Genomic DNA, 108,376 nt, shown 5'->3' with positions numbered 1-108,376 from the left:
GATCCGCAGCCTGACCGAATCGGGCGTGCTGGCGGGGCGGCGCGTGGTTCTGGACAATGCGGCGCTGGGTTTCGGCGTCACGGTGTTCCTGGGCATCCGGCTGGCGGCGAAGGGGCGCACCAGCCTGGAGGATTTCGAGCGCGCCGTCACCGCCATCCCCGAGGTGCAGCTGGTCCAGCACGTGCTTGGCCAGTTCGACTATCGCCTGCGCATCACCGCCCGCGACATTTCCGATTTCGAGCGCATCCTGCGGCGGCGGATCATGACCCTGCCCGGCATCGGCCAGGTCGAGGCCAATGTGCTGCTGTCCGAGGAACGGCGGCCGGGGCCGCTGGGGACGCTGGCGCAGGGATAGCGGCCGGGGCGGCAAGCCGCCTTCGCCGACCGCTGCCGCGCGCCCCGTGGCCGTGCCCTATTCGGGAATGATCCGCACCGCCCCCTTCGCCGCGCTTGTGGTCATCGCCGCATAGGCGCGCAGCGCCGTCGACACCTTGCGCTTGCGGGGCTTCGCGGGCTTCCAGCCCTCGGCTTCGCGGATCGCGCGGCGGGCGGCCAGCGTGGCGTCGTCGACCGCCAGGTGGATGCGGCGATTCGGGATGTCGATCTCGATCAGGTCGCCCTGCTCGACCAGGCCGATGGTGCCGCCCTCGGCCGCCTCGGGCGAGACATGGCCGATCGACAGCCCCGACGATCCGCCCGAGAAGCGCCCGTCGGTGACCAGCGCGCAGGCCTTGCCCAGGCCCTTCGACTTCAGGTAGCTGGTCGGATACAGCATTTCCTGCATCCCCGGCCCGCCGCGCGGCCCTTCGTAGCGGATCAGCACCACCTCGCCCGGCTTGACCTTGCCGGTCAGGATGCCGGACACCGCGTCGTCCTGGCTTTCGAAGATATGCGCGGGGCCGCTGAATTTCAGGATCGAATCGTCGACGCCCGCGGTCTTCACGATGCAGCCGTCCTCGGCCAGGTTGCCATAGAGCACCGCCAGCCCGCCATCCCGCGAGAAGGCGTTTTCGACATTGCGGATAACCCCGCCGGCACGGTCCAGGTCCACCGTCTCATAGCGGCGGTCCTGCGAGAAGGCCACCTGCGTCGGCACGCCGCCGGGCGCCGCGCGGAAGAAGTCGCGCACGGTGGCGGATTCGGTGCGGACCACGTCCCAGCGGTCCAGCGCCTGGGCCAGCGTGCCGGAATGGACATTGCCGACCGAGCTGTCCAGCAGGCCCGCGCGGTCCAGCTCGCCCAGGATCGCCATGATGCCGCCGGCGCGGTGGACATCCTCCATATGCACATCGGCCTTGGCCGGGGCGACCTTGCACAGCACCGGCACCTTGCGCGACAGCCGGTCGATGTCGGACATGGTGAAATCGACCCCCGCCTCATGCGCGGCGGCCAGCAGGTGCAGGACGGTATTGGTCGAGCCGCCCATGGCGATGTCCAGGGTCATCGCGTTCTCGAAGGCGGCGAAGCTGGCGATGGCGCGCGGCAGGACGGCGGCCTCGTCATTCTCGTAATAGCGCCGCGCCAGGTCGACGACCAGGTGCCCGGCCTCGACGAACAGCCGCCTGCGGTCGGCATGGGTGGCGAGCGTCGAGCCGTTGCCGGGCAGCGACAGGCCAAGCGCCTCGGTCAGGCAGTTCATCGAATTGGCGGTGAACATGCCCGAACAGGACCCGCAGGTGGGGCAGGCCGACCGCTCGATCGCGGCCACGTCGGCATCCGAGACGGTGTCGTCGGCGGCGGCGACCATGGCATCGACCAGGTCCAGCGCCTTGACCTTGCCGTCCTCCAGCACGACCTTGCCGGCCTCCATCGGGCCGCCCGAGACGAAGACGGTGGGGATGTTCAGCCGCAGCGAGGCCATCAGCATGCCGGGCGTGATCTTGTCGCAGTTCGAGATGCAGACCATCGCGTCGGCGCAATGGGCGTTGACCATGTATTCGACGCTGTCGGCGATGACCTCGCGCGAGGGCAGGGAATAGAGCATCCCGTCATGGCCCATGGCGATCCCGTCATCGACGGCGATGGTGTTGAATTCCTTGGCGATCCCGCCGGCCGCCTCGACCTCGCGCGCGACCAGCTGGCCCAGGTCCTTCAGGTGGACATGGCCGGGCACGAACTGGGTGAAGCTGTTGACGATGGCGATGATCGGCTTGCCGAAATCGCTGTCCTTCACGCCCGTCGCCCGCCACAGGCCACGCGCGCCTGCCATGTTGCGGCCATGGGTGGTGGTGCGGGAACGATAGGCGGGCATGGCTTGAGTCTCCTTTGGCTGGCCGGGTTCTTAGCACCGCGCGCGGCGGAAGGAAATTGCCCGTGGCGGCAAGGGGGGCTGTCTGCCCCCCGTCCCTACGGGACTCCCCCCGAGGATATTTGCGCCAAGATGAAGGATCACGAGGCGAGCTTCATCGCCAGGATGCCGCTGACGATCAGGCAGGCGGCGATCACCCGCGCCAGGGTGAGGGGTTCGCCCAGCAGCACGATGCCCAGGATGAAGCTGCCGACGGCGCCGATGCCGGTCCAGACCATATAGGCTGTGCCAAGCGGAAGCTGGCGCATGGCGATGGCCAGCAGCCAGAAAGAGCCGATCATGGTGACGATCATGATCGCCGTCGGCAGCAGCCGGCTGAAGCCATGCGATTGCTTCATGGCGGTGGCCCAGACGATTTCGAGAAGTCCGGCGATGAACAGGGTGAGCCAGGGCATGGGAGGCCTCGTGACGCGGGCCGGGTCGTCCCGGCGGTTCTGCCCGTGATGGGGAGGTCGTCCTCGCCCCCGTCATCTAGGACAACTGCACCCCGCCTTCAAGACATGGTCCCTCGCACTCCTTCCAAATACCTCCGGGGGGAGCCGCCGCCAGGCGGCCGGGGGGCAGGCAGCCCCCCGCCATCGCGGGACGCAGGAAGCGCCGCGGGTTTCCCGCGGCGCCCGGGGCGGCATATCTCAGCCGTGGCGCATCCCCAGCCCCGCGCGCATCATCAGCCGCCGCACTGGGGCGATGCCGTAGAGCCCGCCAAGCGCCGCGGCGCGCAGGTCGCGCAGCGGCCGGGCGGATGCCTGGCTGGCTCGGTTCAGCGCGTCGATCCCCAGCAGCCGCGCATAGGCGTCGGGGCGCCGCGCGCGACCATAGGCTGCAAGGCTGTCGGCGCTGCCGGGATTGGCGCGCGACAGCTCGATCAGCGCGGCAAGGTCGGCAAGGCTCATGTTCAGCCCCTGGGCGCCGATCGGCGGGACGACATGGGCGGCCTCGGCGATCAGCGCGGTTCGCTGGCCGCTGAAGCTGTCGGCGATCTGGCTGATGATCGGCCATTGCGTCAGCCGCGTGGCCAGGGTCAGCTCGCCCAGCACCCCGGCGGAACGGGCGTTCAGCTCGGCATGGAAATCCGCCGCCGGCAGCGCCGCGAGGCGGGCGGTCTCGCGGCCGCTTTCCATCCAGACCACCGCGGAGGACGGCCTGCCCTCGCGATCGGGCAGCGGCACCAGCGTGAACGGCCCGCCCGAGCGGTGGACCTCGGTCGAGACGTTCAGATGCGGCGCCGCGTGGGTGACGGCGAAGGCCAGCGCCTTCTGGCCATAGCGGAAGCGGCGCACCCCGATCCCCAGCGCCTGCCGCACCGGCGAATCGCGGCCGTCGGCGCCGATCAGCAGCCTTGCCCGGACCTGGGCGCCGTCGGACAGGGTGACATGGGCGGCCTCGTCGCGGGTGATGACCTGCCGGGTGGCGGTGCCGGGCCGGAAGCGCACGTTCTGCAGCTGCGACAGGCGGTCGGCGATCTCTCGCCGCAGCAGCCAGTTGGGCAGGTTCCAGCCGAAGGGCGCGTCGCCGATCTCGGCGGCGTCGAAGTCGCGGGTCAGGCGCGGCTCGGGCCGGGCGCCGCCGGCATCGACGATGCGCATGACCTGCAGGGGCGTGGCGAAGGGCGCCAGCCGGTCCCACAGCCCGATCCGTTCCAGCAGCGCGACCGAGGGCGCCAGGAAGGCGGTCGAGCGCAGGTCGGCGCCCTCGGCCGATTCCTCGGTGACCGGGGGGGCGGGATCGACGCAGAGGGTCGAGAAGCCCTCGGCCCCGAAACCCGCCGCCGCGATCAGCCCGGCGATGCCGCCGCCCGAGACGAGGATGTCGCAATCCCGTGGATCATGGCTCATTGGCGGCCTCTTGCTTGGCGCGTTTGCTTTGCCCGCCCTGCGGTCAGTTACCGGCGGTGAAGGCCAGCATGATGACGAAGACCAGGATCGTCGCGGCCAGCCCGAGAAAGCCGAGCGCCGGCAGGCCGAAATTCATCACCAGCGCGACGGCGAGGATGACGACCAGCAGCACCGCGACCAGCACGCGGATCGTCAGGCGGGTATCGTCGGTGGGGGTGGTGTCGTGGGTCATGGGTGCCTCTTGCTGCAACGGCGGCAGCGCATTGGGGGTCAGCGCGTTCGGGCGTCATTCTGCCCGGTGAACCCGCCCGAGGCAATGCGGCAGAGGAACGCGGTCAGGTCGTCGGTGCGGTGCTGGACATGGGCGCCGTGATCGGCGTGCTGCGCGATCTCGTCGGGGCCGAGGCGGCCGCGCCCGACCAGCACGGTGCGCATCCCCAGCGCATGGGGGATCTGCAGGTTGCGCGGGTCGTCCTCGAAGAAGGCGGCGCGGCGGGGATCGGCGCGGCTGGCGGCCAGCACCGCCTCGAAGGCGGCGGCGGCGGGCTTGGGGCGGAAGCCGGTTTCCTCGACGCCGAAGATCGCCTCGAACAGATCGTCCGGGCCGGCGGCCAGCCCGCGCGCGGCCAGCACCCGGCGGGCATAGGCGGCATCGGCATTGGTGTGGATGATCTTGCGGCCGGGCAGGGCGGCGATGGCGGCGGCCAGCGCCGGGTCGGGCGCGAGGCCCGAGAAGTCGATGTCGTGGACCTCGGCCAGGTAGCTGGCGGCATCGATGCGGTGTTCGGCCATCAGCCCGGCCAGCGTCGTGCCGTGCCTGCGCCAATAGTCGCGCCGGATCAGGTCGGCCCGGTCCCGGTCCACGCCCAAGAGGTGCATGACATAGGCGGTCATGCGGGCCTCGATCTGCGAGAACAGCGCCGCCTCGGGCGGGTAGAGCGTATTGTCCAGATCGAAGATCCAGATGTCGACATCGGCGAAATCCATGTCATCGGCCTAACCCGTCAAACGCGCGCTTGCAATCGGGCGCGGCTTTGCCAATCGTGGCGGCCATGAAAGAGGACGCCTATTCCCTGATCCTTGCCGCGATCGAAGCCGGCACCTACCGGCCGGGCGACCGGCTGGTCGAATCCGAACTGGCCGAGCGTTTCGGCGTGTCGCGCACTCCGGTGCGCGAGGCGCTGCAGCGGCTGGAGACCCAGGCGATGCTGGTGCGCGACGGGCGCAGCCTGATCGTCGCCTCGCTGGACCACAACCAGCTGGCCGAGCTTTACACCGTGCGCGCCGAGCTGGAGGCGCTGGCCGCGCGGCTGGCCGCCCGCCACGCCACCCCCGAGGAGATCCGCGTGCTGGCGCAGATGGTCCAGGAGGACCAGCGCTGCATCGGCAATCCCGAGGCGCTGGCGCGGGCCAACAAGCGCTTCCACCACCAGATCCACCTGGCCTCGCATAACCGTTACCTGGTGCAGCAGCTGGACCTGGTCCACCGGACCATGGCGCTGATGGCGCGGACCTCGCTGGCCGCCGAGGGGCGCAGCGAGACCGCGCTGTCCGAACACAAGCGCATCGTCGACGCCATCGCGGCGGGGGACGGCAAGGCGGCGGATGCGGCGCTGCGCCAGCATATCTCGATGGCCTGGGAGACGCGGCTGAAGCTGGAGGCGCAGGCGGATCATGACTAGCGCCTGCCCGTGCGGCTGATCGAGACCGAGGCGGACCTGGCCGAGGGTGCGGAGCATCTGGCGCGGGTCTGCCCGGTCTGGGCGCGGGTGCTGCCCGATCTTGGCCCGCTGCCGCTGCGCCGGCGCGCGGACGGGTTCGAGGCCATCGCCAGCGCCATCGTGGGCCAGCAGATCTCGACCCAGGCGGCGCAGGCGATCTGGGACCGGATGGCGGCGGCGGGGCTGACCGGGCAGCAGCGGCTGGCCGCGGCGGGCGAGGAGGAATTGCGCGCCGCCGGGCTGTCGCGGGCCAAGATGCGCTATCTGCGCGGGATCGCGGCCTGTGGGCTGGACTGGGACGGGTTGCGGGTGCTGCCCGACGACCAGGCGATCGCGGCGCTGGTCGCGCTGCCGGGGATCGGGGCCTGGACCGCCGAGATCTATCTGAAATTCGCGCTTGGCCGGGCGGATGTCCTGGCCGCGGGCGATCTGGCCCTGCAAGAGGCCGCGCGGCTGATGTACGGGCTGGAGGCGCGGCCCGGCCCCGCCGCCCTGCGCGCGATGGCCGAGCCGTGGCGGCCCTGGCGCGCGGTTGCGGCGCGGGGGCTGTGGGCCTATTACCGGCGGGCAAAGGGACGCGAGGGAGTGCGATGACGGTCGAGTTGAAATCAGCCCGCAAGGGGCCGGAAAAGGCGGATGCGGTCGTCGTGTTCCTGCATGGCTATGGCGCCGACGGGGCCGACCTGCTGGGGCTGGCCGATCCGCTGTCGCCGCATCTGCCGGGCGTGGCCTTCCATGCCCCCGACGCGCCCGAGCGCAGCCGGAACAATCCCTTCGGCTATCAGTGGTTCCCGATCCCCTGGCTGGACGGATCCTCGGAAGCGCAGGCGCAGGAGGCGATGGCGCGCTCGATCCCGGCGGTGGACGCCTTCCTGGACAAGGTGCTGGCCGAGGAGGGCCTGGGCGCCGACCGGATGGTGGTGATCGGTTTCTCGCAGGGGACGATGATGGCTCTGCATGTGGTGCCGCGCCGCGACGCGCCGGTGGCGGGGATCATCGGCTTCTCGGGCCGGCTGCTGGCGCCGGAAAAGCTGGAGGCCGAGGCGAAGGTGAAGCCGCCGGTCCTGCTGATCCATGGCGACCAGGACCCGGTCGTGCCCTTCGAGGAGATGGACCTGGCGGGCGAGGCCCTGCAGGGCGCGGGCTTCACCGTCCATGGCCATGTGATGAAAGGGACGCCGCATGGCATTTCGCCCGACGGGCTGTCGGTGGCCTTGCAGTTTCTGAAGGACCGGCTGGGCAAGTGATCTCTTGCCCGGCCTGCCGGCCGGGCGGTGGCGGGGGGCTGTCTGCCCCCCGGTCCCTGCGGGACTCCCCCCGAGGATATTTTTGCCAAGATGAAGGGGCGGTCAGTCCCAGATGGCCGGATCGGCGAGTTCGATCGAATTGCCGGCCGGGTCGCGGAAATAGATCGAGCGCGCGCTGCCGGGCCAGTGGAAATCGGCCTCGATGGCGATGCCTTGATCTTCGAGATGGGCGCGCCAGCGGTCCAGCGTGTCGGGGCTGGCGGCGAGGCAGAAATGGCCGGGGCCGCGGGCGCCATGGGGCGGGACGGGCAGTTTCGCATCCGGGGCGGGCGGTTTTTCGGTGGCCGCGGGGTTGAAGACCAGCAGGACCTGCGCCGGGTCGCGGGCGGTGCGGAAGAAGACGTGACGGCCGGGCACGGTCTGGAAGGCTTCCAGCCCCATCACGTCGCGCCAGAAGCGCGTGGCGGCGTCGAGGTCTTCGGCATAGAGCGCGCTTTCCAGCGTGCCCAGCAGGGGCGGCGGGTTCCGGGTCATGTTTGCCAGACTGCCATGCGGGCCGGCGGCGGGCAACCGTCACGGCCCTGTCACCCGCAGCGCCTAATTTGTCCCCGAACCGGATACATCCGGGGGCTTGCCAGATGGCGGACGCGATATATAGTCGTGGTCATGGATCTGACGGGCAGCCCCGGACCGGCCTTCGGGGCGCAGGCGGAAAGGCGACATGCTGGACGATCATCATAGCGAATTCCGAACCCAGTTCGTGCGCGAGCCCGCGAGCCTGCGCCACTATCCGGCGCTGGTGCTGAATGCGGATTACCGGCCGCTGAGCTATTACCCGCTGTCGCTGTGGCCCTGGCAGGAGGCGATCAAGGCGGTCTTCCTGGACCGGGTCTGCATCCTGGCCGAATATGACGAGGTGGTGCGAAGTCAGCGACAGGCCTTCCGCATCCCCTCGGTCGTCGTGTTGAAAGATTTCGTGAAACCCCAGAAGCGCGTGGCATTCACGCGCTTCAATCTTTTCCTGCGGGACGAATTCTGCTGCCAGTATTGCGGCGCGAAGGGCGACCTGACCTTCGACCACGTGGTGCCGCGGTCCCGCGGCGGGATCACCAGTTGGGAAAACGTCGTCGCGGCCTGCAGCCCCTGCAACCTGCGCAAGGCCAATCGCAGCCTGCGCCATTCGGGAATGAGCCTGCGCCGCAAGCCGCGCCAGCCCACCCCCGAGGAGATGCATTCCGTCGGCCGGCGCTTTCCGCCGAACCACCTGCATGACAGCTGGATGGATTTTCTGTACTGGGATGCCGAGCTGGAAAGCTGAACGGGGAAGCTGAACGGGCGCGGGCCTTGTTCAGCCTCGATGGTCGTGATGCTTGCGCAGGGACAGATGCACCAGCCCGGCGCCGCCCAGGATCAGCAGCGCAAACAGGATCTGGGGCACGCCCGTGGCGAAAAACAGCCAGAGCGTCAGGGCGGCGGCAAGGATGACCGCCATGATCAGCAGCAGGAAATGCGGCAATGGCATGATGCGTGTTCTCCTTCTGCCTAATATGGGCGCGCTCTGCCCGGTTGAAAAGTGATCCGGCGCATTTGAGTCGTTTTTCCGCTGCGTTCGGGGGATTTCCGTACCGGATTCCGCCGGTTTTCGGACGGCGGCCCGCCGGAATCCCCGGACAGGTCCCGGCCGCGGCGGGGGCGGGTCGGCGCTCCCGGCGAATCGCTGGCAAATGTTCCCGAAATGTTCTAATGTCGGGCGATGCTGCCGCCACGCGATCCCGACCGGATTCTGAAGGCCAGGGGGGCCGATACCCAGCCGGAAGGCCGGTTCGAGCGCCTGGGCCGCGTCCGCGAATCCGATGGCTGGGACATCCCGGAGGACGGCCGGCTGCTGCGCACCGAGGTGGTGACGGAACGCCCGCGGGCGATCATCACGCGCAATTCCTCGCCCGATGTGCCCTTCGACCGCTCGATCAACCCCTATCGCGGCTGCGAACATGGCTGCATCTATTGCTATGCGCGGCCCAGCCATGCCTATCTGGGCCTGTCGCCGGGGCTGGATTTCGAAACGAAGATCACCGCCAAGCCCGATGCCGCGCGCCTGCTGGAGCGCGAGATCGCGCGGCGCTCTTACAAGGTGGCGCCGATCGCGCTGGGGACGAATACCGATCCCTACCAGCCGGTCGAGGCGCGGCTGAAGATCATGCCGGCGATCCTGCGGGTGCTGCGCGACTGGAACCATCCGGTCACGCTGGTGACGCGCGGCCATACGGTGCTGCGCGACCTGGCGCTGTGGGCGGAACTGGCGGCGAAGGACCAGACGGCGGTGGGGATCAGCGTGACGACGTTGGATGCCGGGCTGGCCCGCGCGCTGGAGCCTCGGGCGCCCGCGCCGCAGGTGCGGCTGAAGATGATCGCCGCGCTGTCGGGGGCGGGCGTGCCGGTGCGGGTCATGGTCGCCCCGGTCATCCCGGTCCTGACCGAGCCCGAGATCGAGCGCATCCTGGCGGCGGCGCGCGAGGCGGGGGCGGTCCATGCCTCGATCATCCCGCTGCGCCTGCCGCATGAGGTGGCGCCGCTGTTTCGCGACTGGCTGCAGCGGCACCGGCCGGGTATGGTCGCCCATGTGATGGGCAAGCTGCAGGCCATGCGCGGCGGGCGCGACAACGATCCGCGCTATGGCCACCGCTTCCGGGGCGAGGGGATCGAGGCGCAGCTGATGCATCAGCGCTTTCGCGTCGCGCGCCGCCGGCTGGGCTATCGCGAGGGCGGCCCGCCGCTGGATTGCAGCCGCTTCGGGCCGCCGCCCCGGTCCGGGGACCAGCTGAGCCTGTTCTGACCCTGCGGCGGGTTGCGGCCGTCGACGGGAGCTGCCTTTCAAGCCATCTGGCGCCCGGAATCGCGGCTGCTATGGTGCCGGCTGTTTCCCTGTGGCGGAGTGGTTTCGTGCGTCTTGTCCTGGCTATCCTTGCGGCGCTGCTGGCGATCTATCTGGGGGCCGTCGCCTGGCTGGTCGCCGGATCGACCGAGGCCAGCCTGCGCGTGGGTCCCATCGCCGAGGCCCTGGCGCAGCAGGAACGGCCGGCCGATCCGCTGGAGCTGGGCTATCGCGGCGATCCCAGGGCCGCGCTGGGTCTGGATTTCGAGGATGTGCGCATCCCGACCGAGCTGGGCCCGGCGCCGGGCTGGTTCGTCGAGGGCGACCGCGACGCGACATTTGCCGCGATCCATGTCCATGGCATCGCCGGCGCGCGCGAGGATGGCTATCGCCTGCTGTCGCTTCTGCACGATGCCGGGGTGCCGGTGCTGCTGATCACCTATCGCAACGATCCCGGCGCGCCGGCCTCGCCCGACGGCCGCTATGGGTTCGGGCTGACGGAATGGCGCGACCTGGAAGCGGCGGTCGAGTTCCTGGCACAGCGCGGCTATTCGCGCCAGATCGTCGCCGCCGATTCGATGGGCGGCGCGATCCTGGGGCAGTTCCTGAAGCGAAGCGACCGGGCCGAGGCGATCGTCGGCGTCGTGCTGGACGCGCCGGCGCTGGATCTGGTCGCGGTCGTCGGCGGCATGGCCGCGCGCCACTGGGCGCCGCTGACCTCGGTCGCGCTGCCGGTCGCGGCCTGGCTGATGCCCCATGCGGGCTATGTCGACATGCGCGCCGCGCGGGTCGGCGAGGTGTTCGAGCAGTTTCCGGGGCCGGTCTTCCTGGCGCATGGCGCCGACGATTCGGTGGTCCCGGTCGCGACATCCCGCGACTTGGCGGCGCGGCGGCAGGGCGTCACCGTCCTGCTGCAGAGCGCGGGCGATCACCTGGGCTCGTTCTACGAGGACCCGCGGCGCTATGGCCAGGCGCTGGGGGCCTTCCTGTCGCTGCTGGACCCCTGAGGCGCCGGCCTGGACCTCGCCTAGACCTCGCCGGCGGTGCTGCCGAAGCCGTCCAGCCGTTCGGCGATGACGTCCAGCGTCGGGCGCGATCCGCGCGGTCGGGTTTCCAGCGCCTCGCGCATGGCCACCAGATGCTCGGGCATGGTCCCGCAGCAGCCGCCGATGATGCGCACGCCCATGTCGCGGGCCAGCACCGCATATTCGGCCATCAGCGCCGGCGTGCCGTCGTAATGGATATGGCCGTCCTCGAAATGCGGGACGCCGGCATTGCCCTTGGCGATCAGCGGCCGTTCGGAGCCCGCCGCGCAGAAGGCGGCGATGCTGCGCAGCAGGTCGGCCGCGCCGATACCGCAATTGGCCCCGAAGGCCACGGGCGGGTTCATCAGCCGCTCGACCTCGGCCGAAAGCTGGGCCGGGGTGACGCCCATCATGCTGCGGCCGGCGGCCTCGAAGCTGAAGCTCGCGCACCAGGGCATCCCGGAGAGCAGCGCGGCCTCGGCCGCCGCGCGCAGTTCGGGCAGCGAGCTGAAGGTCTCTACCCACAGCAGGTCGGCCCCGCCGGCCTTCAGCGCCTCGGCCTGTTCGTGGAACATGGCGACGGCGCTGGCATGGTCCAGGTTGCCCATCGGCGCCATGATCTCTCCGGTCGGGCCCATGCTGCCGGCGACGATCACCGGGCGGGGGGCGGCATCGGCGATCTCGCGCGCCATCTCGGCGCCAAGCCGGTTCAGCTCGGCCACGCGGGCCTGGGCGCCATGCAGGCGCAACCGGCTGGCGCTGCCGCCGAAGGTATTGGTCAGGAACAGGTCCGATCCCGCCGCCACCACCGCGCGATAGAGGTCGCGCACCCGGTCCGGCGCCTCGGCGTTCCAGAATTCGGGCGGGCGGGCCGAGGGCAGGCCCATGTTGAACAGGTTGGTCGCGGTCGCCCCGTCGGCAAGAAGCCAGTCGCGTTCCTGCAGAAGACGGCTCAGCGGATCGGTCATCTCTTGTCCCTCGGGCTGCGTTGCGGCCATTGCGCATGGCTGATCATATAGGGCCTGTCGGCGCGGTTCCTATCCGCCGGCCCGGAAACCTGCCCAAAAAAGAAGCCGCGCCGGAGGACCGGCGCGGCTGTCTGGTCGATATGGTGGACCGGATCAGTTCTGGTTGTCGCCGTCTTCGTCGCCGGTGGCGCCGCCGATATCGTCGAACAGCTCGGCGATCTCGAATTCGGCCTCGGCATCGGCTTCCGCCGCCAGGTCCTGGATCGACTTGCCCTGCGCCTGCAGCTCGGCCTCTTCGGTCGAACGGGCGACGTTCAGGGTGATGGTCGCTTCCACTTCCGGGTGCAGCACGACGATCACGTCATGCAGGCCCAGTTCCTTGATCGGCGCGCCCAGCACGACCTGCTTGCGGTCGACGGTGAAGCCGGCCTCGGTCGCGGCATCGGCGGCGTCGCGGGTCGTGACCGACCCGTAGAGCGCGCCGGCATCGGAAGCCGAGCGGATCACGACGAAGGTCTCGCCGTGCAGCTTGTCGGCAACCTTCTGCGCCTCGGCCTTCGATTCGGCGTTGCGGGCTTCCAGTTGGATCTTCTGGTTCTCGAAAGCCTTGATATTGGCGTCCGAGGCGCGCAGGGCCTTGCCTTGGGGCAGCAGGAAGTTGCGGGCATAGCCCTCTTTCACCTTCACGACTTCGCCCATCTGGCCCAGCTTGGCCACACGTTCCAGCAGGATGACTTGCATGATCGTCTCTCCTTACTTCACGACATAGGGAAGCAGGGCGAGGAAGCGGGCGCGCTTGATGGCGCGGGCCAGTTCACGCTGCTTCTTCGCCGAGACGGCGGTGATGCGCGAGGGCACGATCTTGCCGCGTTCGCTGATGTAGCGCTGCAGCAGACGGGTGTCCTTGTAGTCGATCGTCGGCGCATTCTCGCCCGAGAACGGGCAGACCTTGCGACGGCGGAAGAACGGTTTGTTCGCCATGGATCAGTCTCCTCAGTTCCGCTCGCGGCGGTCGCCGCGATCACCGCGATCGCCACGGTCACCGCGCGGCCCGCGATCACCGCGGTCGCCACGGTCGTCGCGCTTCTGCATCTGCACCGAGGGGCCGTCCTCGTGTTCGTCGACGCGGATGGTCATCACGCGCATCACGTCGTCATGCAGACGGGCCAGGCGCTCCATCTCCGTCACGGCGTCCGAGGGGGCGTCCGAGCGCAGGAAGGCGTAATGGCCCTTGCGGTTCTTGTTGATCTTGTAGGCGAGGGTGCGGACACCCCAATATTCGGTGCCGACGACCTTGCCGCCGTTATCGGCCAGCACGGTCGAAAAATGTTCGATCAGCCCTTCGGCCTGCGTGTTCGACAGGTCCTGGCGGGCGATCAGCACATGCTCGTAAAGAGGCATGGCATCCCTTTCATGTTCAGGCGCGCTTCATAGGCGGGCAGATCCCTCCGCGCCCCGCCACGAGAGGCTGCACCGGTTGCGTCATCTCGGCGGAAGGATGGGGCCTTATAGCGGCGGAGGCCGGGGATGCAAGGTGATTCGCGGCGTGGCGGGTGGCCGGGGCTGTCGCGCCGGGGCGAAAGGCCCGCCCTGCATCAGGGGACGCCTTGCATCGGGGGGTGGGGCAGTTATATTCCGTTTGTTGAATTCATGGAGGCCAAGATGTTCAGCAGGCAATCAGCGTCGCGCGGGCCGGGCTCGCCCGATGTCCTGGGCTTTTACGACGCGCCGACCGGCAGCTGCCAGTATCTGGTGTCCTGCCCGGCGACGGGGCAGGCGGCGTTGATCGATGTGGTGCAGGAGTTCGACCCGCAAAGCGCCTCGACCCGCCACGATGCCGCCCAATGGGCCCTGGCCGAGGCCGAGCGGCGCGGGCTGACGCTGGCCTGGATCCTGGACACCCATCCCCATGCCGATCACCTGATGGCCTCGGCCTGGCTGAAGGAACGGACCGGCGCGCCCAACGGCATCGGCGAGAAGGTCCGCGAGATCGCCGCGCTGTGGGAGGGGATCTATCACCTGCCGGGGGGCTTCGCGCCCGGTCGCGACTTCGACCGGCTTTTTGCCGATGGCGAGCGTTTCCGGCTGGGCGAGCTGGAGGTGCGGGTGATGCTGTCGCCGGGCCATACGCTGGGATCGGTCACCTATGTGATCGGCGATGCGGCCTTCGTCCATGACACCTTTATGCAGCCCGATGTCGGCACCTCGCGTGCCGATTTCCCCGGCGGATCCTCGGGCCAGCTCTATGACAGCCTGATGGCGATCCTGGCCCTGCCGGATCAGACGCGGCTGTTCGTCGGCCATGACTACGGCACCGCGACGCGCGAGGAGGCCGAATGGGAATCGACGGTGGCCGAACAGAAGGCCCGCAATGCCCATCTGGGCGGCGGCACCCCGCGCGCGGATTTCGTCGCCCTGCGCGATTCGCGGGATGCGACGCTGCCGCTGCCCGACCGGATGCTGTTCGCGCTGCAGGCCAATCTGCGCGCCGGGCGCCTGCCCGAGCCGGAAGCCGACGGGCGCAGCTATTTCAAGATCCCGGCCAATTACTTCGCCCCGCCTGCCGCGGACTGAGCCGCGGCGGCAGCCAAGAGCCCCGGCCCGCAGGGTGCGGGCCGGGGTCTTCATTCATTGCACATACATCGGCTGCGGCTTCGGCGTATTGCTGCCGCGCACCGGCAGGATCGGATGGACCACCTGCGGCTGCTCGCCCGTCAGGGTGCCCAGGAAGGCCACGATCTCCTCGATCTGCTCTTCCTCCATCTCGGTGCCCAGCTGCGAGCTGGACATGACCGCGACGGCCTCGGACAGGTCCCAGACCACGCCCGAGTGGAAATAGGGCGCGGTCAGCGCGACGTTGCGCAGGGGCGCGGCGCGGAAGACATATTCGTCATCGGCGGTCTGCGTCACCTCGAAGCGGCCGCGGTCGCCTTCGGGCAGGACCGAGCCGCCCGGCCGTTCGATCAGGCCGAAGGGGAAATAGTCCTGGCCGCCGAAGTTGATCCCCGCGTGGCAGGACACGCAGCCGGTATTGATGAAGGCGGCCAGCCCGCGTTTCTCCTGGTCGGTCATCGCCTCGTCATCGCCGTTCAGGAACTGGTCGAAGCGGCTGTTGGGGGTGATCAGCGTCGCCTCGAAGGCCTCGATCGCGACGGCGAAGTTGTCGAAGCTGATCGGCGCCTCCTCGGCGGGGAAGGCGGCCGCGAAGGCCTCGACATAGCCGGGCATCGATTCCAGCGTCGCCACGACGTTCTCGGGCGTGTTGTTCATCTCGACCCCGGCCTGGACCGGGCCCTTGGCCTGTTCGGCCAGGTCGGGGGCGCGGCCGTCCCAGAACTGGGCGATATTGAAGATCGCGTTCAGCATCGTGGGCGCGTTGCGGGGTCCCTGCTGCCAGCCATGGCCGATCGAGACCTCCAGCCCGTCCACGCCGGCGATGCCCACATTGTGGCAGGACTGGCAGGAAAACAGGCCCGAGCGCGACATGCGCGGGTCGAAGAACAGCATCGCGCCCAGGTCGACGCGGGCCGGCGTCAGCTCGTTGCCCTCGGGCGCGACGGGTTCGGTCGGGATGGCTTCGAAATAGAACTGGGCGTCCTCGCGCAGGGTGGCATTGTCGATGGCCTCGTCTTGCGCGAAGGCCGGCAGGGCGGTCACCGCAAGGGCGATCGCGGCGGGAAGAGATGGCTTCATGGCTTTCTCCTGAATGGGTCGGCGTCCTTGCCGGAATTCTGGCCCGTCGCGGCTCTTTCGGCCATGACATGGATCAAATTGCAGCGATTTGCCCGATGCCGCATAAAGTGCCGGGTGGCGGTGGCAGGAGGCCGGGATGGCGCTGGAAGACGCGAAGAACCAGGTGGACCAGGCTTTTACGCGCGGCGATCCGCGCGGGCCCAGTTTCGAGAATGCCTTCGGCGGGGCGACCAGCTTCCTGCGCCGCCGCTATGGCAAGGATCTGGCCGGGGTCGACCTGGCGGTGACGGGGATCCCCTTCGACCAGGCGGTGACGAACCGGCCGGGCGCCCGCTTCGGGCCGCGCGCGATCCGCGAGGCCTCGACGCTGCAGCCCTATGATCCGCCCTATGGCTGGGGCTATGACCCGCTGTCGGTGCTGAACGTGGCCGATTACGGCGACATGGCCTTCGACTATGCCAATGTGCGCGAGGTCCCGGCCCGGATCGAGGCGCATGTCGGCGCGATCATGGATGCCGGCGCGGCGCCGCTGGTGCTGGGGGGCGATCACTTCATCACGCTGCCGATCCTGCGCGCGGTCGCCGCGCGGCGCGGCCCGGTCGCGCTGATCCAGTTCGACGCGCATTCCGACACCTGGGCCGACGACGATCCCGACCGGATCGACCACGGCACCTTCCTCTACAAGGCGATCCGCGAGGGGGTGGTGGACCCCGCCGCCAGCGTCAGCGTCGGCATCCGCACCGAGAATCCCGAGACCCTGGGTGTGACGATCCTGGACGCGCCCTCGCTGCATCGCGACGGCGTGGATGCGGTGCTGGCCCGGATCCGCGCGGTGACGGGCGACCGGCCGGTCTATGTCACCTTCGACATCGACGCGCTGGACCCGGCCTTCGCGCCCGGCACCGGCACGCCGGTCTGGGGCGGGCTGGCCAGCTGGCAGGCGGCGGCGCTGCTGCGGGGGCTGGCGGGGATCGAGCTGATCGGCGGCGACGTGGTCGAGGTCTCGCCGCCCTACGACACCACCGGGGCGACCGCCGTGGCGGCGGCCCATGTGGCGATGGAGCTGATCGCGCTCTATGGCTGGCGGCGGCGCTGACGGCCTGCCGGGCGTGCCGGGTATTTGGACAACGAAGAAGCGCAGGGCCGGGACGCCTGCTGCGCTTGGCGCTTGCCCGCGGAGGGTTGCGGCGGTAATTGCGCCCCATGCTGCCCGAAGACCGCCTTGCCCAGATCATCCAGCGTTTCGAGTTTCTCGAGGCGCAGCTGAATGCCGGCGCCGATCCCGCGCAGATCGCGCGCATCAGCCGGGAATATGCCGAGCTGAAGCCGGTGGTCGAGGAGATCGGCCAGTGGCGGGCGGCGCGCGACGGCATCTCCGAGGCGCAGGCGATGCTGGCCGATCCCGAGATGCGCGAGCTGGCCGAGGACGAGCTGTCGCGGCTGCGCGAGGCCCTGCCCGAGCTGGAGCAGAAGCTGCGGATCGCGCTTTTGCCGAAGGACGCGGCCGATGCCCGGCCTGCGATCATCGAGATCCGGCCCGGCACCGGCGGCGAGGAGGCGGCGCTGTTCGCGGGCGACCTGCTGGCCATGTATCGCCGCCATGCCGAGGCCCAGGGCTGGGATTTCCAGCTGCTGGACCTGACCGAATCCGACCTGGGCGGCGTCAGGGAGGCCGTGGCCAGGATCGCGGGCGAGGGGGTCTTCGCCCAGCTGAAATACGAATCCGGCGTGCATCGCGTCCAGCGGGTGCCGGAAACCGAATCGGGCGGGCGCATCCATACCAGCGCCGCGACCGTGGCCGTGCTGCCCGAGGCCGAGGAGGTCGATATCGACATTCCCGCCGCCGACATCCGCATCGACACGATGCGGGCCTCGGGCGCGGGCGGCCAGCATGTCAACACCACCGATTCGGCGGTGCGGATCACCCATCTGCCGACCGGCATCGTCGTCACCAGTTCGGAAAAGTCCCAGCACCAGAACCGCGCCAATGCGATGGCCGTCCTGCGCGCCCGGCTCTATGACATGGAGCGCGCCCGCTCTGATGCCGAGCGCGCCGCCGACCGCAAGTCGCAGGTCGGCAGCGGCGATCGCAGCGAGCGCATCCGCACCTACAACTTCCCGCAGGGGCGGATGACCGACCATCGCATCAACCTGACACTCTATGCGCTGGACCGGGTGATGGCGGGCGACCTGACCGAGATCATCGATGCGCTGGTGGCCCATGACCAGGCCGCCCGGCTGGCGGCGCAGGAATGAGCCGGCCCACCGGGATGGCGCTTTGCCTGGAGGCGCAGGACCGGCTGGAGGCGGCCGGGATCGCCGATGCCTGGCGCGATGCCTCGGTGCTGTTCCTGCACGCGCTGCAGCAGGCGTTGGGGCCGAAGGTCCGGCGGCATCACCTGGCCGCGCATCTGCAGGAACCGGCGCCGCCCGAGCTGGCCGCCGCCTATGAGGCGCTGGTCGCCGCGCGCGAGCGGCGCCAGCCGGTCAGCCAGATCACCGGCCGCCGCGCCTTCTGGGACCATGATTTCATCGTCACCCCGGACACGCTGGACCCGCGCCCCGAGACCGAGACGCTGGTCGAGGCGGCGCTGGATCTGCCCTGGAATTCGGTCCTGGACCTGGGGACGGGGACCGGGGCGATCCTGATCTCGCTTCTGGCGGCGCGGCCCGGCGCGCGGGGCCTGGGCTGCGATATTTCGCCCGCCGCGCTTGATGTGGCGCGCCGCAATGCCCATCTGCTGGGGGTCGGCGCCGAGTTCCGGCACTCCGACTGGTTCGGCGCCATCGACGGGCGCTTCGATCTGATCGTCTCGAATCCGCCCTATATCGCGCTTGCCGAAATGGCGGACCTGGCGCCCGAGGTCCGCGACTGGGAGCCGCATTCGGCCCTGACCGACGGCGGCGACGGGCTGTCGGCCTATCGCGCCATCGCAGGGGGATTCGCGGATCACCTGGCGCCGGGCGGGCATGTGCTGGTGGAAATCGGCCAGGCCCAGGGCGCGGATGTGCAGGCGATCTTTCGCGCAGCCGGGGCAGAAACCCGCCTGCTGACCGATCTGGACGGCCGAGACCGCGTCGTTTTGGCGCAGCCCTGCGGCTGAATATGTCGAAATACGGGGAAATTACGGATGCCACGCGAAATTTCCCTTGTCATACGGCTTCGAGCGTGATTATTCAGCCGCGTGCCGGGGCTGAGGGGCCTCCGCACAGTCAGCCTGACACTTCGGATGCCGAACGGGTGCGCCATGCGCCCTGCAAGGTTCAAGCCGGGCTGAACGGTAAGGCGCGGTGATGGCCGCCATTGCCGCTTTGACCGCCGTCCAGACCTTCCTGGAACCCAGACCATTCTGGAACATATACAGACAGACTGATGAGATCATCGAAATCCCGTTCGCGCAACAAGTCGAACCGCCAGCGCTCGCTGGGGAATATCGTCAACCGCGTCTTTGACAGCTCGGGCCCCGAGGGCAAGGTGCGGGGCACGCCCCAGCAGATCATCGACAAATACCTGACGCTGGCCCGAGACGCGCAATTGTCAAATGACCGCGTGGCCGAGCAGAGCTTCCTGCAGCATGCCGAGCATTACACGCGGATGCTGGGCGAGGCGCAGCGCGAGATGGCCGAGCGCCAGGCCCAGCACCAGAACCAGCAGCCGCGCCAGGGCGACGACGAGACCGGCAGCGGTGGCCGCGACAATGGTCGCGAGAGTGGCGGTCGCGAGAATGGCGGACGCGATCATGGTGGGCGCGACAATGGCAGCCGCGAGAATGCCGCCCGCGATCATGGCGGGCGCGAGCAGGGCCAGCGCGAAAACGGCCAGCGTGAAAACGGCCAGCGCGATCATGCCCCGCGCGAGCCGCGTCAGCCCGATTTGCAGGAACAGCCCGCTGCGGCCCCTGCGCCGGAAGCCGAGGCCGCGGCATCAGAGCCCGCCCTGCCCGAACCCGCCGTGACCGAAACCGAGCCTGCTGCGGCAGCAGCCCAGGCGCCTGCCGCCCCTCGCCGCCGCGAATCGCCGCGCCGCCGCAGCAGCGCCGCGCTGCCCGATGCGGTGGCGCCGGCCGCAGCCGAAGGCGAGGATGAGGGGCCGGCCCGCGTGGCGACCCCGGAAACCGAGGAAAAGCCCACCCGCAGCCGCACCCCGCGTGCCCCGCGCACGCCCCGCGCGACGACGACGACCGGCCGGACCCGCCGCAAGCCGGCGGCCGGATCCGAGCCCGCAGCCGCCGGGGACGGAGCCGCCGGAAACGGCGCGGAATAACCGGCCCTTCCGAAGCCTGCCTTTCTGGAACCTCGAACAGGCCCGCCGGATCAATGGCGGGCCTGTTCGCATCTTGTCGGGTCGATATCCGGCGACGAGGCGCAGGGCCTTGTTCCGTTCTGGGCGCGCTGCGTCAGGCCCGCGGCGCGGCGGCCAGGGCGCGCGCCAGGGCGCAGAACCGTTCCAGGTCGATTTCCTCGGCGCGGGCGGTGGGCGCGATGCCGGATGCTTCCAGCAGCGCCTCGATCCGCGGATGCAGGCCGCGCAGGCTGGCGCGCAGCATCTTGCGCCGCTGGTTGAAGGCGGCGGCGGTGAGGCGCGACAGGATCGCGGGATCGGCGGGAAAGCGCGGTTGCGGCAGGGCGGTCAGGTGGACCACCGCCGAATGCACCTTGGGGGCGGGCACGAAGGCCTCGGGCGGCAGGGTCATGACGATGCGGGCGTCGCTGCGCCATTGCGCCAGCAGCGCCAGCCGGCCATAGGCCTTCGAGCCCGGTTGCGCCACGATCCGCTCGGCCACCTCCTTCTGGAACATCAGCGTCAGCGATTGCCAGAAGGGCGGCCAGTCCGGCGGGGTCAGCCAGCGGATCAGAAGCTCGGTCCCGACATTGTAGGGCAGGTTCGCGGCGATGCGGATCGGCGGGGTCAGATGCGCCAGCGGGTCGATCTCAAGCGCGTCGCCATGCAGGACGGTCAGCCGGCCGGGGTAGCGTTCGGCGATCTCGGCAAGGGCGGGCAGGGCGCGGGCGTCCTTCTCGATGGCCAGGACATGGCGCGCGCCCTCGGCCAGCAGCCCGCGGGTCAGCCCGCCGGGGCCGGGGCCGATTTCCAGCACGTCGCATTGCGCCAGCTCGCCCGCCTGCCGCGCGATCTTGGCGGTCAGGTTCAGGTCCAGCAGGAAATTCTGGCCAAGCTGCTTCTTCGCGCGCAGATCGTGGCGGGCGATGACCTCGCGCAGCGGCGGCAGGTTGTCGATCGTGCTCATGCGGCGAAGGGGGGGCTGTCCGCCCCCCGTCCCTTCGGGACTCCCCCCGAGGATATTTGCGCCAAGATGAAGCTCATCGCCGGTTCTGGGCCATGTCGCGGGCCATACGCAGCGCGGCGATGGTCGAGGCGGGATCGGCCAGGCCGCGGCCCGCGATGTCGAAGGCGGTGCCGTGATCGGGCGAGGTGCGGATGAAGGGCAGGCCGAGCGTCACGTTCACGCCGCCGGCGAAATCCAGCGTCTTGATCGGGATCAGCGCCTGGTCGTGATAGGCGCAGATGGCGGCGTCGCAGCGCGCGCGGGCCGGGGCGTGGAACATGGTGTCGGCGGGCAGCGGGCCGGAGAGGTCGAGGCCCTCGGCCCGCAGGCGGTCGAGGAGCGGGCGGATGAAGTCCTGTTCCTCATGGCCCATCGTGCCGCCCTCGCCGGCATGGGGGTTCAGCCCGGCCATGGCGATTCGCGGTGCGGGGATGGCGAAGTCGCGGATCAGCGCGGCATGTGTGAGGCGGATCGCCTGTTCCAGGGTCGCGGGCGTCAGCGCGGCCGGGACCTGGGCCAGCGGGATGTGGATCGTGGCGGGCACCACCCGGCAGGGCGGCTCGATGCTGGTCGAGGCCAGCATCATCGCCACCGGCACGTCGCCGGCCAGATGCGCGAGGTATTCGGTATGGCCGGGAAAGGCGAAGCCCGCGCCTTCCTTCAGCGCCTGCTTGTTGATCGGCAGCGTGGTGATCCCGGCCGCGCGGCCGGTGGCGACCAGCTCCACGGCGCGGGCGATGACCTGGATCACCCCCGGCGCATTGGCCGGGTCGGGGCGGCCGGGCGTGGCCGGGGCGGCGAAATCGTGGCGCAGGACCGGCAGGCGGCCGTCGGGCGCGGGGTCGGAGGGGTCGCGGATCTCGGTCCAGGGCGTGTCCGGCGGCAGATGGCGCGGATCGCCCAGAAAGGCGAAGTCGACGCCCCCCGCCAGCGCCAGCGGCGCCAGTTCCGGGCCGATGCCGGCGGGTTCGCCGCAGGTCAGGATGATGCGGGATGCGCTCACGGGCGGCGGATCACCGCTTCGGCGCGCAGCTCGGCCAGATAGGCCTCGGCGGCGGCATTGGCCTTGCGGTTGAACAGCTCGTTGCGGACGGCCTCGCGGCTGGGCACCCCGTCGGGATTGGGCACCGCCGCCTCGACGCCGTCGGGCGCCTGGGTCGTCACCGCGACATCCGCGCCCGATTCGGCCAGCAGCGCCGGCTGGCGCGAACACAGCATCACCAGATCGGCAGAGGTGCCGTAATTCACCACCGAGGCCTCGTCGGGATCCATCGAGGCCAGCTGCGTCGCGATCAGCGTCGGGATCGCGTTCTGCGAGGCGGTCTGGCGCTGCACCCGCGGGGCGGCCTCGGGGCCGGCCTGCACATAGAGATCGTCGCAATAGCGCGTGCGGGCGGCCAGCGCCGCGGCGTCCGTGGCCGAGCCCATGCGCAGCGTCATGTAGTCCAGCACCTGCTCGCGCGCCCCGGCCCGCACCGTGCCGATCTGGTCGCGCAGGTGGAACAGCACCACCGCGCCGGGCACGGTCAGCGGCTGCGAGGTCTGGCCGGGTTGCAGCGACAGGATGATCGGGCGCAGCGTGGGCGGCAGGTTGTCGATGTTCAGCCACTCCAGCCGCCCGCCGGCCTCGGCCGAGGCGGCGGCGGAATATTGCTGCGCGGCGGCGGCGAATTGCGGCGTCGAGGGGTTCGAGCGGGCGATCTGCGTGGCCTGCGCCATCGCGGCTTCCTCCTGCCCCTCGGGGGCGGGGATGATCAGCTCGGACAGCAGCACGCGGGTGATGATCGGGGTCTCGATCCGGCGCTTCAGCTCCTGGTCGATCTCGGCGTCGCTGACATCGATCGAGGGGATGATGCGGCGCCCGACCACGCCGCGCCAGACGATGCCGGCCCTGACGAAATCGCGGAAGGCCTGCCGTTCGATCCCGGCCTGTTCCAGCGCGGCGGTGAATTGCGCGGCATCCATCCCGGCGCGGCCGGCGAATTCCTCCAGCCCGGACTGCAGGCCCTCCTCGGTCGCCTCGACGCCCATCAGCCGCGCCGCGTAGAAGCGCAGCCGGTCGTCGATCAGCGCCTGTTCGGCCTCGGCCGCAGAGGTGTCGGGCGCGCCCAGGACCTGCATGAAGCGGATGCGCTGCTGGACCTCGTAGCGGGTGACGGCGCCGTCGTTGACATAGACGACCGGCTCGAACAGGTTCTGCGCCGATCCCGGCTGCACGCTGCCGAAGGTGATCGTCGCCGCCAAGGCGATGCCGGAAAGGATGTGCCGCATCTGCTGCCCCCAAATCGTTCGTTGGCGCCAGACTAGCGCAAGCAACTGCGCCGCGCCACCGTGCCCGGCCCGTCTTTCTGCGCCCCGAAGCCGCCCAGCCGGACGGACAGATCGAAGCTGGTTTCCGGCGTGACCGTGTCGGTGCGGGTGAAGCGGCGCGACAGCCCCATTTCCAGCGTCACGCATTCGTTGCGATAGGTCACGTCCAGCGAGGCCTTCTGCGCCCGTTCCGCCGCGAAATCATAGCGGGTCTCGGCATTGGCCCACCAGCCCTGGGCGATCTGCCAGCCGACATGGGCGGTGAATTCGCTGATCTCCTCGTCGCGGTCCTCGGCCTCGTCGCTGTCGATCCACAGATGGCCGGCGGAAAGCTGCAGGTCCTGGCGCAGCCAGCCCAGCCGCAATTCGTTGCGCGAGAATTCCAGCGAATCGTTGAACAGCGCCCGGTTGACCAGCGCCAGCCCGTTGCCGCTGTCGTAATTGGCGGCGATCAGCCAGTCGGACTTGCGCCCGGCCAGCGGCGAGTTGTCGGCGAAGACCTCGTCGTGATGGTCGCGAAAGACCCGGCCCGCGGTCATGCCAAGCGACCAGCCGGTCGGGTCCAGCCGCGTCCAGGTCACGCCCAGATTGGCGCGCAGCCCGGTTTCCCGCGCGTCCCAGCCCGGAAAGCGGTTGTCGGAGAACAGGTTGCCCTCGTCGAATTCGATCAGGCGGCTGTCCTCGTTGGGGATGTCGTCGCTGCCGCCGCGCGGCGACCACAGGATCTGGGCCACCGGCTCGACCAGGTGGGTGGCGCCGCCGGAATGGCCGATCAGCGGCCAGCGCAGCTCGACCCCCAGCAGCGGGTCCATGCGGGTGACCACGTCGTCATATTCGCTGTCCTGGGCGATGCGATAGAGGTCGGCGTCCAGCCCCATGATCGCCGCGCCCACGAAGCCGCCGGGCAGGATTTCCGAGCGCCGCCAGTCCAGCCCGAAGGATCCGCGCGCCATGTCGCGCCCGACGATGTCGTCGTTCGAGGGGCGGCGATGGGCGTGCAGCGACCATTCCATCAGCGCCTCGCCGCCGATCAGGTCGGGGGTGAAGCGCCGCAGCCAGATGGCGTCGGCGACCTGCGCGGGCGAGGTGGCGTTGTCCTCGTCCTCGCGCAGCGAGTGATAGTTGCCGACCCGCGCGAAGACCATCTTGTCGGGGCGCACGCGGGTCAGGGTCAGGCCGCTCCACAGCCGGTCGGCATCGGCGATGCCGTAATCCAGCAGATAGGCCCGGTCGCTGGCCGCCTGGACCTGCATCCCCAGCCGATAGCCGCGCGGCAGCTGGAAGGCGGCATTGCCGAACAGATAGCCCCGCGTCTCGCCCGGCCGGATGTCGTCGCGGGTGATCGCGCCGTTCCATTCCGTCGCCCCCTGCGCGAAGGCCTGGCGATAGCGCAGTTCCAGCGTGCGGGTGCGGCTGGCCGAGAGATAGGGCGTCACCGTCAGGTCGGCATGGTCGCCAAGCGTCTGGAAATACGGGATCTTGACCCCGAAGCCCAGTTTCGAGGTGGTCCGGAAGCCTGGCTGCAGGAAGCCCGACATGCGTTCGACCGTCGGGTCGGGGGCGGTCAGGGTGAAGGGCGCGCTGGCCAGAGGCAGGCCGAAGGCGCGGAATTGCGGATGCTCGAAGCGGATCGTCCGCGTCTGGGCGTCATGGGTGATCGAGCGGGCGCGGATCTCCCACAGCGGCGTCGGATCGCTGGCGCAGATCTGGCAGGACGAGGCCACGACCTGACGCAGCTGGGTGATGCGCCCGCCCTCGCTGCGCTCGGCCTCTTGCGCGGCAAGCTGCAATTCGCGGGCCAGGACCAGTCGCGCGCCGCGGATGATGCCGTCCTGCAATTCGCGGTCCAGCTGCGCCTGTTCGGCGATCAGGATGGCGTCGGATTCGGGGTCCGCCGCGCCGGGGCGGGACAGGTGGATCGGCCCCTCGACCGTCAGCGCGCCGCTGGCGCCGTCGACCACGATGCGCGAGGCGACCAGCCTTGCGCCCTGGTACCAGACCACCACCCCCCCGGCCGCGATCAGCGTGCGGTCGCCCTGCAGGCTGACGCTGTCGGCCAGCACCGTCGCCGCCGCGCCGTCCGGGGCGGGCGTGCCGCCGATGGTGATGCGGGTGTCGGGCTCGGCGGTTTCCAGCTGGCTGCTTGCCGGGGTGCGGTCGGCGAAGATGTTCTCGCCCAGGGGCGTGGCGGCGGGGGCCAGCGCGGGCTCGGACTGCCAGTCGGTGAACAGCGCCGAGGGGCCGGTGGGGGCGGTGTCGTCGAAGACCGCCTGCGCGATGGCGGGCAGGGCGGCGGTCAGGGCTGCCGCCCCGGTCAGCCCCGCCAGCGCCGCCGCGCGTGCCAGCCCTCTCAGCGCAGCATGGCCCGTCATCCGTCCTCCCGTTGCAGGATCAGCCCCAGCGCCAGCAGCAGCCCGACCAGGGGCGGCGCCCATGCCGCCATCGTGGGCGAGATCTGCCCGTTGTCACCCAGAACCTGCGCCAGATTGCGCAGGAAGAACAGCCCGATCCCCGATCCGAAGGCCAGCAGCACCGCGCCGCCGGTATTGGTGCCGCGCACATGGCGCATGGTGAAGGCCGCCGCGATCACCACCATCGCCGCCATCAGCATCGGCCGGGCCAGCTCCATCTGGAACCAGACCTTGTGGCGCGCGGCGGAAAAGCCCGCCCGCTCCAGCCCGTGGATGAAGCCCGGCAGCTGCCAGACCGGGATCGCCTCGGGGCGGCCGAAACCCTCGCGGATGCGCTGCGCGGTCAGGTCGGAATCCAGCGTCAGCGTCTCGCTGGAGCGGGCGGCGGCCTCGGGATTGGGCTGGTCCAGCGGATAGTCGGTCACGCCGGTCAGGTGCCATTCGCCGGGTGCCAGCCGCGCCTCGCGCGCCTCGATCCGCCGGGCGGGGCCGCTCTCGCTTTCGAACAGCATGAAGGTGGCGCCGTAGAGCGTGGTCGCGTCGGGGCTGGCGCGGTTGGCGCGGATCACGACCTGCCCGGCCTCGCGGCCGTTTTCCAGCACCGCCTGGCGCAGCCAGACGGCGCTGTCGCCGATCGAGACGGTCTGCTGGCCATTGCGCTCGATCTCGGCCACCGCCTGGTCGAAGAGCTGCCCGGTCACCGCGACCAGCGGGTTCAGCAGCCCGACCGTCAGCGCGCCGACCAGCGCGGCGGCCACGGCGGGCGCGGCGACGACCCGCAGCGCCGACCGTCCCGAGGCGCGGATCGCCACCATTTCCGAGGTGCGCGCCAGTCCCAGAAACAGCGCGATCCCGCCCAGCACCGTGACCAGCGGCAGGATCGAATAGAAGCTGCCGGCGATGTTCAGCCCGGCCAGCTGCGCCGCGCCCGACAGGCCGATGTCGCGGCCCGAGAAGCGGCGGATCATCTCGATCATGTCGATCAGCAGCAGGATCAGCAGGAAGACCCCGGCGATCAGGCCGAAGCTGCGCAGGAAGCGGCGGGCGACATAGCGCGCAAGGATCATGCCGCGCCCCCCGTCGATGCGCCGCGCAGGCGCCGCGGCCGGGCGGCAAGCCACAGAAGCAGCAGGCACAGCCCCGCCCCCAGCAGCGCCGGCAGGTACAGCAGCGGCCACATCGCCGGATCGCGCCCGGCCTGGTTGGCGGCGGCATTGGTCAGGAACTGCACCATGATCAGCCCCAGGATCGCCCAGACCACCTGCCGCCAGACCCCGAAGCGCGAATAGCCGCCGATCAGCAGCGTCGCGAAGCCGATCAGCGCCGCCACGGGCGAGACCAGCGGCTGGGCGATCCGCTCATGCGCCTCGCGCCGGGCATCGGCGGGCTGGGCGCCGGTCGCGGCCAGCAGGTCGGCATCGGGGTTCAGCAGCCGCCAGGTCGAATAGTCGCGCAGGTCCCGCCCGCGCTGGTCGCGCAGGCTGAACATCGCGCCGATGTCATAGCTGAATTCGGAAAACCGCGTGACCGACAGGTTCTGGCGCCCCTCGGTGCCCGCGCGGCGCAGGTTCTGGGCCATGCCCTGCAGCAGCACCAGCACCGGGCCGGTCTCGGTGCGCACGACCAGCGCCTCTTCCGAGGTATAGGCGGTCTGGTTGGCCGGGTCGCGCGCATCCTCGATGAACAGGTCCAGAAGCCGCCCGTCGGTGGCGATGTCGCGGATGAACAGCGTCACCCCTTCGGTCGGATACTGGAAAGATCCGGGGCGCAGGAATTGCGCGGTGACGTTCTCGGCGATCTCGGCCTGGCGGTCGGCCAGCCGGGCGCGGGCCATCGGCACCAGCCCGTGGACCAGCACCGCCACCATGAGGCCGACGAAGACGCCGAAGACCAGAACCGGCCGCGCCAGCCGCCAGGGCGACAGCCCCGCCGCCTGCATCGCCACCAGCTCGGATTCCCCCGACAGCCGGTTCGTGCCATAGGCGGTGGCCGCAAAGGCCGCGACCGGCAGGACGACCGAGATCACCAGCGGCAGCGTCAGCATGGTGAATTCCAGCACCACCAGCGCGGTCTGGCCGTCGTTCAGAAGGTCGTCGAACAGGCTGACCGCCCGGTTGATCCAGTAGACCGAGACAAGCACCAGCGCAAAGAAGCCGAACAGCGTCAGCATCTGGCCGAGGATATAGCGGTCGATCCGGGGCATCGCGGGGGCGTGGCCTTCCTGCAGGTTTGCCGCACCTGATTAGCGGCAAGGGCGGCTCTGGAAAAGGGCCAGCGGTGCGGCTAGGCTTCCGGCCAGCAAGACGTGAGGAGCCGCGATGACCCAGCCTGTCGAAATCACCTTTGTCGAAACCGCCACCGAGAAGCTGGCCGGGCACGAGGGCCGCGTGGCGGTGATCCTGGGGCCGGGCGGGCGGCTTCCCGCCGGCCTGCCGCGCCCCGCGCGCGAGGCGGCGATCCGGGCGCTGGCCTCGAAACAGGGCAAGGCGCTGAAGCCGGGCGGTTTTCTGGAACTGGCCTTTCCCTCCTCGATGAAGGCCGAGGCGCTGCAGCTGATCTCGCTGCCGCCCTCGTCCTCGGTGGCCGATGCGCGCAAGGCCGGGGCCGCCATCGGCGCGCGCCTGGGCAAGGGCCATACGCTGGTGCTGGCCGGCGCCCATCGCCGGGCGCAGGAGGTCGCGCTGGGGCTGGCGCTGCGGGGCTATGATTTCTCGGCCTATCACACCACTTCCGAGGATGGCGGCTCGGGCGCCGCCGAGATCCCGGCCGAGCCGCCGCAGAGCGTCTCGCACCAGGGCGCGGCCGACGATGCGCGGCTGACCGAACATCCCGCCACCGATCCGGGCAATGGCGAGGCGGAGCCGGTATCCGAAAAGGCGCGCGTGACCTTCATGGTCCGCGACCCCGAGGGGCTGGCCAAGGCCGCCGCCAATGCCGCCGCCGTGGCCGAGGGCGTGTTCTTCACCCGCGACCTGGTCAACGAGCCGGCCAATGTCCTGACCACCACCGATTTCGCCGACCGCCTGAAGGCGATGGAGGAGATCGGCCTGAAGGTCGAGGTACTGGACGAGGACGAGCTGGCGAAGCTGGGGATGCGCGCGCTGCTGGCCGTGGGCCAGGGCAGCGAATCGCCGTCGCATGTCGTGGTCATGCGCTGGGAGGGCGGCGGCGACGAGGCGCCGCTGGCGCTGGTCGGCAAGGGCGTCGTGTTCGATACCGGCGGCATCTCGATCAAGCCCGCCGCCGGCATGGAGGAGATGACCATGGACATGGGCGGCGCGGGCGTCGTCGCGGGCGTCATGCGCACGCTGGCGCTGCGCCGGGCCAAGGCCAATGTCGTCGGGCTGGTCGGGCTGGTCGAGAACATGCCCGACGGCCGCGCGCAGCGGCCCGGCGACATCGTGAAATCCATGAAGGGCGACACGATCGAGGTGGTCAATACCGATGCCGAGGGTCGCCTGGTCCTGGCCGACGTGCTGTGGTACGCGCAGACCCGGTTCCAGCCGAAGGCCGTGATCGACCTGGCCACGCTGACCGGCGCCGTCATCATCGCGCTGGGCCACGACAATGCCGGCGTCTTCGCCAATGACGACGCGCTGGCGGGCCAGATCCTGTCCGCCGCGAAGGCCGAGGGCGAGGGGGCCTGGCGCCTGCCGCTGGCCCCGGCCTATGACAAGCTGATCAAGTCGCGGCTGGCCGACATGAAGAATACCGGCGGCCGCCCGGCGGGCTCGATCACCGCGGCGCAGTTCCTGCAGCGCTTCATCCGCAAGGGCCAGCCTTGGGCGCATATCGACATCGCCGGGGTGGCGCTGCCGCCGTCGGCCACGGAACTGGCGCCGAAGGGGGCGACCGGCTGGGGCGTGATGACCCTGGACCGGCTGATCCGCGACCGTTTCGAGGCGAAATAGGCGTCGATGGGCAACGCGCTGTTCTATCACCTGACCCGCTCGCCCGCGGAAAGCCTGGTGCCGGTGCTGATCGGCAAGGCGCTGTCGGCCGGCTGGCGGGTCGAGCTGCGCGGCGCCGATCCCGCGCGGATGGAGCGGCTGGACCAGCATCTGTGGCAGGGCGACGGCTTCCTGCCCCACGGGCTGGCTGGCGGTCCGCATGACGCCCGCCAGCCGGTGCTGCTGACGGTGGCCGGGCGGCACGGGCCGGCGGCGAATGCGGCGGCCTGCCTACTGGCGCTGGACGGCGCCCCGGTCGAGCCCGCCGAATGCGAGGGATTGCAGCGCGCCTGCATCATCTTCGACGGTGGTGATTCGTCGGCGACCGGCCATGCGCGCGAGCAATGGCGTCAGCTGACTTCCGCCGGCGTGCCGGCGGAATACTGGTCCGAGGAATCGGGCCGGTGGGAGCGGAAACGCTGACCCTACCCGGCTGAAATAGAAGCATAAAACCCGCTGTCGCCAATAGGTTGCAGTAAATCCGATGGAAACACGTCACGCCACTCGGCAATATCCCGCGCAACGGGTGCCGAGTGGGGTGTGTGATGGATGGCGGCGCGCCGCTGAATACGGACCAGTTTGTCGAAAGGCTGCAACAGCTGCATGATTCCCTGCCGCGCCGCTTGCGGCAATGCGCCGATTACGCCGCCCGCCACCAGGCGCGGCTGGCGCAGGCCACGGTGGCGGATTTCGCGCGCGGCGCGGGGGTGCCGGCATCCGCCGTGGTGCGCTTTTCGCAGGTGATGGGCTTTTCCGGCTATGCCGAGATGCGCAACCTGTTCCGCAGCCCCTTCCTGATGCCGCGCCCCGATTATGCCGAGCGGCTGGCCGAACTGCGCCAGCGCGGGCAGGGGCAATCCGTCGGGCTGCTGGTCGATTTCATCGAGGCGGCCCGGCAGTCGCTGGACCGGATGGCCGATTCCGTCGATCCGGCAGAGTTCGACCTTGCGGTGCGGAAACTGGCGCGGGCCGGGCTGATCCACAATATCGGCTTCGGGCGCTGCTTCGCGATCTCGGCCCAGGTCGGCCATGGCTGGGACCGGATGGAGGTGCCGCAGGTCCTGCACGGGGCGGTCGGCGACCTGCCGGGCGTGCAGGCGATCCGTCCGGGGGACGCGGTGCTGCTGATGGCGATCTCTCCGATCGGCCAGGAGCTGCTGGAATTCGTCGCGGCGCTGCGCCCGTCCGGCGCGGCGCTGGTCGCGATCTGCGATCCCGGCGTGGCCATGCATCTGCGCCAGCGCGCCCTGTGCCTGGTGCTGACCGAGGCCGAGGCGGCGGGGTTCCGGCCGCTGTCCTCGATGATGACCCTGTCCATCGCGCTGAGCGCCGCGGTCGCGGCCACCCGCGGGGCGGACCGGCCGCTGGATTCCGCCGGCTAGCGCTGTGGCGGCGCGGGCCAGGGCGGGGGCCAGTGCCGGGACTCAGGCCGCATCCGCATGGCCGGCCAGCCGCGCGTGAAGATCCTCGCGCCGCAGATCGGCCTTCGGGCCCTGCATCACCGCCCGGCCCCGCTCCAGCACCAGGAAATCGTCGCCCAGGTCCCAGGCGAAGTCGAAAAACTGCTCGACCAGCAGGATCGCCATGTCGCCCCGGTCGCGTAGCGCGGCGATCACCCGGCCGATCTGGGCGATGATATTGGGCTGGATGCCCTCGGTCGGTTCGTCCAGCAGCAGCACGCGCGGCCGGGTGATCAGCGCGCGGGCGATGGCCAGCTGCTGCTGCTGGCCGCCCGACAGGTCGCCCCCGCGCCGATGCGCCATCTCGGCCAGCACCGGGAAGCTGTCGAAGATCTCGTCGGGGATGCGGCGCTCGGCGCGGGGCAGGCAGGCGAAGCCGGTCTCCATGTTCTCGCGCACGGTCAGCATCGGGAAAATCGCCCGACCCTGCGGGACATAGCCCACGCCCATCCGCGCCATCTGCTGGGCGCTCACCCGGCCCAGTTCCCGCCCGTCGAAGGCGATCCGCCCGCCGGATCGCGGATGCCGCCCGGCCAAGAGGTTCATCAGCGAGGTCTTGCCCACGCCGTTGTTGCCCATCACGCAGGTGACGCGGCCCGGCCGCGCGGCGATGTCGATGCCATGCAGGATCTGGCTGCCGCCATAGTGAAGGGTCAGGTCGTTCGCTTCCAGCATCGTTCAGCGCCCCAGATAGACTTCGATCACGTCGGGATTGCGGGTCACATGGTCGAGGCTGCCCTCGGCCAGGACCGAGCCCTGGTGCAGCACCGTCACCTTGCAGTTCAGGCGGCGCACGAAATCCATGTCATGCTCGACCACGACCACGGCGCGCGTTTGGGCCAGCCGCACCAGCAGCGCCGTGGTCTGTTCGCGTTCCGCCAGCGTCATGCCCGCCGCCGGCTCATCCACCAGCAGCAGGCGCGGCTCTTGCGCCAGCAACATGCCGATCTCCAGCCATTGCTTCTGGCCGTGGCTCAGCTCGCCCGCCTTGCGCGCCAGGTGATCGGCCAGCCCGACCTCGGCCGCCAGGTCCGCCACCCGCCCGCCGGACGCCGCCGAGGGTTTCCAGCCCAGCACCGCGAAGGGGTTGCGGTTGGCCTTCAGCGCCATGGTCAGGTTTTCCGTCACCGACTGGTCCTCGAAGACGGTCGGGCGCTGGAACTTGCGGCCGATGCCCGCGCGGGCGATCTGCGCCTCGTTCATCTTCAAGAGCGACCGGGATTCGGCGCCCCACAGCACCTGGCCCTCGTCGGGGCGGGTCTTGCCGGTCACGATGTCCATGAAGGTGGTCTTGCCCGCGCCGTTGGGGCCGATCACCGCGCGCAGTTCCGCCGCGCCGATATTGAAGGACAGGTTGTTGATCGCCCTGAACCCGTCGAAGCTGACCGACACGCCCGAGACTTCCAGAAGCGCGCTCATGCCCTGGCCTCCTGTTCCTTCAGCGATCCCTGGTCGGGGCCCAGGTCGCGGCCGTGCCGCGCGGGCGGGCGCCAGCCGGCGAGTCGGTCGAAGACGCCCGCGATGCCCTTGGGCGCGAACAGCGTCACCAGCACGAAGCCGAGGCCAAGCGCCACCTGCCACCAGTCGACCCAGCTGACCACATAGCCGGGCAGGTGCAGGTCGGGCGCGCGCCCGCCGGTGAACCAGCTGGACAGCAGCGAGACCACGATGGCGCCGATCATCGCGCCGTAAAGCCGCCCGCGCCCGCCGATCGCCACCCAGACGGCGAGGTAGATCGAGGCGATGGGCATCAGCTCGGCCGGGTTGATGATCCCGGCCTGCGGATAATACAGCGCGCCGGCGACGGCGGTGATCATCGCGGCCAGGGTGAAGACCACCAGCTTGAAGCCCTCGACCGGATAGCCGAGGAAGCGCACGCGGGTCTCGTCGTCGCGGATGGCGCGGATCACGCTGCCGCACTTGCCGCTGACCAGCCAGGCCGCCAGCACGTAGAACGCCGCCAGCGCCGCGGCCGAGGCCCAGAGGAACCAGACCGACAGGCTGGCCTGCGAGACGCCCTCCAGTCCGGGGATGTTCTGCAGCCCCGACAGCCCGTTATTGCCGCGAAACCCGCTGTCGTTCTGGAACAGCCACAGCGCCAGGGCCAGCGTCATCGCCTGCGTCAGGATCGACAGGTAGACGCCGTTGACCCGCGACCGGAAGGCCAGCCAGCCGAAGACCAGCGCCAGAAGGCCCGGCACCGCGACGACAAGGACCAGCTGCGCCGTCAGCGAATGCGCGAAGCTCCAGACCAGCGGCAGGTCCGAGGATCCGACGACGCCGAAGATCTGGTTGGCGACGGCCTCTTGCAGCTCCTGCGCGGTGGGCGGGATCGGGTTGTTGGCCAGCGAGGCGGCGACGATGGTCTCGGTCCGGGCATACATCAGCCATTGCCCGATCATGTAGCCGCCAAGCGCGAAGAAGGCCATCTGCCCCAGCGACAGGATGCCCAGATAGCCCCAGACCAGGTCCATCGCCACGGCGGCCAGCGCCAGGCACAGGGTCTTGCCCAGCACCTTGACCATCGAGGTCGGGATCGCGCCGGTCCCGTAGGCTTGCGACAGCAGCGTGACAGCGGCGGTGAAGACGGCCAGCGCCGCCAGCACGACCAGCACCGAGGGGTTGCGCAGGATGAAGGGTTTGCGGGTCATTTACGCCTCCGCCGCCCGGCCCCGCGTCGGGATGATCCCGCGCGGCCGGAACTGGATGAAGATCACGATGAACAGGATCATGAAGGTCTGCGCGGCCAGCGTGTTGGCCGGGTTGAAGGATTCGATCACCTTGGACAGCCCGCCGATCAGCGTCGCCCCGGCCAGCGTGCCCCAGATATTGCCCACCCCGCCGACCACCACGGTCATGAAGCTCTGGACGATATATTGCTGGCCCAGTTCCGACGTGACCTGCGCGAACAGGCCGATGGCCACCCCGGCGATTCCGGCGATGCCCGAGCCGAGGCCGAAGGTCATCATCGCGATGCGGTCCGGGTTGATGCCCATGGATGCCGCCATGCCGGGGTTCTGCGTCACCGCGCGGACCTCCAGCCCCAGGCGGGTGCGTTTCATGATGAACAGGAACAGGCCCAGGAACAGCAGCGCCAGCACGAAGATCGCCACCCGGATCGTGCTGATCGAGATCACGTCGTTCACCGTGATCGCGCCCTCCAGCCAGCCCGGCGCGGTCAGCGGGCGGGCCTGGGTGCCGAAGATGTTCTTGGCCAGCTGCTGCAGCGCGATCGAGACCCCGAAGGTCGCCAGCAGCGTTTCCAGCGGGCGATGCGCCAGGTGCCGGATCACCAGCCGGTAAAGCACGATCCCCGCCGCGAAGGTGACGGCAAAGGCCAGCGGCAGCGCCACGACCAGCGACAGGGTGCGATCGGCGATCATGGTCTGGGCGACATAGCCGGTATAGGCGCCCATCATGATGAATTCGCCATGCGCCATGTTGATGACCCGCATCACCCCGAAGGTGACGGCCAGCCCGATGGCGGCCAGGAAATAGATCGAGGCCAAGGACAGCGCGTCCAGCCCCAGGTCGATCCCCTTCATCGCCGCCAGCCGCACCTGGGCGCGGGTCTGCGCGGCGCGGGCGGCGTCGGTCACGCTGCTGTCGGCCTCGGCATAGACATCGAGAAAGCGGGTCGCGGCCAGCGCCGCCTCGACCTCGGCCTCGGTCGCGGCGGGGGGAACGGCGCCGGCGGCCTCCAGCGCCTCATAGGCGCGGTCGCGGGCCTCCGGGTCGGACAGCTCCGCCACCGGCACGCCGCCGACCCGGCCGTCGACGATATGCGCCGCCAGCGTGGTGCGCTGCTGGGCCGGGGTCAGGCGCGGCTCCAGCAGCCCCTCCGAGGTCATCAGCGCGACGGCCGCCTCGCGCGGGAAATCCTCGCTGCCGATGCGCAATTCGCGGGCGATATTGGCGCCCTGCGGCTGGCCGTCGGGCTCTGTGGGGACGGCGATGCGGCGGGTGGCCAGCAGCGGGTTCAGCGCGGCGCGGAAATCCAGGCCGACATCGCCGGCCAGGTCCTGGATGGCGGCGACGCGGGCGGCGGGATCGTCGTCGAACTGGATCACCAGCAGCTTTTCCAGCCGCTCGCGCCGGGCGGCCAGCGCGGGCAGGGTTTCCTCGGGCGCGTTGCGCAGGGCCTCCAGATGCGCGGCACTGGCCGACCGGGCGATGCTGTCCAGCGCGGCGGCGCGGCGGCGCGGATCGGGATCCGCGATCGCGCCCGCCACCAGGGCCGATTCGATCACCCCGCGCACGCCGGAATTGGGCCGCAGCATCGCCGGATCGGCGCCGGTCACGGGCTGGCCGGTCGCCGCGTCGGCCATGCCCTCGGCGGTGACGATCAGCAGCCGCCCGTCATCGGTCAGGCCCAGGCTGCGCCCCGCCCAGGCCCGCAGCAGCGCCAGCCCCTCGGGGCCGGTCGCGGCGATCTCGGCCACCAGCGGCTCGACCGTGCGGCGCGAGGGGCGCTCGATCTGGTCCAGGTTCTCGGCCAGGACCGCCTCCAGCGCGGGATTGGCGGCGGCGGGCGGGGCCGGGACCGTCAGGATCAGCGCCAGAAGGCAGGCGAGCAGCAGGCGGGGCAGGGCGCGCGGGCGGGTCACGAGGGGCGGGTCCTTTCCGAAAGGGGGCTGGCGGTGGCGGAAGGGCCGCCACCGCAGGGTCCGTCAATAGTTCGACTGCACCTGCACGCAGGTCTCGGTCTGGCTGTTCCACATCCCGCAGCTCTTGCCCGGCCAGTCGGCCTCCAGCACCGCCGATTCCGGCAGGAAGTCAGTCCAGGCGTCGCCCGGCACCGGGTCGGTCTGGCTGACGATGTCGAACTGGCCGTCCTCGCGGATCTCGCCGATCAGGACCGGCTTGGTCAGGTGGTGGTTCGGCAGCACCGTGGCCGTGCCGCCGGTCAGGTTCGGCACCTCAAGCCCGACGATGGCCTCCAGCACCGGGTCGACCTCGGTCGTGCCGGCCGCCTCGACCGCCTGGACCCACAGGTTGAAGCCCAGCATCGTCGCTTCCATCGGGTCGTTGGTCACGCGCTGGTCGCTGCCGATGAAGTCCTGCCAGGCGGCGATGAATGCCTCGTTTTCCGGGCTGTCCGCGCTCTGGAAATAGTTCCAGGCAGCCAGGTGGCCGACCAGGTTCGCCGTATCCAGCCCCGACAGCTCTTCCTCGCCGACCGAGAAGGCGATGACCGGCAGGTCGTCGGCCGAGACCCCGGCCGCCGCCAGTTCCTTGTAGAAGCCGATATTGGCGTCGCCATTGATGGTCGAGACGACGCCGACCTTCTTGCCGTCCGCCCCCAGCGCCACCACGTCCGAGACGATCTTCGACCAGTCGGAATGCCCGAAGGGCGTGTAGTTCACGAAGATGTCGCCCGGCGCGACGCCCTGGTCCTGCAGATAGCTTTCGAGGATGTTGTTCGTGGTGCGCGGATAGACATAGTCGGTGCCCAACAGCGCCCATTTCTCGACGCCCAGCTCCTCCATCATGTATTCCACCGCCGGGATCGCCTGCTGGTTCGGCGCGGCGCCGGTATAGATGACGTTTTTCGAGCTTTCCTCGCCCTCGTATTGCACCGGATAGAACATCAGCCCGTTCAGTTCCTCGATCACCGGCAGGACGGATTTGCGCGACACCGAGGTCCAGCAGCCGAAGATCACGTCGACATTGGACACCGTCAGCAGCTCTCGCGCCTTTTCGGCGAACAGCGGCCAGTCCGAGGCGGGATCGACCACCACCGCCTCCAGCGGGCGGCCCAGCACGCCGCCCCTGGCGTTCTGCTGTTCGACCATCATCAGGACGGTGTCCTTCAGCGTGGTCTCGGAAATCGCCATCGTGCCCGACAGCGAATGCAGCACGCCGATCTTGATCGGCTCGCCCTCTTGCGCCCATGCGCCGCCCGCCAGCGCGATGGCGCTGGTCAGCATCAGCATTCCGGTCAGCTTCGTCATGTTTCCCCTTTCCGCCCGGCCCCGGCCGGGGTCCCTGTTGAAATTCCGTGGAAGGTCATTGCCTTCGCATCTGCAGAAAGAGGCAATCAGGGGCAATTGAACAGGATTCGGGCAGGCGCGGCGGCATCCGGACAGAAGCTGACCCGAGGGCGGGCAGAGCGCGGGCGATCTGCCTGTTTTCAGGGCGGTTTCATGCCGCGCGCGGCTGCAGCCCGCCCTGGTCGATCAGGAAATCGACGATCTGGTCCACGCCCCGGCCGTGGCGCAGCGCGGCCATGACCACCGGGCGGGCAGCCCGCGCCGCGCGGGCGTCGCTTTCCAGCAGCGCGGCATCGACGCCCACATGCGGCGCCAGGTCGGTCTTGTTGACTACCAGCAGGTCGGATCGCGCCAGTCCGGGGCCGCGCTTGCGCGGGATGTCCTGCCCGGCGGCGGTGTCGATGACATAGATCGTCAGGTCGGCCAGCTCCGGGCTGAAGGTCGCGGCCAGGTTGTCGCCGCCCGATTCGATCAGCACCAGCTCCAGGTCGGGAAAGGCGGCGTTCAGGTCGGCGATGGCGGCCAGGTTGATGCTGGCATCCTCGCGGATGGCGGTATGCGGGCAGCCGCCGGTCTCGACGCCGCGGATCCGCTCGGCCGGCAGGACCTGCGCGCGCATCAGCGCCTCGGCATCCTCGCGCGTGTAGATGTCGTTGGTGACGACGGCCATCGACAGGCGCGGCGCCAGGGCGCGGGCGATCTGTTCGGTCAGCGTGGTCTTGCCCGCGCCGACGGGGCCGCCGATGCCGACGCGCAGGGGTCCATGGAGGGGGCCGTGCTGGCTCATGATCGGAAAATCCTCGTTGTCATCGTTTCGTGCCGCATCGCGGCGATGTCCGCGCCCCATGCGGCGCTGGCAAGGTCAAGCTCATCGGCGCCCGCGGCGCGATCCGCCGCCTGAAGGATCGCCGGTTGCAACCCGGCCAGCATCCGCTGGCCTTCCAGCGGACCCAGCGGCAGGAAGCGCACCGCGGCCGAGATCAGCGCCGCCGCCTGCGCTTGAAGGAAGGCCGCGAGGATTTCGGCGTGGGGCAGCGGCAGAGGCGCGCAGGCGCGGCCGAAAGCCACGGGCAGGGCTGCGGCCGGTTGGACCCGGCCGGTCAGCGCGGCGATATTGGCGGCGAAGGCGGCGCCCTGTTCGGCCGTCTCGGCCAGCCGCTGGCTGGAAGGGCAGGCGGCGCGGGCCAGGTCGTCCAGCGCCGCGTGATCGGCACCGGGCCGCAGCGCCAGGGCCGCCAGCACCGCATCGGTCCAGCCCGCGCCGTGGTCCAGCCAGTCGGAAAGCCACCCAGGCAGGGTCTCGCGCGTGGCCATGCCGGCATCCATCGCCCATTCCAGCCCCTGCGACCAGGCGAAGCCGCCCACCGGGAAGGCGGGCGACAGGACTTGCGCCAGCCGCAGCCGCGCCGCCTCAGGCGTGATCGTGGTGATGGGTGGCCTGGCCATGCCCATGGTCGTGTCCGTGCGGATGGTCATGGTGCTGCGAATGCCCGTGCCCGTGATCGTGATCCTGTCCATGATCGTGGCCGAAGGTGCGGCCATGGCCATAGGCGCCGCCTTCGGGGCGGAAGGGCAGCTGCTTGTGGCAGATCTCGGCGCCCAGCTGGCGCAGCATGGCCTCCAGCACGTGATCCTGGCGGATGATCAGCCGGTCGGCCTCGATCCGGCAGGGGGTGTGGCGGTTGCCGATATGCCAGGCCAGCCGCGCCAGGTGGCCGCGGATCACGATCACCGGCTCGGGCGCGGCGCGCACGACGATCTGGCGGCCGTCCGACAGCTCGAAGGCGTCGCCGTCCTCCAGGCTGGTGACTTCGGGCAGGTCGACCAGGAAGCTGTCGCCCCCACAGGTCAGTTTCCGGCGCCGCAGCAGGCGGCCCTCGTAATCCAGCGAGATCTCTGCGTCGAAAGGCGCCGGGGCATTGCGGATGATGCTGTTGGCCGTGATCATGTCGTGGTCCTCCCTCAGAAGAGGAAATAGCGCTGTGCCAGCGGCAGTTCCGTCGCGGGCTCGCAAGTTAACAAAGATCCATCGGCGCGGACCTCGTAGGTCTCGGGATTGACCTCGATTTCCGGCATGGCATCGTTCAGCGCCATGTCCGCCTTGCCGATGTTGCGGGTGTTCTCGACCGCGATCAGGGTCTTGCCCAGCCCGTCGCCCGCGCCGGCCTCCAGCCCCGCCTTGCTGACAAACAGCGCCGAGGCGCGGCCCGCATGGCCCCACATGGGCCGCGAGAAGATCGGCTGCACCGGGATCGAGCCGTTCGGGTCGCCCATCTGCGCCACGCTGATCTGGCCGCCGACCAGCACCATCTCGGGCTTCGCCGCGAAGAAGGCGGGGGACCACAGGACCAGATCGGCGCGCTTGCCGGGCGCGATGCTGCCGATATGGGCCGAGACGCCATGCGCGATGGCCGGGTTGATCGTGTATTTCGCGATATAGCGCCGCGCGCGCAGGTTGTCGTTTTCGCCCTGTTCCTCGGGCAGCCGGCCGCGCTGGCGGCGCATCTTGTCGGCGGTCTGCCAGGTGCGGATGATGACCTCGCCGATCCGTCCCATGGCCTGGCTGTCCGAGGAAATCACGCTGAATGCGCCCAGGTCGTGCAGGATGTCCTCGGCCGCGATGGTTTCGCGCCGGATGCGGGATTCGGCGAAGGCCACGTCCTCGGGCACCCGGCGGTCCAGGTGGTGGCAGACCATCAGCATGTCCAGATGCTCCTCGATGGTGTTGCCGGTATAGGGCCGCGTCGGGTTGGTGGACGAGGGCAGCACATTCGCCATGCCGACCATGCGGATGATGTCGGGGGCATGGCCGCCGCCCGCGCCCTCGGTGTGATAGGCGTGGATCGTGCGGCCGGCGATGGCGGCCATCGTGTCCTCGACGAAGCCGGATTCGTTCAGCGTATCGGTGTGGATCATCACCTGGATGTCCATCTGGTCCGCGACCGTCAGGCAGTTGTCGATGGCGGCAGGCGTGGTGCCCCAGTCCTCGTGCAGTTTCAGCGCGCAGGCCCCGGCGCGGATCTGTTCCTGAAGCGGCGCGGGCAGCGAGGCGTTGCCCTTGCCGGCGATGCCGATATTCACCGGCAGTTCCGCGCAGGCTTCCAGCATCCGGGCGATATGCCAGGGCCCCGGCGTGCAGGTGGTGGCCAGCGTGCCATGCGCCGGGCCGGTGCCGCCGCCCAGAAGCGTGGTGACGCCGGAATGCAGCGCGTGATCGACCTGCTGGGGACAGATATAGTGGATATGGCAGTCGAAGCCGCCCGGTGTCAGGATCCGGCCCTCGCCGGCGATGATCTCGGTCCCCGGCCCGATCACCAGGGTCACGCCGGGCTGGGTGTCGGGATTGCCCGCCTTGCCGATCCCGGCGATGCGGCCGTCGCGCAGGCCGACATCGGCCTTCACGATGCCCTGGTGGTCGAAGACCACGACGCCGGTGATGACCGTGTCCATGGCGCCGCCCTCGCGGGTGATCTGCGACTGGCCCATGCCGTCGCGGACGACCTTGCCGCCGCCGAACTTCACCTCTTCGCCCGGAATGGTCAGGTCGCGCTCGACCTCGATCAGCAGTTCGGTATCGGCCAGCCGGATCCGGTCGCCGGTGGTCGGGCCATACATCGCGGCATAATCGGGGCGGGAAAGACGCGCAGCCATCTACAGCGCCCCCATGATGTCCTTGCGGAACCCCTGCACGATGCGGCTGCCCGCGAAGGGGATCACGCGGACCTCGCGCGTCTGGCCCGGCTCGAAGCGGACGGCGGTGCCTGCCGGGATCGCAAGGCGCGTTCCGCGGGCGGCGGCGCGGTCGAAATCCAGCGCCGGGTTGGTTTCCGCGAAGTGATAGTGGCTGCCGACCTGGATCGGGCGGTCGCCCGTATTGGCGACCAGCAGCGTGACGGGCTCGCGGCCCGCGTTCAGCTCGATCTCGCCGGGGGCGGGCAGGATCTGGCCGGGGATGATGGCGGGGGACATAGCTCAGCCTCCGAAGGTCAGGGCGAGACCGGCCAGCGCGGTGCCGCCGCCCAGCCCGCGCAGCAGGGTGCCGCGCTGCAGCAGCCGGCCGATGCCGATCCCCGCCAGATGCAGCGCCATGGTGGCGATGGCGAAGCCGAGGGCATAGGGGACCAGCCCATGCGCCGGCCCTTCCGCGCCATGCGCCCAGCCATGGGCGAAGCCGAAGACCGCCACGCCCGGCACCAGCACCGCCAGCGGCAGTCGCGCCGCCATCGCGACCAGCGCGCCCAGGATCACCACCGAGGCGAGGATCATCGGCTCGACGCCGGGGAAGGGCAGCCCGGCCCAGCCGGCAAGCCCGCCCGCGACCATCGCGCCGACGAAGGCCATGGGCAGCGCCCACAGTGCGCGCTTGCCGATCTGCGCGGCCAGCAGGCCAAGCGCGGCCATGGCCAGCAGGTGGTCGGCCCCGCCGACGGGATGGGTCAGCCCGCCCAGGAATTGCCCCTGGTCATGGCCGGGATGGGCCAGCGCCATCTGCGGCAGAAGCGTGGCGACGGCGAAGATAGAAAATCTTTTCATTCAGTCCTCGTGGCGGATCGGGTGATGGACGGTGACGAGCTTCGTTCCGTCGGGAAAGGTGGCTTCGACCTGCACCGATTCGATCATCTGGGGCACGCCGGACATGCATTGGCCAGCATTGACGACATGCGCGCCCGCCTGCATCAGCTCGGCGACCGAGCGGCCGTCGCGCGCGCCCTCGACCACGAAATCGGAGATCAGCGCGATGGCTTCGGGATGGTTCAGCTTGACGCCGCGCGCCAGCCGGTTGCGGGCGACCATCGCGGCGAGCGAGACCAGCAGCTTCTCGCGTTCACGGGGGGTTAGGTTCATCGTCAGACCTGCCAGATGCGGGGAAGGGGGTCGGGGCGCAGCGCCGCCAGCAGCCGGTTGACCTGGCGGCGCAGGGGCCAGCCGTCATCGGCCAGCAGCCGCAGGACCAGCCGGCCGGGCGGCGCGCTGGCCGCCCCGGTCACGCCGGGCTCGTCGAGGACGGCACGGGCGCGGGCCAGCAGGTCGGGCGCGTGGGGCGCGATCATCGCCAGCGTCGCCATCGCCCGCGCCCCGCCCAGCATGGCCGGGCCGGACAGGCGCGGCAGCCCGGCATCGTCAAGCGCGAAGGCATCGTGATGGACGATCCAGCCGGCCTGCCGGACGCTGCGGCGGTCGCGCAGATCCAGGCGCGACAGGCGCTCGCCCATGGCCAGCCGGCCCAGCACGATCATCTCCAGCAGCAGGCAGCCGGCGCCGGGGGCCAGGTCGACGCTGGTGTCGCGCATGAGTTTCGCGCCGTCGAACAGGATCGTTTCTTGCGGCAGCCAGTCCAGCCAGCCGCCCTCGCCCACCGACAGGCGGACCGAGACCTGGGCGGGCGCCCCTTCGGCGCGATAGGCGCGCTCGGCCGTCTGGGTGGTGGCCAGGGCGCGGGTGCCGGGCGCCAGCGCAAGGCCAAGTTCCAGCCGGTCGCCCGCCGCCAGCCCGCCCGAGGTGTTCAGGAAGACGATCTCGGGCAGGCCGGCCGTCACGCGCGGCAGCATCGCCTTGGCCGAGCCCGATTGCGCAAGATCGACAAGCCCGCGCGACCCGAGGCGGACCATCGCCGCTCCGCGGCTTCGCTGCATCATTCCGGTGGCGCCCATGTCGAACATGCCCCCATCAGGGCGGCGGGCTCCGGGGAAGGTCAATCGCGGCACCGGGGCCGGATGCCCGCAATCCGGGCAGTGCCGGCGGTTCTGCGCAAATCATGTGCTGAAGGGTCAAAACGCGGGCAGTCGGCGAAGCCTGCGGCCGCGTTCTGCCCGCCGGGCGATCAGAAAATCCGCGGGTTGCCTGCCGTCACAGCGCATCCGCGCGCAGCAGGCGCTTTCGCGAATCGGGAATGGTGCCGATCTCGACCCCGGTGAAGACATGCATGGTCTTCAGCGCCGGATCGACCACCGCATGGTCGCTGACCCAGCCGCCCATGGCCAGGTAGCTGCGCAACAGCGGCGGCATCGCGGCCATGGCGCGGCGCGGATCGGGCTGGCGGCGGGCCAGCGCGCGGGCGAAGCGGAACACGTTGGGCGCCTTGACGCGCGGCAGCCAGCGGCGCGGCGCCAGGTGGCGTTCCTTCAGCATGGCGAAGGCCTCGGCATGGGCGTCGGGCTCGGTCCCGATGAAGCTGGAGCAGCCGAACAGCAGCCGGGTGCCGTTTTCGTCCACGAAGCGGGTCATCGCCGCCCAGGCGATGCGCAGGATGTTGGGGTCGCGCCATTCCGGGTGGATGCAGAAGCGCCCCATCTCGACCATCGGGCCTTCAAAGCTTTCCAGGCAGGCCAGGTTGTAATGCTGCGCCGAATAGCTGCGCCCGATCTCGTGCCCGCCGGCCAGGGGCAGGAAGCGGAAGGTGCAGACCAGCCGGCCGGTCGCGATCTCCTCGACCAGCATGTGGCGGCAGTCGGCGTCCATGTGGTCGGCGTCGACCAGCGTGCCGTCATCCTCGGCCGTGCCGTTGCGCGCGACGAAGCACAGCCAGCGCAGGCGTTGGGCGGCACGGAGATCGGTGGGCGTTTCGGCCAGGCGGCCCTGATAGCGACCCTTGCGAAGCGGCTGCATGTCGGCGGCACCCCTGATTGATCGGGCGAAGAATAGAACAGATTTATGTCGGAATCGCGAAAGGACATAGCGCGAAATCACATCCGTTCAAATCCGCTTCCGAACGCCTGTGCGCGGCGCTGCTTGCCGGGCGCGGCCAAGCCTGTTAACCGGGCGGCGCAAATCGACATGGCGGGCTTTGCCCGCCGCTAAGGATGAAGGTAAAGCCATGGCCATCGAACGCACTCTCTCGATCATCAAGCCCGACGCCACCAAGCGCAACCTGACCGGCAAGATCAACGCCAAGTTCGAGGATGCGGGCCTGCGCATCATCGCGCAGAAGCGCATCAAGCTGTCGCCGGAACAGGCCGGCAAGTTCTACGAGGTCCACAAGGAGCGCCCCTTCTATGGCGAACTGGTGGAATTCATGGCCTCGGAACCCGTCGTCGTGCAGGTCCTGGAAGGCGAGGGCGCCATCGCGAAGAACCGCGAAGTGATGGGCGCGACCAACCCGGCCGACGCGGCCCCCGGCACGATCCGCAAGGAATTCGCCCTGTCGGTCGGCGAGAACTCGGTCCACGGCTCGGACGCGCCGGAAACCGCCGCGCAGGAAATCGCCTTCTTCTTCTCGGGGCTGGAACTGGTCGGCTGACCTTGTCCCTGCCGGCAGACGGACGGATCGGGGGCCTTCGGGCCCCCTTTTTCGTGCCGCATCCGGCGCGGTTCGGTTGCGGTGGCGGGGTCTGCGCGATATGCCGGGACGACAATAAGCACATGATGAGGGGGTTCTCGTATGCGGGCATTCGTGTTTCCGGGACAGGGGGCGCAGACCGTGGGCATGGGGCGCGAACTGGCCGAAACCTATCCGGCGGCGCGCGATGTCTTCGACGAGGTGGACGAGGCGCTGGGTGAAAGCCTGTCGGCGCTGATCTGGGACGGCGATATCGAGACCCTGACCCTGACCCAGAACGCCCAGCCGGCGCTGATGGCCACCTCAATGGCGGCCTTCCGGGCGCTGGAGGCCGAGGGGTTCAACATCCTGGACGCGAATTTCGTCGCCGGCCATTCGCTGGGGGAATATTCCGCGCTCTGCGCCGCCGGGGCGCTGACCCTGGCCGATACCGCGCAGCTTCTGCGGCTGCGCGGGCAGGCGATGCAGGAGGCGGTGCCGGTCGGGCAGGGGGCGATGGCCGCGATCCTGGGGCTGGATTTCGAGACGGTGGACCGCATCGCGCGCGAGGTGGCGGGCGACGAGGTCGTGCAGGCGGCCAATGACAACGATCCGGGGCAGGTGGTGATCTCGGGGCACAAGGAGGCGGTCGAGCGCGCCGCCGCCGCGCTGAAGGAGGCGGGCGCCAAGCGGGCGCTGATGCTGCCGGTCTCGGCCCCGTTCCATTCGGTGCTGATGCAGCCGGCGGCGGCGGTGATGGCCGAGGCCCTGGCCGGGGTCGACATCCAGCCGCCCGCCGTGCCGCTGATCGCCAATGTCCGCGCCGAGGCGGTGATCGAGCCCGGCGCCATCCGCCGCCTGCTGGTCGAGCAGGTGACCGGCACCGTGCGCTGGCGCGAATCGATCGCCAACATGGCCGGCGCCGGCGTGGTCGAGTTCTGGGAGATCGGCGCGGGCAAGGCGCTGTCGGGCATGATCAAGCGCATCGCCAGGGATGCGGTGGTCAGGAATGTCGGCGTGCCGGTGGATATCGCGGCGCTGAAGGGCTGAGCGGGTCTTTTGGGTATTTGGACAACGAAGAAGGGGCAGTCATGTTCGATCTGACCGGACGGAACGCGCTGGTGACGGGCGCATCGGGGGGCATCGGCGGCGCGATCGCCGGGGCGCTGCACGCGGCGGGGGCGACGGTCGCCCTGTCGGGCACGCGCGAGGCGCCGCTGCGGGAACTGGCCGAAGCCTTGGGCGCGCGCGCCCATGTGGTGCCCGCGAACCTGTCGGATGCGGAATCGGTGCTGGCGCTGCCGAAGGCGGCGGCCGAGGCGATGGGCTCGGTCGATATCCTGGTCAACAATGCCGGGATCACGCGGGACAACCTGTTCATGCGCATGTCCGACGAGGAATGGGCGCAGGTGCTGGAGGTGAACCTGACCAGCGTGTTCCGCCTGAGCCGCGCGGTGCTGCGCGGGATGATGAAGGCTCGCTGGGGGCGGATCGTCAACATCACCTCGGTCGTGGGCGCCACGGGCAATCCGGGGCAGGGCAACTATGCCGCCGCCAAGGCCGGGCTGGTCGGCATGTCGAAGAGCCTTGCCCATGAGGTCGCCAGCCGCGGCATCACCGTCAATTGCGTGGCCCCCGGCTTTGTCGAGACCGCGATGACCGGCAAGCTGAACGAGGAGCAGAAGGCGAAGATCCTGACCCAGATCCCGGCCGGGCAGATGGGCCGGCCCGAGGACATCGCGGCCGCGGTCCTGTATCTGTCCAGCGCCGAGGCGGGCTATGTCACCGGCGCCACGCTGCATGTGAATGGCGGCATGGCGATGATCTGACCGGCTGTGCGCCGGCGCAACTGTGCTGGGTAAAAGCATTGAAAAGCGGTTGCATGACGGCTTATCGGTGCTATATCCCCGCGCTTAGCAGCAGGGAAACCGCCCTGTGCTGAGGCAGGCCCATGGCTTGCGCAAAAATTGGGCGGATGCCCGCGAATGTGAGGATATGACATGAGCGATATCGCTGATCGCGTGAAGAAGATCGTGGTTGAGCATCTGGGCGTGGACGAGGACAAGGTGGTCGAATCCGCCTCGTTCATCGACGATCTGGGCGCCGACAGCCTCGACACCGTCGAACTGGTCATGGCTTTCGAAGAGGAGTTCGGCATCGAGATCCCGGACGATGCCGCCGAAACCATCCAGACCGTCGGCGATGCGGTGACCTTCATCAAGGGCGCGCTCTGATCCTTCGGGCAGGCCCTCGCCGATCAACGGCATTCGGAAACGGCGCCTTCCTGGAAGGCGCCGTTTTCCGTTGGGTGCCCATGCGGCCGGCGCAAGTCGGCCATGCCTGCGGGAACCGCGCGCGGCCGGGCGGGTTGGTCTGTCGAAATTCCGAGAAAGGGGACGATCATGGCCGTCAATATCAAGGGGCTGACCGACAATGCCCGCAAGACCGCGATTTCCGAGCTGAACGCCCGGCTGGCCGATGGGCTGGCGCTGGCCCTGGCGGTGAAGCAGGCGCATTGGAACGTGAAGGGGCCGAACTTCATCGCCGTGCATGAGCTGTTCGACAGCGTCCATGCCAACCTGCAAGAGCATCTGGACATCTTCGCCGAGCGCGTGCAGCAGCTGGACGGCGTGGCCGAGGGAACCGCCGAGGTGGTCGCCAAGACCAGCACGCTGAAGGCCTATCCGACCGACCTGACGAAATCCGCCGACCATATCCGCGAGATCTGCGCGCGGATGCGCGATCACGGAGAGAAGCTGCGCGCCGCCATCGATGCCACGGACGAGGCGGGCGATGCCGACACCGCCGACATCTTCACCGCCGCCTCGCGGGTGGCGGACAAGGACCTGTGGTTCATGGAAAGCCATCTGGAGTGACGGCACCCCGCTGACGGGGAAGGGGCGGCGCCGGCGCCGCCCTTTTTGCCGTCAGCGGCCCAGCTTGGCGTGAACCTCGTCCAGGTCGATCTCGCCGATGGGCAGCTTGTTGTCCGGGTCGTCGAAATCATAGCGGAACAGCTGGAAATCGTCCTTGTAGATCTCCCAGATCAGGTGCCGCGACAGGTCGTCGAAATAATCGCTGACCTTGTGGGCGCGCTTGGGGCCGTGGCCTTCGGATTCGTTGAAGCGCGGCACCGCGGCCAGATCGACCGGCACCGGCGTCCGGGCCATGTCCAGAAGCTTGCGCATCCCGTCGTTGAAGGTCTCGGTGAAGAAGATCTGGTCGTAATGGCCGCCATTGACGATGAAGGTCGAGATATGGCCCGACATGGCCGACCAGTGGATGTCCGGCTCCATCGGGCGGCGCCAGCGGATGGTGTCGCGGGCGAACAGCAGGAAGCGGCGGAAGCTGGCCACCTGGTCGAAATCGAAGCCGTTTTCCGGGCTGCCCACGTCGATACCGTAGCGCTGGGTCAGCTGCGGCACCAGGTTGCCGCGATAGCGGCGGCCGTTGCGCTGGATGCCGGCGATCTTGTCGAAGAACGAGGACAGGATCCGCGCATAGGGATTGCGCACCACCGTGAAGCTGGGCGCCTTGCCCTTGCGCACCGCCGCCTCGATCGCCTGCTGGCTGTGGTCCTGGGACCATTTGTGCAGCCCTTCGGTCGAATCGTGGATGTCGCCGTCGTAGAACCGGCCATGATCCGAATAGAACATGATCTGCCCGATGGTCGAGCAGGCGCATTTCGGCACCACCCGATAGATCATGCTTTCGCTTTCGGTCATCCAGACGCCGGGAAATGCCATCCTGTCTTACCTTCCACTAGTCCGGCAAAGCGCCATCCGGGGGGCCGTATCCGACCGAACGGCTTGCCCGTGCGTTGAAAATTGCTAGAGACAAAAAGCAAATCGGCGCGCGTTTATCAACGCCCTCCGTCGCATTGATTTCAATTGTCAGGATTTTCCCTGAAGCCATGGCCCGCATCGCCTTCATCCTGCTGACCCACAAGGACCCCGAGGGGGTGATCGCGCAGGCGCGGCGGCTGACGGCCTCGGGCGACTATGTCTCGATCCATTTCGACGCCCGCGCCAGCGCCGAGGATTTCCGCACCATCCGCATGACGCTGGCCGGCGATCCCGGCGTGACATTCGTGCGCAAGCGGATGAAATGCGGCTGGGGCGAATGGTCGCTGGTCGCCGCCACGCTGGAGGCGCTGCGCGCGGCCGCCGACGCCTTTCCGCAGGCGACGCATTTCTACATGCTGTCGGGCGACTGCATGCCGGTGAAATCGGCCGAATATGCGCATGATTTCCTGGATGCCGAGGATTGCGACTTCATCGAGAGCTTCGATTTCTTCGCCAGCGACTGGATCAAGACCGGCATCAAGGCCGAGCGGCTGATCTATCGGCACTGGTTCAACGAGCGCAAGCAGAAGGCGCTGTTCTATGCCAACATGAACCTGCAGCGCCGCCTGGGCCTGCAACGCGCCATCCCGGCCGACCTGCAGGTGATGATCGGGTCGCAATGGTGGTGCCTGCGCCGCGACACGGTCGAGCGCGTGCTGGGCTTCTGCGACGCGCGCCCCGACGTGATGCGCTTCTTCGCCGGCACCTGGATCCCGGACGAGACCTTCTTCCAGACGCTGGTCGCCCATCTGGTGCCCCGGCGCGAGATTCGCACCCGCACGCTGACCTTCCTGATGTTCACCGATTACGGGATGCCGGTGACGCTGTATAACGACCATTTCGACCTGCTGCTGCGCCAGGACTATCTGTTCGCGCGCAAGATCAGCCCCGAGGCGCTGGAGCTGCGCGAGCGGCTGGGGGCGCTGTGGCAGACGACGGGCGCGCAGTTCCCGATCTCGGACGAGGGGCCGCGGCTGTTCCGCTTCCTGACCGGGCGCGGCCGCGTCGGCCGCCGCTTCGCGCCGCGCTTCTGGGAAACCGAGGGCAGCCTGGGCCGGTCACGCATCGTCCACCTGATCGTCGCGAAGAAATGGCATGTCGCCAAGCGCCTGACCCAGGCCATCCGCGAACTGACCGAGATTCCCGCCGTCGATTACGTCTTCAACGAGCTGGAGGCCAACCTGCCCGACATGGGCGGGGTCGCCTCGTCGCTGGACAAGCGGCAGCGGCACCGGCGGGCAGTGGTCAAGATGCTGTTCGACCAGCTGGAATCGCAGCAGCTGGTGCTGTGCCTGGACCCCTCGGCGCTGTCGCTGATCGCGGATTTCGCCTCGGACCGGGCCGAGACGCGGATCCTGTTCGTCGACAGCCCCTTCGACGACGACTACCTGCGCGGCCACATGTCGCGGATCGGGCTTGCCGGTGCCACCACCCCGCCCGAGGTCGTGGCCCGGCTGCTGCCGGTGGTGCGCGACGACCTGGAACACGAGGCCGAGCGGCTGCGCGACATGGAATTCAACCGTTTCGAGGTGATCGCGCCCGGCCGGTCCGCCCAGCAGAATGCCCAGGCGATCCAGCGCTTCCTGGATATCGCCCCCGAATCCGCGCATGATCTGGCGCAGATCCCGCATCTTTTCGACGACTGAGGAAAGGACCCGCCGATGGCACCCGCCTATGACGACAACAACATCTTCGCGAAGATCCTGCGCGGCGAGATCCCGAACGATACCGTCGCCCAGAACGACCACGCGCTGGCCTTCCGCGACATCCGCCCGCAGGCGCCCAGCCATGTGCTGGTGATCCCGAAGGGGCGCTATGTCAGCTATGACGATTTCGCGGCCAATGCCTCGGATGCCGAGATCGTCGGCTTCACCCGGCTGTGTGCCCAGGTGGTGGCGATGGAGGGGATCGGGCCGGAAAGCGGCGGCCAGGGCTTCCGCGCCATCACCAATACCGGCGAACATGGCGTGCAGGAGGTGCCGCATTTCCACCTGCACATCCTGGGCGGGCGGCTCATGGGGCCGATGCTGTCGCGGCCGGGCTGACGGGCGGCGAGGCCGGTCTCAGCCCCGCGTCAGGTTCGGCCCCCCGTCAGCCTCAGCCCCGCGTCATCTCGACGAAGACATCCTCCAGGTCGGGCTGCTCGCTGGCCACGTCCAGGATCGGCACGCCCGCGCCGCGCAGCGCATCCAGCAGCGCATCGGCCCGGATGCGCGAGGGCGGATAGCTGATCGCCAGCCGCCCGTCGGCGCGCCATTCCGGCCGGGCGCCCTCGGGCAGCGCGGGCAGGGCGACCCGGCCGCCCGCGTCGATCACCAGCGTCTTGCCGTCCATCCCGCCCAGCAGCGCGCGCGTCGCCTGCCGCACGACCAGCTCGCCATGGTTGATGATGGCGATCTCGTCGCACATCTGTTCGGCTTCCTCCAGGTAATGCGTGGTCAGGATGATGGTCATGCCCTGCCGGTTCAGCTTGCGCACATTGGCCCACAGCATCTCTCGCAGGGTGATGTCCACGCCGGCGGTCGGCTCGTCCAGCACCAGGATCTGCGGGCGGTGGACCAGCGCCTTGGCCAGCAGCAGCCGCCGCTTCATGCCGCCCGACAGGTTGCGGGCATAGGCCTCGGCCTGGTCGGTCAGCCCGACCAACTCCAGCAGCTCGTCCGTCCAGCGTTCGCGCTTGGGCACGCCATAGAGCCCCGCCTGAACCTCCAGGCTGGCGCGCGGGGTGAAGAACGGGTCCATGTTCAACTCCTGCGGCATCACCCCGATGGCGGCGCGGGACTGGCGCGGGTTCACGTCCTGGTCGAAGCCCCAGATCGTGACATGCCCGGCGCTCTTGTTGACCAGCCCCGCAAGGATGTTGATCAGCGTCGATTTCCCCGCCCCGTTCGGCCCCAGAAGCCCGAAGATGCAGCCGGCGGGGATCGCCAGGTCGATGCCCTTCAGGGCCTGTTTCGCGGGCGCGTTGCCGCTGGCCGCATAGGTCTTCCGCAAACCCGTGATCTGGATGGCGTTCCTGGCTGTCGATCCGTCTGGCATCCGGCCTGTCCTCCGGCTAATATCGCAGCCCGACATATCCCGCGTTTCGCGTCAAAGCTCAAGGAACCGCCATGACCGCTGCCCGCCCGGAACACGCCGCGCCCGAAACCCAGATCGTGACCAGCTGGAAGGTCGCCTGCGACGGCGACGAGGCGGCGGGCCTTGGCCATCCGCGCGTCTGGCTGCCGATCCCGCGCGACACCGGCTGGGTCGAATGCGGCTATTGCGACAAGCGCTTCGTCATCGACTGCGACCACGCCCACGACGACCATTAGGCGCCCCGCCCCGCTGGTCAGCCGCGCCGCCTGCCGCTAACCTGCCCCCGAACGCGATTTGTGGAGGCAGCGATGAAACTGACCTGGCTTGGACATTCCGGCTTCCGGCTGGAAATCGAGGATGCCGTCATCCTGATCGACCCCTGGCTGTCGGGAAACCCCGTCTTCCCCGAGGACCGGCGCGACGAGGCGATCCGGGGCGCCACCCATATCCTGCTGACCCATGGCCATGGCGACCATAGCGGCGACACGCTTGCCATCGCCAAGGAACTGAAGATCCCCGCCGCCGGCATCTATGACCTGATCAATTTCTGGCAGAACCGCCACGGGATCGAGGGGATCGGCTTCAACAAGGGCGGCACCGTCGATCTGGGCGGCGCGCAGGTCACGATGGTCAATGCCAGCCATTCCAGCTCGCTCGACGGGCCCGAGGGGCCGGTCTATGCGGGCCACGAATCGGGCTACATGATCGCGGGCGAGGGCCATGTGATCTATGTCTCGGGCGATACCGACATCATGGCCGACATGGGCTGGATGGGCGAATATCACCAGCCCGACATCGGCATCCTCTGCGCCGGCGGCCATTTCACCATGGACATGAAGCGCGCCGCCTTCGCGGCCCGGAAATATTTCGACTTCAGGACCGTGATCCCCTGTCATTACAAGACCTTCCCGCTGCTGGAGCAATCGGCCGAGGCCCTGCGCGACGGGTTGCCCGGCGTCGAGGTGATCGAGCCCGAGGTCCTGAAACCCATCACCCTGTGAGGCCCGATGTTCCAGAGCTTTGACGACCCCGCCGGCGGCGGCGACCATCCCGCCCGCCTTGCCGCCCTGCGCGAAAGGCTGGCGGCGCTGGGGCTGGACGGCTTCATCGTGCCGCGCGCCGATACCCATCAGGGCGAATATGTCGCCGATGCCGATGCGCGGCTGGCCTGGCTGACTGGCTTTACCGGCAGCGCGGGCTTCGCCATCGTGACAGCGGATCGCGCCGGGGTCTTCATTGACGGCCGCTACCGGGTGCAGGTGAAGTCGCAGATCGACCTCGACTGCTTCACCCCGGTTCCCTGGCCCGAGACCCGCCCCTCGGCCTGGCTGGCCGAGGCGCTGCCCGAGGGCGGCCGCATCGGCTTCGATCCCTGGCTGCATACCCGCTCCGAGATCGAGGCGATGGAGAAGGGGCTGGCGGACAGCGGCATCGGGCTGGTGGCGCTGGACGAAAACCCGCTGGATGCCGTCTGGACCGACCGCCCGCCGCCGCCCCTGGGCAAGGCGCGGCCCCATGACGATGCCTTGGCGGGCGAATGCGCCCATGCCAAGCGCCACCGCCTGGCCGCGACGCTGCGCGATGCCGGGCAGGCGGCGGCCTTTCTGTCGCTGCCCGATTCGATCTCGTGGCTTCTGAACATCCGCGGCAGCGACCTGCCCAAGAACCCGGTCGTGCAGGGCTTCGCGGTGCTGGGCGATGACGGCCATGTCTCGCTTTTCGCCCACCCGGCGAAATTCGACGACGCCTTGCGGGCGCGGCTGGGCAACGAGGTCTCGATCCTGCCGCCCGAGGGCCTCTCGGCCGCGCTTGGCGCGCTGGAAGGCCCGGTGCGGCTGGACCCGGCCACCGCCCCCGAGGCCGCCTTCCGCCTGGTCGAGGCCGCCGGCACCCCGATCGCCCGCGCGCCTGACCCGGCGATCCTGCCCAAGGCGCGCAAGAACGCGGCCGAACTGGACGGGATGCGCGCCGCCCACCGCCGCGACGCGGTGGCGATGATCCGGCTCCTCGCCTGGCTCGACGCGCAGCAGGTGGCTTCGCTGACCGAGATCGACCTGGTCGAGAAGCTCGAGGCGCTGCGCCGGGAGGAAGGCATCCTCGACATCAGCTTCGACACGATCTGCGGCACCGGCCCGAACGGCGCCATCGTCCATTACCGCGTCACCCGCGCCAGCAACCGCCGCCTACGGGAAGGCGAATTGCTGCTCCTGGATTCGGGCGGGCAATATGCGGACGGCACCACCGACATCACCCGCACCCTGCCGCTCGGCGCCCCCCCGGCCGAGGCCCGCGCCCCCTATACCGCGGTCCTGCGCGGCATGATCGCGCTCAGCCGCGCGCGCTTTCCGCGCGGCGTGGCCGGCGCCCATATCGACGCGCTGGCGCGGCAGTTCCTGTGGATGGCGGGGCTTGACTACGACCACGGCACCGGCCACGGCGTCGGCGCGGCGCTCTGCGTCCATGAGGGCCCGGTGCGCATCAGCCGCGCCAGCGACCTGCCGCTGGAGCCCGGCATGATCCTCTCGAACGAGCCCGGCTGTTACCGCGAGGGCGCCTTCGGCATCCGCATCGAGAACCTGGTCGCCGTCACCGAGGCCGAATCCGAACCCGGCCGCCAGATGCTGGGCTTCGAGACGCTGACGCTCTGCCCGATCGACAGCCGCCTGATCGACCTGGCCAGCCTGTCGCGCGACGAGATCGCCTGGCTCGACGCCTATCACGCCCGCGTCCGCGCCGAGATCTCGCCGCTCCTCGATCCCCTAAGCCGCGACTGGCTGGCCCAGGCGACCGCTCCCCTGACCTGAAGCTTCTTCGTTGTCGAAATACCCCGCGGGGGGTGCGGGGGGCGCGAAGCCCCCCGCCGTCGCGGGACGCAATTCCCCGGGAAAATTCTAAAGCGCCGCCAGGATCCGCTCGGCCTCGGCCTTGCAGGGCGTCAGGGCGCCGCGGTCCTCGCCGGGGAAGAACCGCGCGCGCAGGGCGGTGGGCATCGGGGCGGGGCTGTCGATCACGATCCGCGGCCCGATCCGCTCGGCCTCGGCTTGCCAGCTGCGGGCCAGCGCGATCTGGGCGGATTTGGTCGCGCCATAGGCGCCGAAGAACTTGGCCCCGCCGCGCGCATCCTCGAAGAACAGCGCCGTGCCCTGCCGCGCGATCAGCAGGGGCTCCAGCAGGGCGATCAGCCCGCGCGTCACCTCCAGATTGACCAGCACGGATTTCGACCAGTCCTTGCCGTCGATATGCGGCACCGGCGACAGCGGCGCGGCATGGATCGCGCAATGCGCCCACAGGTCCAGCCCGCCCCAGCGCTCGGCCATGGCCTGCACCATCTGCTGCATGGCCGGGGCCTCGGCCACGTCCATCGGCGCCAGCGTGGCGCTGCCCCCGGCTGCGCGGATGCGGTCGTCCAGCTCTTCCAGCCCGCCGACCGTCCGGGCCACGGCCAGGATGTGATAGCCCCGCGCCGCCAGCCCCTCGGCCAGCGCCGCCCCCAGCCCGCGAGAGGCCCCTGTCACCAGCGCCAGCTTCTGCGCGCCCGTCTGTTGATGCGTGTCACTCATGTCAGGCTCCATGCCAAAGCCCCGCCTTGCGCGCAAGATCCGCCGTCCCCTGCGCGCCTCCGGTCACGAAAAAGGGGGCCGCCCGGCCCCCTTCGCATCGCCTGCCGCCGCGATCAGCGCTTCGCGACATCCACATAGTCGCGCTTCTCGGCGCCGACATAGAGCTGCCGCGGACGGCCGATCTTGTTCTGCGGATCGCCGATCATCTCTTTCCACTGCGCGATCCAGCCCACCGTGCGCGACAGCGCGAAGATCGGCGTGAACATCGAGGTCGGGAAGCCCATCGCCTCGAGGATGATACCCGAGTAGAAATCCACGTTCGGATAGAGCTTCTTCGAGACGAAGTAATCGTCCTCCAGCGCGATCCGCTCCAGCTCCTTGGCGACCTGCAGCGTCGGGTTGTTCTGGACGCCCAGCAGGTCCAGCACCTCGTCGGCCGATTCCTTCATCACCTTCGCGCGCGGGTCGAAATTCTTGTAGACCCGGTGGCCGAAGCCCATCAGGCGGAACGGATCGTCCTTGTCCTTGGCCTTGCCGATATATTCGGGGATGCGCTCCACGCTGCCGATCTCGCGCAGCATCTCCAGGCAGGCCTGGTTGGCGCCGCCATGGGCGGGACCCCACAGGCAGGCGATGCCGGCGGCGATGCAGGCGAAGGGGTTCGCCCCCGACGATCCGGCCAGCCGCACGGTCGAGGTCGAGGCGTTCTGCTCGTGATCGGCATGCAGCGTGAAGATGCGGTCCATGGCGCGGGCCAGGGCCGGATCGACATTGTATTTCTCGGCCGGGACCGAGAAGCACATGTGCAGGAAATTGCTGGCATAATCCAGCTCGTTCTGCGGATAGACGAAGGGCTGGCCGATGGAATACTTGTAGGCCATCGCGGCGATGGTCGGCACCTTGGCGATCAGCCGGATCGCGGCGACCTCGCGCTGCCAGGGGTCGTTGATGTCGGTCGAATCGTGATAGAAGGCCGACATCGCGCCGATGACGCCGACCATCGTGGCCATGGGATGCGCATCGCGGCGGAAGCCGCGGAAGAAGTTGTGCATCTGTTCATGCACCATGGTGTGGCGCGTGACGCGGTTCTCGAAATCGACCATCTGCGCCTCGGTCGGCAATTCGCCGTAGAGCAGCAGGTAGCAGACTTCCAGGTAATGCGATTTGGCGGCCAGCTGCTCGATCGGATAGCCGCGATACCACAGCTCGCCCTTGTCGCCGTCGATGAAGGTGATCGTCGAATCGCAGCTTGCCGTCGAGGTGAAACCGGGATCGTAGGTGAACACATCCGCCTGGCCATAGAGCTTGCGGATATCCAGAACCTCGGGCCCGATGGTCGGCGTCAGGATCGGCAGCTCGTATTCGGCCCCTTTGATGCGCAGTGTCGCCTTGTTCGGTTCGGCCATCTAAACGTCCTTTCCGGCTGAGCCAGGCCATCCATCCTTTTGCTCGGGGCGGCCCTGGCATGTGAGAGCAGGCTTCAGCCTGCCAATTCGGTCTGGTCCTGAAGCCGGGCCAGCGATTCCTCGCGGCCTAGCACCGTCATCATGTCGAACACGCTGGGAGTGGCGGTCCGTCCGGCCAGAGCGGCGCGCAGCGGGCCCGCGATCTTGCCCAATCCGACGCCATTTTCCTCGGCGACCGTCTTCGCCGCCTGCTCCAGCTCGTTGCGGGTCCAGCTAGCATGCTGCAATGCGGCAGTCAACGATTTCAGCATACCACGGGATACCGAATCCAGGGACTTGTCTGCTTTCTCGTCGATCTCGACCGGCCGCTCGATCAGCGCGAAACGGGCCTGGTCCAGCAGGGCGGGCAGGGTTTTCGCCTTTTCCTTCAAGGCCGGAAGCGCCGCTTCCAGCCGCTGCCGCTGGCGGTCCGTCAGGGCCGGGGCGCCGGTTTCGCGCAGGAAATCCTGCAGCAGCGCCAGCAGCGCGGCGTCTTCCATCGCGCCGATATGGTGGCCGCTGACATGTTCCAGCTTCCTGAAGTCTAGCCGCGCGGGCGCCCGCCCGATGCCGGGCAGGTCGAACCATTCGCGGGCCTGCGCGTCGTCAAACAGCTCGTCGTCGCCATGGCTCCAGCCCAGCCGCGCCAGATAGTTGCGCATCGCCGCCGGCGGATAGCCGAGCGCCGCGAATTCGTGCAGCCCCACCGCGCCATGGCGCTTGGACAGTTTCTTGCCGTCCTCGCCATGGATCAGCGGGATATGGGCGAAGACCGGGCGCGGCCAGCCCATCGCGTCATAGATCTGGATCTGCCGCGCGGTATTGGTCAGGTGGTCGTCCCCCCGGATCACATGCGTCACGCCCATGTCGTGGTCGTCCACCACGACGGCCAGCATGTAGGTCGGTGTCCCATCGCTGCGTAACAGCACCATGTCGTCCAGCTGGTCGTTGGCGACGCGGACCTGGCCCTGCACGGCGTCCTCGATCACCGTCTCGCCCGTCCGTGGCGCCCGCAGGCGAATCGCATGGGGCGCGTCCGGCAGGTCGGTGGCGTCGCGCCAGGGGCTCTGGAACGGCTGGCGGGGGTTCGCCTCGCGCCAGGCGGCGATTTCCTCGGGGGTCGAGAAGCACCTGTAGGCCGTGCCCGCCGCCAGCATCTGCCGGGCAACCTCGGCATGGCGGTCCTTGCGGGCGAACTGGCTGACCGGCTCGCCGTCCCAGTTCAGCCCCAGCCATTCCAGCCCCTTCAGGATCGCCGCCGTCGCCTCGGGGGTAGAGCGCGCGCGGTCGGTATCCTCGATCCGCAGCAGGAATTTCCCGCCCCGGCCGCGGGCATAGAGCCAGTTGAACAGCGCCGTCCGCGCGCCGCCGATATGCAGATAGCCGGTCGGGGAAGGGGCGAAACGGGTGACGACAGGGGGGGTCTGGGACATCAAAGCCTTTGAATTTGCAGTCGCTGGAGGAGGACGCGCGTTAACCTTTTGGTAAGCCGCCCATGCCATTCTTTGCGCGAGTGATAGAGAAGCGGTCGGGAAAGGACAAGAATGTCTGCCCTTTCGGGCATTGCGGCGTCTGCAACGCAGGCAGCACGGCCGGGAAACGCTCCGTCCCGGCCGGCTGTTCCGGCAGGAGCCATGCGCCGACCCCGCCCGGCGGCGATCAGCCGGGCGGGGCTGTTCCTGTGGGTGCCGGTCTGGATGTCGGCGGGGATCGGGCTGTGGTTCGCCGCGCCGGGTTTCTGGGCGGGACCCATGCTGATGGTCCTGCCCGCGGCCGGGCTTCCGGCCCTGTTGCTGGCGCTTGCCGCGCCGCGGCTGGCCGCGCGCGGCCGGATCGGCTGGGGCCTGGCCGACATGCTGCGGCTGGGCGCGGCGATGGTGGTGCTGGTCGTGCTGGGGCTGGGGCTGACGGCGGCGCGTTCCGCCATGGTCGCGGCGCCGGTGATGGAATGGCGCTATTACGGCCCGGTGGAAGGACGGCTGGTCGCGATCGACCGCTCGGCCCGCGACCGGATCCGGCTGACCCTGGACCAGGTGGTGCTGAGGAATACCGCCCCCGACCGCGTGCCGCATCGTGTCCGCCTGTCGCTGATGGGCGCGGCTGCCGAAACCGAGCCGCCGCCCCTGGGCCAGCGGGTGATGCTGACCGGCCATCTGGGTCCGCCGCCGGGACCCGCCGCGCCGGGCAGCTTCGATTTCCGCCAGCATGCCTGGTTCGGCGGGCTGGGCGCGGTCGGCTATACCCGCAACCCGGTCATGGCCGTCGCCCCGCCCGAGGGCGGCATGTGGTGGATGCACCGGGCGCGCATGTCGATCAGCGCGGGGTTGCAGCAGGCCATCGGCGGGCAGGAGGGCGCGGTGGCGGCGGCGCTGATGACCGGCGACCGATCCGGCATCAGCGAGGCCACGAACGAGATCATGCGGGCCTCGAACCTCTACCACATCATCTCGATTTCCGGGCTGCACATGGGGATGCTGGCGGGCTTCGTCTACAACGCCCTGCGGCTGGCGCTGGTGCTGGCGGGGGGCCTGGGCGCGCGCCTGCCGCCGGCCACGCACAAGCTGGCGGCGGGGGCGGCCATGGCGGCGGCGGCGATCTATCTGTGGCTGTCGGGCGGCGGCGTCGCGACCGAGCGGTCCTTCATCATGGTCGCCGTCATGCTGGGCGCGATCCTGGCCGACCGGCGCGCGATCTCGCTGCGGACGCTGGCGCTGGCGGCGGTGCTGATCCTGATCTACAGCCCCGAATCGCTGATGTCGCCGGGCTTCCAGATGAGCTTTGCCGCCACCGCCGCGCTGATCCTCAGCTATGGGCCCTGGCTGGCGGTGGCGCATCGGGTGCCGTGGTGGCTGCGGCCGGTGGCGATGCTGCTGGTGTCGTCCTTCGTGGCGGGCATGTCGACCTCGCCCATCGCGGCGGCGCATTTCAGCCGGATGGCGCAATACGGGCTGGTCGCCAACCTGCTGGCGGTGCCGGTCATGGGCACGCTGGTCATGCCGGCGGGGGTGATCGCCGCGCTGCTGGCGCCGCTTGGCCTTGCGGGCCCGGCGATCTGGGTGATGGGCATCGGCACGAAATGGATGCTGCTGGTGGCCGAAGCCGTCGCCGGGCTGAATGGTGCGGTGACGGCGATCCCGATGCCGCCCTGGCAGGTGCTGCCGATGATGGGTTTCGGCGCGGCGCTGGCGGTGCTGTGCTGGCGGCGCGGGCAAAGCCTGCGCCCCTCGTTGCCGCTGGCCGGGCAGGCGCTTGGCTGGCTGCTGCTGCTGGGCTCGGCCGGCCTGTGGGCGGCGGGGCAGCGGCCCGCCCTGCTGATCGCGCCCGAGGGCGAGGCCGCCGGGTTGATGACGCCGCAGGGCCGGGCGATGTCCAAGCCCTCGGGCGGCAGCTTCGTCGCCGGCAACTGGCTGTTGGAGGATGGCGACATCGCCACGCAGGAACAGGCGGCGGCACGGCCGGGCTGGCAGGGCGACGGCCGGGACCGGCGGATCGACTGGCCGGAGGCCGGGCTGACCGTCTGGCATTTCACCGGCAAGGGATCGGGCCTGCGCGCGCTGGAGGCCTGCCGGCCCGGCCGGATCGTGATCGCCTCGGAGGCGGTTCCCAGGGACCGCCGCGAGGGCACCGGGGCCTGCCTATTCTTCGATCCCGTCAGCCTGCGGCAGACCGGCGCGCTGGCGATCGACGCGACCGGGCAGGGGCTGCGCATCACCGGGACCGCGGACTATCTTGGCGCGGTGCCCTGGGCGGGCCGGGCGCGATGAGGCGCGCGGCCCCGCGGCGCTCAGCCCAGTTCGGCGAAGACCTTTTTCAGCGCCTGTTCCAGCTTGTCGAACATCTCGTCCATCTGGTCCTCGGTCAGGATGAAGGGCGGGCAAAGCACGATGGACTGCCCCAGCGGCCGGCAGATCAGGCCCAGGTCGGTGCAGGTATTGGCGATGCGCTCGCTGACCGACAGATGCGCGTCGAAGGGGGTTTTCGTCGCCTTGTCCTTCACCGCCTCCAGCGCCCACATGAAGCCGATGCCGCGCAGCTCTCCGATATGGTCGCTGCGTTCCATGATCGCGCGCAGCCCGGCCTCCATCCGCGGGGCAAGGCGGCGGACATTCTCGGCCAGCCCCTCGTTCATCACCACGTCGATGGCCTTCAGCGCGATGGCGCAGCCGACCGGATGGCCCGAGGCGGTGAAGCCATGCGGGAATTCCTCGATCCGCTCGACCGCCGCCTGCACGCGGTCGGCCAGTTCCGGTCCCAGGATCACCGCGCCCATCGGGAACAGCCCGGCGGTCAGGTTCTTCGAGGAGATGATCGCGTCGGGCATGAAGTCATAGGTCTGGCAGCCCCACAGCTTCCCGGTGCGCCCGAAGCCGCAGATCACCTCGTCCGAGATCACCGGGATGCCGTATTTGCGCAGGATCGGCAGCATCGCCTGGAAATAGCCCGCCGAGGGCGGAATGACCCCGCCCGCGCCCATCACCGGTTCGGCGAAGAAGCCGGCGATGGTGTCGGGACCCTCGCGCTGGATGGTGTCCTCCAGTTCCTGGGCCAGGCGGGCGGTGAACTGCTCCTCGGTCTCGCCCGGCTTGCCCTCGCGCCAGTAATGCGGGCAGGTCAGGTGGATGAAGCCGGGCAAGGGCAGGCCGAAGACCGAATTGTAGGGCTTGCCGGTCATGCTGGCGGAAACCGCCGTGACGCCGTGATAGGCGTTCCAGCGGGTCAGGATCTTGCGGCGCTGCGGATTGCCCTCGCTGGCATGGAGGAACCACAGCATCTTGACCATGGTGTCGTTCGCTTCCGAGCCGGAATTGGTATAGAAGACCTTGCCGCGGGCGAAGGGGGACACCTCGACCAGCTTTTCCGACAGCATCACGGTCTGGTCGGACATGCGGCCGAAGAAGGCGTGATAGCCGGGGAAGCGGTCGTATTGGGCCTTGGCGGCCTCGGCCAGACCCTTGTGGTCGAAGCCCGCGACCATGTTCCACAGGCCCGAATTGGCGTCCAGGTAGCGACGGCCGTTCACGTCGACGACATAGGGCCCCTCGCCATGGGTCAGCACCACCGCGCCGCGCTGGTTCACGCTTGGCAGGTCGGTAAATCCGTAAAGCGAATATTCGTCGGCGCGGGCTTCCCAGCTTTGCGGTTTGTTCATCTCGCGTGCCTCCATGGACCGGTTCGGGGGCAAGCTAGCCGGGCGGCGCGGGGCGTTCAATGGGCAGCGCGGCGCCGGCCGGGGCGGGCGGGCACTCTGCCGGCGGGACCGGGCGGCGGATGTCGGAATGCCCGCCGCCCGCGGCGATCTGCCGTCCCGCCCAGATCCGCCGGATGCGGCGCGTGCCTAGGACGGCTGGCCCTTCGCGCCGGTGAAGCTGAGCATCCAGGGCGTGCCGAAGCCGTCGCGGAACATCGCGAAACGCTCGGCCCAGAAGGTTTCGCCGGGCGGCATCGCGATGCTTTCGGCGCCTTCGGAAAGCGCCGCGAAGACCCGGTCGAACTCGTCGCGCGAGGGCGTCTCGATGGTGACGTAGAAGCCTTGCGGACGCTCATACATCTCGGCCGAATTGTCCGAGGCCATGACGGTCGAGCGGCCAAGCCGCATCGCCATGTTCATCACCATGTCCTGATCGCCGGGCATCCGGTCCTCGGGCGCGGCGTCGCGGTTGCGGAAGACGCCGGTGATCTCGCCGCCCAGGACATCAGCGTAGCGGGTCATCGCCTCCAGGCAATTGCCCTTGAAGAACAGATAGATGGTCGGTTCCATGAGATCCTCCTGTCACAAAGTCTTCGCCAGTTCCTCCAGCTGGTCGGCGGCCGCGCCCCAGCCTTCGTGGAACCCCATCGATTCATGTTCCTTGCGGGCTTCCTCGGTCCAGTGCATGGCGCGGGCGACATAGCGGGTCCGGCCCTCGCCGGCATCCTCGAAGCTGATCTCGGCGACCATGAAGGGTCGCCCCGAGGGCCGCCAGCCCGGCCGGAACGCATCGGTGGTGACCAGCTTGCGCCCCTCGGAAATCTCCAGGAAGACGCCGGTATTGGGGAATTCCTCGCCCTCGGGGCCGTGCATCACGGTCGAGAATTCGCCGCCGGGCCGCAGGTCGATCACCGCGTCGGTGACATGCCAGGGCTTGGGGCAGAACCATTGTTCCAGCAGGGCGGGCTCGGTCCAGCAGCGCCACAGCGCCGCGCGCGGGGCGTCCAGGACGCGTTCCAGGACCAGTTCGTTGATGTCGTCAGTCATGATGTCCTCCCTGGGACGGGGCTGCGAAAAGCAGCGTCAGATAGCGTTTCAGGTGATCGACGCTGTCGGTGGCGACGGACGGATCGTCCGCGGCCTTGGCGAGGATGAAGGCGCCCTGCAGCACCGCCTGGGTATGGGCGGCAAGGCTGGCGGGCGTCCAGTCGGCGCGGATGCCGCGCGCCTCGATCGCGGCGGCGATGTCGGGTTCCAGCGTCGCGGCATGGCCGAAGATGCTGGCCGCGCAGGCCTCCCGGATCGCCGGATGGGCGTGATAGGCTTCCTGCGTCATCGTGCCGACAAGGCAGGTGAAGGCCTCCAGTTCCCCGGCGATGAGCTGCCGCCGGAAATCGACATAGCCCAGCACGCGATCCACCGGATCGGCGTGGTCGTGATAGGGCGCGGCGGCAAACAGCGCCCCGGTGGTTTCGGACCAGTATTCGGCGGCGGCCACCCCCAGCGCCTCCTTGCTGGCGAAATGGTGGAAGAAGGCGCCCTTGGTGACGCCCGCCGCGCGGCACAGCTGGTCGACGCTGGTGGCGGCGAAGCCCTGTGCGCGGACGATGTCGCGGGCGGCCTCCAGCAGCCTCGTGCGGGCATCGCCCCGGTCCGGGTCCTGTTTCGTCTTTCGTGCCATGGTTAAACATACCTACCAGTCGGTATGTATTGCAAGAAAATCTTTCCCTGTCTTTTCAGCGGCCTTCAGGGGCGCCGCGGCCCGATCTGGTCCAGCGCCGCCTCGATTCCGGTCAGCGGCGTGCCCCTGACCTCGGCCAGCAGCGAATCGAAGCGTTCGCGCAGGACGGCCTTTTCCGCGCCCTGGCAGTCGTTCCAGGGGCGGCCCTGCAGGGCCATGTGCAGCACGTAATAGCCGATGAAATGCGGCTTCTCGCCGGCGACCAGCAGCGCGCGATAGGCCTCATGCGCGCCCATCGCCCGCAGGCTGGCGGCATCCGGCACCCCCGCCGCGACCAGCGCCTTCGCCGTCGCGGGGCCGATATGCTTGATCGTGACCAGGTCGCTTTCCATGCCCGCCTTTCCAAAAGCCGCGCTTTCCTGTATCAGCACGCGAATTCCAAGGACAGCACGGCATGAGTGACCAAGCCAAGACCCCGGCCGCATCTTCGGCAGCCAAGAAGCTATTCATCAAGACCTATGGCTGCCAGATGAATGTCTATGACAGCCAGCGCATGGCCGAGGCCATGGGCGCGGAAGGCTATGTGCTGACCGAGAACCAGGCCGAGGCGGACATGGTGCTGCTGAACACCTGCCATATCCGGGAAAAGGCGGCCGAGAAGCTGTATTCCGACCTGGGCCGGCTGAAGCCGCTGAAGGCCGAACGTCCCGACCTGAAGATCGGCGTCGCGGGCTGCGTCGCGCAGGCCGAGGGCGAGGAGATCACCCGGCGGATGCCGCTGGTCGATCTGGTCGTCGGCCCGCAGGCCTATCACCGCCTGCCCGCCATGGTGCGCGGCGAGGCGCCGCGGATCGTCACCGACTTCCCCGAGGAGGACAAGTTCGACCACCTGCCGGCCCGCACAAGCCTGAATCGGGCGACCCGCCGCGCGCCCGCGGCCTTCCTGACCGTGCAGGAGGGCTGCGACAAGTTCTGCGCCTTCTGCGTCGTGCCCTATACCCGCGGCGCCGAGGTCAGCCGCCCGGTCGAGCGCATCCTGGCCGAGGCCCGCGACCTGGTCGCCCGCGGCGTGCGCGAGATCACGCTGTTGGGCCAGAACGTCAATGGCTGGCATGGCGCGGGCGCGGATGGGCGCGAATGGGGCTTCGGGCGCCTGATCCGGGCGATCGCCGAAATCGACGGGCTGGACCGGATCCGCTATACGACCAGCCACCCCAACGACATGGCCGGAGACCTGATCGAGGCGCATCGCGACGTGCCGCAGCTGATGCCCTATCTGCATCTGCCGGTGCAATCGGGCAGCGACCGGATCTTGAAGGCGATGAACCGCAAGCACACGGCCGCCGAGTATCTGCGGCTGATCGACCGGATCCGCGACGCGCGCCCCGACATCATGCTGACCAGCGATTTCATCGTCGGTTTTCCGGGCGAGAGCGATGCCGACCACCAGGCGACGCTGGACCTGGTGGCGCAGGTGAATTTCGGCACCGCCTTCAGCTTCAAGTATTCGCCGCGTCCGGGAACCCCGGCCTATGACCGCCCCGAGGTCGACGGCGATCTGGCCGATGCGCGGCTGCAGGAATTGCAGGCGCTGCTGACGCGCCAGCAGAAGGCCGCGCAGGAAGCCATGGTCGGGCGCACCCTTGGCGTGCTGTTCGAGAAGCCGGGCCGCGAGGCGGGGCAGATGGTCGGCAAGTCGGACTATCTGCATTCGGTCTTCGTCGAGGCGCCCCAGGCGCAGATCGGCGATCTGGTCCAGGTCCGCATCCTGGAAAGCGCGCCGAATTCGCTGCGGGGCGAGTTGGCGGCCTGAAAGCCGGGGGGCGGGAAAAAAGGCGGCCGGTCTCCGAGGAACGCGCGAACAGGACGGAGACCGGCCGTTTCCGCGCCGATGGGACCGGCACGAAAACCCCTGGGATGACGCGGCTATGGTCGTGCCCGGTGGCGGGCGGATTGTTCCGGGCCGCGAAACCCTGTTAATCTTCAGCCGGCCCCCCAAGGAACGCGCGAACAGGATGGGGGACCGGCCTATTCCGCACCGAGTTGGGTGGACAGTGCGGAAACCGGGGCCGAGGGGCGGCTATTCGCCGCCCCCCAGCGCGTGGACATAGGCGGTGACGGCGCGGATATCGGCCTCGGACAGGCGCGAGGCCCAGGCCGGCATCACCCCATGCGGGCCTTCCGCGACGATGCGCGTCACCGTGGCGCGGTCGCTGCCATAGAGCCAGACCGCATCCGCCAGGTTGGGCGCGCCCTGGTCGCGGTCGCCGGTGCCGTCATCCATGTGGCAGGCCGCGCAATTGTCGGCATAGACCTCTGCCCCCGCCGCGGCGCTGGCGGCGTTGTGGGGCAGGTCGGACAGCGACAGGACGTAATCCACCACCTGCGCGATCTGCTGGCGGTCCAGCAATTCGTCGGTGCCGAAGCGCGGCATTTCCGAATAATGGGTGTCGGGGTCCAGCGGGTCGCGGATGCCGTGGCGGATCGTCTGGTGGATCTCCTCCAGCGAGCCGCCCCAGAGCCAGTCGTTGTCCAGAAGGTTCGGATAGCCCGCAGCCCCCGCCGCGCCCGAGCCGTGGCACTGCGCGCACCAGGTGCGGAACACCGCGCCGCCGGCGTTCATCGCATAGTTGGACAGTTCCGCATCGCCCGGAATCTCCTCCAGCGCGACCTCGGTCAGGCGGGCCTGCACCCCGGCATTGGCCTGGTCGAAGCGCTGGATCTCGGCCGCGACCTCCTTGCGGTAATTGGTGCCCAGCAGGCCCTGGGTCGCGCCGCTGACCAGCGGGATCGCCGGATAGGCGATCATGTAGCCGATGGCCCAGACGATCGTGGCATAGAAGGTCCACAGCCACCAGCGCGGCATCGGGTTGTCGTATTCGGTGATCCCGTCCCATTCATGCCCGGTCGAGCCGACCTCCTGCACCAGCCCCTTGCGGCGGGCCGGCCGGCGCATTTTCGGGGCGACCGGGGCATCGGGCCGGGTTCGCTCGGGGATCTCGCCGGCGATCTTGGCGGCATGTTCGGCATCGGCCGACTGGCGTTCCAGGTCGATCCGGTTGTCCGGGTTCGCGGGCGAGGCGACGTCATCGGCGGGCTTGCCTGCCGGGGGCTGGTTGCCAAGCGGGCTGTTCTTGTCCTCGTCGGCCATTACCGGCTCTCCTTCTCATCCGCCGTGGCCGGGCGGGTCTCGTGGCGGAAGATGCTTTCGGCCGCGTCCTTCTGCGCCACGCGCGATCCGGGGCGGAAGACGAAACCCACCATGCCGACGAAGAACAGCGTCAGGGCAAGCAAAGCCCAGCTATCGGCCAGCTGGCGCAGGAAGCTGTAAAGTTCCATGGCTCACTTCTCCTTTCGCTCAGCGGTTCGGATCGGGCTCGAAGGTCGAGAAATCGACCATCGTGCCAAGCACTTGCAGATAGGCGACCAGCGCATCCATCTCCGTCAGCTGCGGCTGGCGGTCGAAATTGCGCTGCTGGGCGCCCGGATAGCGTTCCATCAGCCCCGAGGGATCGGCGTTCGGATCGGCCTGGGCGCGGAAATCGGCCACGGCGGCGGCGATCATCGCATCGTCATAGGGCACGCCGACGCGGGCATCGGCGCGCAGCCGCTGCTGGATGCGGTCGGGACGGATCGGCCGGTCCATCAGGAAGCCGTATTTCGGCATGATCGATTCCGGCACCACCGATTGCGGGTCGCGCAAATGGTCGACATGCCATTCGTCGGAATAGCGCCCACCGACGCGTGCCAGGTCCGGCCCGGTGCGCTTGGAGCCCCACTGGAACGGGTGGTCATACATCGATTCCGCCGCCAGGCTGTAATGGCCGTAACGCTCGACCTCGTCGCGCATCGGGCGGATCATCTGGCTGTGGCAGACATAGCAGCCCTCGCGGATATAGATGTCGCGCCCGGCCAGCTCCAGCGGTGTGTAGGGGCGCACGCCCTCGACCTTCTCGATGGTGTTTTCCAGGTAGAACAGCGGGGTGATCTGCACGATGCCGCCGATGGTCACCACCAGGAACGAGAAGATCAGCAGCAGCGTCGCGTTCTTTTCGAGGATCTTGTGCTTTTGAAGGATTTGCATGGCTGGCTTCCCTTATTCCGCCGGCACGGCGATGGCCGTCGAATGGGCCTTGGGTTGCCTGGCGACGGTGGCCCACAGGTTCCAGGCCATGATGATGCCCCCGGTCAGGTACAGCACACCGCCCAGGGCGCGCACGACGTTCATGGCGAACTTGGCCTGGACCGTGTCGGCGAAGGCGTTGACCAGGAAGCCCTGGCTGTCCACTTCGCGCCACATCAGCCCCTCCATGATCCCCGAGACCCACATCGAGGCCGCGTAGAGGACCAGCCCGATGGTCGCCAGCCAGAAGTGCCAGCTGACCAGGCCAAGCGAATACAGCCGCTCGCGTCCCCACAGGCGCGGCACCAGATAGTAGAGCGCGCCGAAGGTGATCATGCCGTTCCAGCCAAGCGCGCCGGAATGGACATGGCCGATGGTCCAGTCGGTATAGTGCGACAGGCTGTTCACGGCCTTGATCGACATCATCGGCCCCTCGAAGGTGGCCATGCCGTAGAAGCCGACCGCGACGACCATCATGCGGATGATCGGGTCGGTGCGCAGCTTGTCCCAGGCCCCCGACAACGTCATCAGCCCGTTGATCATGCCGCCCCAGCTGGGCATCCACAGCATGATCGAGAAGACCATCCCCAGCGTCGAGGCCCAGTCGGGCAGCGCGGTATAATGCAGGTGGTGCGGGCCGGCCCAGATATAGAGGAAGATCAGCGCCCAGAAGTGGATGATCGACAGCTTGTAGGAATAGACCGGGCGTTCGGCCTGTTTCGGGATGAAGTAATACATCATCCCCAGGAAGCCGGCGGTCAGGAAGAAGCCCACAGCGTTGTGGCCGTACCACCATTGCACCATCGCGTCCTGCACGCCCGAGAAGACCTGCACGGATTTCGACCCGAAGACGCTGACCGGCATCGACAGGTTGTTGACGATGTGCAGCATGGCGATGGTGACGATGAAGGCCAGGTAGAACCAGTTGGCCACGTAGATATGCGGTTCCTTGCGCTTGATGATCGTGCCCAGGAACACCGCCAGGTAGACCACCCAGACCACGGTCAGCCACCAGTCCACATACCATTCCGGTTCGGCATATTCCTTGGACTGGGTGGCGCCCAGGATATAGCCCGAGGCGGCCAGCACGATGAACAGGTTGTAGCCCCAGAACACGAACCAGGCCGCGTTGCCGCCCCACAGCCGCGCTGCCGAGGTCCGCTGCACGACATAGAAGCTGGTCGCGATCAGCGCGTTGCCGCCGAAGGCGAAGATCACCGCGCTGGTATGCAGGGGACGCAGCTTGCCGAAGTTCAGGTAGCCCTGCGCCAGCTCGCTGAAGTTCAGCGCCGGAAAGGCCAGCTGGAAGGCGATGACGACGCCGACGAGGAAGCCGACGACGCCCCAGAACGAGGTGGCGATGACGCCCGCGCGGACCACTCCGTCCATGTATTCGTTGGGATTCGGGCGGGTGACGGGTTCGTCGATATTGCGCAGCACCCAGACGAACATGCCCCCGGCGACCAGCATCACCGTCAGCGCGTTGACCATATAGGCCAGGTCATGCGCCAGGTTCGCGCCGATCGCAGCCATCAGCGCGACGCTCCCCAGCAAGATCAGCTTCACATAATTCCACATGGCTCGCAGTGTCCCCTTGGCTGGATTTCCCGCCCGGGCAGCGCGAATCGCGGCTGCGCCAAGGGGTCTTCCGATGGGCCGGGAATAGGCCGGGCCGGATCAAGAAACCTTGATCTGTGTCAAAAAGCCGGTTTGACGCGGATCAAGGCCGGCGCGATAGTTGCCAGGTATCATGCCGGAAATGCCATCAACGGAGGCTTCCATGGCCTATAAGACGATCCTCACCGTCCTGACCGATTCCCGCGAACTGCCCCAGCTGGACGCCGCCGCAGATCTGGCCACGCGCGAGGACGGGCATCTGGAAGTGCTCTGCCTGGGCATCAACCCGGCCGAGGCGGGCTATTTCTTTCCCGGCGGCGCGCCCTATGCGTTCCAGGAAACCATCGCCCAGGCGATCGAGGATGCCGAGGTGCTGGAAAAGGCCGCCCGCGCGCGTCTGGCGACCAGGACCGACCTGCGCTGGAGCGTCGATTCGGCCGCCGCGCAGACCGGCGGGCTGGCCTCTCTGGTGGGGATGCGGGCGCGGTTCTCGGACCTGACGGTGCTGTCGCGCCCCTATGGCCCCGAGGCCGGCGCCGCCGCCGAGGCGGTGACCGAGGCCGCGCTCTTCGAGGGCGGCTGCCCGGTGATGATCCTGGCCGATGCCGGCCTGCCCGCCAATCCGCCGCGCCGGGTGCTGGTCGCCTGGAACCAGTCGCTGGAGGCCCTGGCCGCCGTCCGCCGCGCCCTGCCGCTGCTGAAGGCCGCCGAATCGGTCGAGATCACCGTGATCGACCCCCGCCGGGCGGGGGCGGAACGCTCGGATCCCGGCGGGGCGCTGGCGCAGATGCTGATCCGCCACGGCGTCAAGGCCGAGATCGCGGTCCTGGCCCGCACCGCCCCCACCATCAGCGACGAGCTGAACCGCCGCGCGACCGAGATCGGCGCCGACCTGATCGTCATGGGCGCCTATGGCCATTCGCGCTTCCGCGAGGCGATCCTGGGCGGCGCGACGCGGAACATGCTGGAAAAGGCCAAGGTTCCGGTGCTGATGGCGCGCTGAGCGCCGGCTGCCTCAGACCCCGCGCTTGTTGCCCCACAGCATCACATGCAGCTGCGGCAGCACGCGCGGCGCGAACCAGCCGTCGCCGGTCACCTTCTCGACCAGCCACAGCAGCCGGTCGGCCACCTGTTGCGCGCCGACCGGGACCGAGGGGTCGACCTCCGGGTTGCCCGGCTGCAGATAGAGCGGCAGGTCGGGATGGCGCGCGGCGGCCTGCCGGGCCCATGCGTAATCGGCCTCGTCGAACACCACGATCTTCATCACCATCCGGCCCGCGCCCCGTCCCGCCGCCAGGCAATCCGCGAAGGCGTTCCAATCCGTGACCTGCCCGCTGGAGGGCGGCTTGGGGCTCAGCACCAGCATGTCCAGCGCCCCGAACCAGTCGCGCGCGACCGACCCTTGGGTCTCGCAGGCGAAGCGATAGCCCGCCGCGCGCCCCATCTCGATCAGCGGCCCGAAATCCTGGATCGCCGGATTGCCGCCCGAGATCGAGACCGTCAGCGCCCGCCCGCCCGACAGCTGCCGGACCTTCGCCCAGACCGCCTCGCTCGTCATTGCCGCCCATGTGTCGCGATAGCGGCTGTCCACCGCATGCATCGAATCGCACCAGGCGCAGCGATAGTCGCAGCCGCCCGCGCGCACGAAGACCGTCGGCTCGCCGATCAGCGCGCCCTCGCCCTGTATCGTGGGGCCGAAGATCTCGGCGATGCGCAGCCGGCTCATGCTGGGCCCGGCCGGTATTCGGCCCAGGTCTTCGGCGTCTCGCTGACCCGCACCGCGGCGGTTTCCGGCCAGCGGGCCCGGCACCAGTCGAAGAAATGCCGGGCCAGGTTTTCCGCCGTCGAGGGCACCTCCAGCACGTCGTCCAGGTGCCGGTGGTCGAAATGGGTGTCGATATAGGACTTCAGCGCCTTCAGCTCGTGATAGTCGCGCACGAAGCCGTCCGCGTTCAGGTCGGCTGCTGCCAGCTCGACCACGACGACATAGTTGTGGCCATGCAGCCGCGCGCATTGATGATCCGCCGGCAGATGCGCCAGTTGATGCGAGGCGGAAAAGTGGAACTCCTTGCTGATCCGGTACATCAGGCGCCCCCCGCTGCATGTCCGGCCAGCGCCCGGCGCCAGAAATCGGCATCGTCATAGCTGGTCGGGTCGGCAATGCCGGCCAGCGCGAAGGCCTCGCGCCGCTCGACGCAGGTGCCGCAGCGCCCGCAGTGATTCGCGCCGCCCTTGTAGCAGGACCAGGTCTCGGCGAAGGGCGTGGCGTGGCGGGCGCCCTCGGTGACGATATCGGCCTTGCTGCGATGGACGAAGGGCACGAACAGCTCGATCTCGGCATACCCGTCCAGCGCCGCCTTCTGCATGGCGGCGAAGCTGTCGGTGAAGGCGGGGCGGCAATCGGGATAGATGAAATGATCGCCGCCATGCACGGCCGCCGCCACCGCCTCGTCGCCCTTGGCGGCGGCGATCCCGAAGGCGATGGCCAGCATGATCGCATTGCGGTTCGGCACCACGGTGACGCGCATGGTCTCCTCGGCGTAATGGCCGTCGGGCACCTCCAGCGCGTCGGTCAGCGCCGATCCCGACAGCGCCGCGCCGATGCCGGAAATGTCGATCAGCTGATGCGGCACGCCCAGCCGGGCGGCGCAGCGGGCGGCGAAATCCAGCTCTTTCCGGTGCCGCTGGCCATAGTCGAAGGACAGAAGGCCGGTCAGCTCGCGCCTTGCCGCGACCATATGGGCAAGCGAAACCGAGTCCAATCCGCCCGAGCAGATGACGAGTGTCTTCATTCTGGAACCCTTGTTTTGTTACCCGGGTAGGCTGCGACCGGGACCCGTGACCTAACGCTTTTGGCGGGAAATGCCAAGCCGGGCAGGGAATCGGCCGGCTTTCATCTTGGCGGAAATATCCCGGGGGGAGTCCGCAGGACGGGGGGCAGCGCCCCCCTCTGCCGCCGCGGCTCAGCTCAGCCAGCCGCCATCCGAATCGTCGCCCGATTCCTCGACCAGCCGGGCATAGTCGGGCAGGATCACGCCGCGCTTGCCGCTCAGCTCGATCACCCCGTCCTTCTTCAGCGCGCTGACCTGGCGGCTGACGGTCTCCAGGGTCAGGCCCAGGTAATCGGCCATCGCCTCGCGGGTCAGCGGTAGCTCGACCTCCATCCGGCCGCCGGGATGGCGCTTGTTCAGCGATGCCTCGCGCCGGGCGATGATGGCGATGAACGAGGCGATCTTCTCGCGCGCGGTCTTGCGGCCCAGCAGCAGCATCCATTCGCGGGCCGCGTCCAGCTCGTCCAGGGTCATCTCCAGCAGCCGATGCGCGATATGCGGGGTGCGCCGCATCATTTCGTCGAAGGGCTTGCGGCGGAAGCAGCACAGCACGACCTTGGTGGTGGCGGTGGCGTTATAGGCCACGCGCTCGCGCCCCGGCCGGCCCAGGAAATCGCTTGGCAGCAGCAGGCCCACCATCTGCGTGCGCCCGTCGTCCAGCGTCTGGGTCAGCGTCGCCACCCCGATCACCACCGAGGCCACGAAATCCATCCGGTCGCCTTCCCAGACGATCGCCTGTCCGGGCTCGAAGCTGCGATAGAACTTCATGCCCTCCAGCAGGGTCAGCTCGTCGGATTCGCAATGGGCGCAGACGGCGCGATAGCGAATCGGGCATTCCGCACAGCGCATCTCGCCGTGCTGGCCCCTTTCCGGGGGCGTCTTGATCTGGGTCAAGGCATTCGCGCGCATCGTGCCCCATTCATACCCGCATGAGTACCGTTTCGCAACTTCGCCGCCTGGGACTGTTTGACGCGCGCGTGCCGCGCTATACCAGCTATCCTCCGGCCACGCATTTCACCCCGTCCGTCGGTGCGGGCGATGTCGGCGACTGGATGGCGGCCATCCCCGCCGGGTCCGAGATCTCGCTCTACCTGCATGTGCCCTTCTGCCGCCGGCTGTGCTGGTTCTGCGCCTGCCGGACGCAGGGCACGCAAAGCCTGGACCCGGTGCGGATCTATGCCCAGACCCTGCTGGCCGAGATCCGCCTGCTGCAGGAACGGCTGCCGAAGGTGCGGCTGTCGCGGCTGCATTGGGGCGGGGGAACGCCGACGCTGCTGCCGCCCGACCTGATCGCGCATCTGGCCGGGGCGATCTTCGATGCCTTCCCCTTGGCGCCCAGGGGCGAATTCTCGGTCGAGATCGACCCGTCCGAGATCGACGCGCCGCGCATGGCGGCGCTGGCCGCGGCGGGCATGAACCGCGCCTCGATCGGGGTGCAGGATTTCGACCCATTGATCCAGCAGACCATCGGCCGGATGCAGAGCTTCCAGGTCACCGCCGATGCGGTGCGGATGATTCGCGATGCCGGCGTGGCCAGCCTGAATGCCGACATCCTCTATGGGCTGCCGCATCAGGACCGCAGCCGGATGTCGGAAACGGTGCAGAAGCTGCTGGCCCTGTCGCCCGACCGGGTGGCGCTTTACGGCTATGCCCATGTGCCCTGGATGTCCAAGCGGCAGGTGATGATCCCCGAGGAGACGCTGCCCGACAACGAGGCCCGGCTGACCCTGTTCGAGACCGCGCGCGACCTGTTCGCCGCCGACGGCTATCTGGAGATCGGCATCGACCATTTCTCGCGCCATCACGACGGGCTGGCGCGGGCCCGCGACCTGGGGCAGCTGCGGCGCAATTTCCAGGGCTATACCGACGACCGGTCCCAGGTGCTGATCGGGCTGGGGGCCTCGTCGATCTCGCGCTATCCGCAGGGCTATGCGCAGAACGCCCCGGCGACCGGCGCCTATACCGCCGCGATCCGCGAGGGGCGGCTGGCCACCACGCGCGGCCATGCCTTCACCCCCGAGGATCACTGGCGCGGGCGGATGATCGAATCGCTGATGTGCGATTTCCGCATCTCGTCGCAGGAGATGATCAAGCGCCACGGGCTCAGCCAGGCGCAGCTGCAATCGCTCTATGCGCCGCTGATCGCCCGTTTCGGCACCATGGTCGAGGTCCGTCCCGCCGGGCTGCGGATCACGCCCGAGGGGCGGCCGCTGACCCGGATGATCGCGCAGATGCTGGACGGCTATGACGCGCCGGCGGGCGGGCACAGCCCGGCGATCTGATCGCGCTCAATGCCCGTGGCCGTGATGGTCCTGCGCCGCGGCGTCCTGGGCCGCGTCGGCGCAGGCATCGGGCGGCTCGACCTCGATCGTGGCGTGGTCGATGCCGAAATCGCGGGCCAGCAGCGCCTTCGCGGCGCGGGTGACGGACAGGTAATCCGCGCCCGGCACCACCAGATGGACCGAGGCGGCGGCGCGTTTCTCGTCGATCTGCCACAGGTGCAGGTGATGCGCGCCCGCGACCCCCTCCAGCCCCCGCAGCGCGGCAAGGACCGCCTCGGGGTCGCTGCCCGGCGGCGCGGCCAGCATAAGCATGCGGAAGACCGGGCCGACCTGCTGCACGACATGCCACAGGATCACGGCCGAGATCGCCAGCGTCAGGATCGGGTCGGCAAGGTTCCAGCCGAAGGCCCAGATCAGCGCCCCGCCGATGATCACCGCGACCGAGACCCCGGCATCGGCCAGGTTGTGCAGGAAGGCCGCGCGGATGTTCACGCTGTCCTTGGCCTGCCGCCAGACCAGCGCCGCTGTCGCCAGGTCGACCAGCAGCGCGAAGCCCGCCAGCGCCATGACCAGCCCGCCCGCCACCTGCGGCGGATCGGCCAGCCGCCCCAGCGCCTCGATGGCCAGCCAGACCGAGATCGCGATCAGCGCCAGGTAGTTGACGAAGGCCGCGACGATTTCCGCCCGGCCCCAGCCGAAGCTCCATTCCGGGGTGGCGGCGCGGCGGGCCAGGCGGCGGGCGCCGAAGGCCAGGACCAACGCCAGCGCGTCCGACAGGTTGTGGATCCCGTCCGCGATCAGCGCGGTCGAATCGGCGATCAGCCCGCCGACGATCTGCGCCACGGTCAGCGCCAGGTTGACCGCGACCGCCCAGCCTATCGCGCGGTCGCCGTCGAGCCCGTGGTGGTGGTGGTGATGGCCCTGTCCCTTCCCCTGGCCATGAGCATGTCCATGGGGATCGGCCATCAATGCGCCTCGGCCCAGTTCATGCCGTGGCCGGCATCGACGATCAGCGGCACGTTCAGCTTCACCGCCGGCTCGGCCGCGCCCTCCATCACCTTGCGCGCGGCGGCGATCAGGTCCTCGACGGCGCTTTCCTGGACCTCGAAGACCAGCTCGTCATGGACCTGCAGCAGCATCCGCGCGGGCAGGCCGCGGATCGCCTCGGGCATGCGGATCATCGCGCGGCGGATGATGTCGGCGGCGGCGCCCTGGATCGGCGCGTTGATCGCCGCGCGCCGCGCGCCCCCGGCCGCCGGGCCGGACTGGTTGATGCCCGGCGTGTTGATCCGCCGCCCGAACAGCGTGCGCACGAAGCCGTCCTGCTTGGCGTCGGCCACGGTCTTGTCCATATAGGCGCGGATTTCCGGGAAACGCTCGAAATAGGTGTCGATGAACTGCTGCGCCTCGGCGCGCGGGATGCGCAGGTTGCGCGACAGGCCGAAGCCGGAAATCCCGTAGATCACCCCGAAATTGATCGCCTTGGCGCGGCGGCGGATCATCGGGTCCATGCCCTCGACCGGCACGCCGAACATCTGGCTGGCGGTCATGGCGTGGATGTCGATGCCGTCGCGGAAAGCCTGCTTCAGCGCCGGGATGTCGGCGACATGGGCGAGGATGCGCAGCTCGATCTGGCTGTAGTCCAGGCTGACCAGCCGATGGCCCTCGGCCGCCACGAAGGCCTCGCGGATGCGGCGGCCCTCCTCGGTGCGGACCGGGATGTTCTGCAGGTTCGGATCGGTCGAGGCCAGCCGCCCGGTCTGCGCCCCGGTGATGGAATAGCTGGTATGGACGCGGCCGGTATCGGGATCGACATGGGTCTGCAGCGCATCGGTATAGGTCGATTTCAGCTTGGCGACCTGCCGCCAGTCCAGGATCCGGGCGGGCAGGTCGTGGCCCTCGGCCGCCAGGTCCTCCAGCACGTCGGCGCTGGTCGAGAAGGCCCCGGTCTTGCCCTGCTTGCCGCCGGCGAGGCCCATCTTGTCGAACAGGATCTCGCCCAGCTGCTTGGGGCTGCCGACATTGAACCTCTCGCCCGCCAGTTCGTGGATCTCGTCCTCCAGCCCCGCCAGTTTCTGGGCGAAGGCGTTGGACATGCGCTTCAGCGTGTCGGTTTCGACCCGGATCCCCGCCAGCTCCATGTCGGCCAGGACCGGGATCATCGGGCGTTCCAGCACCTCGTAGGCGGTGGTGACCTGTTCGACGGGCAGCATCGGCGCGAAATGGCGATAGAGCCGCAGGGTGATCTCGGCGTCCTCGGCGGCATAGGGGGCGGCCTTGTCGATCGGCACCTGGTCGAAGCGGATCTGCGACTTGCCGCTGCCGATCAGGTCCTTGATCGGGATGCACCTGTGGCCCAGGTAACGCTCGGCCAGCTCGTCCATGCCGTGGTTGTGGCTGCCCGCGTTCAGCGCATAGGACATCAGCATCGTGTCGGTCAGCGGCGCCATGCGGATGCCCCCCAACTCTGGGATCTGCCGGGCCAGGATCTTCCAGTCGTATTTCAGGTTCTGGCCGATCTTCAGGATCGCCGGATCCTCCAGCACGGGCTTCAGCGCGGCCAGCACCTGATCAAGCGGAAGCTGGCCTTCGACCAGCGCGGCCTGGCCGAACAGGTCGTCGCTGCCCTGGACATGGCCCACCGGGACATAGCAGGCCCGGCCGGGTTCGACGGCCAGCGAGATGCCGACCAGCGCCGCCTGCATCTCGTCGAGGCTGGTCGTTTCGGTGTCGATGGCGACATGGCCGGCCTCGCGGATCCGGGCGATCCAGGCGTCCAGCGCGGCGCGGTCGGTCACGGTCTCGTAGCCGGCATGGTCGATGGCGGGCAGTTCGGGCGCGGCCGGGGCCTCGGAGGGCGGGGCCGAGACCACCGCCGGCGGCTCGGCGCCCAGGCGCTCGGCCACGCGGGCGGTCAGGGTGCGGAATTCCATATCGGCCAGGAAGCCCAGCAGGGCCTGAGGGTCGGGGGCGCGTATCTCCAGGCTTTCCAGAGAGGCGTCCAGCGGCGTGTCGCAATCCAGCGTGACGAGGCGCTTCGAGACGCGGATCTGCTCGGCATGGTCGATCAGGGTCTGGCGGCGCTTGGGCTGCTTGATCTCGGCGGCGCGTTCCAGCAGCGTTTCCAGGTCGCCATATTCGTTGATCAGCTGCGCGGCGGTCTTGATGCCGATGCCGGGCGCGCCGGGTACGTTGTCGACAGAATCGCCCGCCAGCGCCTGCACGTCGACCACCCGGTCGGGGCCGACGCCGAATTTCTCGGCCACTTCCTCGGGGCCGATGGTCTTGCCCTTGATCGGGTCCAGCATGTCGACGCCGCCGCCCACCAGCTGCATAAGGTCCTTGTCGCTGCTGACGATGGTGACGCGGCCGCCCGCATCGCGGGCCTGGCAGGCGAAGGCCGCGATGATGTCGTCGGCCTCGAAGCCCTCGGTCTCGATGCAGGCGATGTTGAAGGCGCGGGTGGCCTCGCGCGTCAGCGGGAATTGCGGGCGCAGGTCCTCGGGCGGCTCGGGGCGGTTGGCCTTGTAGGCGGGATAGATCTCGTTGCGGAAGGTCTTGGCGGAATGGTCGAAGATCACCGCGGCATGGGTCGGCGCGTCCTGGCCGCGTTCATCCGTGACGTATTTCCACAGCATGTTGCAGAAGCCCGCCACCGCGCCCACAGGCAGCCCGTCGGATTTGCGCGTCAGCGGCGGCAGGGCGTGATAGGCGCGGAAGATGAAGGCCGAGCCGTCGATCAGATGCAGGTGGCTGCCTTTGCCGAAGCCGGTCGGGGTCATTTGCGGGTCCTTTCGCGCTGTCGGCCCCGTTTTGGCAGAAAGCGGCGGCGGGGCAAAGGGGGGCGAGGCCGGGGGATTTCACATCCCCCGGACCCCCTGCGGGGTATTTTCCCAACGAAGAAGCGCGATCAGGCCGGGGCGGCGTCGTCGAGCCGCAGGCGCAGGCGTTCGCGCCCGCCCCAGGTGGAGAGTTCCAGCTTGCCCGCCAGGTGGAAGCGGCGGCCTTTCGCGCCGATCAGGCCCGGCCCCAGCGGCCCGGTCATCGCCCCCCAGGCGACGGCCTCGATCGGGGCGCTGCCGGGGCTGCGGAAGCTGAGCCGCAGGTGGCTGTCGCCCATCGTTCCGGCGCTGTCGATCAGCTGGTCGGCGAAGGCGAAGCGGGGGGCGGGGGCGGCCTGGCCGAAGGGGCCCGCGTCTTCCAGCAGGCGGAACATCTCGGCATTGGCGCCCGAGGGTTCCAGCAGGCCCGAGATGCGCAGCTCGCGGCCGGTGCTGCGCGCGTCCAGGTCGCGGGACAGCAGTTCCGACAGGCGCTCCATCGCCGGAGCGATCTTCGCGGCCTCGACGGTCAGGCCGGCCGCCATCTCGTGGCCGCCGCCCTTCAGCAGCAGCCCTTCCGAGGCCAGCCGCTGGATCGCCCGGCCCAGATCGACGCCGGGGACCGAGCGGGCCGAGCCCTTGCCGATGCCGTTCTCGATGCCGATCACCACCGCGGGCAGGTCGGTCGCCTCCTTGAGGCGGGCGGCGACGATGCCGACCACGCCGGGATGCCAGCCCTCGGCCGCGGCCCAGGAAAGGCGGCCGTCGTCGCGCGCCTCGACCTGGGCCAGCGCCTCGTCGCGGACCGCGGCCTCGATGGCGCGGCGGTCGCGGTTCAGCGCGTCCAGTTCGGCGGCCAGTCCCTCGGCCTCGCGCGGGTCGGTGGCGGCAAGGCAGCGCGCGCCCAGGTCGGCGCGCCCGACCCGGCCGCCGGCATTGATGCGCGGGCCCAGCAGGAAGCCCAGGTGGAAGCTGTTGGGCGGGCCGTCCAGCCGCGCCAGGTCGGACAGCGCCACCAGCCCGGCCCGCTGGCGGCGCGCCATGACCGACAGGCCCTGCCGCACGAAGGCGCGGTTGACGCCGGTCAGCGGCGCGACATCGGCCACCGTCGCCAGCGCCACCAGGTCCAGCATCGACATCAGGTCGGGCTCGGCCCGGCCCATGTTTCGCAGCACCCGGCCCGCCTGCACCAGCACCAGGAAGACCACGCCCGCGGCGCAGAGATGTCCCAGCGCGCCATCCTCGTCGGCGCGGTTCGGGTTCACCACGGCCAGCGCGGGGGGCAGGGTCTCGGCGCCCAGGTGATGGTCCAGCACCAGCACGTCCGTGCCCTCGGCGGCGGCCAGCGCCTCATGCGCCAGCGTGCCGCAATCGACGCAGACGATCAGGTCATGGGCGGCGGCAAGGCCGGCCATGGCGGCGGGATTGGGGCCGTAACCCTCGTCGATGCGGTCGGGGACATAAAGCGTCGCCCGCTGCCCCAACTGCCGCAGCCAGTCCAGCAGCAGCGCGGCCGAAGCGCCGCCATCGACATCGTAATCGGCGAAGATCGCGATCCGCTGGCCCTTGACGGCACCCTCGACCAGCCGTTCGGCAGCCGGCGCCATGTCGCGCAGGTTCAGCGGGTCGGGCAGCAGGTCGCGCAGTTTCGGCGTCAGGAAGCCCGGCGCCTCCTCGGCGGGGACGCCGCGTTCGGCCAGGACGCGGGCGACCGCCAGGGGCAGGGCGGCCTGCTGCGCCAGCCCCTCGGCCAGGCGCTCCAGCGCCGGGTCGGGGCCGGTCCAGCGCCGCCCGGAAAGCGAGGAATCGATTCCCAGAAATGCCAAGCCTGCCTCTTCTTCGTTGCCCAAATACCCGGGGGAGTCCCGCAGGGACGGGGGCAGCGCCCCCTTCTTCCTCCCGCCTAGCGGATCGGGTTGCGATAGATCATCCGGCGGACCGAGCCGGTCTTGGAACGCATCAGGATGGTCTCGGTCTGCAGGTAATGGGGCTCGCGCTTGACGCCGGCCAGGATCGAGCCGTTGGTCACGCCGGTCGCGGCGAAGATCACGTCCGCCGTCACCATCTCGTCGCGCGAATAGACCCGGTCCAGGTCGGTGATGCCGGCCTTGGCCGCGCGGCCCCTTTCGTCGTCGTTGCGAAACAGCAGCCGGCCCCACATCTGCCCGCCCATGCATTTCAGCGCCGAGGCCGCCAGCACCCCCTCGGGCGCGCCGCCCGAGCCCATATACATGTCGATACCGGTCAGCTCGGCCTCGGCGCAATGGATCACGCCGGCCACGTCGCCATCGGTGATCAGCCGGATCGCGGCCCCGGTCGAGCGGACCTCGGCCACCAGATCCTCGTGCCGGGGGCGTTCCAGGATGCAGACGGTGATGTCGCTGTCCTTGACACCGCCGGCCTTGGCCAGGGCGCGGACCCGTTCCGAGGGCGACATGTCCAGGCTGACCACGTCCCTGGGATAGCCCGGCCCGATGGCCAGCTTGTCCATGTAGACATCGGGCGCGTGCAGCAGCGTGCCGCGCGGCGCCATGGCGATCACGGTCAGGGCGTTCGGCATGTCCTTGGCGGTCAGGGTGGTGCCTTCCAGCGGGTCCAGCGCGATGTCGACCTCGGGGCCTTCGCCGCTGCCGACCTCCTCGCCGATGAACAGCATCGGAGCCTCGTCGCGCTCGCCCTCGCCGATGACCACGACGCCCTTGATGTCCAGCATGTTCAGCTGATCGCGCATGGCGTTGACGGCGGCCTGATCGGCGGCCTTCTCGTCCCCGCGGCCGATCAGCCGGGCCGAGGCATGGGCCGCGGCCTCGCTGACACGGGCCAGCCCGAGCGACAACAGGCGGTCGTTGAAATCCTTGGGCGTGGTCATCGGCAAGTTCCTTCCTGTCCCGTGATCTGTCGCGGCTTCTACGCGCCGCCCCGCGGCCCGACAAGCCTGTCGGCGCTAACGGCTCAGCTTTCGGCAAGCTCCAGCGCCAGGGCGTGGATGCGCGGCACGATGTCGCCAAGGGTCCGGTGAATCAGCCGGTGGCGCTCCAGGCGGCCCAGCCCGGCAAAGGCGGCGCTGGCCATGCGGATGCGGAAATGGCTTTCGCCCCCCTCGCGGAATCCGGCATGGCCGCGATGGCTCTCGCTTTCGTCGATCACCTCCAGCCGGGTGGGGTTCAGGGCGGCCAGCCTCGCGCGCATGTCATCCGCGATCATCGTCAATCTCCGTCAAGACCTTTCATGTTCCGCGAAATAGCCTAAACTCCCGGTCCCGAGTCGCAAAGGTGCCCCGACATGAGCAGTAACGACCCGTTCGATTTCGATCTTTCGGCCGCGAAGGACAAGAAACGCCGCGCCAAGGGCAGGCGGGGGATGTCGGGCGCGTTCGAGACCTCGACCCGGCGCTGCGACAAGCAGGGCTGCGACCAGCCGGGCCAGTACCGCGCGCCGAAAAGCCCGCGCAACCTCGACGACTATTTCTGGTTCTGCAAGGACCATGTGCGCGAATACAACCTGAACTGGAACTATTTCCAGGGCCAGTCGGAAGAGGAGTTCCAGGAGTTCCTGTCGAACGCCACCGTCTGGGAACGCCCGACCAAGCCCTTCGGCCGGGCGGCGCAGGAACAGGCATGGGCGCGCCACGGGGTCAGCGATCCGCTGGAGATCCTCGGCGCCAACGGCACCTCGCCCGAGGCGCGGGCCAAGGTCAGCCGCAAGCTGCCGCCGACGGAACGGCGCGCGCTGGAGATCCTGGAAGCCAAGGACAGCTGGACCCGCGCCGAGATCCGCAAGCAATACAAGTCGCTGGTCAAGGACCTGCACCCGGACATGAATGGTGGCGACCGCTCGGACGAGGATCGGCTGGCCGAGGTGGTCTGGGCCTGGGACCAGGTCAAGGAAAGCCGCTTCATCCGCGACTGACGGGCCCGAAGGGGGCTCGCCGCCCCCTCTTGGCCTGCGGCCAATTCACCCCCGCAGGTATTTGGAAGGAGTGCGAGGCATGGGCCCTCGCGACCTGTCCCCTCGCACTCCTTGAAAATACCTCGGGGGGAGCCGCGTCAGCGGCGGGGGGCAGCGCCCCCCTTGCGCCGCGCGAAGCGCGGCCCGGCGGCGCCGGCCAGGGCGAGCAGGGACAGGATGACCACGGGCGTTGGTCCCCAGCCCAGCCAGCGGGTCGGCGGCAGCGCGCCGGGCAGGGCGGCGTCGATGCTGCCCTCCAGTCCCAGCCCCAGCGAATCGCGGATGCGGCCATGGGGGTCGATCACCGCGCTGATGCCGGTATTGGCGGCGCGGATCAGGGGCAGGCCGGTTTCGATGGCGCGCAGCCGCGCCTGGGCCAGGTGCTGGTAGGGCCCCGAGAACTGGCCGAACCAGGCATCGTTCGTGGCCTGCAGCAGCCATTCCGGCCGCTGGGGCAGGGCGCGCGGATGTTGCGGGAAGATCGCCTCGTAGCAGATCAGCGGCTGGAAGGCGGGCAGGCCGGGCAGCGACATCGGCGCCGGCCCGTCGCCCGGCGAATAGCCGCGGCCGGCCTGGGCGGCGAAGGCGGTGATGCCGATCCGGGCCATCGCGTCGCCCCAGGGGATGTATTCGCCGAAGGGGACGAGGTGGAACTTGTCGTAGATCGCTGTCGTCCGGCCCGCCGGGTCCAGCGCCGCGAGGCTGTTGTAATAGCGGCCGTCCTGGCGCCGCTGGATGCCCAGCAGCAGCGGCGCGCCCGCGGCCTCGGCCATGTAGGGGGCGATGCCGCCCGCGTCCTCCAGCAGGAAGTTGACCGCGGTTTCCGGCCAGATGACCAGGTCGCGGCGGCCGGGCTGGGCGGACAGCGTGATCAGCCGGTCGAAGAACACCTGCGACCATTCCGGGTCCCATTTCAGGTGCTGCTCGGCATTGGGCTGGACGATGCGCAGCATCACGTCGCGGTCGGGCGGGGCGGGCTGGGCCAGCCGTGCAAGCCCCGCCGCCCAGATCGCGCTTCCGCCCAGGATGGCGACCAGGATGCCGGGCAGGAAGCCGAAGACCTGCCGTTCCGCCGGGCGCCACAGCAGCGCGGGCAGGGCGGCCAGCGCCAGGGTCAGCGCGGAAAGGCCGATGGCGCCGGTCCATGCCGCGGCCTGCGCGACCGGCGTCTCGATCCAGACATGGCCGGCCAGCGCCCAGGGAAAGCCGGTGAAGATCCAGCCGCGCAGCCAGTCCGACAGCACCAGCGCGGCGGGGATCGCCAGGGCGCGCATCCGCCGCGTAGGGCCGAGATGCGTCGCGATCCATGCCGGGATCGCCCAGAACAGCGCCCCGCCAAGCGCCATCAGCACCAGCGCGAAGGGGGCCATCCAGCCGTAGATCTCGGGCTCGACCAGGAACGGCTCGACGATCCAGACGAGGCCGAGGCCGAACCAGCCCAGGCCCGCCGCCAGCGCGTGCCAGAAGGCCTGGCCGGGGCTGGCCTGCGACAGCCGCCAGGTCAGCGCCGCCAGCGCGACCAGCGTCGCGCCCCAGATGCCGAAAGGGGCCAGACCCAGCGCCGCCGCCAGGCCCAGCCCCAGGTCGGGGATCAGTTCGAGAAGCCGGGGGCGCCGCCGGCGGCGCAGGCGAGGCGGATGCAATTCGTCGCGCATCGGCGCGGGTCTCACGCCTCGGCGTCGGCGGCGTTCTCGGCCGGGTTTTCCGGGGTCCCGGCGTCGTCGGGGCCGGCCTCGGCCTTCTTGCGCCGGGTGCGTTTCGGCTTGGGCGCCGGTTCTTCGGCGGCGGTTTCCTCGGTCGCGGCCGGGGCTTCCACCTTCTTGCGGCGGGTGCGTTTGGGCTTTTCGGGCTCGGCCGCCGTTTCGGCCTCGGGGGCGGCGGCAGCTTCCGCAGGGGCTTCCGCCTCTTCGGGCTTCTTGCGGCTGCGGGTTCGGCGCGGCTTCGGGGCCTCCTCGGGCGCGGGCGCGGCTTCCGTTGCCTCGGCGGGCTCGGCCTTCTTGCGGCGGGTGCGCTTGGGCTTGGCGGCCGGCTCGGCTGCCGCTTCGGGCGCGGCGATGGGATCGGCAACGGCTTCGACCGGCGCTTCGATCACCGCTTCGGGCGCGACGGTTTCGACCGGGGCTTCGGGCGCCGCCGCCGCATTCTCGGCAACGGGCTCGGGCGCGGCGCTGTCCTTGCGGCGGCGGGTGCGCTTGGGCTTCGCGGCCGGTTTCTCGGCCGCCGCCTCTGCCGGGGCCGCCTCGGGCGTCTCGGGGGCGTCGTCGGGACCGGATGCGGCGCTGATCAGGGCGCGGCGCAGCTCGACCAGCATGAATTCCGGGACATGATCGCCCATGCCGACGATGGCCGGCCCGCGCGATTCGTCGCGGCCGCGGCCCCGGCGATGGCCGTCGCGGTCACGGTCGCGGCGGTTGTCGCGATTCTCGCGTGCCGGTTCTTCGCGGCGGGGTTCGGGACGCGCCTCGGCGCGCTGTTCCTCGGGCGCCTCCACGCGGGGACGTTCGCTGCGTTCCTCGTCGCGGCGGCCATCGCGGCGGCGGCCGCCCGAGCGCGGGCCCTTGCGGTCGTCGCGCGGACGCGGGGCCGAGGTCGCGGATTCGGTCGGGGTGAAGCCCTCGGGGGCATCGACGCGGGGCAGGGTCTGCTTGACCAGGTTCTCGATCGCGGCCAGCAGCTTTTCGTCGGCGGGGGTCGAGATCGAGATCGCCGTGCCCAGCCGGCCGGCGCGGCCGGTGCGGCCGATGCGGTGGACGTAATCCTCGGCATGGCTGGGCAGGTCGAAGTTCAGCACATGGCTGACCGCCGGGATGTCCAGCCCGCGCGCCGCCACGTCCGAGGCCACCAAGAGCCGCAGCTTGCCGTCGCGGAAGCCGTCCAGCGTCCGCGTCCGGTGGCTCTGGTCCAGGTCGCCATGGATGGGCGAGGCGTCATAGCCGTGCTTTTTCAGCGACTTGGCGACGATGTCCACGTCGGTCTTGCGGTTGCAGAAGATGATCGCGTTGGTCAGGGCCTCGCCCTCGGCGTCGATCACGGCGCGCAAGAGTTCGCGCTTCTGCTTCGAGGTCTGGTCCTTGCGGGTGGGCGTCAGCTGGATCAGGCGCTGGGTGATGGTCTCGCTGGCCGTGGCCTGGCGGGCGACCTCGATCCGTTCCGGCGCGTGCAGGAAGGTGTTGGTGATCCGCTCGATCTCGGGGGCCATGGTGGCGCTGAAGAACAGCGTCTGGCGGGTGAAGGGGGTCAGCTGGAAGATCCGCTCGATATCCGGGATGAAGCCCATGTCCAGCATCCGGTCGGCCTCGTCCACGACCATGATCTGTACGCCGGTCAGCAGAAGCTTGCCGCGCTCGAAATGGTCCAGAAGCCGGCCGGGCGTGGCGATCAGCACGTCGACGCCGCGGTCGATCAGCTTGTCCTGCTCGGCGAAGCTGACGCCGCCGATCAACAGCGCCTTGGTCAGCTTGGTGTGCTTGGCATAGGTGTCGAAATTCTCGGCCACCTGGGCGGCCAGTTCGCGCGTCGGGCACAGCACCAGCGAGCGCGGCATCCGCGCCCGCGCCCGGCCGCGGCCCAGCAGGGTGATCATCGGCAGGGTGAAGCTGGCGGTCTTGCCGGTGCCGGTCTGCGCGATGCCAAGCACGTCCCGCCCTTCCAGCGCGGGGGGAATCGCCCCGGCCTGGATTGGGGTCGGATTCTCGTACCCGGCCTCGGCGACGGCCTTGAGAACCTTGGGATCGAGCTTGAGGTCGGAGAATTTCGTCATTCGGGGCTTTCCATTGTGCCGCGCCGTTGCGACGCGATGCGTTCCATGCCGCAACGCCGGTTCCGGCGCCTGCGCGGCCGTCTGGGACGCATTTCCGCACGCCCCGCCTTGTTCCCGCCGGATGCGGGACCCGCTCCGCCTAGACCAAACCCGGCGCAAGGTCAACAATTTGACCGATTCGGCTGTCAGATCGCGGCTTTGATGTCACCGCGATGCCGCCAGCGGCGATCGCGCCCCGGCCGGGCCCGCGGCGATCACGCGATTCCGGCCCCTCTCGGGTGCGATTCGGGCTTTCTGTTGACCTTTCCCTTGGCCAGCGGTTAACCCGGCGCAATCAAGCAGGAAGCCTCATGATGAACCTTTTCACCGATCTTCGCGGCCGAGTTACCGATGCGCTGGACCAGATGACGCAGGCGGGCGAACTGCCGGCCGGCCTGGATTACGCCAATGTCACGGTCGAGCCGCCGCGCGATCCGGCCCATGGCGACATGGCGACCAATGCCGCGATGGTGCTGGCCAAGCCCGCCGGCATGAAGCCGCGCGACATCGCCGAACGCCTGGCGGCGCGGCTGGCGGACGACCGGATCCTGTCCGCCGAGGTGGCGGGGCCGGGCTTCCTGAACCTGCGCCTGGCGCCCTCGGTCTGGCACGAGGTGATCGGGCAGGCGATCCGCGCGGGGAAGGATTATGGCCGCTCGGCGATCGGCGCCGGCCAGAAGGTCAACGTGGAATTCGTCAGCGCCAACCCCACCGGCCCGATGCATGTCGGCCATGTGCGCGGCGCGGTCTTCGGCGATGCGCTGGCCAATCTGCTGGCCTTTTCCGGCCATGAGGTCACGCGCGAATACTATATCAACGACGGCGGCGCGCAGGTCGATGTGCTGGCCCGTTCCGCCTATGAGCGTTACCGCGAGGCCAACGGGCTGGAGCCCGAGATCCGCGAGGGGCTGTATCCCGGCGACTATCTGATCCCGGTCGGCGAGGCGCTGAAGGCGAAATACGGCGACAGCCTGCTGGACCGCCCCGAGGAGGACTGGCTGGCCGAGGTCCGCGACTTCGCGACCCAGGCGATGATGGCGATGATCCGTCAGGACCTGGCGGCGCTCGGCGTCCGGATGGATGTCTATTCCAGCGAGAAGGCGCTCTATGGCACCGGCCAGATCGAGGCGGCGATCGCCCGGCTGGAAGGCGCCGGCCTGATCTATCGCGGCGTGCTGGAGCCGCCCAAGGGCAAGCTGCCCGAGGATTGGGAGGAACGCGAGCAGCTGCTGTTCCGCTCGACCGCGCATGGCGACGACGTGGACCGGCCGATCCAGAAATCCGACGGAAGCTGGACCTATTTCGCCCCCGACATCGCCTATCACTGGGACAAGATCGACCGCGGCTTCGACGCGCTGATCGACGTGTTCGGCGCCGATCATGGCGGCTATGTCAAGCGGATGCAGGCGGCGGTCAGGGCGCTGTCGAACGGGCGCGTGCCGCTGGACATCAAGCTGATCCAGCTGGTCAAGCTTTTCAAGAACGGCGAGCCCTTCAAGATGTCCAAGCGCGCCGGCACCTTCGTGACCCTGCGCGACGTGGTCGAACAGGCGGGCGCCGACGTGACCCGCTTCGTCATGCTGACCCGCAAGAACGACGCGGCGCTGGATTTCGATTTCGACAAGGTGCTGGAGCAGTCGAAGGACAACCCGGTCTGGTATGTGCAATATGCCAGCGCGCGGATCCATTCGGTGCTGCGCCGCGCGGCGGAAGCCGGAATCGACGTCTCCGATTCGTCGCTCCTGTCGGCGGATCTGGCCCGCATCGCCCATCCGGCCGAGCTGGATCTTGCCCGCAAGGTCGCCGAATGGCCGCGCCTGGTCGAACATGCCGCCCGCGCGCACGAGCCGCACCGGGTCGCGTTTTTCCTCTACGAGATCGCGTCAGAGCTGCATTCGCTGTGGAATCGCGGCAATGACGACACGTCGCTGCGCTTCGTCCAGGATGGCGATTCGGACACGACGCGCGCAAAAATTGCGCTGGTGCGGGCCGTTGGCGTTGTCATTTCAAGCGGTTTCGGTATCTTGGGGGTCACGCCGGCTGAAGAAATGCGCTGAATAACGGGCGCCTCTGCCGGGCAGGAAGAGCAGTGAACGTTAAGCCGGAATAACCGGCAGGCAGGCAGGCTATGGCAGTGATGGACTTCCGCGAAGGCGGTTACGTTTTCTCGCGTCACAAGGTGCGTCGCGAGTTCGCCTATGATTCCGGCGAATGGGAAGAGGCCGAACCCGGCTATCAGGGGGACCCGCGCTATGCGGAAGGTCCCGCGGGCGAGGACAGCTTCGCGGCCCGGATCGCGCGGCTGACGCATTACCTGGGCGCGCTGGCCTCGGTCGGGCTGATGGTCGGGCTTCTGGCCTGGGGCTGGCAGCTGGTGTCGCGCGACGTCTCGGGCGTGCCGGTGATCCGCGCCATCGAGGGCGAGGCGCGCACCACCCCCGACGAGCCGGGCGGCGAGCTGAGCAATTACAGCGGCCTTGCGGTGAACACCGTGGCGGCGGGCGCCGCGCCGGTGCCGACGCAGGAGCTGGCCATCGCGCCGCCGGCCACCGATCTGGCCGCGGATGATGTCGCGATGGGCGAGCTGGGCGCGACCGCGCGCGAGCCGTCCAATCCCTCGGACATCCCGCTGACCTTCGACGGCGAACCGATCACGCCGATGTCCGACCGCGAGGCGCAGGCCCTGGCCGAGGCCGCCGCGGCGGCCGCCGCCCAGCTTGCCGCGGCCGAGGACGCGGTGTCGCAGGCGGCGATCATCGACGCCCCGGCCCGCGAAGGCGCGCTGAACGAGATCGTCACCGACGAGAACGGCGCCCCCGCCGACGACGCCATCGCCGCCGCCCTGGCCGAGGCGCAATCCTCGCTGAACCCGGCCGCCCTGCAGGTCTCGACCCGCCCGGCGCCGCGCCCGCGCGAAACCCGCGTCGCATCGGCCGCCCCCGCCGCCCCGACCCGGACCGATGCCGCGCCTGCTGCCGCGCCGGCCCCCGCCGCCCGTCCGGCCCCGGCCCCCGAGGCAGCCCAGACCCAGGCCCCGGCCCCGCAGCCGGTGCAGCAGGTCCAGCCTAGTTCGGGCGCGCAGCTGGTCCAGATCGGCGCCTTCGACAGCAACGCCATCGCGCAAAGCGAATGGAGCCGCCTCTCCGCCAAGTTCGGCAGCCAGTTCGCGGGCAAGGGCCAGGTGATCCAGCAGCACCAGGCCAATGGCCGCACCTTCTGGCGCCTGCGCGCCGCCGGCTTCGAAAGCCGCGCCCAGGCGCAGGAATTCTGCGCCGCGCTGAAGGCGGGGGGCACCGACTGCATCCCCATCGCCGCCCAGTGACGTCACGGGACGTGACCCCCAGCGCCACCATCCTCGGCGGCATCGCCGGGACCACCCTGACCCGGTCCGAGCGGGACTTCTTCCGCTCGGCCGATCCCTGGGGCTTCATCCTCTTCGCCCGTAACGTCGACAGCCCGGACCAGCTGCGCCGCCTGACCGGCGAGCTGCGCGAGGCGGTGGGCCGCGACGCTCTCATCACCACCGACCAGGAGGGCGGCCGGGTCCAGCGCCTGCGCGCGCCGCACTGGACGGAATGGCCGGCGCCGCTGGACCAGGCCGGGGCGGGGGCGCGCGCGATGTGGCTGCGCTATGCGCTGATCGGGGCCGAGCTGCGCGACGTCGGCATCGATTCGGATTGCGCGCCGACGCTGGACGTGGCCCAGCCCGACACCCATCCCTTCCTGCGCAACCGCTGCCTGGGCTCGGACCCCGAAACCGTCGCCACCCTTGGCCGCGCGGCGGCGGACGGGCTCCTGGCGGCGGGCGTACTGCCGGTGATGAAGCACATGCCCGGCCACGGCCGCGCCATCGCCGACAGCCATCACGGCCTGCCCATGGTGACGGCCGACCCGGCGGACCTGGAATCGCTGGATTTCGCCCCGTTCCGCGCGCTTTGCGACCTGCCGATGGGCATGACTGCCCATATCCGCTTCACCGCGCTGGACGACGCGCCGGCCACCGCCTCGGCGCGGATGATCGCGCTGATCCGCGACCGGATCGGCTTCGACGGCCTGCTGATGACCGACGACATCACCATGAACGCGCTGGCCGGCTCCGAACCCGAACGCGCCAGGGCCTCGATCGCCGCCGGCTGCGACCTGGTCCTGCATTGCAACGGCACGATCGCCGAGATGGAGCCCGTGGTGGCCGCCGCCGGCCCCATGTCCCCCCAGGCCCGCCGCCGCGCCGCCGCCGCGCTGGCCCTGCGCCGCCCGCCCGCCGCCTTCGACCGCGCCGCGCTGATGGCCGAATGGCGCGCCCTCACCGCCGCCACCGCCTGACCCGCCGCTTCTTCGTTGCCGAAATACCCTCGGGGGAGTCCCGCAGGGACGGGGGCGGACAGCCCCCGCAACGCCGCGACGCTTGACTCGGGCCCGGCTTGCACGGACCCTGTCAGCCTGACGCAACCCTTCGGAGACTTCGTGGCCCGACCGCCGAGCGACATCCCCTATCTGAAGCCGGTGCCCGATGCGGCGCCCCAGGGCTTCGATGCCGACTCGGTCGCGCAGCGCCGCGCGGAAGAGGCGCTGATCGTCGATGTCGAGGGCTATGAGGGGCCGCTGGACCTGCTTCTGACACTGGCGCGGACCCAGAAGGTCGACCTGATGAAGATCTCGGTCCTGCACCTGGCCGAGCAATATCTGGTCTTCGTCGAACAGGCCCGCGCCCTGCGCATCGAGCTGGCCGCCGACTACCTGGTCATGGCCGCCTGGCTGGCCTTCCTGAAATCGCGCCTGCTGCTGCCCCCCGACCCCGAGGCCGAGGGCCCCAGCGCCGAGGACATGGCCGCCCATCTGGCCTTCCAGCTGGAGCGCCTGCAGGCGATGCGGCAGGCGGCGGAACGGCTGATGGGCCGCGACCGGCTGGGCATCAGCCGCTTCTCGCGCGGCGAGCCGCAGGCCATCGCCCGCAAGCGGCGCACCGAATGGCAGGCCGGGCTGATCGACCTGATGCGCGCCTATGCAAGGCTGCGCACCCGCGACGAATTCCGGCCCTATGCCTTCGACCGCCAGGACGTCTTCACCATGGAACAGGCGCTGGACCGGATGCGCAAGCTGATCGGTTTCGCCGGCGACTGGACCGACCTGGCCGATTTCCTGCCCGACGGCTGGGAAAGCGACGGCAAGCGCCGCCGCTCGGCCACCGCCGCGACCTTCGCCGCCTCGTTGGAGCTTGCGCGGCAGGGCCGGCTGGAGATACGGCAGTCCGAAAGCTTCGCCCCGATCGCCTATCGACGCAAACCCTCATCCGATCCCGAATGACGTGACCGATCTGACCGACTTCAGCCAGGACAACGCCCCGCAGGACGACGCCCGCCGCGGTGATGCGCCCGCCTTCCCGCCCCCGCCGCTGCCCGAGCAGGAGCGGATGGTCGAGGCGATCCTCTTCGCCGCCGCCCAGCCGGTCAGCCTGCGCGACCTGGCCGCGCGCCTGCCCATGGGCTGCGACGCGGCCGAGGCGCTGGCCGGGCTGCGCCGCCGCTACGAGGGGCGCGGCGTGCTGGTCGAACGCATCGGCGACGGCTATGCCTTCCGCACCGCGCCGGACCTGTCGTTCCTGATGCAGGCCGAGACGGTCGAAAGCCGCCGCCTGTCGCGCGCCGCGGTCGAGACGCTGGCGATCATCGCCTATCACCAGCCCGTCACCCGCGCCGAGATCGAGGAGATCCGCGGCGTCGCCGTCAGTCGCGGCACGCTGGATCAGCTGATCGAGATGGAATGGGTGCGCATGGGCCGCCGCCGGATGACGCCGGGCCGGCCGGCGACCTTCGTGGTCACCGAGGCCTTCCTGGATCATTTCGGCCTGGAATCGGCCCGCGACCTGCCTGGCCTCTCCGAATTGCGCGCGGCGGGCCTGCTGGATTCGCGCCCGCCGGGCGAGGGCATGTCGATGCCCCTTGCGCCGCAGCCCGGCGATGACGACATCGGTCCCGAGGATCCCGCCGAGGATCTGTTCGAGGATGATTAGGGGGCGGCCATGAACTTCAACCAGCTTCTGAACATGATCGCGCGGATGCTGACCCGCCGCGCGGTGAACTGGGGCATCAACAAGGGGGTCGGCCGCGCGGCCCGGACCGGCGGCAAGGGGGGCGCTTCGCCGGCCGAGCGCAAACAGGCGCAGCAGAACCGCGCGGCCGTCAAGCGCGCCCGCCAGGCCGCCCGGCTGGCGCGCCGGATCGGCCGCTGATCCCCCTCGCCATGGCCGGCTGCGCGGGTCTGGGCATTTCCGGGAAAAGGGGATGCGGGTTCTCCGTCCGGAAATGCGCAGGAACAAGGATCTGCGGCATTTCGGCGATGCAACGGATTGCCGGAATGCTGTAGGGACGGGCGATGAGCAACGAACCCGATTTCGAGATCTTCCTTGTCGCCACGCCGGGGCTGGAGGCGCCCCTGGCGCTGGAGGTCGCCGCGCTTGGCTGGCATCCCGTCACCCAGCCCGGCGGCGTGACCATTCGCGGCGGCTGGCCGGATGTCTGGCGCGCCAACCTGATGCTGCGTGGCGCCACGCGGGTCCTGGCGCGGATCGGCGCCTTCCGCGCGCTGCACCTGGCGCAGCTGGACAAGCGGGCGCGGAAATTCCCCTGGGCGGATGTGCTGCGCCCCGACCTGCCGGTCAGGGTCGAGACGACCTGCCGCGCCAGCCGCATCTATCACGCCGGCGCCGCTACCCAGAGGATCGAACGCGCCATCGCCGAGGAACTGGGCGCGCCCCTCGCCCCGGACGCCGCCATCGTGGTGAAGGCGCGGATCGAGGACGACCTGGTCACGATCAGCCTCGATACGACCGGCGAATCGCTGCACAAGCGCGGCCACAAGGAGGCCGTCGCCAAGGCCCCGATGCGCGAGACCATGGCGGCGATGTTCCTGCGCGAGATGGGCTTCGACGGCAGCCAGCCAGTGCTGGACCCGATGTGCGGCTCGGGCACCTTCGTGATCGAGGCGGCGGAAATCGCCGCGGGGCTGGCGCCGGGCCGGTCGCGGGGCTTCGCCTTCGAGCAGCTGGCCAGCTTCGATCCGCGCGCCTGGGCGGCGCTGCGGCAGGGCGCCGTGCCCCATATCCCGCCCTTGCAGTTCTTCGGCAGCGACCGCGACGCCGGCGCGATCCGGATGAGCCGCGCCAATGCCGAACGGGCCGGGGTCGCGGATTTCACCCGCTTCGACTGCCGCCCGCTGGCCGAGCTGCAACGCCCCGAGGGCGTGCCGGGGATCGTCATCGTGAACCCGCCCTATGGCACGCGAATCGGCAACAAGGGGCCGCTTTACGGCCTTCATGCGACGATGGGCGAGCTGTTCCGCAGCCGGCTTGCGGGCTGGCGCGTGGGCCTGGTGACCAGCGAGGCCGCGCTGGCGAGGGCGACGGGCCTGCCCCTGCTGCCCGGCCCGGTCGTCGCCCATGGCGGGCTGAAGGTGCGCCTGTGGCAGGGGGAGCCGCTGTAGTCGGGCGCCGGCGCCGGGGGCGCTTCGCCCCCCGGACCCCCCGAGGATATTTGCGCCAAGATGAAAGGCGGGAGGGTTCGGGTGGTCAGCGGAACTGCTTGGCCAGTTTCAGGCCCTGGCCCTGGTAGTTCGAGGCGATTCCGGCGCCGTAGAGCCGGTCGGGCCGCGCCGCCATGCGTTCATAGACCAGGCGGCCGACGACCTGGCCATGTTCCAGCACGAAGGGCGCCTCGTGGCAGCGGACCTCCAGCACGCCGCGCGCGCCCTGGCCCGCCTCGCCGATGCCGAAGCCCGGATCGAAGAAGCCGGCGTAATGGACGCGGAATTCGCCGACCATGGCCAGGTAGGGGGCCATCTCGGCGGCGCAGTCGGCCGGGATCGCCACCGATTCGCGGCTGACCAGGATGTAGAAGGCGCCGGGATCGAGGATCAGGCGGCCGTCGGTGGTGCGCAGCTCGTCCCAGAACTCGCGCGCGTCATAGGCGCCGATCCGGTCCAGGTCGATCACCCCGCTATGCGGCCGGGCGCGATAGCCGACCAGGTCGCCCGATCCGGGCCGCAGGTCGACCGAGAAGCCCAGCCCCTGATCGATCAACGCCTCGCCGCCGACCAGCGGCTCGCGGGCGTTCAGCTCGGCCAGTTCGGCATCGCTGAGGATCGCCTGGCCGCGCCGCAGCCGCAGCTGGTTCAGCCGCATGCCGGGCCGCACCAGGACCGAGAAGCTGCGCGGGCAGATCTCGGCATAGAGCGGGCCGTCATAGCTGTCGGGCAGGCGGTCGAATTCGGTGCCGTCATCGGCGACCAGCCGGGTCAGCAGGTCCAGCCGGCCGGTCGAGGATTTCGCATTGGCCACCGCCGTCAGCCCGGCGGGCAGGGCCAAGCGTTCCATCAGCGGGACCAGATAGACGCAGCCGCGTTCCAGCACCGCGCCATCGGTCAGGTCCATCTGGTGCATCCGGAAATCCGCCAGCCTGTCGGTGACGCGGCGCCCGCGCCCGGCCAGGAAGCTGGCGCGCAGCCGATAGGCGGTCCTGCCCAGCCGCAGGTCCAGGCTGGCGGGCTGGACCTGTTCGGGAATGATCGCGGGCGAGGCCGAGATGGCGCCCGAGTCGATCAGCTTGCGGATCTCGCTGTCAGGCAGGACGCCGTTCATGCCTTCCCCCAAAACCTTGCCGGTGGATAGGGAAACGCCCACCCCGCGACGGGATGGGCGTTTTCGGAATGGTCGGGCCGGCGAGATTCGAACTCGCGGCCTTCCGCCCCCCAGACGGACGCGCTAACCAGGCTGCGCCACGGCCCGACGCGCACCGTATAGAGCGATCCGGAGGGGCTGCACAAGGGCCAGCTTGCGGAAATCTGCGTCAATTTCCGCGCGGCCTTCAGCCAAGCGCGGCGATGGCGTCGCGCAGCCGCGACGCGGCGGCGTGAAACCGGTGATGCCGGGCCTGCGGATGCCGGGCGCGCAAACCGGTCGAGACCGCGACCAGCCGTGCCAGCCAGGGTGCCGCCGGGGCATCCGCGCCGTCCAGGTCCGGGAACAAGGGCAGCGATGCGGTGCCCGCGCCATGGCGCCTGCGCCGGTGGCGCGCGCGGGGCGGGTGGCTGGGCGGTTCGGCGGGATCATCGGCAGGGTCGGACTCGTTGCCGGCGCCGTCGGCGATTTCATCTTCGGAAGGTGACGGTGGGGCCTCTGCCTCAGCCATCTGCGGGGCCTGCCGCAGTTCCGGCGCCAGCTCCGCGGCGGCGGCCCAGGCCGGTTCGGCCGCCTGCGTGGCAAGCTCGGCCGCGGCTTCGGTGGCCGTCGCGTCCATGACCGCCAGGCCGGCGCCCATCACCTCGCCCAGGCGCGCGGCGCCGCGCTGCCGGACGCCTTCGCCCCGGTCGCGGGCCAGCATCTTCTTCGCGCCGCGGATCGTCAGCCCCTCCTCGCGCAGGACCTCGCACAGGCCCGCGGCCAGCCGCACATCCTCGGGGCGGTAATAGCGCCGTCCGTCCGGGCGCTTCATCGGTTTCAACTGCGGGAACTGCGTCTCCCAATAGCGCAGCACATGAGGCGCGACACCGATCAGTCGGGCGACTTCGCCGATCGAACGGAATGCCTCTGCCCCCTTCTTCATGCCGTGCTGCGCATCCTATCGCTTGTTGCCGGCCGCCACGCGATCCTTCATCAGATGCGAGGGACGGAAGGACAGGACCCGGCGCGGCGTGATCGGGACTTCTTCCCCGGTCTTGGGATTGCGACCCATGCGCTCGTTCTTGTCGCGGACGCTGAAGGTGCCGAAGGACGAGATCTTCACCTGCTCGCCCCGCACCAAAGCGTCCGAAATGTGATCGAGCACGGATTCGACCAGCTGCGCCGATTCGTGGCGGGACAGGCCCACATCGCGAAATACGGCCTCAGCCAGATCCATCCGGGTCAGCGTCTTGTCGCCCATGATTTTTCCTCTTTCGTGCCAGCAGGATGGTCATGTTTCCTGATGCTGTCAACGAGTCGGCCCGTAAAATCGTTCCTCTTTCTGCGCACTTGCGCGGACTCTCGCGGATGGCTGCGCAAGGATCGGGCGCGGGGGGAAGGTTTGAAACCCCTTCCCGGCGCGCCTATCTTCCCCAAAACAGGACAGGAGATCGCCATGGCCGGAGGATGGGCGCGCGACGACGCGGTGAACGAACAGATCGAGATCAGCACCCGGGAAGCGGTCGCCCGCGCCCGGCTGCAGGCGGCGCGCCAGGCGGCGGCCGGGGCCTCGGCGGAAATCTGCGCGGAATGCGACGAGCCGATCCCGGAAGCGCGGCGCAAGGCGATTCCCGGCGTGCGGCTCTGCGTGGCCTGCCAGGGCGGCCGCGACCGCGCCATCCGCCCCGCGGGCGGCATCAACCGGCGCGGCAGCAAGGATTCGCAGCTGAAATAGCCCGCGCTTTCATCTTGGCGGAAATATCCTCGGGGGGTCCGGGGGGCGAAGCGCCCCCGGCGCGCCCTACCAGCGCAGGACGACCGATCCCCAGCTCAGCCCGCCGCCGATGGCTTCGGTAACAATGACGTCGCCCGCCTTGAACCGGCCCTCCGACGCCGCCACCGACAGCGCCAGCGGGATCGAGGCGGCCGAGGTATTGCCGTGATCGGCGACGGTCAGCACCACGCGCTCGATCGGCAGGCCCATCTTCTGCGCGGTCGCGGTGATGATGCGCATGTTCGCCTGGTGCGGCACCAGCCACTCGACCTGGTCCTGCTCCAGCCCGGCCTTGTCCAGCGCGCGATGCGCGGTCTGGGCCAGCTTCTCGACCGCGTGGCGGAAGACCAGGTTGCCCTGCATCCGCAGATGGCCCGCGGTGCCGGTCGTCGACACGCCGCCATCGACATAGAGCAGGTCGCGGTAGCGGCCGTCGCTGTTCAGGTCGCTGGCCAGGATCCCGCGATCGCTGTTGTCGCCCTTGCCCTCGGCGGCCTCCAGCACCACGGCGCCGGCGCCGTCGCCGAACAGCACGCAGGTGCCGCGATCCGACCAGTCCATGATGCGCGAGAAGGTCTCGGCGCCGATGACCAGGACCCGCTCGGCCATGCCGCCGCGAATCATCGCATCGGCATTGGCCAGCGCGAAGACGAAGCCGGCGCAGACCGCCTGCACGTCATAGGCGAAGCCGCGGGTGATCCCCAGCCCGGCCTGGACCATGGTCGCCACGGCGGGGAAGGTGAAGTCGGGGGTCGAGGTCGCCAGAACGATCCCGTCCAGATCCTCGGCCGCGATCCCGGCATCTGCCAGCGCGGCCTTCGCGGCATGGATGGCCAGGTCGCTGGTCGCCTCGCCCTCGGCGGCGAAATGGCGCCGCTCGATGCCGGTGCGGGTGCGGATCCATTCGTCGGTGGTGTCCAGCTTGTCCTCGAACCAGCTGTTCTCGACCACGCGTTCGGGCAGGTAATGTCCGGTCCCCCGGATGATCGAGCGGCGCGTCACGAGGCCACCCCGCCCGATTCGCCGGTCTCGAAACTGGCGGCCGCGCCTTGCGCCACGCGGGCGGCCAGGCGGTCCTGGAAGCCCGATTTCGCCAGCGTGAAGGCCAGCTTGATCGCCGCCGAGACGCCGGTGGCGTCGGCCGAGCCATGCGATTTCACCACGGTGCCGTTCAGGCCCAGGAAGATGCCGCCATTCACGCGGCGCGGGTCGATGCGTTTCTGAAGACGCTTCAGCGAGGTCATCGCAAGCAGGGCGGCAAATTTTGACATGATCGAATTGGCAAAGGCATCCTTGAGGAACGTGCCGACCAGCTTGGCCGTGCCCTCTCCGGTCTTCAAGGCGATATTACCCGTAAATCCGTCCGTCACGATCACATCGACGCGCGAAGACGGGAGGTCGCCGCCCTCGACGAAGCCGACATAGTCGAACTGGCCCGATTCGGTGGCCGCGGCGATCAGCTCGTTGGCCTGTTTCAGCTCGGCCCGGCCCTTGTGTTCCTCGGTGCCGACGTTCAGCAGGCCGATGCGCGGCCGCTCCAGCCCCATGCCGTTGCGCGCATAGGAGGCGCCCATCAGCGCATATTGCAGCAGGTCATGGGCATCGGCGCGGATATCGGCGCCGACATCCAGCATGATGTTGAAGCCCTGCGGGTTCATCGAGGGCCACAGGCAGGCGATGGCGGGGCGGTTCACGCCCGGCAGCTTGCGCAGGCGCAGCATCGACATGGCCATCAGCGCGCCGGTATTGCCGCAGGAGACCGCCGCCGTCGCCTCACCGCCGCGCACCGATTCCAGCGCCGACCACATCGAGGTGCCGCTGCCCTTGCGCAGCACCTGGCTGGGCTTGTCCTCCATCGTCACCACGTCGTCGGCATGGCGAATGTCGCAGCGGCCGGCCAGCGCCTTGCGGCGGCCGATCAGGCGGCTCAGCTCATCCTGCGGGCCGTGGACGATGAAGCGGATCTCGGGGTTGCGGGCGGCGCTTTCGGCCATGCCCGCGACCACGACCGAGGGGCCGCGATCGCCGCCCATCGCGTCAACCGAAATCACCACGCCGTCCCCTGGCTTGGGGGCGCGCGGTGCCGGGTTGATCGCGGGATCTGCGGTCATCTGAGGACGTTGCCGGCCCGGATCAGGCCGCGTCGTCGTCCAGATCGATCTCGTTGGCCTGCGCGACCACTTCGCGGTCGCCGTAATGGCCGCAAGAGGGGCAGACGTGATGCGGGCGCTTCAGCTCGCCGCAATTGGTGCATTCGTTCGGGTTGCCCGCGACCAGCGCGTCATGCGCGCGGCGCATGTTGCGTTTCGAGCGGGTCACGCGATTCTGAGGGACAGCCATGTCAAGACCTCGGTTGTCTGGGCAGGAGGGCGCGGCGCCGACCTTGCCGGGAGATTGGAATTCGTAAATGAACCGCGCAGATACGCCAAGACGGCCATGCCCGCAAGCCCCTGCCGCCGAGCATCCGCCGAAAAGCGCGCCCGCGGCACGACGAAGCCCGCAGATAGGCGCAACCGGCGCGCAAGGCAAGGCGTTTCCCGGCATTTGACGGGTTTTTGCTGTGGCGGCGCTGCAACGCCGGGCGGTTCAGTCCTTGCCGCGCAGTAGCTGGTCCAGCCCGGCGAAGGGCTTGCGGGTATCGGAATCGGGCGCGTCCCCGGCGGGGCTGTCCAGCCCCGCGCCGTCGGCGCGCGGGTATTCCGGCAGGGCCAGCGCCAGTTCCTCGACCATCACCGCCGAGACGTCGATGAACTGGCCCAGGGGCTCCAGCGCGTCGTCCGGCATCTCGGCCTCGTCGGCCTCCGGGGTGGCCAGATGCGGCGAATAGAGCCGGCGGACCTGTTCGTCTATCGTGGTCTTCACCGGCTTCAGCGTGACGACGCAGGCTTGCGTGACCCGCGCGGTCAGCCGCCCCTCCAGTTCCCAGCCGTCGCCCGCCCCGGCGCGGATCCGGCCCTCGAAGGCCAGCCGGGGCAGGCCCGGCAGGCCCAGTTCCCCGGCGATCGCGGCGCGGGCCTCGGCATCGGGGCGCAAGGCGAAGGCGGTGGGGGCGCGCGGGTTCAGATGCGCGACGCGCAGGCGCAGCGGGTGGGTCTGGGCGGCAGTCATGGGCGGGCCTCTGGCGGTGTCTGGGCGCGCGGCGGGCCGGCCGGTCATGGCCTGCTTGAGCGCGCTGCCCGAGTTTGCTAAGCCGGGCGGGCCGCGTCAACCGCCGCAGCAAGAGGGACAAGAATTCATGGCAGCCATCCGGCAGATGCTGATACTGGCCTTCGTGGCCGTTCTGGGGCTGGCCGCCTGCGCGCCCATCTATCGCAACCACGGCTTCGTGCCGCCCGAGATCGACCTGTCGCAGGTCGTGGTCGGCCAGACCACGATGGACGATCTGCCCGAACTGATCGGGCGGCCGTCGGCGCAGGGGCTGCTGACCGGCTCGGGCTGGTACTATGTCGGCTCGCGCTGGCGTCACTATGGCGCCAGCAAGCCGCAAGAGGTCGAGCGCCAGGTGGTCGCCATCTCGTTCGACCAGAACGGCAGGGTCAGCAATGTCGAGCGTTTCGGGCTGGAGCGCGGCCGCGTCGTCACCCTGTCGCGGCGCGTGACCGAGGGCAGCGTGACCGAGATCTCGCTGATCGGCCAGCTGCTGGGCAACCTGGGCAATTTCCAGGCGGGCGACCTGATCGACTGACCTGACGACGGACGGCGTTGCGTCGGGGCGGCCTACAGCGTCCCGACCATCCGCCCGGCCAGGTCGTGCAGCCGGTTGCGATAGCCGGTCCGGGCCGAGGGCCGGTCGGGGTCCGAGGTGATCGCGATCACCGCCGCGGGCCGGCCGCGCGCGGCGGGAAAGACATAGACCATCTGCCCGCCATAGCCCCAGCCATAGCGCACGTCCCGCCCGCCCAGCTGGCCGATGAACCAGCCATAGCCGTAGCCCTGGCCGCTGAAGATCGAGGCGGTCCGCCGCTGCCAGCTTTCCGCGATCCAGCTTTCGGGAACGACCTGCCGCCCGCCGGCGCGGCCCTGCTGCGCATAAAGCGTGCCGAAGGCCAGAAGCGAGCGCGTGGACATCGCCATCTGGTTGCCGCCCAGATGGATGCCCTGCGGGTCGCGGTCCCAGCCGGTGATCGCGAATCCCGGCACCGGGCCCAGCCAGTCGCGCGCCAGCTCCAGCGCCGGGCGCCCGGTCATCCGCGTCAGGATCGCCGCGACCAGATGCGTCGAGGCGGTCGAATATTGCATCCGCCCGCCGGGATCCTGCGTGAAGGGCGCCGCCAGCGCCGCGCGCACCCAGTTCGGGCTGCTGACCCAGCGGCCGTAATTCGCGCCCGACTGCCGCTCCAGCCCGGCCTGCATCGACAGCAGGTGTCCCAGCGTGACCTGGGCCAGGCGCGGATCGGGGTCGGGCGGCAGGTCGGCCTGAAGGATCGGCGCGATGGGCTGGCCCGCGCCTTCCAGGTGCCCGCGCGCGATGGCGATGCCCGCCAGCGCCGAGACCACCGATTTCGAGGCCGACTTGATGTTGGTCGGCCGGTCGGGCGTCCAGCCGCCATAGCCCCGCGCCGCGATTTCCGCTCCGTCGCGCCACAGGGCGATGGCGCGCAGCCCGTCCAGCGCCTCGGCCTCGGTCAGCAGCGGCGTCAGGTTGCTGGCGCGGGCCAGGGCGGGCAGCGCCAGCGCGGCGGTGGCAGCGGTCAGGAAGATGCGTCGGTCCATGGCGCCTATATTGCCGCCGCGCGCGGTTTCGCGAAATCACGCCTGCGTCAGGGCGCCCCTGCCTTCGGCCGGGCTTGCCTGCCCCGCGCCGGGCGACTAGGGCAGGGGCAGGACCGGAGAACCGATCATGACCGCCAATCCCACCGCGCTGGACCAGCTTGCGCCCGTTCCCTTCCACGATGCCGATCCGCCGCAGCGCGCCCGGATGCTGTCGCGCCTTGCCGATACCGAGCTTGTCGTCGCCCTGACCGCCGAACCTGCCGGCGACAGCATCGAGCTGCGGATCTTCCCGCTGGAGACCGGCCCGGTGGCGCTGGCCTGCGACGCCGAGGACCGGCTGGCCGATTTCTTCGGCGCGCCCGTCGCCTATGCGGCGATGCCGGGCCGGGTGCTGGCGGGGCTTTTGCTGGCCGAGGGCGCGGGGCTGCTGGTCAATCCCGGCCATCCCTCGGAGATGCTGCTGGATGCGGCGATGCTGGACTGGCTGCAGGGCGCGCTGTCCGCCGCCCCCGAGGCGGCCGAGGCGCGGCTGCGCCTGACCGCCCCCGCCCCCGCCACGGTCGAGGCCCTGGCCGAACCGCTGGCCGCGCGGCTGGGCGACATGCGCGGGTTGATCGCGGGCGCGGCTCTGGCCGGCGTGGCGGGGCCGGGCGTGGCGGGATCGGGCGTGGCGGGGCCGGAGGGCGCGCCGGTCGCGCATCTGCTGCTGGTCGAGGGCGCCCCGACCGATCGCCAGCCGGCCATCGCCAAGGCGCTTGCCGAGGCGCTGGCCTTCCTGCCGCCGCAGCCCGGCGGCGTCGATATCAGCTTCTCGGACGGCGCCGCCCCGGCGGGGGCGCTGCGTTTCGATCTGACCCTGCCCGAGCCGCCGCCCGCGCCGCCGCGTCCCAAGGGCCCGCCGATCCTGCGCTGAGCCTCACAGTCCTGTTGCACGGCTGGGCTCAACCTGCAAAAAAGGCCGGATGCATTTGCGCACCAAGGCTCTTCTCGTCCATCTTCTGACCGCGACCGGCGCGGTTCTGTCGATGCTGGCCATGCTGGCGGCGGTGGCCGAGGAATGGTCGCTGATGTTCTTGTGGCTGGTCGTGGCCTTCGTCGTCGACGGCATCGACGGCCCGCTGGCCCGGCGCTACCACGTCAAGAAGAACTGGCCCGCCTATGACGGCGTGCTGATGGACCTGATCATCGACTATCTGACCTATGTGTTCATCCCGGCCTTCGCGCTGTTCGAATCGGGACTGCTGACGGGCTGGACCGGCTGGTTCGCGATCATCGTCATCGTCTATGGCAGCGTCATCTATTTCGCCGATACGCGGATGAAGACCCGCGACAACAGCTTCGCGGGCTTTCCCGGCTGCTGGAACATGGTGGTGCTGGTGCTGTTCGCGGTGCAGCCGCACTGGATGGTGATCCTGGCAATCATCGTGGTGCTGTCCATCGCCATGTTCACCAACATCAAGTTCATCCACCCCGTGCGGACCCGGCGCTGGCGCGCGGTCTCGCTGCCCGTCGCGGGCTTCTGGGTGCTTTGCGCGGGCGTCGCGGCCTGGGGCGATTTCCACCCCGACAGCTGGGCGATCTGGGGGCTGGTCGCCAGCTCGGTCTGGCTGCTGCTGGCCGGGGCGGTGCAGCAGCTGATCCCCGAGCGGCGCTGAACGACGCAAAGCCGCTGGACGGTGGCGGCGGTGCCGTGCCAAGCTGGCGTGTGGCGAATTGTTCGGGACGGCAGGTTCATGAGAGTTCCAGTGTTTTCCGCCCTTCTGGCCGTGTCCTGGGCAGGCGTGGCCCCGGCCCAGGATCTGCCGTTGCAGCCCGGCCTCTATGTCGGCACCGACACCGGCTGCGCCGACGGCCATCCCGGCAACAGCTTCACCTTCGAGCAGATCGACGGCCTCTGGCTGCTGCGCTGGGTGACCAGCTTCACCGCGCTGGACGACATCGCGCCCCAGGACAGGCAGGGCGGCTTCAGCGTCAGCGCCCGGATCGGATCGCTGCCGCCCGGACCCGATGCCTTCACCCAGCCGATGCGGCTGGAGATTCGGGGCCAGGACGAATTCGCGCTGATCTCGGAGGACGGCGCGGTCTATCCCCATGCCCGCCGCTGCGGCCCGCTGCCGGGCTGACGCGACGGACCGTCCCGGAGAGGATGCCGGTCAGTCCCGCCAATAGGGCAGGTTCACGCGGCAGAAATTCGCCACGGCCATGCCCACCGACAGCGACCCGTCCCGCGGCCCCGCGCCGAAATGGGACAGCCCCGCGCCCTCTGCCTTGCGCGCGGGATCGAGCGTGAAGACGATGCCCTGCCCCGCCCCGCGCGGCTTGGGGGTGGCCCGCCAGATGCGGGTCTCGCCCGGCTGGCCCAGGGCGCGCCGGGCGAAATCGCCGGCCGCGCACCAGTAATCGGTGTCGTCGCGCCGCGCATGATGGTCGACGGCGATCTCGGTCGGGCCGACCTGCCGCGCCGTCATGCCGTTCTGGGCCGTGAAGGCGGCCGCCGGCATCGGCAGCAGCAGCAGCAGCGGGACGAGGAATATCAGTCGCATCGCGGATTCCTTCGGGACGGCGGGCCTGGATGCCCCGCCATCGACAATGCCCCAGCCGGATTTTCGCGGCAATCGCGAAGCGGAAGCGCCCGCCCGGCCCTTCGGCGCGGGGGGCCGGTGGCGCCGGAGGGGCGGAAATTCGGGCCGATGCGGACAGATTTCCTCTTTTCAAGCGCCTCGGCTGGCTGCATATTCCGGCACATGACTCGGATGCTTCATATCGCCACTGCTCCGACCGCGCCCCTTGGCGCGTGCGGCTGCGTGCAACTCCGCGGTCTGCTGCTGCTTACGCTGCGCTGAGCGGGTCTCCGGGCCGCCGCTCAGTCAGGTTCGTGCCCGGTATCCCCATGAAATCCCCACGAATACGGACGACATGCCCGCAAGGGACATGCGCAGGAAAGCAAGACCGATGACCGACAAGAACCGAGTAGTCATTTTCGACACCACGCTGCGCGACGGAGAGCAATCGCCCGGCGCCACCATGAGCCATGCCGAGAAGCTGGAGATCGCCCAGATGCTGGACGAGATGGGCGTGGACATCATCGAGGCGGGCTTCCCCATCGCCTCGGAAGGCGATTTCGCCGCCGTGTCCGAGATCGCGAAACAGGCGCAGAACAGCGTCATCTGCGGGTTGGCCCGCGCCCAGATCCCCGATATCGACCGCTGCTGGGAGGCGGTGAAACACGCCCGCCGGCCGCGCATCCACACCTTCATCGGCACCTCGCCGCTGCACCGGGCGATCCCCAACCTGGACATGGACCAGATGGCGGAACGCATCGAGCAGACCGTGACCCATGCCCGCAACCTGTGCGACAACGTGCAATGGTCGCCGATGGACGCGACGCGGACCGAACATGACTATCTGTGCCGCGTCGTGGAAATCGCCATCAAGGCGGGCGCCACCACGATCAACATCCCCGACACGGTGGGCTATACCGCGCCGCGCGAAAGCGCCGCGCTGATCGCCATGCTGCTGGAGCGCGTGCCGGGCGCGGACGAGGTGATCTTCGCCACCCATTGCCACAACGACCTGGGCATGGCGACGGCGAACTCCCTGGCCGCCGTCGAGGCCGGTGCCCGGCAGATCGAATGCACCATAAACGGGCTGGGCGAGCGTGCCGGCAATACCGCGCTGGAAGAGGTGGTGATGGCGATGAAGGTGCGCCATGACATCATGCCCTTCACCACCGGCATCGACACGACCAAGATCATGGCGATCTCGCGCCGGGTGGCGCAGGTCTCGGGCTTCGTGGTGCAGCCGAACAAGGCCATCGTCGGCAAGAACGCCTTCCTGCACGAATCGGGCATCCACCAGGACGGCGTGCTGAAGAATGTCGAGACCTTCGAGATCATGCGCCCCGCCGATATCGGCCTGAACGAGAACAATATCGCGATGGGCAAGCATTCCGGCCGCGCGGCGCTGCGCGCCAAGCTGGCCGATCTGGGCTTCGAGGTGGGCGACAACCAGCTGAAGGACATCTTCGTGCGCTTCAAGGCGCTGGCCGACCGCAAGAAGGAGGTCTACGACGAGGACATCGTCGCGCTGGTGCAGGATGCCTCGGCCAATACCGAGGACGATCACCTGCAGGTCAAGCATCTGCGCGTGGTCTGCGGCAGCGACGGGCAATCCGCCGACCTGACCATGGTGGTCGATGGCGAGGAAAGGACCGTCCATGCGACCGGCGACGGGCCCGTGGATGCCTGTTTCAACGCCGTCAAGCAGATCTTCCCGCATAACGCGCGGCTGAAGCTGTACCAGGTCCATGCCGTGACCGAGGGCACCGACGCCCAGGCCACCGTTTCCGTGCGGATGGAGGAGGACGGGCGCATCGTCAACGGCCAGGCCGCCGATACCGACACGATCCTGGCCAGCGTGAAGGCCTATGTGGGCGCGCTGAACCACCTGATCGTGCGCCGCCAGCGCGCCGGCAAGGACGACAAGCAGATCAGCATGTATTCACACTGATCCGCTCGCCCCATCCGGTGCATGTTCCAGGGGCCGGTCCCGCGATGGCGGGGCCGGCCTCAATGTGTCGAAATCCAGTCCGCGCAGGAAGGGAAAGCTGCTGCGGATATGGTCGCCGAAGGCGCGGCTGCTGATCGCGCGCCAGCCCGCGGGCGGGCTGTCGAGGTTCATGGCCCGCGAATCCGACGGCCATTTCAGCACCAGCGCGCCGACCGCCTCGTGATCGACGAAATGGGACAGCCGCTCGGCCATGCCGAAATGGCCGAAGGCGAAGATGCTGCGGGCCGGATCGGACAGCCGCGCCGCCAGCCCGGCGGCGACGAAGGACCGGCGATATTCCAGGAACCGCTTCGGCTGGCCGTCATAGAGCGCGACATTGACCCCGCGCGCCGTGCTGATGGCGCAGTCGCGCAGCCCGTCCATGCGCCGGATATGGCGGCGCAGGCGCGGCAGGAACCGGGCGTCGATGGCGTCGTCGTCATCCAGCCGGAACTGCCACAGCCGCCCCGCCGACAGCTGGTGCAGCTCGCGCAGCGTGTCGGCCAGCGCATCGCCCAGCCGCGGCACGTCGCTCCACAGCAGGTGGATCTGGTCATGCGGATCGCACAGCGCCTGCAGCCGCGCCCGCCAATGCGCGGGCATCCGGGGCGAGCTGACCACCAGGAAGATGAAGCGCGGATCCTCCTGCGCCAGGATCGAGGGCACGCAGACCGCCTCGAAGGCGCGGAAGCGCGCGGCCAGCCGGGTCTCGTCATAGAGCGAGCGGGCGATCCGCTCCAGCCGATCGGCCTCGATGGACTTGTCGTGGCGATAGGGCACCCAGTCGCCCAGCCCCAGATAGGAGAAGCGGCAGATGCCGAGGATGACCGGCTCTGTCATGCGTATCGGTCCCGGTTGATGACTTTGCAAGGTTTGTGGCCTATTGCGTCGCATGAGGCAATGGCGGGGCGATCGGCGCGGGCCTGCCAATAGGGCTTTCGCGTTGACCTTCGGCCTTTTATATGGGGCAACGCTGCCTTGCGGGGACGATTCCGCAGGGCGCAGGCGGATGGACGCATCAGAAACGGGCAGGGCCGGGCATAACCGGCGCGAAAGGATACGGGCATGGCATTCGGCGGTTTGTTTTCGACCGACATCGCAATCGACCTCGGCACGGCGAACACGCTGATCTATGTCAAGGGCAAGGGCATCATCCTGAACGAGCCGTCGGTCGTGGCCTACCACGTCAAGGACGGCAAGCGGCAGGTCCTGGCCGTGGGCGAGGACGCGAAGCTGATGCTGGGCCGCACCCCCGGCAGCATCGAGGCGATCCGGCCCATGCGCGAAGGCGTCATCGCCGATTTCGACAGCGCCGAGCAGATGATCAAGCACTTCATCAAGAAGGTGTTCAAGCGCACCAGCTTCTCGAAGCCCAAGGTCATCGTCTGCGTGCCCCATGGCGCGACGCCGGTGGAAAAACGCGCGATCCGCCAGTCGGTCCTGTCCGCCGGCGCCCGCAAGGCCGGCCTGATCGCGGAACCCATCGCCGCGGCCATCGGCGCCGGGATGCCGATCACCGAACCCACCGGCAGCATGGTCGTCGATATCGGCGGCGGCACGACCGAGGTGGCGGTGCTGTCCCTGGGCGACGTGGTCTATGCGCGCTCGGTCCGCATCGGCGGCGACCGCATGGACGAGGCGATCATCAACTATCTGCGCCGCAACCAGAACCTGCTGATCGGCGATTCGACGGCCGAGCGCATCAAGACCTCGATCGGCACCGCGCGGATGCCCGATGACGGGCGCGGCGCCACGATCATGGTGCGCGGCCGCGACCTGCTGAACGGCATCCCCAAGGAGATCGAGATCAGCCAGGCCATGGTCGCCGAGGCGCTGACCGAGCCGATGCAGGCCATCGTCGAGGCGGTGATGGTCGCGCTGGAGGCGACGCCCCCCGATCTGGCCGCCGATATCGTCGACCGCGGCGTGATGCTGACCGGCGGCGGCGCGATGCTGGGCGACCTGGACCTGTCGCTGCGCGAGCAGACCGGCCTGTCGATCAGCCTTGCCGACCAGCCGATGAGCTGCGTGGCGCTTGGCACCGGCAAGGCGCTGGAATTCGAGAAGCAGCTGCGGCATGTGATCGATTACGACAGCTGAAACCAGTCGCGCGGGGACATTTTCGATGGCGCGCAAGGGACCGGATTTCGCGACGCCGCTGCGGCGTATCCTGATCGCGCTGCTGGCCATCCTGCTGGTGGCGCTGTTCCTGTTCTGGCGCATCGACAGCCCCCGCGCCGAGCAGATGCGCCATGCGGTGATCGACCGGGTGGTGCCCAGCTTCGAATGGGCGCTGCTGCCGGTGACGAAATTCGGCCAGATGGTCGCCAGCTTCCAGTCCTATGCCCGCCTCTACGAGCAGAACCAGGAATTGCGGCGCGAATTGCAGCGCATGTCGGGCTGGAAAGAGGCCGCCGTGCAGCTGGAACAGCAGAATGCCAAGCTGCTGGCGCAGAACAATGTGCGCATCGACCCGGCGCTTACCTCGGTCTCGGGGCGGGTGATGGTCGATTCGGGCTCGGCCTTCCGCCAGTCGGTGCTGCTGAACGTGGGAAGCCGCGACGGCATCGTCGATGGCTGGGCGGTGATGGACGGGCTGGGGCTGGTCGGGCGGATTTCCGGGCTGGGGCAGCGGACCAGCCGGGTGGTGCTGCTGACCGATCCCTCGTCGCGGCTGCCGGTGACGATCCAGCCCTCGGGCCAGCACGCGCTGCTGACCGGCGACAACACGGCGCTGCCCTTCCTGGATTTCCTGGAGAATGCCGACGACGTGCGGCCCGGCGACCGGGTCGTGACCTCGGGCGATGGCGGGGTCTTCCCGCCGGGGCTGCTGGTCGGGCAGGTGGTGCAGGCCACCGACGGGCGGATGCGGCTGCGCATGGCCGCCGATTACCAGCGGCTGGAATTCCTGCGCGTGCTGCGATCGCATTCGGCCGAGCCGCTGGCCGATGCCGGGGCGCTGATCCCGCCGGGCGACGTGGGGCTGATCGGGCCGCAGCTGCCGACCTCGCCCGTCGATGCGGCGATGGCGACGGATCCGCTGTCCGACGGCACCGGGAATGATTGAGGGTCCCGCCCGCCATCTGATCCTGGGCGCGGCGCTGGTCGCGCTGTGCTGGCTGGGGCTGCTGTTC

113 protein-coding genes and 1 tRNA gene (2 of these 114 running past the window's edge) are annotated in these 108,376 nt (G+C 69.4%); 46 read left to right on the top strand and 68 right to left on the bottom strand.

Annotated features, from left to right (window positions below):
• Positions 1-355, top strand: the 3' portion of a protein-coding gene (locus C9E82_RS01175; RefSeq protein ID WP_119898597.1) for an Lrp/AsnC family transcriptional regulator. It extends 119 nt beyond the left edge of the window; the window shows 355 of its 474 coding nt (coding positions 120-474); its start codon lies off the left edge, out of view; it ends in the stop codon at positions 353-355.
• 57 nt (positions 356-412) lie between these two features.
• Here C9E82_RS01175 and ilvD read toward each other — a convergent pair whose 3' ends face one another.
• The 5 genes from ilvD to C9E82_RS01150 form a co-directional block, all read right to left on the bottom strand.
• Positions 413-2,251 carry a dihydroxy-acid dehydratase gene (gene ilvD / locus C9E82_RS01170; protein WP_119898598.1) on the bottom strand — a complete coding sequence of 613 codons (1,839 nt, stop codon included), beginning with the start codon at positions 2,249-2,251 and terminating at the stop codon, positions 413-415.
• 137 nt (positions 2,252-2,388) lie between these two features.
• Complete coding sequence (locus tag C9E82_RS01165) at positions 2,389-2,703, bottom strand: DMT family transporter (protein ID WP_119898599.1); 315 nt, start codon at positions 2,701-2,703, stop codon at positions 2,389-2,391.
• 237 nt (positions 2,704-2,940) lie between these two features.
• A complete protein-coding gene (locus tag C9E82_RS01160; RefSeq protein WP_119898600.1) occupies positions 2,941-4,143 on the bottom strand; it encodes a UbiH/UbiF family hydroxylase in 1,203 nt (400 codons plus the stop codon).
• Between the two features lie 43 nt (positions 4,144-4,186).
• Positions 4,187-4,375, bottom strand: coding sequence for a hypothetical protein (locus tag C9E82_RS01155; protein WP_119898601.1), 189 nt, complete (start codon positions 4,373-4,375; stop codon positions 4,187-4,189).
• A gap of 38 nt (positions 4,376-4,413) precedes the next feature.
• Positions 4,414-5,130 (bottom strand): pyrimidine 5'-nucleotidase, encoded by a 717-nt coding sequence (locus tag C9E82_RS01150; protein WP_119898602.1) that lies wholly within the window; start codon positions 5,128-5,130, stop codon positions 4,414-4,416.
• A gap of 65 nt (positions 5,131-5,195) precedes the next feature.
• On the opposite strand from C9E82_RS01150, the gene C9E82_RS01145 reads away from it, so the two are divergent.
• The 3 genes from C9E82_RS01145 to C9E82_RS01135 are packed head-to-tail and all read left to right on the top strand — an operon-like array spanning position 5,196 to position 7,111.
• A complete protein-coding gene (locus C9E82_RS01145; RefSeq protein ID WP_119898603.1) occupies positions 5,196-5,825 on the top strand; it encodes a GntR family transcriptional regulator in 630 nt (209 codons plus the stop codon).
• 3 nt (positions 5,826-5,828) lie between these two features.
• The gene (locus C9E82_RS01140) at positions 5,829-6,458 is read left to right on the top strand and encodes a DNA-3-methyladenine glycosylase family protein (protein ID WP_119898604.1); all 630 of its coding nucleotides are present in this window, start codon (positions 5,829-5,831) and stop codon (positions 6,456-6,458) included.
• Positions 6,455-7,111 (top strand): alpha/beta hydrolase, encoded by a 657-nt coding sequence (locus C9E82_RS01135; protein WP_119898605.1) that lies wholly within the window; start codon positions 6,455-6,457, stop codon positions 7,109-7,111. Before C9E82_RS01140 ends, C9E82_RS01135 begins: the two co-directional genes overlap by 4 nt.
• Before the next feature lie 102 nt (positions 7,112-7,213).
• Here the strand turns inward: C9E82_RS01135 and C9E82_RS01130 are convergent, their stop codons facing one another.
• On the bottom strand, positions 7,214-7,645 hold the full coding sequence (locus C9E82_RS01130; RefSeq protein ID WP_122449177.1) for a VOC family protein: 432 nt from the start codon (positions 7,643-7,645) through the stop codon (positions 7,214-7,216).
• Positions 7,646-7,832: 187 nt separating this feature from the next.
• Here C9E82_RS01130 and C9E82_RS01125 point away from each other — a divergent pair, with 187 nt between their 5' ends.
• Positions 7,833-8,429 carry an HNH endonuclease gene (locus tag C9E82_RS01125; RefSeq protein ID WP_119898896.1) on the top strand — a complete coding sequence of 199 codons (597 nt, stop codon included), beginning with the start codon at positions 7,833-7,835 and terminating at the stop codon, positions 8,427-8,429.
• A 30-nt stretch (positions 8,430-8,459) separates the two neighbouring features.
• Here the strand turns inward: C9E82_RS01125 and C9E82_RS24325 are convergent, their stop codons facing one another.
• Positions 8,460-8,633 carry a hypothetical protein gene (locus C9E82_RS24325; RefSeq protein ID WP_170162107.1) on the bottom strand — a complete coding sequence of 58 codons (174 nt, stop codon included), beginning with the start codon at positions 8,631-8,633 and terminating at the stop codon, positions 8,460-8,462.
• A gap of 231 nt (positions 8,634-8,864) precedes the next feature.
• On the opposite strand from C9E82_RS24325, the gene C9E82_RS01120 reads away from it, so the two are divergent.
• Positions 8,865-9,944 (top strand): PA0069 family radical SAM protein, encoded by a 1,080-nt coding sequence (locus tag C9E82_RS01120; RefSeq protein ID WP_119898895.1) that lies wholly within the window; start codon positions 8,865-8,867, stop codon positions 9,942-9,944.
• A 107-nt stretch (positions 9,945-10,051) separates the two neighbouring features.
• Positions 10,052-10,990: an alpha/beta hydrolase gene (locus C9E82_RS01115; protein ID WP_119898894.1), complete on the top strand. Its 939-nt coding sequence runs from the start codon at positions 10,052-10,054 to the stop codon at positions 10,988-10,990.
• Between the two features lie 20 nt (positions 10,991-11,010).
• Here the strand turns inward: C9E82_RS01115 and bmt are convergent, their stop codons facing one another.
• From bmt to rpsF, 4 genes are all read right to left on the bottom strand, one after another.
• Positions 11,011-11,976, bottom strand: a complete 966-nt coding sequence (gene bmt / locus C9E82_RS01110) for a betaine--homocysteine S-methyltransferase (RefSeq protein ID WP_119898893.1) — start codon at positions 11,974-11,976, stop codon at positions 11,011-11,013.
• Between the two features lie 153 nt (positions 11,977-12,129).
• Positions 12,130-12,717, bottom strand: coding sequence for a 50S ribosomal protein L9 (rplI, locus tag C9E82_RS01105; protein ID WP_119898892.1), 588 nt, complete (start codon positions 12,715-12,717; stop codon positions 12,130-12,132).
• Between the two features lie 12 nt (positions 12,718-12,729).
• Positions 12,730-12,957, bottom strand: a complete 228-nt coding sequence (rpsR, locus tag C9E82_RS01100; protein ID WP_119898891.1) for a 30S ribosomal protein S18 — start codon at positions 12,955-12,957, stop codon at positions 12,730-12,732.
• Between the two features lie 12 nt (positions 12,958-12,969).
• Positions 12,970-13,377 (bottom strand): 30S ribosomal protein S6, encoded by a 408-nt coding sequence (gene rpsF / locus C9E82_RS01095; protein ID WP_119898890.1) that lies wholly within the window; start codon positions 13,375-13,377, stop codon positions 12,970-12,972.
• A 261-nt stretch (positions 13,378-13,638) separates the two neighbouring features.
• Between rpsF and C9E82_RS01090 the strand changes: the two genes are divergently transcribed.
• The gene (locus tag C9E82_RS01090; protein WP_119898899.1) at positions 13,639-14,550 is read left to right on the top strand and encodes an MBL fold metallo-hydrolase; all 912 of its coding nucleotides are present in this window, start codon (positions 13,639-13,641) and stop codon (positions 14,548-14,550) included.
• A 54-nt stretch (positions 14,551-14,604) separates the two neighbouring features.
• On the opposite strand, the gene C9E82_RS01085 is transcribed toward C9E82_RS01090, so the two are convergent.
• Entirely contained in the window at positions 14,605-15,669 is a 1,065-nt protein-coding gene (locus tag C9E82_RS01085; protein ID WP_119898889.1) for a cytochrome-c peroxidase, read from the bottom strand.
• A 136-nt stretch (positions 15,670-15,805) separates the two neighbouring features.
• Here C9E82_RS01085 and speB point away from each other — a divergent pair, with 136 nt between their 5' ends.
• The 4 genes from speB to C9E82_RS01065 all read left to right on the top strand — a co-directional run bounded on the left by speB (position 15,806) and on the right by C9E82_RS01065 (position 19,933).
• Positions 15,806-16,765 carry an agmatinase gene (speB, locus tag C9E82_RS01080; RefSeq protein ID WP_119898888.1) on the top strand — a complete coding sequence of 320 codons (960 nt, stop codon included), beginning with the start codon at positions 15,806-15,808 and terminating at the stop codon, positions 16,763-16,765.
• A gap of 107 nt (positions 16,766-16,872) precedes the next feature.
• Positions 16,873-17,925 (top strand): peptide chain release factor 1, encoded by a 1,053-nt coding sequence (gene prfA / locus C9E82_RS01075; protein ID WP_119898887.1) that lies wholly within the window; start codon positions 16,873-16,875, stop codon positions 17,923-17,925.
• Positions 17,922-18,773: a peptide chain release factor N(5)-glutamine methyltransferase gene (gene prmC / locus C9E82_RS01070; protein WP_240643590.1), complete on the top strand. Its 852-nt coding sequence runs from the start codon at positions 17,922-17,924 to the stop codon at positions 18,771-18,773. Before prfA ends, prmC begins: the two co-directional genes overlap by 4 nt.
• 269 nt (positions 18,774-19,042) lie before the next feature.
• On the top strand, positions 19,043-19,933 hold the full coding sequence (locus C9E82_RS01065) for a DUF4167 domain-containing protein (protein ID WP_119898885.1): 891 nt from the start codon (positions 19,043-19,045) through the stop codon (positions 19,931-19,933).
• 133 nt (positions 19,934-20,066) lie between these two features.
• On the opposite strand, the gene rsmA is transcribed toward C9E82_RS01065, so the two are convergent.
• The 6 genes from rsmA to lptF all read right to left on the bottom strand — a co-directional run bounded on the left by rsmA (position 20,067) and on the right by lptF (position 27,881).
• On the bottom strand, positions 20,067-20,918 hold the full coding sequence (rsmA, locus tag C9E82_RS01060) for a 16S rRNA (adenine(1518)-N(6)/adenine(1519)-N(6))-dimethyltransferase RsmA (RefSeq protein ID WP_119898884.1): 852 nt from the start codon (positions 20,916-20,918) through the stop codon (positions 20,067-20,069).
• Between the two features lie 73 nt (positions 20,919-20,991).
• Positions 20,992-21,960 (bottom strand): 4-hydroxythreonine-4-phosphate dehydrogenase PdxA, encoded by a 969-nt coding sequence (pdxA, locus tag C9E82_RS01055; RefSeq protein WP_119898883.1) that lies wholly within the window; start codon positions 21,958-21,960, stop codon positions 20,992-20,994.
• Positions 21,957-23,228 carry a peptidylprolyl isomerase gene (locus tag C9E82_RS01050; protein WP_119898882.1) on the bottom strand — a complete coding sequence of 424 codons (1,272 nt, stop codon included), beginning with the start codon at positions 23,226-23,228 and terminating at the stop codon, positions 21,957-21,959. Before C9E82_RS01050 ends, pdxA begins: the two co-directional genes overlap by 4 nt.
• A gap of 32 nt (positions 23,229-23,260) precedes the next feature.
• A complete protein-coding gene (locus tag C9E82_RS01045) occupies positions 23,261-25,639 on the bottom strand; it encodes an LPS-assembly protein LptD (RefSeq protein ID WP_119898881.1) in 2,379 nt (792 codons plus the stop codon).
• Positions 25,636-26,745: an LPS export ABC transporter permease LptG gene (lptG, locus tag C9E82_RS01040; RefSeq protein ID WP_119898898.1), complete on the bottom strand. Its 1,110-nt coding sequence runs from the start codon at positions 26,743-26,745 to the stop codon at positions 25,636-25,638. Before lptG ends, C9E82_RS01045 begins: the two co-directional genes overlap by 4 nt.
• The gene (lptF, locus tag C9E82_RS01035) at positions 26,742-27,881 is read right to left on the bottom strand and encodes an LPS export ABC transporter permease LptF (RefSeq protein ID WP_119898880.1); all 1,140 of its coding nucleotides are present in this window, start codon (positions 27,879-27,881) and stop codon (positions 26,742-26,744) included. Before lptF ends, lptG begins: the two co-directional genes overlap by 4 nt.
• Before the next feature lie 115 nt (positions 27,882-27,996).
• Between lptF and C9E82_RS01030 the strand changes: the two genes are divergently transcribed.
• From C9E82_RS01030 to C9E82_RS01020, 3 genes are all read left to right on the top strand, one after another.
• Positions 27,997-29,589 (top strand): leucyl aminopeptidase, encoded by a 1,593-nt coding sequence (locus tag C9E82_RS01030; protein ID WP_119898879.1) that lies wholly within the window; start codon positions 27,997-27,999, stop codon positions 29,587-29,589.
• A gap of 6 nt (positions 29,590-29,595) precedes the next feature.
• A complete protein-coding gene (locus C9E82_RS01025) occupies positions 29,596-30,051 on the top strand; it encodes a DNA polymerase III subunit chi (protein ID WP_119898878.1) in 456 nt (151 codons plus the stop codon).
• 122 nt (positions 30,052-30,173) lie between these two features.
• Entirely contained in the window at positions 30,174-31,010 is an 837-nt protein-coding gene (locus C9E82_RS01020) for a MurR/RpiR family transcriptional regulator (protein ID WP_119898877.1), read from the top strand.
• A 42-nt stretch (positions 31,011-31,052) separates the two neighbouring features.
• Here the strand turns inward: C9E82_RS01020 and urtE are convergent, their stop codons facing one another.
• From urtE to C9E82_RS00950, 14 genes are all read right to left on the bottom strand, one after another.
• Positions 31,053-31,763, bottom strand: a complete 711-nt coding sequence (gene urtE, locus C9E82_RS01015; protein WP_119898876.1) for an urea ABC transporter ATP-binding subunit UrtE — start codon at positions 31,761-31,763, stop codon at positions 31,053-31,055.
• Between the two features lie 3 nt (positions 31,764-31,766).
• Positions 31,767-32,507 carry an urea ABC transporter ATP-binding protein UrtD gene (urtD, locus tag C9E82_RS01010; RefSeq protein ID WP_119898875.1) on the bottom strand — a complete coding sequence of 247 codons (741 nt, stop codon included), beginning with the start codon at positions 32,505-32,507 and terminating at the stop codon, positions 31,767-31,769.
• Positions 32,504-33,739 (bottom strand): urea ABC transporter permease subunit UrtC, encoded by a 1,236-nt coding sequence (gene urtC, locus C9E82_RS01005; protein ID WP_119898874.1) that lies wholly within the window; start codon positions 33,737-33,739, stop codon positions 32,504-32,506. The genes urtD and urtC overlap by 4 nt, the downstream gene beginning before the upstream one ends.
• Positions 33,740-35,668, bottom strand: coding sequence for an urea ABC transporter permease subunit UrtB (gene urtB / locus C9E82_RS01000; RefSeq protein WP_119898897.1), 1,929 nt, complete (start codon positions 35,666-35,668; stop codon positions 33,740-33,742). It lies immediately after the preceding gene.
• Between the two features lie 90 nt (positions 35,669-35,758).
• Entirely contained in the window at positions 35,759-37,042 is a 1,284-nt protein-coding gene (gene urtA, locus C9E82_RS00995; RefSeq protein WP_119900235.1) for an urea ABC transporter substrate-binding protein, read from the bottom strand.
• Positions 37,043-37,232: 190 nt separating this feature from the next.
• A complete protein-coding gene (ureG, locus tag C9E82_RS00990) occupies positions 37,233-37,868 on the bottom strand; it encodes an urease accessory protein UreG (RefSeq protein ID WP_119900234.1) in 636 nt (211 codons plus the stop codon).
• Positions 37,865-38,533 (bottom strand): urease accessory protein UreF, encoded by a 669-nt coding sequence (locus C9E82_RS00985; RefSeq protein ID WP_119900233.1) that lies wholly within the window; start codon positions 38,531-38,533, stop codon positions 37,865-37,867. Before C9E82_RS00985 ends, ureG begins: the two co-directional genes overlap by 4 nt.
• Positions 38,493-39,029 carry an urease accessory protein UreE gene (locus C9E82_RS00980; RefSeq protein WP_119900232.1) on the bottom strand — a complete coding sequence of 179 codons (537 nt, stop codon included), beginning with the start codon at positions 39,027-39,029 and terminating at the stop codon, positions 38,493-38,495. Before C9E82_RS00980 ends, C9E82_RS00985 begins: the two co-directional genes overlap by 41 nt.
• 14 nt (positions 39,030-39,043) lie before the next feature.
• Entirely contained in the window at positions 39,044-40,732 is a 1,689-nt protein-coding gene (ureC, locus tag C9E82_RS00975; RefSeq protein ID WP_119900231.1) for an urease subunit alpha, read from the bottom strand.
• Positions 40,733-41,038, bottom strand: coding sequence for an urease subunit beta (locus C9E82_RS00970; RefSeq protein ID WP_119900236.1), 306 nt, complete (start codon positions 41,036-41,038; stop codon positions 40,733-40,735).
• A gap of 15 nt (positions 41,039-41,053) precedes the next feature.
• Complete coding sequence (locus tag C9E82_RS00965) at positions 41,054-41,614, bottom strand: HupE/UreJ family protein (RefSeq protein ID WP_119900230.1); 561 nt, start codon at positions 41,612-41,614, stop codon at positions 41,054-41,056.
• Positions 41,615-41,926: an urease subunit gamma gene (locus C9E82_RS00960; RefSeq protein ID WP_119900229.1), complete on the bottom strand. Its 312-nt coding sequence runs from the start codon at positions 41,924-41,926 to the stop codon at positions 41,615-41,617. It lies immediately after the preceding gene.
• Positions 41,927-41,928: 2 nt separating this feature from the next.
• Positions 41,929-42,741, bottom strand: a complete 813-nt coding sequence (locus C9E82_RS00955; protein ID WP_119900228.1) for an urease accessory protein UreD — start codon at positions 42,739-42,741, stop codon at positions 41,929-41,931.
• A 187-nt stretch (positions 42,742-42,928) separates the two neighbouring features.
• A complete protein-coding gene (locus tag C9E82_RS00950) occupies positions 42,929-43,687 on the bottom strand; it encodes a GNAT family N-acetyltransferase (protein ID WP_119900227.1) in 759 nt (252 codons plus the stop codon).
• 208 nt (positions 43,688-43,895) lie between these two features.
• Here C9E82_RS00950 and ndk point away from each other — a divergent pair, with 208 nt between their 5' ends.
• The 5 genes from ndk to dps all read left to right on the top strand — a co-directional run bounded on the left by ndk (position 43,896) and on the right by dps (position 47,212).
• Positions 43,896-44,318, top strand: coding sequence for a nucleoside-diphosphate kinase (ndk, locus tag C9E82_RS00945; RefSeq protein ID WP_119900226.1), 423 nt, complete (start codon positions 43,896-43,898; stop codon positions 44,316-44,318).
• A 141-nt stretch (positions 44,319-44,459) separates the two neighbouring features.
• Positions 44,460-45,386, top strand: a complete 927-nt coding sequence (gene fabD, locus C9E82_RS00940) for an ACP S-malonyltransferase (RefSeq protein ID WP_119900225.1) — start codon at positions 44,460-44,462, stop codon at positions 45,384-45,386.
• 41 nt (positions 45,387-45,427) lie between these two features.
• Positions 45,428-46,165 carry a 3-oxoacyl-ACP reductase FabG gene (gene fabG, locus C9E82_RS00935; RefSeq protein WP_119900224.1) on the top strand — a complete coding sequence of 246 codons (738 nt, stop codon included), beginning with the start codon at positions 45,428-45,430 and terminating at the stop codon, positions 46,163-46,165.
• 171 nt (positions 46,166-46,336) lie between these two features.
• Complete coding sequence (locus tag C9E82_RS00930; protein WP_119900223.1) at positions 46,337-46,570, top strand: acyl carrier protein; 234 nt, start codon at positions 46,337-46,339, stop codon at positions 46,568-46,570.
• Between the two features lie 168 nt (positions 46,571-46,738).
• Positions 46,739-47,212: a DNA starvation/stationary phase protection protein Dps gene (dps, locus tag C9E82_RS00925; protein WP_119900222.1), complete on the top strand. Its 474-nt coding sequence runs from the start codon at positions 46,739-46,741 to the stop codon at positions 47,210-47,212.
• 51 nt (positions 47,213-47,263) lie between these two features.
• On the opposite strand, the gene C9E82_RS00920 is transcribed toward dps, so the two are convergent.
• On the bottom strand, positions 47,264-48,082 hold the full coding sequence (locus C9E82_RS00920) for a sulfotransferase family protein (RefSeq protein ID WP_119900221.1): 819 nt from the start codon (positions 48,080-48,082) through the stop codon (positions 47,264-47,266).
• A gap of 167 nt (positions 48,083-48,249) precedes the next feature.
• On the opposite strand from C9E82_RS00920, the gene C9E82_RS00915 reads away from it, so the two are divergent.
• Positions 48,250-49,827 (top strand): DUF5928 domain-containing protein, encoded by a 1,578-nt coding sequence (locus tag C9E82_RS00915; RefSeq protein ID WP_119900220.1) that lies wholly within the window; start codon positions 48,250-48,252, stop codon positions 49,825-49,827.
• 15 nt (positions 49,828-49,842) lie between these two features.
• A complete protein-coding gene (locus tag C9E82_RS00910) occupies positions 49,843-50,226 on the top strand; it encodes an HIT domain-containing protein (protein ID WP_119900219.1) in 384 nt (127 codons plus the stop codon).
• A 52-nt stretch (positions 50,227-50,278) separates the two neighbouring features.
• Here C9E82_RS00910 and C9E82_RS00905 read toward each other — a convergent pair whose 3' ends face one another.
• A complete protein-coding gene (locus tag C9E82_RS00905; RefSeq protein WP_119900218.1) occupies positions 50,279-51,220 on the bottom strand; it encodes an ABC transporter ATP-binding protein in 942 nt (313 codons plus the stop codon).
• A 71-nt stretch (positions 51,221-51,291) separates the two neighbouring features.
• On the opposite strand from C9E82_RS00905, the gene C9E82_RS00900 reads away from it, so the two are divergent.
• The 3 genes from C9E82_RS00900 (at position 51,292) to C9E82_RS00890 (ending at position 54,063) form a co-directional block, all read left to right on the top strand.
• Positions 51,292-51,495 (top strand): zinc-finger domain-containing protein, encoded by a 204-nt coding sequence (locus C9E82_RS00900; protein WP_119900217.1) that lies wholly within the window; start codon positions 51,292-51,294, stop codon positions 51,493-51,495.
• 72 nt (positions 51,496-51,567) lie between these two features.
• Positions 51,568-52,260, top strand: coding sequence for a metal-dependent hydrolase (locus C9E82_RS00895; RefSeq protein ID WP_119900216.1), 693 nt, complete (start codon positions 51,568-51,570; stop codon positions 52,258-52,260).
• Between the two features lie 6 nt (positions 52,261-52,266).
• Complete coding sequence (locus C9E82_RS00890) at positions 52,267-54,063, top strand: aminopeptidase P family protein (protein WP_122449169.1); 1,797 nt, start codon at positions 52,267-52,269, stop codon at positions 54,061-54,063.
• 87 nt (positions 54,064-54,150) lie between these two features.
• On the opposite strand, the gene C9E82_RS00885 is transcribed toward C9E82_RS00890, so the two are convergent.
• The 3 genes from C9E82_RS00885 to gltX all read right to left on the bottom strand — a co-directional run bounded on the left by C9E82_RS00885 (position 54,151) and on the right by gltX (position 57,697).
• Positions 54,151-54,819, bottom strand: coding sequence for an SDR family NAD(P)-dependent oxidoreductase (locus C9E82_RS00885; protein WP_122449168.1), 669 nt, complete (start codon positions 54,817-54,819; stop codon positions 54,151-54,153).
• Between the two features lie 113 nt (positions 54,820-54,932).
• Positions 54,933-56,225, bottom strand: coding sequence for a citrate synthase (gene gltA, locus C9E82_RS00880; protein ID WP_119898468.1), 1,293 nt, complete (start codon positions 56,223-56,225; stop codon positions 54,933-54,935).
• A 74-nt stretch (positions 56,226-56,299) separates the two neighbouring features.
• Positions 56,300-57,697, bottom strand: a complete 1,398-nt coding sequence (gene gltX, locus C9E82_RS00875; RefSeq protein ID WP_119898467.1) for a glutamate--tRNA ligase — start codon at positions 57,695-57,697, stop codon at positions 56,300-56,302.
• A gap of 201 nt (positions 57,698-57,898) precedes the next feature.
• Between gltX and C9E82_RS00870 the strand changes: the two genes are divergently transcribed.
• Positions 57,899-60,028 (top strand): ComEC/Rec2 family competence protein, encoded by a 2,130-nt coding sequence (locus C9E82_RS00870; RefSeq protein ID WP_119898466.1) that lies wholly within the window; start codon positions 57,899-57,901, stop codon positions 60,026-60,028.
• A 20-nt stretch (positions 60,029-60,048) separates the two neighbouring features.
• On the opposite strand, the gene C9E82_RS00865 is transcribed toward C9E82_RS00870, so the two are convergent.
• The 5 genes from C9E82_RS00865 to C9E82_RS00845 all read right to left on the bottom strand — a co-directional run bounded on the left by C9E82_RS00865 (position 60,049) and on the right by C9E82_RS00845 (position 63,525).
• Entirely contained in the window at positions 60,049-61,413 is a 1,365-nt protein-coding gene (locus C9E82_RS00865; RefSeq protein ID WP_119898465.1) for an aminotransferase, read from the bottom strand.
• 186 nt (positions 61,414-61,599) lie between these two features.
• Positions 61,600-62,022 carry a VOC family protein gene (locus C9E82_RS00860; RefSeq protein WP_119898464.1) on the bottom strand — a complete coding sequence of 141 codons (423 nt, stop codon included), beginning with the start codon at positions 62,020-62,022 and terminating at the stop codon, positions 61,600-61,602.
• Between the two features lie 12 nt (positions 62,023-62,034).
• Entirely contained in the window at positions 62,035-62,499 is a 465-nt protein-coding gene (locus C9E82_RS00855; protein WP_119898463.1) for an SRPBCC family protein, read from the bottom strand.
• Positions 62,492-63,133 (bottom strand): TetR/AcrR family transcriptional regulator, encoded by a 642-nt coding sequence (locus C9E82_RS00850; protein WP_119898462.1) that lies wholly within the window; start codon positions 63,131-63,133, stop codon positions 62,492-62,494. The genes C9E82_RS00855 and C9E82_RS00850 overlap by 8 nt, the downstream gene beginning before the upstream one ends.
• A 65-nt stretch (positions 63,134-63,198) precedes the next feature.
• A complete protein-coding gene (locus C9E82_RS00845; protein WP_119898461.1) occupies positions 63,199-63,525 on the bottom strand; it encodes a TfoX/Sxy family DNA transformation protein in 327 nt (108 codons plus the stop codon).
• 62 nt (positions 63,526-63,587) lie between these two features.
• Between C9E82_RS00845 and miaB the strand changes: the two genes are divergently transcribed.
• Positions 63,588-64,946, top strand: coding sequence for a tRNA (N6-isopentenyl adenosine(37)-C2)-methylthiotransferase MiaB (gene miaB / locus C9E82_RS00840; RefSeq protein WP_119898460.1), 1,359 nt, complete (start codon positions 63,588-63,590; stop codon positions 64,944-64,946).
• 267 nt (positions 64,947-65,213) lie between these two features.
• On the opposite strand, the gene ccoP is transcribed toward miaB, so the two are convergent.
• The 4 genes from ccoP to ccoN form a co-directional block, all read right to left on the bottom strand.
• A complete protein-coding gene (gene ccoP, locus C9E82_RS00835) occupies positions 65,214-66,089 on the bottom strand; it encodes a cytochrome-c oxidase, cbb3-type subunit III (RefSeq protein WP_240643559.1) in 876 nt (291 codons plus the stop codon).
• A gap of 194 nt (positions 66,090-66,283) precedes the next feature.
• Positions 66,284-66,472: a cbb3-type cytochrome c oxidase subunit 3 gene (locus C9E82_RS00830; RefSeq protein WP_119898458.1), complete on the bottom strand. Its 189-nt coding sequence runs from the start codon at positions 66,470-66,472 to the stop codon at positions 66,284-66,286.
• Between the two features lie 19 nt (positions 66,473-66,491).
• A complete protein-coding gene (ccoO, locus tag C9E82_RS00825; RefSeq protein WP_119898457.1) occupies positions 66,492-67,217 on the bottom strand; it encodes a cytochrome-c oxidase, cbb3-type subunit II in 726 nt (241 codons plus the stop codon).
• Positions 67,218-67,229: 12 nt separating this feature from the next.
• On the bottom strand, positions 67,230-68,834 hold the full coding sequence (gene ccoN, locus C9E82_RS00820; protein WP_119898456.1) for a cytochrome-c oxidase, cbb3-type subunit I: 1,605 nt from the start codon (positions 68,832-68,834) through the stop codon (positions 67,230-67,232).
• 202 nt (positions 68,835-69,036) lie between these two features.
• Between ccoN and C9E82_RS00815 the strand changes: the two genes are divergently transcribed.
• Positions 69,037-69,876, top strand: a complete 840-nt coding sequence (locus tag C9E82_RS00815; RefSeq protein ID WP_119898455.1) for a universal stress protein — start codon at positions 69,037-69,039, stop codon at positions 69,874-69,876.
• A gap of 12 nt (positions 69,877-69,888) precedes the next feature.
• Here C9E82_RS00815 and queE read toward each other — a convergent pair whose 3' ends face one another.
• The 4 genes from queE to fnrL all read right to left on the bottom strand — a co-directional run bounded on the left by queE (position 69,889) and on the right by fnrL (position 72,553).
• Positions 69,889-70,599 (bottom strand): 7-carboxy-7-deazaguanine synthase QueE, encoded by a 711-nt coding sequence (gene queE / locus C9E82_RS00810; protein ID WP_119898454.1) that lies wholly within the window; start codon positions 70,597-70,599, stop codon positions 69,889-69,891.
• Positions 70,596-70,958, bottom strand: a complete 363-nt coding sequence (gene queD / locus C9E82_RS00805; RefSeq protein ID WP_119898453.1) for a 6-carboxytetrahydropterin synthase QueD — start codon at positions 70,956-70,958, stop codon at positions 70,596-70,598. Before queD ends, queE begins: the two co-directional genes overlap by 4 nt.
• A complete protein-coding gene (gene queC / locus C9E82_RS00800; protein ID WP_119898452.1) occupies positions 70,958-71,665 on the bottom strand; it encodes a 7-cyano-7-deazaguanine synthase QueC in 708 nt (235 codons plus the stop codon). The genes queD and queC overlap by 1 nt, the downstream gene beginning before the upstream one ends.
• 171 nt (positions 71,666-71,836) lie before the next feature.
• Entirely contained in the window at positions 71,837-72,553 is a 717-nt protein-coding gene (gene fnrL, locus C9E82_RS00795) for a transcriptional regulator FnrL (protein ID WP_119898470.1), read from the bottom strand.
• An 80-nt stretch (positions 72,554-72,633) separates the two neighbouring features.
• Between fnrL and hemN the strand changes: the two genes are divergently transcribed.
• A complete protein-coding gene (hemN, locus tag C9E82_RS00790) occupies positions 72,634-73,986 on the top strand; it encodes an oxygen-independent coproporphyrinogen III oxidase (RefSeq protein ID WP_119898451.1) in 1,353 nt (450 codons plus the stop codon).
• Between the two features lie 6 nt (positions 73,987-73,992).
• Here hemN and C9E82_RS00785 read toward each other — a convergent pair whose 3' ends face one another.
• From C9E82_RS00785 to C9E82_RS00765, 5 genes are all read right to left on the bottom strand, one after another.
• On the bottom strand, positions 73,993-74,952 hold the full coding sequence (locus C9E82_RS00785; RefSeq protein ID WP_119898450.1) for a cation diffusion facilitator family transporter: 960 nt from the start codon (positions 74,950-74,952) through the stop codon (positions 73,993-73,995).
• Complete coding sequence (polA, locus tag C9E82_RS00780; protein WP_119898449.1) at positions 74,952-77,768, bottom strand: DNA polymerase I; 2,817 nt, start codon at positions 77,766-77,768, stop codon at positions 74,952-74,954. Before polA ends, C9E82_RS00785 begins: the two co-directional genes overlap by 1 nt.
• Before the next feature lie 128 nt (positions 77,769-77,896).
• Positions 77,897-79,633 carry a single-stranded-DNA-specific exonuclease RecJ gene (gene recJ / locus C9E82_RS00775; protein ID WP_119898448.1) on the bottom strand — a complete coding sequence of 579 codons (1,737 nt, stop codon included), beginning with the start codon at positions 79,631-79,633 and terminating at the stop codon, positions 77,897-77,899.
• Positions 79,634-79,710: 77 nt separating this feature from the next.
• A complete protein-coding gene (gene glpX / locus C9E82_RS00770) occupies positions 79,711-80,676 on the bottom strand; it encodes a class II fructose-bisphosphatase (RefSeq protein ID WP_119898447.1) in 966 nt (321 codons plus the stop codon).
• 83 nt (positions 80,677-80,759) lie between these two features.
• Positions 80,760-81,011, bottom strand: coding sequence for a BolA family protein (locus tag C9E82_RS00765; protein ID WP_119898446.1), 252 nt, complete (start codon positions 81,009-81,011; stop codon positions 80,760-80,762).
• Positions 81,012-81,089: 78 nt separating this feature from the next.
• Here C9E82_RS00765 and C9E82_RS00760 point away from each other — a divergent pair, with 78 nt between their 5' ends.
• Complete coding sequence (locus C9E82_RS00760) at positions 81,090-81,716, top strand: J domain-containing protein (protein WP_119898445.1); 627 nt, start codon at positions 81,090-81,092, stop codon at positions 81,714-81,716.
• 137 nt (positions 81,717-81,853) lie between these two features.
• On the opposite strand, the gene lnt is transcribed toward C9E82_RS00760, so the two are convergent.
• Both lnt and C9E82_RS00750 read right to left on the bottom strand, forming a co-directional pair.
• A complete protein-coding gene (gene lnt, locus C9E82_RS00755; RefSeq protein ID WP_119898444.1) occupies positions 81,854-83,410 on the bottom strand; it encodes an apolipoprotein N-acyltransferase in 1,557 nt (518 codons plus the stop codon).
• 11 nt (positions 83,411-83,421) lie between these two features.
• On the bottom strand, positions 83,422-85,515 hold the full coding sequence (locus C9E82_RS00750) for a DEAD/DEAH box helicase (RefSeq protein WP_119898443.1): 2,094 nt from the start codon (positions 85,513-85,515) through the stop codon (positions 83,422-83,424).
• 353 nt (positions 85,516-85,868) lie between these two features.
• Between C9E82_RS00750 and argS the strand changes: the two genes are divergently transcribed.
• From argS to C9E82_RS00715, 7 genes are all read left to right on the top strand, one after another.
• A complete protein-coding gene (gene argS, locus C9E82_RS00745; protein ID WP_119898469.1) occupies positions 85,869-87,611 on the top strand; it encodes an arginine--tRNA ligase in 1,743 nt (580 codons plus the stop codon).
• Between the two features lie 71 nt (positions 87,612-87,682).
• On the top strand, positions 87,683-88,876 hold the full coding sequence (locus tag C9E82_RS00740) for an SPOR domain-containing protein (protein ID WP_122449167.1): 1,194 nt from the start codon (positions 87,683-87,685) through the stop codon (positions 88,874-88,876).
• Positions 88,877-88,887: 11 nt separating this feature from the next.
• Complete coding sequence (locus C9E82_RS00735) at positions 88,888-89,877, top strand: glycoside hydrolase family 3 N-terminal domain-containing protein (protein WP_122449166.1); 990 nt, start codon at positions 88,888-88,890, stop codon at positions 89,875-89,877.
• A gap of 180 nt (positions 89,878-90,057) precedes the next feature.
• Complete coding sequence (locus C9E82_RS00730; protein ID WP_119901256.1) at positions 90,058-90,858, top strand: segregation and condensation protein A; 801 nt, start codon at positions 90,058-90,060, stop codon at positions 90,856-90,858.
• A gap of 106 nt (positions 90,859-90,964) precedes the next feature.
• Positions 90,965-91,564 (top strand): SMC-Scp complex subunit ScpB, encoded by a 600-nt coding sequence (gene scpB, locus C9E82_RS00725; protein WP_122449176.1) that lies wholly within the window; start codon positions 90,965-90,967, stop codon positions 91,562-91,564.
• Between the two features lie 9 nt (positions 91,565-91,573).
• The gene (locus C9E82_RS00720; protein ID WP_119900796.1) at positions 91,574-91,783 is read left to right on the top strand and encodes a hypothetical protein; all 210 of its coding nucleotides are present in this window, start codon (positions 91,574-91,576) and stop codon (positions 91,781-91,783) included.
• Between the two features lie 143 nt (positions 91,784-91,926).
• Complete coding sequence (locus tag C9E82_RS00715) at positions 91,927-93,033, top strand: THUMP domain-containing class I SAM-dependent RNA methyltransferase (RefSeq protein WP_119900797.1); 1,107 nt, start codon at positions 91,927-91,929, stop codon at positions 93,031-93,033.
• Between the two features lie 85 nt (positions 93,034-93,118).
• Here the strand turns inward: C9E82_RS00715 and C9E82_RS00710 are convergent, their stop codons facing one another.
• From C9E82_RS00710 to ihfA, 4 genes are all read right to left on the bottom strand, one after another.
• Positions 93,119-94,186 (bottom strand): 2'-deoxycytidine 5'-triphosphate deaminase, encoded by a 1,068-nt coding sequence (locus C9E82_RS00710; RefSeq protein ID WP_119900798.1) that lies wholly within the window; start codon positions 94,184-94,186, stop codon positions 93,119-93,121.
• A gap of 69 nt (positions 94,187-94,255) precedes the next feature.
• Positions 94,256-94,333 (bottom strand) — tRNA-Pro (locus C9E82_RS00705).
• A 79-nt stretch (positions 94,334-94,412) separates the two neighbouring features.
• The gene (locus C9E82_RS00700; protein WP_119900799.1) at positions 94,413-95,150 is read right to left on the bottom strand and encodes a MerR family transcriptional regulator; all 738 of its coding nucleotides are present in this window, start codon (positions 95,148-95,150) and stop codon (positions 94,413-94,415) included.
• Between the two features lie 15 nt (positions 95,151-95,165).
• The gene (gene ihfA / locus C9E82_RS00695) at positions 95,166-95,468 is read right to left on the bottom strand and encodes an integration host factor subunit alpha (RefSeq protein WP_119900800.1); all 303 of its coding nucleotides are present in this window, start codon (positions 95,466-95,468) and stop codon (positions 95,166-95,168) included.
• 195 nt (positions 95,469-95,663) lie between these two features.
• On the opposite strand from ihfA, the gene C9E82_RS00690 reads away from it, so the two are divergent.
• Complete coding sequence (locus C9E82_RS00690; protein ID WP_119900801.1) at positions 95,664-95,942, top strand: DksA/TraR family C4-type zinc finger protein; 279 nt, start codon at positions 95,664-95,666, stop codon at positions 95,940-95,942.
• Positions 95,943-96,008: 66 nt separating this feature from the next.
• Here C9E82_RS00690 and C9E82_RS00685 read toward each other — a convergent pair whose 3' ends face one another.
• The 4 genes from C9E82_RS00685 to C9E82_RS00670 form a co-directional block, all read right to left on the bottom strand.
• Positions 96,009-96,983, bottom strand: coding sequence for a beta-ketoacyl-ACP synthase III (locus C9E82_RS00685; RefSeq protein WP_119900802.1), 975 nt, complete (start codon positions 96,981-96,983; stop codon positions 96,009-96,011).
• On the bottom strand, positions 96,980-98,092 hold the full coding sequence (gene plsX, locus C9E82_RS00680) for a phosphate acyltransferase PlsX (RefSeq protein WP_119900803.1): 1,113 nt from the start codon (positions 98,090-98,092) through the stop codon (positions 96,980-96,982). Before plsX ends, C9E82_RS00685 begins: the two co-directional genes overlap by 4 nt.
• A 22-nt stretch (positions 98,093-98,114) precedes the next feature.
• The gene (gene rpmF / locus C9E82_RS00675) at positions 98,115-98,321 is read right to left on the bottom strand and encodes a 50S ribosomal protein L32 (protein WP_090615292.1); all 207 of its coding nucleotides are present in this window, start codon (positions 98,319-98,321) and stop codon (positions 98,115-98,117) included.
• A gap of 246 nt (positions 98,322-98,567) precedes the next feature.
• Positions 98,568-99,089: a YceD family protein gene (locus tag C9E82_RS00670; protein WP_119900804.1), complete on the bottom strand. Its 522-nt coding sequence runs from the start codon at positions 99,087-99,089 to the stop codon at positions 98,568-98,570.
• Between the two features lie 127 nt (positions 99,090-99,216).
• On the opposite strand from C9E82_RS00670, the gene C9E82_RS00665 reads away from it, so the two are divergent.
• Positions 99,217-99,666, top strand: coding sequence for an outer membrane protein assembly factor BamE (locus C9E82_RS00665; RefSeq protein ID WP_119900805.1), 450 nt, complete (start codon positions 99,217-99,219; stop codon positions 99,664-99,666).
• A gap of 32 nt (positions 99,667-99,698) precedes the next feature.
• On the opposite strand, the gene C9E82_RS00660 is transcribed toward C9E82_RS00665, so the two are convergent.
• Complete coding sequence (locus tag C9E82_RS00660; RefSeq protein ID WP_119900806.1) at positions 99,699-100,694, bottom strand: serine hydrolase domain-containing protein; 996 nt, start codon at positions 100,692-100,694, stop codon at positions 99,699-99,701.
• Positions 100,695-100,821: 127 nt separating this feature from the next.
• Between C9E82_RS00660 and C9E82_RS00655 the strand changes: the two genes are divergently transcribed.
• The 3 genes from C9E82_RS00655 (at position 100,822) to C9E82_RS00645 (ending at position 102,817) form a co-directional block, all read left to right on the top strand.
• Positions 100,822-101,607, top strand: a complete 786-nt coding sequence (locus C9E82_RS00655; RefSeq protein WP_122449165.1) for an SseB family protein — start codon at positions 100,822-100,824, stop codon at positions 101,605-101,607.
• Positions 101,608-101,656: 49 nt separating this feature from the next.
• Complete coding sequence (locus C9E82_RS00650; RefSeq protein WP_119900182.1) at positions 101,657-102,349, top strand: CDP-alcohol phosphatidyltransferase family protein; 693 nt, start codon at positions 101,657-101,659, stop codon at positions 102,347-102,349.
• A gap of 78 nt (positions 102,350-102,427) precedes the next feature.
• The gene (locus C9E82_RS00645) at positions 102,428-102,817 is read left to right on the top strand and encodes a hypothetical protein (RefSeq protein ID WP_147393127.1); all 390 of its coding nucleotides are present in this window, start codon (positions 102,428-102,430) and stop codon (positions 102,815-102,817) included.
• 30 nt (positions 102,818-102,847) lie between these two features.
• On the opposite strand, the gene C9E82_RS00640 is transcribed toward C9E82_RS00645, so the two are convergent.
• Entirely contained in the window at positions 102,848-103,237 is a 390-nt protein-coding gene (locus C9E82_RS00640) for a hypothetical protein (protein ID WP_119900180.1), read from the bottom strand.
• A gap of 409 nt (positions 103,238-103,646) precedes the next feature.
• On the opposite strand from C9E82_RS00640, the gene C9E82_RS00635 reads away from it, so the two are divergent.
• On the top strand, positions 103,647-105,203 hold the full coding sequence (locus tag C9E82_RS00635) for a 2-isopropylmalate synthase (protein WP_119900179.1): 1,557 nt from the start codon (positions 103,647-103,649) through the stop codon (positions 105,201-105,203).
• Here the strand turns inward: C9E82_RS00635 and C9E82_RS00630 are convergent.
• The gene (locus C9E82_RS00630) at positions 105,195-106,082 is read right to left on the bottom strand and encodes a glycosyltransferase (RefSeq protein ID WP_170162144.1); all 888 of its coding nucleotides are present in this window, start codon (positions 106,080-106,082) and stop codon (positions 105,195-105,197) included. The genes C9E82_RS00635 and C9E82_RS00630 overlap by 9 nt on opposite strands.
• Positions 106,083-106,307: 225 nt before the next feature.
• On the opposite strand from C9E82_RS00630, the gene C9E82_RS00625 reads away from it, so the two are divergent.
• The 3 genes in view from C9E82_RS00625 to C9E82_RS00615 are tightly spaced (at most 25 nt apart) and all read left to right on the top strand, a layout consistent with a single transcriptional unit that may run on beyond the window.
• A complete protein-coding gene (locus C9E82_RS00625; protein ID WP_119900177.1) occupies positions 106,308-107,342 on the top strand; it encodes a rod shape-determining protein in 1,035 nt (344 codons plus the stop codon).
• A gap of 25 nt (positions 107,343-107,367) precedes the next feature.
• A complete protein-coding gene (mreC, locus tag C9E82_RS00620) occupies positions 107,368-108,309 on the top strand; it encodes a rod shape-determining protein MreC (protein ID WP_119900176.1) in 942 nt (313 codons plus the stop codon).
• Positions 108,302-108,376 carry the beginning of a rod shape-determining protein MreD gene (locus C9E82_RS00615; RefSeq protein ID WP_119900175.1) on the top strand. 465 nt of this gene lie beyond the right edge of the window, so the window shows 75 of its 540 coding nt (coding positions 1-75); the start codon lies at positions 108,302-108,304; the stop codon falls past the right edge of the window. The genes mreC and C9E82_RS00615 overlap by 8 nt, the downstream gene beginning before the upstream one ends.

The organism is Paracoccus sigandri (genome assembly GCF_003709565.1).
In the GTDB taxonomy this organism is placed as follows: domain Bacteria; phylum Pseudomonadota; class Alphaproteobacteria; order Rhodobacterales; family Rhodobacteraceae; genus Paracoccus; species Paracoccus siganidrum.
The sequence above is the reverse complement of the archived record's forward strand: the minus strand, read 5'-3'. Positions and strand labels throughout refer to the sequence as shown.

What these genes read in the sequence shown, in the direction of transcription:
- ilvD (WP_119898598.1), bottom strand. Translation starts at nt 2,251, where the DNA reads ATGCCCGCCTATCGTTCCCGCACCACCACCCATGGCCGCAACATGGCA.
- C9E82_RS01165 (WP_119898599.1), bottom strand. Translation starts at nt 2,703, where the DNA reads ATGCCCTGGCTCACCCTGTTCATCGCCGGACTTCTCGAAATCGTCTGG.
- C9E82_RS01160 (WP_119898600.1), bottom strand. Translation starts at nt 4,143, where the DNA reads ATGAGCCATGATCCACGGGATTGCGACATCCTCGTCTCGGGCGGCGGC.
- C9E82_RS01155 (WP_119898601.1), bottom strand. Translation starts at nt 4,375, where the DNA reads ATGACCCACGACACCACCCCCACCGACGATACCCGCCTGACGATCCGC.
- C9E82_RS01150 (WP_119898602.1), bottom strand. Translation starts at nt 5,130, where the DNA reads ATGGATTTCGCCGATGTCGACATCTGGATCTTCGATCTGGACAATACG.
- C9E82_RS01145 (WP_119898603.1), top strand. Translation starts at nt 5,196, where the DNA reads ATGAAAGAGGACGCCTATTCCCTGATCCTTGCCGCGATCGAAGCCGGC.
- C9E82_RS01135 (WP_119898605.1), top strand. Translation starts at nt 6,455, where the DNA reads ATGACGGTCGAGTTGAAATCAGCCCGCAAGGGGCCGGAAAAGGCGGAT.
- C9E82_RS01130 (WP_122449177.1), bottom strand. Translation starts at nt 7,645, where the DNA reads ATGACCCGGAACCCGCCGCCCCTGCTGGGCACGCTGGAAAGCGCGCTC.
- C9E82_RS01125 (WP_119898896.1), top strand. Translation starts at nt 7,833, where the DNA reads ATGCTGGACGATCATCATAGCGAATTCCGAACCCAGTTCGTGCGCGAG.
- C9E82_RS24325 (WP_170162107.1), bottom strand. Translation starts at nt 8,633, where the DNA reads ATGCCATTGCCGCATTTCCTGCTGCTGATCATGGCGGTCATCCTTGCC.
- C9E82_RS01120 (WP_119898895.1), top strand. Translation starts at nt 8,865, where the DNA reads ATGCTGCCGCCACGCGATCCCGACCGGATTCTGAAGGCCAGGGGGGCC.
- bmt (WP_119898893.1), bottom strand. Translation starts at nt 11,976, where the DNA reads ATGACCGATCCGCTGAGCCGTCTTCTGCAGGAACGCGACTGGCTTCTT.
- rplI (WP_119898892.1), bottom strand. Translation starts at nt 12,717, where the DNA reads ATGCAAGTCATCCTGCTGGAACGTGTGGCCAAGCTGGGCCAGATGGGC.
- rpsR (WP_119898891.1), bottom strand. Translation starts at nt 12,957, where the DNA reads ATGGCGAACAAACCGTTCTTCCGCCGTCGCAAGGTCTGCCCGTTCTCG.
- rpsF (WP_119898890.1), bottom strand. Translation starts at nt 13,377, where the DNA reads ATGCCTCTTTACGAGCATGTGCTGATCGCCCGCCAGGACCTGTCGAAC.
- C9E82_RS01090 (WP_119898899.1), top strand. Translation starts at nt 13,639, where the DNA reads ATGTTCAGCAGGCAATCAGCGTCGCGCGGGCCGGGCTCGCCCGATGTC.
- C9E82_RS01085 (WP_119898889.1), bottom strand. Translation starts at nt 15,669, where the DNA reads ATGAAGCCATCTCTTCCCGCCGCGATCGCCCTTGCGGTGACCGCCCTG.
- speB (WP_119898888.1), top strand. Translation starts at nt 15,806, where the DNA reads ATGGCGCTGGAAGACGCGAAGAACCAGGTGGACCAGGCTTTTACGCGC.
- prfA (WP_119898887.1), top strand. Translation starts at nt 16,873, where the DNA reads ATGCTGCCCGAAGACCGCCTTGCCCAGATCATCCAGCGTTTCGAGTTT.
- prmC (WP_240643590.1), top strand. Translation starts at nt 17,922, where the DNA reads ATGAGCCGGCCCACCGGGATGGCGCTTTGCCTGGAGGCGCAGGACCGG.
- C9E82_RS01065 (WP_119898885.1), top strand. Translation starts at nt 19,043, where the DNA reads ATGAGATCATCGAAATCCCGTTCGCGCAACAAGTCGAACCGCCAGCGC.
- rsmA (WP_119898884.1), bottom strand. Translation starts at nt 20,918, where the DNA reads ATGAGCACGATCGACAACCTGCCGCCGCTGCGCGAGGTCATCGCCCGC.
- C9E82_RS01050 (WP_119898882.1), bottom strand. Translation starts at nt 23,228, where the DNA reads ATGCGGCACATCCTTTCCGGCATCGCCTTGGCGGCGACGATCACCTTC.
- C9E82_RS01045 (WP_119898881.1), bottom strand. Translation starts at nt 25,639, where the DNA reads ATGACGGGCCATGCTGCGCTGAGAGGGCTGGCACGCGCGGCGGCGCTG.
- lptG (WP_119898898.1), bottom strand. Translation starts at nt 26,745, where the DNA reads ATGATCCTTGCGCGCTATGTCGCCCGCCGCTTCCTGCGCAGCTTCGGC.
- lptF (WP_119898880.1), bottom strand. Translation starts at nt 27,881, where the DNA reads ATGCCCCGGATCGACCGCTATATCCTCGGCCAGATGCTGACGCTGTTC.
- C9E82_RS01030 (WP_119898879.1), top strand. Translation starts at nt 27,997, where the DNA reads ATGACCCAGCCTGTCGAAATCACCTTTGTCGAAACCGCCACCGAGAAG.
- C9E82_RS01025 (WP_119898878.1), top strand. Translation starts at nt 29,596, where the DNA reads ATGGGCAACGCGCTGTTCTATCACCTGACCCGCTCGCCCGCGGAAAGC.
- C9E82_RS01020 (WP_119898877.1), top strand. Translation starts at nt 30,174, where the DNA reads ATGGATGGCGGCGCGCCGCTGAATACGGACCAGTTTGTCGAAAGGCTG.
- urtE (WP_119898876.1), bottom strand. Translation starts at nt 31,763, where the DNA reads ATGCTGGAAGCGAACGACCTGACCCTTCACTATGGCGGCAGCCAGATC.
- urtD (WP_119898875.1), bottom strand. Translation starts at nt 32,507, where the DNA reads ATGAGCGCGCTTCTGGAAGTCTCGGGCGTGTCGGTCAGCTTCGACGGG.
- urtC (WP_119898874.1), bottom strand. Translation starts at nt 33,739, where the DNA reads ATGACCCGCAAACCCTTCATCCTGCGCAACCCCTCGGTGCTGGTCGTG.
- urtA (WP_119900235.1), bottom strand. Translation starts at nt 37,042, where the DNA reads ATGACGAAGCTGACCGGAATGCTGATGCTGACCAGCGCCATCGCGCTG.
- ureG (WP_119900234.1), bottom strand. Translation starts at nt 37,868, where the DNA reads ATGAGCCAGCACGGCCCCCTCCATGGACCCCTGCGCGTCGGCATCGGC.
- C9E82_RS00985 (WP_119900233.1), bottom strand. Translation starts at nt 38,533, where the DNA reads ATGGGCATGGCCAGGCCACCCATCACCACGATCACGCCTGAGGCGGCG.
- C9E82_RS00980 (WP_119900232.1), bottom strand. Translation starts at nt 39,029, where the DNA reads ATGATCACGGCCAACAGCATCATCCGCAATGCCCCGGCGCCTTTCGAC.
- ureC (WP_119900231.1), bottom strand. Translation starts at nt 40,732, where the DNA reads ATGGCTGCGCGTCTTTCCCGCCCCGATTATGCCGCGATGTATGGCCCG.
- C9E82_RS00965 (WP_119900230.1), bottom strand. Translation starts at nt 41,614, where the DNA reads ATGAAAAGATTTTCTATCTTCGCCGTCGCCACGCTTCTGCCGCAGATG.
- C9E82_RS00960 (WP_119900229.1), bottom strand. Translation starts at nt 41,926, where the DNA reads ATGAACCTAACCCCCCGTGAACGCGAGAAGCTGCTGGTCTCGCTCGCC.
- C9E82_RS00955 (WP_119900228.1), bottom strand. Translation starts at nt 42,741, where the DNA reads ATGTTCGACATGGGCGCCACCGGAATGATGCAGCGAAGCCGCGGAGCG.
- C9E82_RS00950 (WP_119900227.1), bottom strand. Translation starts at nt 43,687, where the DNA reads ATGCAGCCGCTTCGCAAGGGTCGCTATCAGGGCCGCCTGGCCGAAACG.
- ndk (WP_119900226.1), top strand. Translation starts at nt 43,896, where the DNA reads ATGGCCATCGAACGCACTCTCTCGATCATCAAGCCCGACGCCACCAAG.
- fabD (WP_119900225.1), top strand. Translation starts at nt 44,460, where the DNA reads ATGCGGGCATTCGTGTTTCCGGGACAGGGGGCGCAGACCGTGGGCATG.
- fabG (WP_119900224.1), top strand. Translation starts at nt 45,428, where the DNA reads ATGTTCGATCTGACCGGACGGAACGCGCTGGTGACGGGCGCATCGGGG.
- C9E82_RS00930 (WP_119900223.1), top strand. Translation starts at nt 46,337, where the DNA reads ATGAGCGATATCGCTGATCGCGTGAAGAAGATCGTGGTTGAGCATCTG.
- dps (WP_119900222.1), top strand. Translation starts at nt 46,739, where the DNA reads ATGGCCGTCAATATCAAGGGGCTGACCGACAATGCCCGCAAGACCGCG.
- C9E82_RS00920 (WP_119900221.1), bottom strand. Translation starts at nt 48,082, where the DNA reads ATGGCATTTCCCGGCGTCTGGATGACCGAAAGCGAAAGCATGATCTAT.
- C9E82_RS00915 (WP_119900220.1), top strand. Translation starts at nt 48,250, where the DNA reads ATGGCCCGCATCGCCTTCATCCTGCTGACCCACAAGGACCCCGAGGGG.
- C9E82_RS00910 (WP_119900219.1), top strand. Translation starts at nt 49,843, where the DNA reads ATGGCACCCGCCTATGACGACAACAACATCTTCGCGAAGATCCTGCGC.
- C9E82_RS00905 (WP_119900218.1), bottom strand. Translation starts at nt 51,220, where the DNA reads ATGCCAGACGGATCGACAGCCAGGAACGCCATCCAGATCACGGGTTTG.
- C9E82_RS00900 (WP_119900217.1), top strand. Translation starts at nt 51,292, where the DNA reads ATGACCGCTGCCCGCCCGGAACACGCCGCGCCCGAAACCCAGATCGTG.
- C9E82_RS00895 (WP_119900216.1), top strand. Translation starts at nt 51,568, where the DNA reads ATGAAACTGACCTGGCTTGGACATTCCGGCTTCCGGCTGGAAATCGAG.
- C9E82_RS00890 (WP_122449169.1), top strand. Translation starts at nt 52,267, where the DNA reads ATGTTCCAGAGCTTTGACGACCCCGCCGGCGGCGGCGACCATCCCGCC.
- C9E82_RS00885 (WP_122449168.1), bottom strand. Translation starts at nt 54,819, where the DNA reads ATGAGTGACACGCATCAACAGACGGGCGCGCAGAAGCTGGCGCTGGTG.
- gltA (WP_119898468.1), bottom strand. Translation starts at nt 56,225, where the DNA reads ATGGCCGAACCGAACAAGGCGACACTGCGCATCAAAGGGGCCGAATAC.
- gltX (WP_119898467.1), bottom strand. Translation starts at nt 57,697, where the DNA reads ATGTCCCAGACCCCCCCTGTCGTCACCCGTTTCGCCCCTTCCCCGACC.
- C9E82_RS00870 (WP_119898466.1), top strand. Translation starts at nt 57,899, where the DNA reads ATGCGCCGACCCCGCCCGGCGGCGATCAGCCGGGCGGGGCTGTTCCTG.
- C9E82_RS00865 (WP_119898465.1), bottom strand. Translation starts at nt 61,413, where the DNA reads ATGAACAAACCGCAAAGCTGGGAAGCCCGCGCCGACGAATATTCGCTT.
- C9E82_RS00860 (WP_119898464.1), bottom strand. Translation starts at nt 62,022, where the DNA reads ATGGAACCGACCATCTATCTGTTCTTCAAGGGCAATTGCCTGGAGGCG.
- C9E82_RS00855 (WP_119898463.1), bottom strand. Translation starts at nt 62,499, where the DNA reads ATGACTGACGACATCAACGAACTGGTCCTGGAACGCGTCCTGGACGCC.
- C9E82_RS00850 (WP_119898462.1), bottom strand. Translation starts at nt 63,133, where the DNA reads ATGGCACGAAAGACGAAACAGGACCCGGACCGGGGCGATGCCCGCACG.
- C9E82_RS00845 (WP_119898461.1), bottom strand. Translation starts at nt 63,525, where the DNA reads ATGGAAAGCGACCTGGTCACGATCAAGCATATCGGCCCCGCGACGGCG.
- miaB (WP_119898460.1), top strand. Translation starts at nt 63,588, where the DNA reads ATGAGTGACCAAGCCAAGACCCCGGCCGCATCTTCGGCAGCCAAGAAG.
- ccoP (WP_240643559.1), bottom strand. Translation starts at nt 66,089, where the DNA reads ATGCGCCGGCCGGCCCGCCGCAAGGGGCTGGTGCAGGAGGTCGGCTCG.
- C9E82_RS00830 (WP_119898458.1), bottom strand. Translation starts at nt 66,472, where the DNA reads ATGGAACTTTACAGCTTCCTGCGCCAGCTGGCCGATAGCTGGGCTTTG.
- ccoO (WP_119898457.1), bottom strand. Translation starts at nt 67,217, where the DNA reads ATGCAAATCCTTCAAAAGCACAAGATCCTCGAAAAGAACGCGACGCTG.
- ccoN (WP_119898456.1), bottom strand. Translation starts at nt 68,834, where the DNA reads ATGTGGAATTATGTGAAGCTGATCTTGCTGGGGAGCGTCGCGCTGATG.
- C9E82_RS00815 (WP_119898455.1), top strand. Translation starts at nt 69,037, where the DNA reads ATGGCCTATAAGACGATCCTCACCGTCCTGACCGATTCCCGCGAACTG.
- queE (WP_119898454.1), bottom strand. Translation starts at nt 70,599, where the DNA reads ATGAGCCGGCTGCGCATCGCCGAGATCTTCGGCCCCACGATACAGGGC.
- queD (WP_119898453.1), bottom strand. Translation starts at nt 70,958, where the DNA reads ATGTACCGGATCAGCAAGGAGTTCCACTTTTCCGCCTCGCATCAACTG.
- queC (WP_119898452.1), bottom strand. Translation starts at nt 71,665, where the DNA reads ATGAAGACACTCGTCATCTGCTCGGGCGGATTGGACTCGGTTTCGCTT.
- fnrL (WP_119898470.1), bottom strand. Translation starts at nt 72,553, where the DNA reads ATGCGCTGTGCGGAATGCCCGATTCGCTATCGCGCCGTCTGCGCCCAT.
- hemN (WP_119898451.1), top strand. Translation starts at nt 72,634, where the DNA reads ATGAGTACCGTTTCGCAACTTCGCCGCCTGGGACTGTTTGACGCGCGC.
- C9E82_RS00785 (WP_119898450.1), bottom strand. Translation starts at nt 74,952, where the DNA reads ATGGCCGATCCCCATGGACATGCTCATGGCCAGGGGAAGGGACAGGGC.
- polA (WP_119898449.1), bottom strand. Translation starts at nt 77,768, where the DNA reads ATGACCCCGACCGGCTTCGGCAAAGGCAGCCACCTGCATCTGATCGAC.
- glpX (WP_119898447.1), bottom strand. Translation starts at nt 80,676, where the DNA reads ATGACCACGCCCAAGGATTTCAACGACCGCCTGTTGTCGCTCGGGCTG.
- C9E82_RS00765 (WP_119898446.1), bottom strand. Translation starts at nt 81,011, where the DNA reads ATGATCGCGGATGACATGCGCGCGAGGCTGGCCGCCCTGAACCCCACC.
- C9E82_RS00760 (WP_119898445.1), top strand. Translation starts at nt 81,090, where the DNA reads ATGAGCAGTAACGACCCGTTCGATTTCGATCTTTCGGCCGCGAAGGAC.
- lnt (WP_119898444.1), bottom strand. Translation starts at nt 83,410, where the DNA reads ATGCGCGACGAATTGCATCCGCCTCGCCTGCGCCGCCGGCGGCGCCCC.
- C9E82_RS00750 (WP_119898443.1), bottom strand. Translation starts at nt 85,515, where the DNA reads ATGACGAAATTCTCCGACCTCAAGCTCGATCCCAAGGTTCTCAAGGCC.
- argS (WP_119898469.1), top strand. Translation starts at nt 85,869, where the DNA reads ATGAACCTTTTCACCGATCTTCGCGGCCGAGTTACCGATGCGCTGGAC.
- C9E82_RS00740 (WP_122449167.1), top strand. Translation starts at nt 87,683, where the DNA reads ATGGCAGTGATGGACTTCCGCGAAGGCGGTTACGTTTTCTCGCGTCAC.
- scpB (WP_122449176.1), top strand. Translation starts at nt 90,965, where the DNA reads ATGGTCGAGGCGATCCTCTTCGCCGCCGCCCAGCCGGTCAGCCTGCGC.
- C9E82_RS00720 (WP_119900796.1), top strand. Translation starts at nt 91,574, where the DNA reads ATGAACTTCAACCAGCTTCTGAACATGATCGCGCGGATGCTGACCCGC.
- C9E82_RS00715 (WP_119900797.1), top strand. Translation starts at nt 91,927, where the DNA reads ATGAGCAACGAACCCGATTTCGAGATCTTCCTTGTCGCCACGCCGGGG.
- C9E82_RS00710 (WP_119900798.1), bottom strand. Translation starts at nt 94,186, where the DNA reads ATGAACGGCGTCCTGCCTGACAGCGAGATCCGCAAGCTGATCGACTCG.
- C9E82_RS00700 (WP_119900799.1), bottom strand. Translation starts at nt 95,150, where the DNA reads ATGAAGAAGGGGGCAGAGGCATTCCGTTCGATCGGCGAAGTCGCCCGA.
- ihfA (WP_119900800.1), bottom strand. Translation starts at nt 95,468, where the DNA reads ATGGGCGACAAGACGCTGACCCGGATGGATCTGGCTGAGGCCGTATTT.
- C9E82_RS00690 (WP_119900801.1), top strand. Translation starts at nt 95,664, where the DNA reads ATGGCCGGAGGATGGGCGCGCGACGACGCGGTGAACGAACAGATCGAG.
- plsX (WP_119900803.1), bottom strand. Translation starts at nt 98,092, where the DNA reads ATGACCGCAGATCCCGCGATCAACCCGGCACCGCGCGCCCCCAAGCCA.
- rpmF (WP_090615292.1), bottom strand. Translation starts at nt 98,321, where the DNA reads ATGGCTGTCCCTCAGAATCGCGTGACCCGCTCGAAACGCAACATGCGC.
- C9E82_RS00670 (WP_119900804.1), bottom strand. Translation starts at nt 99,089, where the DNA reads ATGACTGCCGCCCAGACCCACCCGCTGCGCCTGCGCGTCGCGCATCTG.
- C9E82_RS00665 (WP_119900805.1), top strand. Translation starts at nt 99,217, where the DNA reads ATGGCAGCCATCCGGCAGATGCTGATACTGGCCTTCGTGGCCGTTCTG.
- C9E82_RS00660 (WP_119900806.1), bottom strand. Translation starts at nt 100,694, where the DNA reads ATGGACCGACGCATCTTCCTGACCGCTGCCACCGCCGCGCTGGCGCTG.
- C9E82_RS00655 (WP_122449165.1), top strand. Translation starts at nt 100,822, where the DNA reads ATGACCGCCAATCCCACCGCGCTGGACCAGCTTGCGCCCGTTCCCTTC.
- C9E82_RS00650 (WP_119900182.1), top strand. Translation starts at nt 101,657, where the DNA reads ATGCATTTGCGCACCAAGGCTCTTCTCGTCCATCTTCTGACCGCGACC.
- C9E82_RS00645 (WP_147393127.1), top strand. Translation starts at nt 102,428, where the DNA reads ATGAGAGTTCCAGTGTTTTCCGCCCTTCTGGCCGTGTCCTGGGCAGGC.
- C9E82_RS00640 (WP_119900180.1), bottom strand. Translation starts at nt 103,237, where the DNA reads ATGCGACTGATATTCCTCGTCCCGCTGCTGCTGCTGCTGCCGATGCCG.
- C9E82_RS00635 (WP_119900179.1), top strand. Translation starts at nt 103,647, where the DNA reads ATGACCGACAAGAACCGAGTAGTCATTTTCGACACCACGCTGCGCGAC.
- C9E82_RS00630 (WP_170162144.1), bottom strand. Translation starts at nt 106,082, where the DNA reads ATGACAGAGCCGGTCATCCTCGGCATCTGCCGCTTCTCCTATCTGGGG.
- C9E82_RS00625 (WP_119900177.1), top strand. Translation starts at nt 106,308, where the DNA reads ATGGCATTCGGCGGTTTGTTTTCGACCGACATCGCAATCGACCTCGGC.
- mreC (WP_119900176.1), top strand. Translation starts at nt 107,368, where the DNA reads ATGGCGCGCAAGGGACCGGATTTCGCGACGCCGCTGCGGCGTATCCTG.